The 114659-nt window shown below is 71.0% G+C and carries 111 protein-coding genes and 3 pseudogenes (2 of these 114 running past the window's edge); 45 read left to right on the forward strand and 69 right to left on the reverse strand.

The genetic code is table 11. The features are described 5' to 3' along the window. On the reverse strand, positions 1-99 hold the 5' portion of the coding sequence (locus FM051_RS15960) for a S8 family peptidase (RefSeq protein ID WP_158843739.1). 1035 nt of this gene lie to the left of the window's left edge; the window shows 99 of its 1134 coding nt (coding positions 1-99); its start codon is at positions 97-99; its stop codon lies off the left edge, out of view. Positions 100-636: 537 nt separating this feature from the next. On the opposite strand from FM051_RS15960, the gene FM051_RS15965 reads away from it, so the two are divergent. Further along, the gene (locus FM051_RS15965; RefSeq protein WP_158843740.1) at positions 637-1599 is read left to right on the forward strand and encodes a hypothetical protein; all 963 of its coding nucleotides are present in this window, start codon (positions 637-639) and stop codon (positions 1597-1599) included. Between the two features lies 1 nt (position 1600). On the opposite strand, the gene FM051_RS15970 is transcribed toward FM051_RS15965, so the two are convergent. The 9 genes and pseudogenes from FM051_RS15970 to FM051_RS16010 all read right to left on the reverse strand — a co-directional run bounded on the left by FM051_RS15970 (position 1601) and on the right by FM051_RS16010 (position 12766). After that, complete coding sequence (locus FM051_RS15970) at positions 1601-2758, reverse strand: acyl-CoA dehydrogenase family protein (protein WP_158844157.1); 1158 nt, start codon at positions 2756-2758, stop codon at positions 1601-1603. A gap of 2 nt (positions 2759-2760) precedes the next feature. Beyond that, positions 2761-4644: an acetyl/propionyl/methylcrotonyl-CoA carboxylase subunit alpha gene (locus FM051_RS15975; RefSeq protein WP_158843741.1), complete on the reverse strand. Its 1884-nt coding sequence runs from the start codon at positions 4642-4644 to the stop codon at positions 2761-2763. Between the two features lie 7 nt (positions 4645-4651). Further along, positions 4652-6247: an acyl-CoA carboxylase subunit beta gene (locus FM051_RS15980; RefSeq protein WP_158843742.1), complete on the reverse strand. Its 1596-nt coding sequence runs from the start codon at positions 6245-6247 to the stop codon at positions 4652-4654. Continuing rightward, positions 6244-7413, reverse strand: coding sequence for an acyl-CoA dehydrogenase family protein (locus FM051_RS15985; protein WP_238412419.1), 1170 nt, complete (start codon positions 7411-7413; stop codon positions 6244-6246). The genes FM051_RS15980 and FM051_RS15985 overlap by 4 nt, the downstream gene beginning before the upstream one ends. After that, a pseudogene (locus FM051_RS15990) lies at positions 7410-8923 on the reverse strand (acyclic terpene utilization AtuA family protein). The gene FM051_RS15985 and the pseudogene FM051_RS15990 overlap by 4 nt, the downstream one beginning before the upstream one ends. Before the next feature lie 56 nt (positions 8924-8979). After that, positions 8980-9729 (reverse strand): TIGR03084 family metal-binding protein, encoded by a 750-nt coding sequence (locus FM051_RS15995; RefSeq protein ID WP_158843743.1) that lies wholly within the window; start codon positions 9727-9729, stop codon positions 8980-8982. Continuing rightward, positions 9726-10340 carry a TetR/AcrR family transcriptional regulator gene (locus FM051_RS16000; RefSeq protein ID WP_158843744.1) on the reverse strand — a complete coding sequence of 205 codons (615 nt, stop codon included), beginning with the start codon at positions 10338-10340 and terminating at the stop codon, positions 9726-9728. The genes FM051_RS15995 and FM051_RS16000 overlap by 4 nt, the downstream gene beginning before the upstream one ends. Before the next feature lie 61 nt (positions 10341-10401). Further along, a complete protein-coding gene (locus tag FM051_RS16005) occupies positions 10402-10803 on the reverse strand; it encodes a nuclear transport factor 2 family protein (protein WP_158843745.1) in 402 nt (133 codons plus the stop codon). Between the two features lie 58 nt (positions 10804-10861). Continuing rightward, on the reverse strand, positions 10862-12766 hold the full coding sequence (locus tag FM051_RS16010; RefSeq protein ID WP_202918854.1) for an intein-containing Rv2578c family radical SAM protein: 1905 nt from the start codon (positions 12764-12766) through the stop codon (positions 10862-10864). Between the two features lie 46 nt (positions 12767-12812). Here FM051_RS16010 and pnuC point away from each other — a divergent pair, with 46 nt between their 5' ends. The 3 genes from pnuC (at position 12813) to FM051_RS16025 (ending at position 16058) form a co-directional block, all read left to right on the forward strand. Beyond that, positions 12813-13469: a nicotinamide riboside transporter PnuC gene (pnuC, locus tag FM051_RS16015; RefSeq protein WP_202918855.1), complete on the forward strand. Its 657-nt coding sequence runs from the start codon at positions 12813-12815 to the stop codon at positions 13467-13469. Then, the gene (locus FM051_RS16020; protein ID WP_158843748.1) at positions 13466-14542 is read left to right on the forward strand and encodes an AAA family ATPase; all 1077 of its coding nucleotides are present in this window, start codon (positions 13466-13468) and stop codon (positions 14540-14542) included. Before pnuC ends, FM051_RS16020 begins: the two co-directional genes overlap by 4 nt. Before the next feature lie 61 nt (positions 14543-14603). Continuing rightward, positions 14604-16058, forward strand: a complete 1455-nt coding sequence (locus FM051_RS16025; RefSeq protein ID WP_158843749.1) for a YibE/F family protein — start codon at positions 14604-14606, stop codon at positions 16056-16058. Here FM051_RS16025 and FM051_RS16030 read toward each other — a convergent pair. Beyond that, a complete protein-coding gene (locus FM051_RS16030; RefSeq protein WP_158843750.1) occupies positions 15985-16347 on the reverse strand; it encodes a DUF1304 domain-containing protein in 363 nt (120 codons plus the stop codon). The genes FM051_RS16025 and FM051_RS16030 overlap by 74 nt on opposite strands. 48 nt (positions 16348-16395) lie before the next feature. Here FM051_RS16030 and FM051_RS16035 point away from each other — a divergent pair, with 48 nt between their 5' ends. Next, complete coding sequence (locus tag FM051_RS16035) at positions 16396-17259, forward strand: spermidine synthase (RefSeq protein ID WP_202918856.1); 864 nt, start codon at positions 16396-16398, stop codon at positions 17257-17259. A 40-nt stretch (positions 17260-17299) separates the two neighbouring features. Here the strand turns inward: FM051_RS16035 and FM051_RS16040 are convergent, their stop codons facing one another. Genes FM051_RS16040 through FM051_RS16050 form a run of 3 tightly spaced genes read right to left on the reverse strand, consistent with a single transcriptional unit; the run spans position 17300 to position 19925 of the window. After that, positions 17300-17929: a hypothetical protein gene (locus tag FM051_RS16040; RefSeq protein WP_158843751.1), complete on the reverse strand. Its 630-nt coding sequence runs from the start codon at positions 17927-17929 to the stop codon at positions 17300-17302. Then, positions 17926-19218: a histidine--tRNA ligase gene (gene hisS / locus FM051_RS16045; protein WP_158843752.1), complete on the reverse strand. Its 1293-nt coding sequence runs from the start codon at positions 19216-19218 to the stop codon at positions 17926-17928. The genes FM051_RS16040 and hisS overlap by 4 nt, the downstream gene beginning before the upstream one ends. A 5-nt stretch (positions 19219-19223) precedes the next feature. Beyond that, on the reverse strand, positions 19224-19925 hold the full coding sequence (locus tag FM051_RS16050; RefSeq protein ID WP_158843753.1) for an MBL fold metallo-hydrolase: 702 nt from the start codon (positions 19923-19925) through the stop codon (positions 19224-19226). 144 nt (positions 19926-20069) lie between these two features. Between FM051_RS16050 and FM051_RS16055 the strand changes: the two genes are divergently transcribed. After that, positions 20070-20933, forward strand: coding sequence for a peptidylprolyl isomerase (locus tag FM051_RS16055; RefSeq protein ID WP_158843754.1), 864 nt, complete (start codon positions 20070-20072; stop codon positions 20931-20933). A gap of 158 nt (positions 20934-21091) precedes the next feature. Here the strand turns inward: FM051_RS16055 and FM051_RS16060 are convergent, their stop codons facing one another. The 8 genes from FM051_RS16060 to ruvC form a co-directional block, all read right to left on the reverse strand. Next, positions 21092-23392 carry a RelA/SpoT family protein gene (locus tag FM051_RS16060; protein ID WP_158843755.1) on the reverse strand — a complete coding sequence of 767 codons (2301 nt, stop codon included), beginning with the start codon at positions 23390-23392 and terminating at the stop codon, positions 21092-21094. Positions 23393-23579: 187 nt separating this feature from the next. Further along, positions 23580-24098 (reverse strand): adenine phosphoribosyltransferase, encoded by a 519-nt coding sequence (locus FM051_RS16065; protein ID WP_162470720.1) that lies wholly within the window; start codon positions 24096-24098, stop codon positions 23580-23582. After that, the gene (secF, locus tag FM051_RS16070; RefSeq protein WP_158843756.1) at positions 24095-25276 is read right to left on the reverse strand and encodes a protein translocase subunit SecF; all 1182 of its coding nucleotides are present in this window, start codon (positions 25274-25276) and stop codon (positions 24095-24097) included. Before secF ends, FM051_RS16065 begins: the two co-directional genes overlap by 4 nt. 1 nt (position 25277) lies before the next feature. Then, complete coding sequence (secD, locus tag FM051_RS16075; RefSeq protein WP_158843757.1) at positions 25278-27134, reverse strand: protein translocase subunit SecD; 1857 nt, start codon at positions 27132-27134, stop codon at positions 25278-25280. A 140-nt stretch (positions 27135-27274) separates the two neighbouring features. Beyond that, entirely contained in the window at positions 27275-27634 is a 360-nt protein-coding gene (gene yajC / locus FM051_RS16080) for a preprotein translocase subunit YajC (protein ID WP_202918857.1), read from the reverse strand. A 97-nt stretch (positions 27635-27731) separates the two neighbouring features. Next, a complete protein-coding gene (ruvB, locus tag FM051_RS16085) occupies positions 27732-28799 on the reverse strand; it encodes a Holliday junction branch migration DNA helicase RuvB (protein WP_158843758.1) in 1068 nt (355 codons plus the stop codon). Then, entirely contained in the window at positions 28796-29386 is a 591-nt protein-coding gene (gene ruvA / locus FM051_RS16090; RefSeq protein ID WP_158843759.1) for a Holliday junction branch migration protein RuvA, read from the reverse strand. Before ruvA ends, ruvB begins: the two co-directional genes overlap by 4 nt. Then, positions 29383-29988, reverse strand: a complete 606-nt coding sequence (gene ruvC, locus FM051_RS16095; protein WP_158843760.1) for a crossover junction endodeoxyribonuclease RuvC — start codon at positions 29986-29988, stop codon at positions 29383-29385. Before ruvC ends, ruvA begins: the two co-directional genes overlap by 4 nt. A 206-nt stretch (positions 29989-30194) precedes the next feature. On the opposite strand from ruvC, the gene FM051_RS16100 reads away from it, so the two are divergent. Further along, positions 30195-31718 carry a GGDEF domain-containing protein gene (locus FM051_RS16100; protein ID WP_158843761.1) on the forward strand — a complete coding sequence of 508 codons (1524 nt, stop codon included), beginning with the start codon at positions 30195-30197 and terminating at the stop codon, positions 31716-31718. Between the two features lie 47 nt (positions 31719-31765). Continuing rightward, positions 31766-32212, forward strand: a complete 447-nt coding sequence (locus FM051_RS16105; protein WP_158843762.1) for a cupin domain-containing protein — start codon at positions 31766-31768, stop codon at positions 32210-32212. On the opposite strand, the gene FM051_RS16110 is transcribed toward FM051_RS16105, so the two are convergent. Further along, a complete protein-coding gene (locus FM051_RS16110) occupies positions 32213-32716 on the reverse strand; it encodes a DinB family protein (protein ID WP_158843763.1) in 504 nt (167 codons plus the stop codon). A 126-nt stretch (positions 32717-32842) separates the two neighbouring features. Here FM051_RS16110 and FM051_RS16115 point away from each other — a divergent pair, with 126 nt between their 5' ends. From FM051_RS16115 to FM051_RS16125, 3 genes and pseudogenes are all read left to right on the forward strand, one after another. Then, positions 32843-33904, forward strand: a complete 1062-nt coding sequence (locus FM051_RS16115) for an ATP-dependent DNA ligase (RefSeq protein WP_202918858.1) — start codon at positions 32843-32845, stop codon at positions 33902-33904. A 37-nt stretch (positions 33905-33941) separates the two neighbouring features. Next, a pseudogene (locus tag FM051_RS53685) lies at positions 33942-34049 on the forward strand (HTH domain-containing protein); the annotation flags it as partial. After that, a complete protein-coding gene (locus FM051_RS16125) occupies positions 34001-34249 on the forward strand; it encodes a hypothetical protein (RefSeq protein WP_158843764.1) in 249 nt (82 codons plus the stop codon). The pseudogene FM051_RS53685 and the gene FM051_RS16125, both read left to right, overlap by 49 nt. A 10-nt stretch (positions 34250-34259) precedes the next feature. Here FM051_RS16125 and FM051_RS16130 read toward each other — a convergent pair whose 3' ends face one another. The 5 genes from FM051_RS16130 to FM051_RS16150 all read right to left on the reverse strand — a co-directional run bounded on the left by FM051_RS16130 (position 34260) and on the right by FM051_RS16150 (position 38189). Continuing rightward, positions 34260-34493, reverse strand: coding sequence for a hypothetical protein (locus FM051_RS16130; RefSeq protein WP_158843765.1), 234 nt, complete (start codon positions 34491-34493; stop codon positions 34260-34262). A gap of 110 nt (positions 34494-34603) precedes the next feature. After that, positions 34604-35215: a uracil-DNA glycosylase gene (locus FM051_RS16135; RefSeq protein ID WP_158843766.1), complete on the reverse strand. Its 612-nt coding sequence runs from the start codon at positions 35213-35215 to the stop codon at positions 34604-34606. A 64-nt stretch (positions 35216-35279) separates the two neighbouring features. Continuing rightward, positions 35280-36032 carry a DUF427 domain-containing protein gene (locus FM051_RS16140; protein ID WP_158843767.1) on the reverse strand — a complete coding sequence of 251 codons (753 nt, stop codon included), beginning with the start codon at positions 36030-36032 and terminating at the stop codon, positions 35280-35282. A 95-nt stretch (positions 36033-36127) separates the two neighbouring features. After that, positions 36128-37021: a LysR family transcriptional regulator gene (locus FM051_RS16145; protein ID WP_202918859.1), complete on the reverse strand. Its 894-nt coding sequence runs from the start codon at positions 37019-37021 to the stop codon at positions 36128-36130. A 19-nt stretch (positions 37022-37040) separates the two neighbouring features. Beyond that, the gene (locus FM051_RS16150) at positions 37041-38189 is read right to left on the reverse strand and encodes a DUF418 domain-containing protein (protein WP_158843768.1); all 1149 of its coding nucleotides are present in this window, start codon (positions 38187-38189) and stop codon (positions 37041-37043) included. 258 nt (positions 38190-38447) lie between these two features. Between FM051_RS16150 and urtA the strand changes: the two genes are divergently transcribed. The 5 genes from urtA to urtE are packed head-to-tail and all read left to right on the forward strand — an operon-like array spanning position 38448 to position 43091. After that, positions 38448-39680, forward strand: a complete 1233-nt coding sequence (gene urtA, locus FM051_RS16155) for an urea ABC transporter substrate-binding protein (RefSeq protein WP_158843769.1) — start codon at positions 38448-38450, stop codon at positions 39678-39680. 12 nt (positions 39681-39692) lie between these two features. Then, positions 39693-40568: an urea ABC transporter permease subunit UrtB gene (gene urtB, locus FM051_RS16160; RefSeq protein WP_158843770.1), complete on the forward strand. Its 876-nt coding sequence runs from the start codon at positions 39693-39695 to the stop codon at positions 40566-40568. Beyond that, complete coding sequence (urtC, locus tag FM051_RS16165; RefSeq protein WP_158843771.1) at positions 40565-41623, forward strand: urea ABC transporter permease subunit UrtC; 1059 nt, start codon at positions 40565-40567, stop codon at positions 41621-41623. The genes urtB and urtC overlap by 4 nt, the downstream gene beginning before the upstream one ends. After that, complete coding sequence (urtD, locus tag FM051_RS16170; protein ID WP_158843772.1) at positions 41620-42396, forward strand: urea ABC transporter ATP-binding protein UrtD; 777 nt, start codon at positions 41620-41622, stop codon at positions 42394-42396. Before urtC ends, urtD begins: the two co-directional genes overlap by 4 nt. Then, positions 42396-43091, forward strand: coding sequence for an urea ABC transporter ATP-binding subunit UrtE (gene urtE / locus FM051_RS16175; RefSeq protein WP_158843773.1), 696 nt, complete (start codon positions 42396-42398; stop codon positions 43089-43091). The genes urtD and urtE overlap by 1 nt, the downstream gene beginning before the upstream one ends. Positions 43092-43102: 11 nt before the next feature. On the opposite strand, the gene FM051_RS16180 is transcribed toward urtE, so the two are convergent. The 9 genes from FM051_RS16180 to FM051_RS16220 all read right to left on the reverse strand — a co-directional run bounded on the left by FM051_RS16180 (position 43103) and on the right by FM051_RS16220 (position 52670). After that, positions 43103-44209, reverse strand: a complete 1107-nt coding sequence (locus FM051_RS16180; protein WP_158843774.1) for a DUF6923 family protein — start codon at positions 44207-44209, stop codon at positions 43103-43105. After that, positions 44206-44964, reverse strand: coding sequence for a bestrophin-like domain (locus FM051_RS16185; RefSeq protein ID WP_158843775.1), 759 nt, complete (start codon positions 44962-44964; stop codon positions 44206-44208). The genes FM051_RS16180 and FM051_RS16185 overlap by 4 nt, the downstream gene beginning before the upstream one ends. A 197-nt stretch (positions 44965-45161) precedes the next feature. After that, positions 45162-46574 (reverse strand): FAD-binding oxidoreductase, encoded by a 1413-nt coding sequence (locus tag FM051_RS16190; protein WP_158843776.1) that lies wholly within the window; start codon positions 46572-46574, stop codon positions 45162-45164. 147 nt (positions 46575-46721) lie between these two features. Beyond that, complete coding sequence (locus tag FM051_RS16195; protein WP_202918860.1) at positions 46722-47606, reverse strand: hypothetical protein; 885 nt, start codon at positions 47604-47606, stop codon at positions 46722-46724. A gap of 67 nt (positions 47607-47673) precedes the next feature. After that, the gene (locus FM051_RS16200; protein WP_158843777.1) at positions 47674-48453 is read right to left on the reverse strand and encodes a hypothetical protein; all 780 of its coding nucleotides are present in this window, start codon (positions 48451-48453) and stop codon (positions 47674-47676) included. Then, positions 48450-49511 carry a hypothetical protein gene (locus tag FM051_RS16205; RefSeq protein WP_158843778.1) on the reverse strand — a complete coding sequence of 354 codons (1062 nt, stop codon included), beginning with the start codon at positions 49509-49511 and terminating at the stop codon, positions 48450-48452. The genes FM051_RS16200 and FM051_RS16205 overlap by 4 nt, the downstream gene beginning before the upstream one ends. A gap of 73 nt (positions 49512-49584) precedes the next feature. Then, on the reverse strand, positions 49585-50226 hold the full coding sequence (locus tag FM051_RS16210; protein WP_158843779.1) for a response regulator: 642 nt from the start codon (positions 50224-50226) through the stop codon (positions 49585-49587). Next, complete coding sequence (locus FM051_RS16215; RefSeq protein ID WP_158843780.1) at positions 50214-51743, reverse strand: sensor histidine kinase; 1530 nt, start codon at positions 51741-51743, stop codon at positions 50214-50216. The genes FM051_RS16210 and FM051_RS16215 overlap by 13 nt, the downstream gene beginning before the upstream one ends. A 249-nt stretch (positions 51744-51992) precedes the next feature. Next, on the reverse strand, positions 51993-52670 hold the full coding sequence (locus FM051_RS16220; RefSeq protein WP_158843781.1) for a TetR/AcrR family transcriptional regulator: 678 nt from the start codon (positions 52668-52670) through the stop codon (positions 51993-51995). 134 nt (positions 52671-52804) lie between these two features. On the opposite strand from FM051_RS16220, the gene FM051_RS53155 reads away from it, so the two are divergent. After that, entirely contained in the window at positions 52805-52939 is a 135-nt protein-coding gene (locus FM051_RS53155) for a hypothetical protein (RefSeq protein ID WP_274383599.1), read from the forward strand. Between the two features lie 264 nt (positions 52940-53203). Here FM051_RS53155 and FM051_RS53985 read toward each other — a convergent pair whose 3' ends face one another. Then, positions 53204-53542, reverse strand: a complete 339-nt coding sequence (locus FM051_RS53985) for a proprotein convertase P-domain-containing protein (protein ID WP_420803603.1) — start codon at positions 53540-53542, stop codon at positions 53204-53206. 27 nt (positions 53543-53569) lie between these two features. Then, positions 53570-54373, reverse strand: a pseudogene (locus FM051_RS16225) (S1 family peptidase); the annotation flags it as partial. 190 nt (positions 54374-54563) lie between these two features. Between FM051_RS16225 and FM051_RS50510 the strand changes: the two are divergent. The 9 genes from FM051_RS50510 (at position 54564) to FM051_RS16270 (ending at position 60706) form a co-directional block, all read left to right on the forward strand. Further along, on the forward strand, positions 54564-54932 hold the full coding sequence (locus FM051_RS50510) for a class I SAM-dependent methyltransferase (protein ID WP_202918861.1): 369 nt from the start codon (positions 54564-54566) through the stop codon (positions 54930-54932). Positions 54933-54985: 53 nt separating this feature from the next. Then, a complete protein-coding gene (locus FM051_RS50515) occupies positions 54986-55177 on the forward strand; it encodes a hypothetical protein (RefSeq protein ID WP_202918862.1) in 192 nt (63 codons plus the stop codon). A gap of 198 nt (positions 55178-55375) precedes the next feature. Next, positions 55376-56446 carry an HNH endonuclease signature motif containing protein gene (locus FM051_RS16235; protein WP_238412420.1) on the forward strand — a complete coding sequence of 357 codons (1071 nt, stop codon included), beginning with the start codon at positions 55376-55378 and terminating at the stop codon, positions 56444-56446. Positions 56447-56579: 133 nt separating this feature from the next. Continuing rightward, complete coding sequence (locus FM051_RS16240) at positions 56580-57152, forward strand: TetR/AcrR family transcriptional regulator (protein ID WP_158843784.1); 573 nt, start codon at positions 56580-56582, stop codon at positions 57150-57152. Between the two features lie 93 nt (positions 57153-57245). Further along, positions 57246-58424, forward strand: a complete 1179-nt coding sequence (locus FM051_RS16250) for a glycoside hydrolase family 16 protein (RefSeq protein WP_238412421.1) — start codon at positions 57246-57248, stop codon at positions 58422-58424. 132 nt (positions 58425-58556) lie between these two features. After that, positions 58557-58934, forward strand: a complete 378-nt coding sequence (locus FM051_RS16255; protein WP_158843785.1) for a GntR family transcriptional regulator — start codon at positions 58557-58559, stop codon at positions 58932-58934. A 98-nt stretch (positions 58935-59032) separates the two neighbouring features. After that, positions 59033-59305 carry an ATP-binding cassette domain-containing protein gene (locus FM051_RS53160; protein ID WP_274383600.1) on the forward strand — a complete coding sequence of 91 codons (273 nt, stop codon included), beginning with the start codon at positions 59033-59035 and terminating at the stop codon, positions 59303-59305. A 53-nt stretch (positions 59306-59358) separates the two neighbouring features. After that, positions 59359-59670 carry a glycosyltransferase 87 family protein gene (locus tag FM051_RS16265; RefSeq protein WP_158843786.1) on the forward strand — a complete coding sequence of 104 codons (312 nt, stop codon included), beginning with the start codon at positions 59359-59361 and terminating at the stop codon, positions 59668-59670. Further along, on the forward strand, positions 59639-60706 hold the full coding sequence (locus FM051_RS16270) for a hypothetical protein (protein ID WP_158843787.1): 1068 nt from the start codon (positions 59639-59641) through the stop codon (positions 60704-60706). Before FM051_RS16265 ends, FM051_RS16270 begins: the two co-directional genes overlap by 32 nt. A 7-nt stretch (positions 60707-60713) precedes the next feature. Here the strand turns inward: FM051_RS16270 and FM051_RS16275 are convergent, their stop codons facing one another. Beyond that, positions 60714-61526 (reverse strand): nitroreductase/quinone reductase family protein, encoded by an 813-nt coding sequence (locus FM051_RS16275; protein ID WP_158843788.1) that lies wholly within the window; start codon positions 61524-61526, stop codon positions 60714-60716. A 334-nt stretch (positions 61527-61860) separates the two neighbouring features. Here FM051_RS16275 and FM051_RS16280 point away from each other — a divergent pair, with 334 nt between their 5' ends. Beyond that, a complete protein-coding gene (locus tag FM051_RS16280) occupies positions 61861-62412 on the forward strand; it encodes a DUF4232 domain-containing protein (protein ID WP_158843789.1) in 552 nt (183 codons plus the stop codon). Between the two features lie 17 nt (positions 62413-62429). Here the strand turns inward: FM051_RS16280 and FM051_RS16285 are convergent, their stop codons facing one another. From FM051_RS16285 to FM051_RS16310, 6 genes are all read right to left on the reverse strand, one after another. Continuing rightward, the gene (locus FM051_RS16285) at positions 62430-63740 is read right to left on the reverse strand and encodes an ABC transporter permease (RefSeq protein WP_238412422.1); all 1311 of its coding nucleotides are present in this window, start codon (positions 63738-63740) and stop codon (positions 62430-62432) included. Continuing rightward, a complete protein-coding gene (locus tag FM051_RS16290) occupies positions 63737-64471 on the reverse strand; it encodes an ABC transporter ATP-binding protein (protein WP_238412423.1) in 735 nt (244 codons plus the stop codon). The genes FM051_RS16285 and FM051_RS16290 overlap by 4 nt, the downstream gene beginning before the upstream one ends. After that, positions 64468-65451 (reverse strand): efflux RND transporter periplasmic adaptor subunit, encoded by a 984-nt coding sequence (locus FM051_RS16295; protein WP_158843790.1) that lies wholly within the window; start codon positions 65449-65451, stop codon positions 64468-64470. Before FM051_RS16295 ends, FM051_RS16290 begins: the two co-directional genes overlap by 4 nt. Before the next feature lie 203 nt (positions 65452-65654). After that, on the reverse strand, positions 65655-66599 hold the full coding sequence (locus FM051_RS16300) for a sporulation protein (RefSeq protein ID WP_158843791.1): 945 nt from the start codon (positions 66597-66599) through the stop codon (positions 65655-65657). Between the two features lie 35 nt (positions 66600-66634). Continuing rightward, positions 66635-67666: a hemolysin family protein gene (locus FM051_RS16305; protein WP_158843792.1), complete on the reverse strand. Its 1032-nt coding sequence runs from the start codon at positions 67664-67666 to the stop codon at positions 66635-66637. Further along, positions 67663-68961: a hemolysin family protein gene (locus FM051_RS16310; RefSeq protein WP_158843793.1), complete on the reverse strand. Its 1299-nt coding sequence runs from the start codon at positions 68959-68961 to the stop codon at positions 67663-67665. Before FM051_RS16310 ends, FM051_RS16305 begins: the two co-directional genes overlap by 4 nt. Before the next feature lie 110 nt (positions 68962-69071). Here FM051_RS16310 and FM051_RS16315 point away from each other — a divergent pair, with 110 nt between their 5' ends. Then, a complete protein-coding gene (locus FM051_RS16315) occupies positions 69072-69461 on the forward strand; it encodes a helix-turn-helix domain-containing protein (protein ID WP_158843794.1) in 390 nt (129 codons plus the stop codon). 145 nt (positions 69462-69606) lie between these two features. On the opposite strand, the gene FM051_RS16320 is transcribed toward FM051_RS16315, so the two are convergent. Beyond that, positions 69607-70563, reverse strand: coding sequence for a cation diffusion facilitator family transporter (locus FM051_RS16320; protein ID WP_238412424.1), 957 nt, complete (start codon positions 70561-70563; stop codon positions 69607-69609). Between the two features lie 91 nt (positions 70564-70654). Here FM051_RS16320 and FM051_RS16325 point away from each other — a divergent pair, with 91 nt between their 5' ends. Beyond that, positions 70655-71026 carry an ArsR/SmtB family transcription factor gene (locus FM051_RS16325; protein WP_158843795.1) on the forward strand — a complete coding sequence of 124 codons (372 nt, stop codon included), beginning with the start codon at positions 70655-70657 and terminating at the stop codon, positions 71024-71026. Between the two features lie 138 nt (positions 71027-71164). Then, entirely contained in the window at positions 71165-71341 is a 177-nt protein-coding gene (locus FM051_RS16330) for a hypothetical protein (protein WP_238412425.1), read from the forward strand. Between the two features lie 304 nt (positions 71342-71645). Here the strand turns inward: FM051_RS16330 and FM051_RS16335 are convergent, their stop codons facing one another. From FM051_RS16335 to FM051_RS50520, 5 genes are all read right to left on the reverse strand, one after another. Beyond that, on the reverse strand, positions 71646-74642 hold the full coding sequence (locus tag FM051_RS16335) for an AfsR/SARP family transcriptional regulator (RefSeq protein WP_158843797.1): 2997 nt from the start codon (positions 74640-74642) through the stop codon (positions 71646-71648). Positions 74643-74723: 81 nt separating this feature from the next. Further along, the gene (locus FM051_RS16340) at positions 74724-75077 is read right to left on the reverse strand and encodes a DUF6292 family protein (RefSeq protein ID WP_158843798.1); all 354 of its coding nucleotides are present in this window, start codon (positions 75075-75077) and stop codon (positions 74724-74726) included. Positions 75078-75202: 125 nt separating this feature from the next. Beyond that, complete coding sequence (locus FM051_RS16345) at positions 75203-76825, reverse strand: tannase/feruloyl esterase family alpha/beta hydrolase (protein ID WP_338019477.1); 1623 nt, start codon at positions 76823-76825, stop codon at positions 75203-75205. A gap of 140 nt (positions 76826-76965) precedes the next feature. After that, a complete protein-coding gene (locus tag FM051_RS16350) occupies positions 76966-77493 on the reverse strand; it encodes a hypothetical protein (protein WP_158843799.1) in 528 nt (175 codons plus the stop codon). A 181-nt stretch (positions 77494-77674) separates the two neighbouring features. Further along, positions 77675-77833, reverse strand: a complete 159-nt coding sequence (locus FM051_RS50520; RefSeq protein ID WP_202918863.1) for a hypothetical protein — start codon at positions 77831-77833, stop codon at positions 77675-77677. 17 nt (positions 77834-77850) lie between these two features. Between FM051_RS50520 and FM051_RS16355 the strand changes: the two genes are divergently transcribed. Genes FM051_RS16355 through FM051_RS16365 form a run of 3 tightly spaced genes read left to right on the forward strand, consistent with a single transcriptional unit; the run spans position 77851 to position 80292 of the window. Next, the gene (locus tag FM051_RS16355; RefSeq protein WP_158843800.1) at positions 77851-78483 is read left to right on the forward strand and encodes a hypothetical protein; all 633 of its coding nucleotides are present in this window, start codon (positions 77851-77853) and stop codon (positions 78481-78483) included. A gap of 43 nt (positions 78484-78526) precedes the next feature. Then, positions 78527-79363: a TIGR02452 family protein gene (locus tag FM051_RS16360; RefSeq protein WP_158843801.1), complete on the forward strand. Its 837-nt coding sequence runs from the start codon at positions 78527-78529 to the stop codon at positions 79361-79363. Beyond that, entirely contained in the window at positions 79360-80292 is a 933-nt protein-coding gene (locus tag FM051_RS16365) for a hypothetical protein (RefSeq protein WP_158843802.1), read from the forward strand. The genes FM051_RS16360 and FM051_RS16365 overlap by 4 nt, the downstream gene beginning before the upstream one ends. On the opposite strand, the gene FM051_RS16370 is transcribed toward FM051_RS16365, so the two are convergent. Together FM051_RS16370 and FM051_RS16375 are read right to left on the reverse strand one after the other, a co-directional pair. Beyond that, positions 80285-81136 carry an ABC transporter permease gene (locus FM051_RS16370; RefSeq protein ID WP_158843803.1) on the reverse strand — a complete coding sequence of 284 codons (852 nt, stop codon included), beginning with the start codon at positions 81134-81136 and terminating at the stop codon, positions 80285-80287. The two genes, FM051_RS16365 and FM051_RS16370, sit on opposite strands and share 8 nt — an antisense overlap. Continuing rightward, positions 81133-82026, reverse strand: coding sequence for an ABC transporter ATP-binding protein (locus FM051_RS16375; protein ID WP_158843804.1), 894 nt, complete (start codon positions 82024-82026; stop codon positions 81133-81135). Before FM051_RS16375 ends, FM051_RS16370 begins: the two co-directional genes overlap by 4 nt. Before the next feature lie 125 nt (positions 82027-82151). Between FM051_RS16375 and FM051_RS16380 the strand changes: the two genes are divergently transcribed. Further along, on the forward strand, positions 82152-82841 hold the full coding sequence (locus FM051_RS16380; RefSeq protein ID WP_238412426.1) for a MerR family transcriptional regulator: 690 nt from the start codon (positions 82152-82154) through the stop codon (positions 82839-82841). Here the strand turns inward: FM051_RS16380 and FM051_RS16385 are convergent. The 3 genes from FM051_RS16385 to FM051_RS16395 all read right to left on the reverse strand — a co-directional run bounded on the left by FM051_RS16385 (position 82823) and on the right by FM051_RS16395 (position 85927). Then, positions 82823-84277 (reverse strand): serine hydrolase domain-containing protein, encoded by a 1455-nt coding sequence (locus FM051_RS16385; protein ID WP_158843805.1) that lies wholly within the window; start codon positions 84275-84277, stop codon positions 82823-82825. The two genes, FM051_RS16380 and FM051_RS16385, sit on opposite strands and share 19 nt — an antisense overlap. Before the next feature lie 93 nt (positions 84278-84370). Next, positions 84371-85138: a class I SAM-dependent methyltransferase gene (locus tag FM051_RS16390; protein ID WP_158843806.1), complete on the reverse strand. Its 768-nt coding sequence runs from the start codon at positions 85136-85138 to the stop codon at positions 84371-84373. Positions 85139-85147: 9 nt separating this feature from the next. Further along, positions 85148-85927 (reverse strand): glycoside hydrolase domain-containing protein, encoded by a 780-nt coding sequence (locus FM051_RS16395; protein WP_158843807.1) that lies wholly within the window; start codon positions 85925-85927, stop codon positions 85148-85150. A gap of 267 nt (positions 85928-86194) precedes the next feature. On the opposite strand from FM051_RS16395, the gene FM051_RS16400 reads away from it, so the two are divergent. The 4 genes from FM051_RS16400 to FM051_RS16415 all read left to right on the forward strand — a co-directional run bounded on the left by FM051_RS16400 (position 86195) and on the right by FM051_RS16415 (position 90906). Beyond that, positions 86195-87520, forward strand: a complete 1326-nt coding sequence (locus FM051_RS16400; RefSeq protein WP_158843808.1) for a glycoside hydrolase family 6 protein — start codon at positions 86195-86197, stop codon at positions 87518-87520. 51 nt (positions 87521-87571) lie between these two features. After that, positions 87572-88060 (forward strand): MarR family winged helix-turn-helix transcriptional regulator, encoded by a 489-nt coding sequence (locus tag FM051_RS16405; RefSeq protein ID WP_158843809.1) that lies wholly within the window; start codon positions 87572-87574, stop codon positions 88058-88060. 73 nt (positions 88061-88133) lie between these two features. Further along, on the forward strand, positions 88134-89567 hold the full coding sequence (locus tag FM051_RS16410) for a DHA2 family efflux MFS transporter permease subunit (protein ID WP_158843810.1): 1434 nt from the start codon (positions 88134-88136) through the stop codon (positions 89565-89567). Positions 89568-89700: 133 nt separating this feature from the next. Beyond that, a complete protein-coding gene (locus FM051_RS16415; protein ID WP_158843811.1) occupies positions 89701-90906 on the forward strand; it encodes an MFS transporter in 1206 nt (401 codons plus the stop codon). On the opposite strand, the gene FM051_RS16420 is transcribed toward FM051_RS16415, so the two are convergent. Further along, the gene (locus FM051_RS16420; RefSeq protein ID WP_158843812.1) at positions 90903-91724 is read right to left on the reverse strand and encodes an alpha/beta fold hydrolase; all 822 of its coding nucleotides are present in this window, start codon (positions 91722-91724) and stop codon (positions 90903-90905) included. The two genes, FM051_RS16415 and FM051_RS16420, sit on opposite strands and share 4 nt — an antisense overlap. A 74-nt stretch (positions 91725-91798) precedes the next feature. Between FM051_RS16420 and FM051_RS16425 the strand changes: the two genes are divergently transcribed. Beyond that, positions 91799-92836, forward strand: a complete 1038-nt coding sequence (locus FM051_RS16425) for a sigma-70 family RNA polymerase sigma factor (protein WP_202918864.1) — start codon at positions 91799-91801, stop codon at positions 92834-92836. Between the two features lie 18 nt (positions 92837-92854). On the opposite strand, the gene FM051_RS16430 is transcribed toward FM051_RS16425, so the two are convergent. From FM051_RS16430 to FM051_RS16450, 5 genes are all read right to left on the reverse strand, one after another. After that, the gene (locus FM051_RS16430; protein ID WP_158843813.1) at positions 92855-93379 is read right to left on the reverse strand and encodes a nucleoside/nucleotide kinase family protein; all 525 of its coding nucleotides are present in this window, start codon (positions 93377-93379) and stop codon (positions 92855-92857) included. 61 nt (positions 93380-93440) lie between these two features. After that, entirely contained in the window at positions 93441-94943 is a 1503-nt protein-coding gene (gene arfA, locus FM051_RS16435; RefSeq protein ID WP_158843814.1) for an arabinosylfuranosidase ArfA, read from the reverse strand. A gap of 7 nt (positions 94944-94950) precedes the next feature. Further along, entirely contained in the window at positions 94951-95817 is an 867-nt protein-coding gene (locus tag FM051_RS16440) for a carbohydrate ABC transporter permease (protein WP_238412427.1), read from the reverse strand. Continuing rightward, the gene (locus FM051_RS16445) at positions 95814-96782 is read right to left on the reverse strand and encodes a carbohydrate ABC transporter permease (protein WP_238412428.1); all 969 of its coding nucleotides are present in this window, start codon (positions 96780-96782) and stop codon (positions 95814-95816) included. The genes FM051_RS16440 and FM051_RS16445 overlap by 4 nt, the downstream gene beginning before the upstream one ends. Positions 96783-96854: 72 nt before the next feature. Next, positions 96855-98183 (reverse strand): ABC transporter substrate-binding protein, encoded by a 1329-nt coding sequence (locus FM051_RS16450; RefSeq protein WP_158843815.1) that lies wholly within the window; start codon positions 98181-98183, stop codon positions 96855-96857. 385 nt (positions 98184-98568) lie between these two features. Here FM051_RS16450 and FM051_RS16455 point away from each other — a divergent pair, with 385 nt between their 5' ends. The 3 genes from FM051_RS16455 to FM051_RS16465 all read left to right on the forward strand — a co-directional run bounded on the left by FM051_RS16455 (position 98569) and on the right by FM051_RS16465 (position 105722). Then, a complete protein-coding gene (locus FM051_RS16455; RefSeq protein WP_158843816.1) occupies positions 98569-99597 on the forward strand; it encodes a LacI family DNA-binding transcriptional regulator in 1029 nt (342 codons plus the stop codon). 182 nt (positions 99598-99779) lie between these two features. Then, a complete protein-coding gene (locus FM051_RS16460; RefSeq protein WP_238412429.1) occupies positions 99780-102884 on the forward strand; it encodes a glycoside hydrolase family 2 TIM barrel-domain containing protein in 3105 nt (1034 codons plus the stop codon). A 120-nt stretch (positions 102885-103004) separates the two neighbouring features. Further along, positions 103005-105722 (forward strand): exo-rhamnogalacturonan lyase family protein, encoded by a 2718-nt coding sequence (locus FM051_RS16465; protein WP_158843817.1) that lies wholly within the window; start codon positions 103005-103007, stop codon positions 105720-105722. Between the two features lie 103 nt (positions 105723-105825). Here FM051_RS16465 and FM051_RS16470 read toward each other — a convergent pair whose 3' ends face one another. Beyond that, positions 105826-106506, reverse strand: a complete 681-nt coding sequence (locus tag FM051_RS16470) for a response regulator (RefSeq protein WP_158843818.1) — start codon at positions 106504-106506, stop codon at positions 105826-105828. Then, positions 106503-107654 carry a sensor histidine kinase gene (locus FM051_RS16475; RefSeq protein ID WP_202918865.1) on the reverse strand — a complete coding sequence of 384 codons (1152 nt, stop codon included), beginning with the start codon at positions 107652-107654 and terminating at the stop codon, positions 106503-106505. The genes FM051_RS16470 and FM051_RS16475 overlap by 4 nt, the downstream gene beginning before the upstream one ends. Before the next feature lie 168 nt (positions 107655-107822). Between FM051_RS16475 and FM051_RS16480 the strand changes: the two genes are divergently transcribed. From FM051_RS16480 to FM051_RS16490, 3 genes are read left to right on the forward strand one after another with little or no spacing between them, the layout of a single operon-like run. Continuing rightward, positions 107823-108749 carry an ABC transporter ATP-binding protein gene (locus tag FM051_RS16480; protein WP_158843819.1) on the forward strand — a complete coding sequence of 309 codons (927 nt, stop codon included), beginning with the start codon at positions 107823-107825 and terminating at the stop codon, positions 108747-108749. Beyond that, positions 108746-110272 (forward strand): DUF1349 domain-containing protein, encoded by a 1527-nt coding sequence (locus FM051_RS16485; RefSeq protein ID WP_238412430.1) that lies wholly within the window; start codon positions 108746-108748, stop codon positions 110270-110272. Before FM051_RS16480 ends, FM051_RS16485 begins: the two co-directional genes overlap by 4 nt. Then, on the forward strand, positions 110269-111045 hold the full coding sequence (locus FM051_RS16490; RefSeq protein ID WP_158843820.1) for an ABC transporter permease subunit: 777 nt from the start codon (positions 110269-110271) through the stop codon (positions 111043-111045). Before FM051_RS16485 ends, FM051_RS16490 begins: the two co-directional genes overlap by 4 nt. A 6-nt stretch (positions 111046-111051) precedes the next feature. On the opposite strand, the gene FM051_RS16495 is transcribed toward FM051_RS16490, so the two are convergent. The 4 genes from FM051_RS16495 to FM051_RS16510 all read right to left on the reverse strand — a co-directional run. Further along, positions 111052-111426 (reverse strand): hypothetical protein, encoded by a 375-nt coding sequence (locus FM051_RS16495; RefSeq protein WP_158843821.1) that lies wholly within the window; start codon positions 111424-111426, stop codon positions 111052-111054. Between the two features lie 103 nt (positions 111427-111529). After that, positions 111530-112369 (reverse strand): immunity 49 family protein, encoded by an 840-nt coding sequence (locus FM051_RS16500; protein WP_158843822.1) that lies wholly within the window; start codon positions 112367-112369, stop codon positions 111530-111532. Further along, complete coding sequence (locus tag FM051_RS16505) at positions 112366-113601, reverse strand: hypothetical protein (protein ID WP_158843824.1); 1236 nt, start codon at positions 113599-113601, stop codon at positions 112366-112368. The genes FM051_RS16500 and FM051_RS16505 overlap by 4 nt, the downstream gene beginning before the upstream one ends. After that, positions 113598-114659, reverse strand: partial view of an ATP-binding protein gene (locus FM051_RS16510; protein ID WP_158843826.1) — the 3' portion only. The gene runs 1734 nt beyond the window's last position; 1062 of the gene's 2796 nt are visible here — the last part of the coding sequence; the start codon falls outside the window, past its right edge — the gene reads right to left on this strand; it ends in the stop codon at positions 113598-113600. The genes FM051_RS16505 and FM051_RS16510 overlap by 4 nt, the downstream gene beginning before the upstream one ends.

The raw sequence follows: 114659 nt of genomic DNA on the forward strand, positions 1-114659 counted from the left end.
CGAGCCCGCGTGCAGGACGGCGCCCTCGGCGTGGGCGGGCGCGGCGAGCAGGGCGACGGTCAGGGCGGCGACGGCGAGACCTGGTAAGAGCTTGCGCATACGGCTTTCCTTTGCAGGGGAAGGGACCCGGCGCGGATCACGCGTCGGGGCTGCCAGTGTGCCGAACTCCGGTCAGGCGGTGGGCGCCCGGCGGAGGACTCGGTTCGGGGGAACCACCGCGGGCAACGTGATTGAGAACTATTCAACGCTGTGGAGAAAATGCTTTGGAAGGTTGCCGACGAAAGGAGAAGGACCCAGGGGGCACCCGGGCGAAGACATCGGCACCGCTGTCAATGTGACACTGCGCATAGGGGTCCCGCGACCGCCTCGGATGTGCTCCACGTCACCCACAGCTCCGAGACCATGGGCTGCTCCGCCTATCGGGAAGCGACCGGACGCCCCAGTGCGGTGCGACGATCGCCCGGTACCGGGTTCTTCACACCACTGCTGTTAATGAGATTTCAAACATTCCACAGCCGACCGGATTTTGCCGTCCGATTCGGTTAAATCCACTGCGGGAAACCCGATCGGCTGTACCGCACCGGTGATTTCGCACGATAACGTCGCTCGCCTTGTCCACGGAAGAACGGAGCGAAGATGCCTACGCCAGTCGTCGGACCGGAATCGCGGGTACGCGATCCCCGACGGATCGACGCGGACAGCGACCCCTTCGCGGACGCATTGCGTGCGGCGATCCGCGCGAAAGGGCTCAGCCTGGAACGCATCCAGCACAAGCTGCGGGCGCGGGGCGTGGCGGTCAGCATCGCCGCGCTGAGCTACTGGCAGTCGGGCAGGCGGCGGCCGGAGCGACCGGACTCGCTCACCGCCGTCGGCCACCTGGAGGAGATCCTGGAGGTCGGCGCCGGCGGGCTGAGCACGCTGCTCGGACCGCCCCGGCCGCGCGGCAAGGCCCGTCCCCGGCCGCGCGTGTCCGGTCCCGAGGGCTGGGTCGGCGAGAGCGACTACGCGACCATCGCGGAGCTGCTGGCCGACGTCGACACCAGCACCGACCAGGACCTCACCCGCCTCAGCCTGCGCGATCAGGTGGAGCTGGCGATGGACGGCAGCACCCGCCGGGTGCGGTCGCGGCAGGTGCTGCGCGCCGAACGGGCGGGCGTCGACCGGGTGCTGCTCGGCTACGACACCCGGCTGCCGGGCGACCCGCTGCCCGTCATCGGCACGCTGCGCTCGTGCAGACTGGGGCGGGTTTCCGCCGACCCGCGCAACGGTTTGATGGTCGCCGAACTGCTGCTCGACCGCCCGCTGCGCCGAGGTGAGCGGACCGCCGTCGAGTACGAGCTGATCCACGTGGCACCGCACCACCCCACGTTCGACAACACCCACTCGCGGCGCTTCCGCCACCCCGTTCGCGAGTACGTCCTGGAGGTCCGGTACGACTCGCGGTGCCGACCCGCGCGTTGTGAACAATTCACGACCGGTTTGACCGGTGGAGAACCAACCGACGTGCGCGAGACCCCGGTGGACACGTGGGGCTACGCGTACGCGGTCGCGCTCGACTTCGGTCCCGGCGTGGTCGGCCTGCGCTGGGAATGGGCCTGACTCAATAGGAGCGCGGCAACTTCAACGTGTGCTGCGCGACGAAGTTCAGGATCATTTCCCGGCTGACCGGGGCGATTCGGGACAACCGGGACGCGGCCAGCATGGCGCCCAGTCCGTACTCCGACGACAGCCCGTTGCCACCGTGGACCTGGATGGCCTGGTCCACCGCCGCCGCCACCGCCTCCCCCGCCGCGTACTTGGCCATGTTGGCCGCCTCACCAGCAGCCCGGTCCTCCCCAGCGTCGTAGAGAGCCGCGGCTTTCTGGGTCATCAGCCTCGCCAGCTCGACCTGGATCGCGCACTGCGCCAGCGGGTGCGCGATGCCCTGGTGCGCGCCGATCGGCGTGTCCCAGACGGTCCTGGTGCGGGCGTACTCGCTCGCCTGGTCGAGTGCGCGGCGGGCCATGCCGGTGGCGAAGGACGCCGCCATGATCCGCTCCGGGTTGAGCCCGGCGAACAGCTGGGCCAGCCCCGCGTCCTCGCTGCCGACCAACGCGTCCGACGGCAGGCGCACGTCGTCGAAGAAGCAGGTGAACTGCTTCTCCGGCGACAGCACCTCCATCGGGATGTGCAGGTAGGTGAAGCCGGGCGCGTTCGTCGGCACGATCATCAGCGACGGCGCGAGCCGTTGCCCGGTCGAGTCCACGTGCCTGGCGACCACCAGGACGGCCTCGACCTCGTCCACGCCGGAGATGTAGTACTTGCCGCCGTTGAGGACCCACTCGTCGCCGTCGCGGTGGATGGCGGTGGTGAGCTTGTGCGAGTTGGAGCCCGCGTCCGGCTCGGTGATGGCGAACCCCATCTTGGTGGTGCCGTCGGCGAACCCGGGCAGCCACCGCCGCTTCTGGGGCTCGGTGCCGAAGCGGGCGATCACCGTGGCGCAGATGGCGGGCGAGACGACCGTCAGCAGCAGCGGGCAGCCGGCCGCGGCCAGCTCCTCGCACACGGCGGCCAGGTCGCCGATGCCGCCGCCACCGCCGCCGTACTCCTCGGGCACGGCCACGCCGAGGTAGCCGAGCTCGCCCGCCTCGGCCCACAGCTCGTCGGTCTTCTCCCCGGCCCGCGCCTTGGCGGTGAAGTACTCGTGGCCGTACTTGCGGGCCAGGTCGGCGACGGCCTTGCGCAGCGCCCGCCGCTCTTCGCTCTCGGTGAAGTTGATCGTCATGATCCAGCCTCCACTACCGCGAGCACGTCGCCCGCATCGACCTGTCGACCTGCCCGCACGAGGACTTCCGCGACCGTGCCGCCGGCGGCGGCCAGCACCCGGTGCTCCATCTTCATCGCTTCCAGGACCAGCAGTTCCGCCCCGGCCTCTACCCGCTGCCCCGGTTCGACCGCGACCCGCACGACCGTGCCCGGCATCGGTGCGACGGTCGCGCCCTCGGCGACCTTGGCCTGCGGTTCGGGGAAGCGCGGCCGGACCTTGAGCGACACCGCGCCCACCTCGACCCGGTCCCCGTACACCGCGACCGGGAACGTCGTGCGCACCCCGTCCCGCTCCACCGTCACCGCGTCCGGTGAGGCGGACACGACCGTCAGGTCGAGGCTCGTCTCCACGCCCGCGCGGGTGTGCCGGTAGTCGACCTCGACCGTCTCGCCGCCGTGCTCGAACACGGCCGTCTGCGGCTGGGACGGGAGGTTCCGCCAGCCCGGCGGCAAGGTGCCCAGCGGGAGGGTGGCGCGGCGGCGTTCGGCCAACGCGAGGGCGGCGGCCAGCGCGGCGGGCCGCACGTCGACCGGTTCCGGTGTGGTGAGGTCGTGCTGGTCTAGGAACCCGGTGTGGGTGTCGCCCGCGCCGAACGCCGGGTGCCGCAGCGTGCGCACCAGCAGGTCCCGGTTCGTGACGAGGCCGTGCAGCTCGGTGCGTTCCAACGCGGCGGCCAGCTTGCGGATCGCCGCGTGCCGGGTCGGCGCCCACGCGATCACCTTGGCCAGCAGGGGGTCGTAGTGCACGCCGACCTCGCTGCCGTCCTCCACACCGCTGTCGACGCGCACCCCGTCCGGAACGGCGAACCGGTGCACGGTGCCGCCGGCGGGCCGCCAGTCGTGCGCCGGGTCTTCGGCGTACAGCCGGGCCTCGATCGCGTGGCCGCCGGGTGTCGGCGGTTCCCCGGGGAGCCGCGCGCCTTCGGCGATGGCGAGCTGCCAGGCCACCAGGTCGACGCCGAACACCTCCTCGGTGACCGGGTGCTCGACCTGGAGCCGGGTGTTGACCTCCAGGAAGTGGAACGAGCCGTCGTCGGTGAACAGGAACTCCACCGTGCCCGCGCCGACGTACCCGATGGTCTCGGCGGCTCTGGTCGCCGCGTCGAACAGCCGCTCACGGGCCTCCGGTGTCACGGCCGGGCTCGGCGTCTCCTCGATGATCTTCTGGTGGCGGCGCTGGATGGAACACTCCCGCTCACCCAACGCCCACACCGTGCCGTGCGCGTCGGCCAGGACCTGCACCTCGACGTGCCGCGCGTGTTCGAGCAGCGGTTCGCAGAACACCGTGCCGTCACCGAAGGCGGACTCGGCCTCCCGGCGCGCAGCGGCGACCTGCTCCGCCAGTTCGGCGCCGGACCGCACCACCCGCATACCCCGCCCACCGCCACCGGCGGACGCCTTGACCAGCACCGGGAACTCCAGCGCCGACTCGGGGTCCAACTCCGGCAGCACGGGCACGCCGGCGGAGGCCATCCGCTTCTTGGCCGCGACCTTCGACCCCATGGCGTCGATGACCTCGGGATCCGGCCCCACCCACGTCAACCCGGCGGCCAGCACGGCACGCGCGAACGAGGCGTTCTCGGACAGGAACCCGTAGCCGGGGTGCACCGCGTCCGCACCGGCGGCGAGCGCCGCGGCCACCAGCAGGTCACCACGCAGGTAGGTCTCACCGGGCGAGGCTCCGGGCAGCCGCACCGCCGCGTCGGCCTCCCGGACGTGCGGCGCGTGCGCGTCCGGGTCGGAGAACACCGCCACCGGCGACACCCCCACCTCCCGGCACGTCCGGATCACCCGGCGGGCGATCTCGCCCCGGTTGGCGATCAACAGCCTGCGGATCATGGCGTCCTCACATCCGGAAGACGCCGTAGCCGTCGGCGCCCTTGATCGGTCCACTGTGGATCGCGGACAGGCAGAGCCCGAGCACGGTTCTGGTGTCGCGCGGGTCGATCACACCGTCGTCGTAGAGCCGGCCGGACAGGAAGGCGGCCAACGACTGCTGCTCGATCTGCCCCTCCACCGCCTGCCGCATGGCCGCGTCGTGCTCCTCGTCGTAGTCCTGCCCCTTCGCCGCGGCCGCCTGCCTGGCCACGATCGAGAGCACGCCCGCGAGCTGCTTCGGCCCCATCACGGCGGACTTGGCGTTGGGCCAGGTGAACAGGAACCGCGGGTCGTAGGCCCGGCCGCACATGCCGTAGTTGCCCGCGCCGTACGACGCGCCCATCACCACGGTCAGGTGCGGCACCCGGCTGTTCGACACCGCGTTGATCATCATCGCGCCGTGCTTGATGATCCCGCCCTGCTCGTACTGCGCGCCGACCATGTACCCGGTGGTGTTCTGCAGGAACAGCAACGGTGTGTCGCTCGCGTTGGCCAGCTGGATGAACTGCGTGGCCTTCTGCGCCTCCTCGCTGAACAGCACACCGCGCGCGTTGGCCAGCACCCCGATCGGATAACCGTGCAGATCGGCCCACCCCGTCACCAGGCTGCCGCCGTAGTCCGGCTTGAACTCGTCGAACCGGGAGCCGTCCACGATCCGGGCGATCACCTCGCGCGGGTCGAACGGCACGCGCAGGTCCGTCGGCACCAGCCCCAGCAGGTCCTCTTCGTCGTGCAGCGGCGGTTCCACGGGCTTGGGCGAGGGGCCGAGCTTGCGCCGGTTGAGCCGGGCGACCACCCGCCGGGTCAACCGGATCGCGTCCACCTCGTCCTCGGCCACGAAATCGGCCAGACCGGACGTGGTGCCGTGCATCCGCGCGCCGCCCAACGACTCGTCGTCGGACTCCTCGCCCGTCGCCATCTTCACCAACGGCGGACCACCGAGGAACACCTTCGAACGTTCCTTGATCATCACCACGTAGTCCGACATGCCCGGCACGTACGCGCCACCCGCCGTGGCGTTGCCGAACACCGTGCTGACGGTCGGGACACCGGCCGCGGACAGGCGGGTCAGGTCGCGGAACGCCCGGCCGCCGGGGATGAAGATCTCGCTCTGGCTCGGCAGGTCCGCACCGCCGGACTCGACCAACCCGATCAACGGCAGCCGGTTCTGCAACGCGATGTCGTTGGCGCGGAACGTCTTGCGCAACGTCCACGGGTTGCTCGCCCCGCCACGCACGGTCGGGTCGTTGGCGACGATCACGCACTCGACGCCCTCCACCACCCCGATACCGGTGACCACGCTCGCGCCGACCGGGTAGTCGGTGCCCCACGCCGCCAACGGCGACAGCTCCAGGAACGGGCTGTCCTGGTCGACCAGCAGCTCGATCCGCTCCCGCGCCAGCAGCTTGCCGCGCTTGTGGTGCCGCTCGGTGTACTTCGGGCCGCCGCCCGCCAACGCCTTGGCCTGCTCGGCGTCCAACTCGACGAGTCGGGCCAGCAACGCCTCCCGGTTCCCGGCGTACTCGGGCGACCGACTGTCCAGCGCCGTCCGCAACGTCGTCATCCCGTGAACCCCAATCGCCTCGCCGCCAGCTCCGTCATCACCTCGGTCGCACCGCCCCCGATGCCGAGGATCCGCGCGTCTCTGTAGTGTCGTTCGACCTCCATAACGCGCGTGTAACCAACTCCGCCGTGCAGCTGGACCGCCGCGTCCACAACGAACGAACACGCCTCCACGGCCGCGTTCTTCGCGAAGCACACCTGGGCGACGACGTCCTGGCCCTGCAACACCTTCACCGCCACTTCGCGCGTGTACGTGCGGGCGAGGTCGATGCGCTGCGCCATCTCCACCAGCCGGTGGCTGACGACCTGCCGGGCGATGAGCGGCTTGCCGAACGTCTCGCGTTGCCGCGTGTACGCCAGGGTCAGGTCGAGACAGCGCTGAGCCGTCGCGTAAGCCTGCACGGCCATCGAGATCCGCTCCACCTGGAACTGCCGCATGATCAGCGCGAACCCGCCGTTCTCCGGCCCGACCAGGTTGGCCACCGGCACCCGTGCGTCCACAAAGGACAATTCGGCGGTGTCCGAGCAGTGCCAGCCCATCTTCTCCAGCCGGCGGTCCACGGTGAACCCCGGCGTGCCCTTCTCGATCACGAGCAGGCTCACGCCCCGGTGACCGGGACCACCGGTGCGCACGGCGGTCGTGACGAAATCCGCCCGATCACCTGAAGTGATGAACGTCTTCGACCCGTTCACCACGTAGAAATCACCTTCACGCCGAGCGGTGGTGCGCAAGGCCGCCACGTCCGAGCCGCCACCGGGCTCGGTGACCGCGAGCGCCCCGATCAGCTCGCCGTTCAGCGTGGGCCGGACGAACCGGTCGATCAGGCTCTCGTCACCCGCGTCCACCATGTGCGGCAACGCGATGCCGCCCGTGAGCAGCCCCGCGACCAGCCCGGACGAGCCACCGGCCTGGATCAGCTCCTCGGTCGCCACGACGCTGTCGAGCAGGTCGCCCGCGCCGCCGGCGCCCTCCGGGAACCCGATGCCGAGCAGCCCGATCTTCGCGGCCTTCCGGTGCAGCTCACGGGGCAGTTCCCCGGCCCGTTCCCAATCCGACAGGTGCGGCACGACCTCCCGCTCGGTGAACTTCCGCACGGTGGCGCGGAGATCCCGCCGCTCGGGCGTCTCGAACAGCTCGGACGTCGTGTTCACCGCAATCGGGTTCACAGCAGCGCCTCCGGGATGTCGACGTGACGGGAGCGCAGCCACTCCCCCAGCGCCTTGGCCTGCGGGTCGAACCGGGTCGAGGAGGCGACGCCGTCACCGAGCAGCCCGTGCAGCACGAAGTTCAGCGCCTTGAGGTTCGGCAGCTCGTACCGGTCGACCTCACCCGCCTCGGGCAGCAGCTCCTTCAACCGCTCGACCGTGAGCTCCCCGCGCAGCCACTCGTACTGCGCGTCGGTCCGAACCCACACACCGAGGTTGGCGTCACCACCCTTGTCACCGGAGCGCGCGCCCGCGATCGTCCCCAGTGGAACCTTTTTTGGGGGAACGCTCATACCTCGACCACCTCCCCGTCCGGCAGCACGGCCTGGTGCCGCACCGACGCCCGAGGCACGTACGCGGCCCGGTAGACGCCGAACGGCGTGCCGTCACCGGGCGGCGCGGTGACGTGGAACCCCGGGTAGGACCCCAGTGCCAGCTCGACCCCCGCCCGCGAGAATGCCTTGGCCCGCTTGGGATCCGCCGTCTTGACGGTGACGTGCAGCAGCGCGCTCGCCGCCTCCTCGGTGTCCGCGTCGGCGTGTTCGGTGCGCGCCAGCGTCCACGTGAGGCCGTCCTCGCCGATGGCCTGTTCCAGCTGGTGGCGGACCAGGTTCGCCTTGGCCTCGACGTCCAGCCCGGTGAGCACGAACGTGGTGGAGTTGCGGAACCCGCCCAGGGTGTTGAGGCACACCTTGAGCGTGTCCGGCGGCGGCGAGCCCTTCACCCCGGAGATCCGGACGCCCCGCGCGTGCGGGTCGAGCCGGATGGTGTCGAAGTGGCTGACCACGTCCGGCCCGAGGTAGGCGGGCGCGCCGATCTCGTAGAGCAGCTGCGCGGTGACGGTGTCCACGGTGACCGCGCCACCCGTGCCGTCGTGCTTGGTGATGACCGACGAGCCGTCGGCCTCGATCTCCGCGATGGGGAAACCGGGCCTGGTCGCGTCGATCTCGGTGAAGAACGAGTAGTTGCCGCCGGTGGCCTGCGTGCCGCACTCCAGCACGTGCCCGGCGACCGTCGCGCCCGCCAAGGCGTCCCAGTCCTCACGGCCCCACCCGAAGTGCGCCGCCGCCGGTCCGACGACCAGCGACGCGTCGGTGACCCGGCCGGTGACCACGACGTCCGCACCGGCGTTCAGGCATTCGGCGATGCCCCACGCGCCGAGGTAGGCGTTGGCGGTCAACGCCTCCGGGAACCGTTCCCGCAGGTCGTCGCCGGTCACGTAGGCGACCTTCGCGCCGAGGCCCAGCTCGTCGACCGCCTCGGCCAGCCCCTCCGGGTTCAGCCCGCCGGCGTTGGAGACGATCTTGACGCCTCGGGCCAACGCGTCGGCCAGGTTCTCCTCGAGCTGGCGCAGGAACGTGCGTGCGTAGCCGAGGTTCGCGTCCTTCATCCGGTCGCGGCCCAGGATGAGCATGGTCAGCTCGGCCAGGTAGTCGCCGGTGAGCACGTCCAGGCCGCCGCCGGCCAGCATCTCGCGGACGGCGGAGAACCGGTCGCCGTAGAAGCCCGAGGCGTTGCCGATCCGGATCACCGCTGCCCCTTGCCCCGTCCCGCGCCGGGAGGACCGGCGAACGCCTGCGCGATGGGCAGCCAGGCGTTGGCGGTGTCCCCGACCGCGGTGACGGCCAGCTCGTCGCGGTGCCGTCGTTGGGTGGCCAGCAGGCAGAAGTCCAACGCGGGACCGGTGATCCGGTCCTCGGCGTCCTCCGGACCCCACGTCCACAGCTCTCCCTGCGGCCCGGTGAGCTCGACCCGGACCGGCGCCTGCGGCACCGGCAGGCCGTTGACCAGGAACGCGTAGCCGAACGCACGGACCGCGATGTGCGCGACGTGCTTGAGCCGGTGCGTCGGCTCACGGGTCACCTGGAGCGCGTCGGCGACGTCCTGACCGTGCGCCCACGTCTCCATCAGCCGGGCGGTGGCCATGGACGCGGGGCTCATCGGCGGGCCGAACCACGGCACCTTCACGCCCGACGGCACCGCCAGGAGCGCCTCGGCCAGCTCCGCGCGGCTCGCCCGCCAGTCCGACAGCCTGACCCGCTCCCGCGCGCCCTCGTCCACCAGGTCCGGTGCGGCCTGCTTCAACGCCTCGGTGAACGCCGCCGGGTCGCGGGCGGCGAGCGTGGCCATGCGGTCGGTCCAGCGCAGGTGGCTGATCTGGTTCGCGATCGTCCAGCCCTCGGCGGGCGTGGGGATCGTCCAGTCGTACAGCGGCGAGACCAGGTCGTCCAGCACCTGGCTCTCGGCGCGCAGGTCGTTCAGGATTTCGGTGATCACAGCGAGTCCTCCAGCAGTTGAGCCCAGTGCCGGATGATCCTCTTACGCCGATTGCCGTCGTCGGTCAGCTGGTTGGCCAGGGCCAGGCCGCGCACCAGGTCGAGGGTGATCTGCACGGCTTCGCGGACGCCAGGCTTGGTCTCGTCGGCGTTCAGCAGCTCGACGGCCAGGCGGTGCGTCTCGCGGCCCAGGCGGACCTCCAGCGGCACCACCACCGTCTTGAGGTCGGGATCGGTGCGCGCGGCCACCCACAGTTCGAGGGCGGCGGTGAACAGGTCGCTGGCGTAGAAGTCGGCGATCAGCTCGACCACCGCGGTGATCTGATCTTTCGGCGAACCCCCCTTGACCTGCCGCGCGCGGTCTTTGAGGTGCAGGACGCTTTCCGCGCCCAAGTGCTCGACCGCGGCGGCGACCAGTTCGCCGCGGGTGCGGAAGTGGTGCAGTTGAGCGCCCCTGGACACGCCCGCGCGCTCGGCCACCACGGTTGTCGTCGTACCCGCCCAGCCGCGTTCGACCAGGCACTCGACGGTCGCCTCCATGAGCTTGCGCCGGGTCTCCCGACTTCGGTCGGCCTGGCGCCTGGTTTCCCGCTGCCCGGTTCCGGTGGCCATGCGACCGAGTGTTCCGGGCCACTAACAAACAGTCAAGACTGATTGTTAGTGGCCCGGACGACTACCACCCGCCTTGGACCATGGTCTGGAACAGCCACTTGCCGTCGGTCTTCACCAGCAGGTCGCCGTACCGCACGACCTGCGAGAACTCGCCCGCCGTGATGGTCGCGTCGGTGATCACGAACACCAGGTCGGCGTTGATGAAGACCGGCGTCCGAACCGACTCCATCTGCACGTCACCCTCGCCCAGGGTCGCCGCCATGTCCTTGAGGAACCGCTCCCGGTCCCACGACTGCGCCGAACCGTCGGTGACCGCGTTGACCGGGAACAACGCCATCCCGGCCATCGCCTCGACGTCCTTGGCCACGGCCAGGGCGTCCCACTCCTCGAACCACGCGAGCACGCCCGCCACGTCTTCGTCGGTCGGCACGAACCCAGCCCCACTACCCGGAACAGCATGCATGTCGTACAGCGTACCGTACGCCGTACGCCGTACGACTGCCTCCGGCGTCCCCTCCCCGTCAGAGGAGGGTCAGTTGTTCCTGGACCACCGGGGCGGGTGGGGTTGTAGCGGGGAGGCTGCCTTCCGGCCACACGCCCTCGTCATCGCCCGGGACGCCCACGGCGTCGCGTGTGCCGCGCGCGTCCAGGCCGTGTCGGGCCAGTAGCGGCGTGATGCGGGCGGTCAGCCACCGGCGGTAGCGGGCGTCCACATAGGCCCCTCCGGCGTACAGCTTCCGGTAGCTGTCGACCAGGTCCGGCCGCTCACGCACCAGCCACCGGGCGAACCACTCGCGCGCGCCCGGCCGCAGGTGCAGCGGCAGGACGGTGACGCCGGTCGCGCCCGCCGCCGCGATCGACGCCAGCAGCGCGTCCAGCTGCTCCTCCGAGTCGGTCAACCTCGGCAGCACCGGCGCGACGAGCACCCCGCACGGCAACCCCGCGTCACGGATCCGGCGCACCAGCTCCAACCGCGCCTGCGGACTCGGCGTGCCCGGCTCCAAGCCCGATTGCAGGTCGCGGTCCAGCAGGGCCAGCGACACGCCGATGCCCACCGACACCGACGACGCGGCCTCCGCCAGCAGCGGGAGGTCCCGCGACAGCACGGTGCCCTTGGTGAGGATCGAGAACGGCGTGCCGGAGTCGGCCAGTGCCCGGATGATGCCCGGCATCAACGCGTACCGGCCCTCCGCCCGCTGGTACGGGTCGGTGTTCGTGCCCATCGCCACGTGCTCGCGCCGCCACTTCCGGGACCGGAGCTGAGCGGTCAGCACCTCCACCGCGTTGACCTTCACGACGACCTGGGTGTCGAAGTCGCGCCCGGCGTCCAGGTCGAGGTAGGTGTGCGTGTTGCGGGCGAAGCAGTTGTGGCTGACCAGACCGTTGGCCACGAAGTCGCCGGTCCCGGTGGTGATGTCGTACAACGTCCGCGTCACGCCCAGCGACTCCACCGACACCACCGACAGCCGGGACGTCACGGGCACCTCCATGCCCTCCACCGCGTTGCCGCGCGGGATCACCGGACCCGCCAGGTGCAGGAACCGCAGCCGCTCGGCCAGCCCGCCGACGATCCGCACCCCGCGCACCTCGACCACGTGCGACACGCGCAGCCGCGTCAACGCCAGCACCGCCGCCTCGAACACCGCGCTGTCCGAACTGGACATCACCAGCTGACCGCCGGTGGAGCTGCCGCGCGCGTCGAACAGGCCCGCCAGGAACCCCTTCGACCACTCCTCCCCCGGCGTCGTCGGCCACTCGACCAGTTCGCTCTCGCGCGGCACCCGACCGCCGGCGAACTCGCGCACCCGTGCCCGCACATCCGGGTGGCTGGGCAGCCCGCCGCGCACCGCACCCCACAGGTAACCGGTGCGGTACTCGTCGTCGTGCGCGGGCGGCGCCGCGAACCGGCCCGTTCCGACCAGCTGCGTGCCCTTGACCAGGAACGGCCGCTCCTCGAAATCGTCGCACCGGCCGGGCGTGACGTGCTTCCAGCCCTCGTCGGTGAGGAACCGGTGGTCGCCGCCGGCCACCACCTGCGTGCCATCGCTCAACGTGAGCCGGTACGCGGGCTTGGACGTCTTCCAGTGCGCCTGCACACGCGTGACCACGAACCTCCCGTCCGAAGTGCCGAACACCTCCTCGCCGACGGACAACTCGGCGATGGGCTTGGTGCGGCCGTCGGCCAGCAGCACGGGGGTGTCGCCGGTCAGGCAGTACGTGCAGCCGTGCGAGCAGCCACGATAGGGGTTGATCGTCCAGCCGAACGGCAGCCGGCCGCCCGGCACCTTGTTCAACACGGACTTGGCGTTCACTTCGTGGAACACGACATCGGCGAAGTCGGGGGTTCGTACGCTGCGAACCAGTCCCGGCAACCCCGGCAGAGCCTGCTGCCGGTCAGCCCCGTCCTTCTGCCCGTCCCATCGCATGCCCACATTCGAACATGTGTTCGATCTACGGTCAAACGGAGTGCCCGTGTCAGTGCTGGACGTCATCCTGTGGCCCTTCAACACAACCGCCTTGACCTTCGCCGGGGCCACCACGAGCTGGGGCGAGGTGGCCGGGTTCATCACCGGCGCGCTGTGCGTGTGGCTGGTGGCCGGGCAGAACCCGTGGAACTGGCCGATCGGCATCCTCAACAACCTCGCCTTCGTGGTGCTGTTCGCGACCAGCGGCCTGTACGCCGATTCCGGCCTGCAGGTCGTCTACATCGCGCTCGCGTTGTACGGCTGGTGGGCCTGGCTGCGGGGCGGCGCCGAACACTCCGCCCTGCCCGTCAGCCGGACCACCCGCGAGCAGTGGTGGTGGCTGCTCGGGGCCGGTGTGGCGGGCACCCTGCTGCTGGTGTGGGTGCTCACCTCGTTCAGCAACTCGACGGTGCCCTGGGCGGATTCCGTGACCACTGTCCTCTCGCTGCTGGCCACGTGGGGCCAGACCCGCAAGAAGGTCGAGTGCTGGTGGCTGTGGATCGCCGCGGACGTGATCTACGTTCCGTTGTACGCCTACAAGGGCCTGTGGCTGACCGCGATCCTCTACGTCGGCTTCATGGCCCTCTGCGTGCTGGGACTGCGCAACTGGACGAAGGCGCTGCGCGACGACGACCTGCGCGACGACCTGGCCGCCGTCGCGTGACCGACTTCGACCACGCGTTGGTGCTCGGCAAGTTCTACCCGCCGCACGCCGGTCACCACCACCTCATCCGCACGGCCGCCGCGCGCAGCAGGCGGACCACGGTGACCGTGCTGGCGTCGAGCGTGGAGTCCATCCCGGTCGCGGACCGGGTGGCCTGGCTGCGCGCCGAACACGCGGACACGCCCGGTCTCGTCGTGCTCGGCGACGTGGACGACCACGAGATGGACTTCCACAGCGACACCGTGTGGGAGTCGCACATGGGCGTGGCACGGGCGGTGCTCGCGCGGCGCGCCATCCTGGACGGCGACCCGGCGTCGGCGGCGGTCGACGCGGTGTTCTCCAGCGAGCACTACGGCGACGAGATGGCCAAACGGCTGGGCGCCCGGCACGTCCTGGTCGACCTGGACCGCAGCGCGCACCCCGTGTCGGGTACCGCGGTCCGGGCCGACCCGCGAGGCCAGTGGGCGCACCTCGCGCCGGCGACCCGGGTGGGACTGTGCGCCCGGATCGTGGTGCTCGGGGCGGAGAGCAGCGGCACCACGACGTTGTCGCGTGACCTCGCGGCCGCGCTCGGCGCACCCTGGGTGCCCGAGTACGGCCGCGAGCACACCGAGCTGAAGCTGGCCGCCGCCCGCGCGTTCCACCCGGACGCCACCGTCGACAGTCTCGTGTGGACGGTCGGTGACTTCCAGGACGTGGCGCGCAGGCAACGGGAACTCGCCGACGCGGCGGTGGACGGCCCGGTCCTGGTGTGCGACAACGACTCGTGGGCAGCGACCGTGTGGGGCCACCGGTACCTGGGCGCGCCGCACCCGGACATCGCGCCGGACGCCCACCGGCCCGCCCTGTACCTGCTCACCGATCACGTCGGCGTGCCGTTCGAGCAGGACGGGTGGCGGGACGGCGAGCACCTGCGCGCGTGGATGACGGCCGAGTTCCGGGCGGGACTGGCCGCGCGGGGCGTGCCGTGGCGGCTGGTCACGGGACCGCCGGAGCAGCGGCTGCGGCAGGCCCTGGCGGCGTGCGAGGAGGCGGTGGCCCGGCACTTCCGGTTCGCCGACCCGCTGGGTTAGCCGGTCACCACGACCGCGCCGGGCTGTCCGCACTGCGCACGGTCGGGGCTGGTCGGGCAATATGTGCGCCGTGCACGCCAAGGACCTGATCGCCGCTCACGGCCACGGACACGGGCACGGCCCCGCCGAGCCCGCCTCCAAGCCGGTCCGCAAGCTGCTGCTGGTCCTGCTGCTGCCGTTCGTGCTGGCCACCGTCGTGGGCACGCTCCTGCTGTACCCGTTCGGGCACGAGCAGCGCACCGGCGCGGAGGTGGGGCTGGCGCAGGTGCCGGTGCGCGGCGACGTCACCGCCGTGGCCCAGGGCGGGTGCGGACCGGACACGGACACACCCGACGCCACCGGGTGCTTCCTGGTGACCGTGCGGATGAGCGACGGCGCGGCGGCCGGGCAGGAGGTCCGCATCCCGGTGCCGGACCAGCCGGGCACGCCGAAGTTCGCGGTCGGCGACGCGGTGGTGCTGTCCTACGGCGGCGGCAACCCGCGGGAGAGCACGTCGTACCAGCTGGCCGACTTCCAACGCGGGGTGCCGCTGCTGCTGCTCGCCGTGCTGTTCGCGGCGGCCGTGCTGCTGCTGGGGCGCTGGCAGGGGTTGGCGGCGCTCGGCGCGCTGGCGTTGAGCTTCGTGGTGCTGGCGCTGTTCGTGCTGCCCGCGATCCTGGCCGGGGAGAGCCCGCTGACCGTGGCCGTGGTCGGCGCGGGGCTGATCATGTTCATCGTGCTGTACCTGACGCACGGGCTGTCCGCCCGGACGTCGACGGCGGTGCTGGGGACGTTGGTGAGCCTGGCGTTGATCGGCGTGCTGGGCGCGGTGTTCTCCGCGTTCGGCAAGCTGACCGGGCTCGACCAGGACACCGCGAACCTGGTGTCGCTGCTCGGGCACGGCATCGACACCCGCGGGCTGCTGCTCGCGGGCACGATCATCGGCGCGCTGGGCGTGCTGGACGACGTGACCGTGACGCAGACCAGCGCGGTGTGGGAGCTGCGCCGGGCGAACCCGTCGCTCAACTTCCGCGAGCTGTACGCGGCGGGGTCGCGGATCGGCCGCGACCACCTGTCGTCCGTGGTGAACACGCTGGTCATGGCGTACGCGGGCGCGGCGCTGCCGTTGCTGCTGGCGTTCACGCTGTCCGGCCGGACCCTGGGCGAGATCGTCACCGCCCAGGACGTGGCGCAGGAGGTCGTGCGGACGCTGGTGGGCAGCATCGGCCTGGTGGCCGCCGTGCCGATCACCACCGCCCTGGCCGCGTTCGTGGCCGGCCGCGAACCCGTGCCCGCCTCCGACGCGTCCGACGCCGCCGAGCCGCCCCCCGAATCGCCCGCTACCGCCTCTTCCCCCGCCACCTCGTCCTCCGCCGCCGCTTCCGACCCGACGTGGCGCAAGCGCGTGACCGGCGACCTGCGCACCGGCTACGACCCGGCCAAGGGCCCGTGGCGGCGCCCGGCTAACGGGCCAGCAGGACCAGCGACAACGCGATCGCGGCGGGCACGGACTGCACGACCAGAATCCGACGACTGACCGTCGCCGCGCCGTACAGACCCGCCACGATCACGCAGATCAGGAAGAACACCGCGAACGCGAACCCGGTCGTGCCGGGCGCGATCAACGCGAAGATCAGACCGGCGGCCAGGAAACCGTTGTAGAGGCCCTGGTTGGCCGCCAGCACCTTGGACTCGGCGGCGAACTCCTCCGTCGTGCCGAACGTCGCACGGCCGCGCGGGGTGGTCCAGAGGAACATCTCCAGCACGACGATGTAGAGGTGGATGGCCGCGACCAGCGCGGTGAGGACATCTGCGGCGATCTGCACGAGTGTGCAGCGTAACCGCCCGCGGGCGCGGCAGGGATAATCACCGGTGTGGGACGGATCCGGAAAGCCGACGAGACCATCAGCCGGGAGGTCGACTCGGGCATCGCGGAACTGGTCCCCGATCCCGACGTGTCCAGGGCGTGGATGCTGCGCCTGAACGGCACCCCGCAGTCCCACGTGGACCTGGACGACCCGACGCACCTCGAGTTCGAGTACCTGCGCAGGCTCGGCCACGTCGCCGACCTGATCGCGCCGGGCAGCGACCCCATCCGGGCACTGCACCTGGGCGGCGGCGCGCTCACCCTCCCCCGGTACATCGCCACCACGCGGCCGCGTTCCAGCCAGCAGGTCGTGGAGATCGACGCGGCGTTGATCGACCTGGTCCGGGGCATCCTCCCGCTGGACCGGAACTGGCGGCTGCGCATCCGCAACGGCGACGCGCGGGCCGTGCTGGAGAAGGCCCCGGAGGGTGCGTTCGACCTGGTCGTGACGGACGTGTTCGCCGGCGCCCGGACGCCCGCGCACCTGACGTCGGTCGAGTTCGTGGCGCTCGCCTCGCGCACCCTGCGTCCGGGCGGTGTCTACGCGGCCAACATCGGTGACGGCGGGAAGCTGGCGTTCGCCAAGGCCCAGGCCGCGACGGTCCGCGCCGTGTTCCCGCACGTGTGCGTGCTGGCGGAGCCGGCGGTGTTCCGGGGCAGGCGCTTCGGCAACTTCGTACTGGTCGGTTCACACGTGGAGCTGCCGGTGGCGGCGTTGACCAGGCTCACCGCCGGCGACCCGTTCCCGGGGCGCGTCGAACACGACGACTCCTTGATCCGCTTCATCGGCGGCGCCCCACCGACGACGGACGAAACCGCCACCCAGTCACCCCCACCACCCAGGGGCACCTGGGGCCTACCCGACGACTGACCCCGCCGACACCGACCCGCCGCGACTCACGCGGCGCGGGTCAGGTCTGGTCGAGGGTCGAGACGAAGCGGGAGATGGCGTCCGGGGTCAGCTTCTGGGCCAGGCGGCCCGCCGGCGCCATCGAGCCGAGCTTGTAGAGCGGGCGGTCGGCGGCGGCCAGGCCGCGGGCCTCGGCGCGGAGTTGGGCGACCAGCAGCTCGGAGAACACCAGGCCGGGAGGGTCGCCCCGGCCCGCCAGCACGTCGGCCAGCTTGCGCAGCGGCAGGACGCCCTGCTCGCGCCCACCCGTACCGGCGTAGATCGCCAACGCCAGGTTGATCGCCTTGCCGCCACCGCGCACGAACAGGCCCACGGTCCGGGTGCCGCGCATGTCCGTCACCAGCAGGTCCAGCTGGTCGGCCGTGTGCAGGTCCACCGAACGCGTGCCGAAAGCGCGCACGGACAGCACGTGACCTTCCAGCCACACCCGCCGCCGCGCCTCCGACCACGCCAACAGCAACAGCGGCACGGCGAACACCGCCGCCGTCACCAGACCGGCGGTCCGCCCCGCGAGCAGCCCCAGCAACCCGCCGAACGCCGCGGCGACGATCAGCGCGCCGATGGCGACCGTCCGCGCGCGCTTGCGCACCGCCTTCGGGTCGAGCAGGTCAAGGGCAATCCGCTCGCTCACCGGCCCAACGCCTCCAGCACCGAGATCACCACGTCGTCCAGCGGCACGGAACGCTGGTCGCCCGACGCCAACTCCTTCACCTGCACGACCCCGGCCTCGATGTCACGCTCGCCCAGCACCAGCGCGAACCGCGCGCCCGACCGGTCGGCGCCCTTCATCGCGCCCTTGAGCCCCTTGCCGCCATAGGACAGGTCGAACCGCACACCGGCCGCCCGCAGCGGCGCGGACAACGCGACCAGCCGCGACTTCGCCACCTCGCCCAACGGCACGCCGTACACGTCGCACCGGGTCACGTCACCCGGCGACACGCCCTCGACCTGGCACGCCAGCAGCGCCCGGTCCACGCCGAGGCCGAACCCGACCCCGGACAGCGGCTGCCCGCCCAGCTGCTCCATCAACCCGTCGTAACGCCCGCCGCCGCCGATGCCGGACTGCGCGCCCAACCCGTCGTGCACGAACTCGAACGTCGTCTTCGTGTAGTAGTCCAGCCCGCGCACCATCCGCGGGTTCTCCACGAACTTCACGCCCAGGTCGTTCAGGTAGCCCTTGACCTGCTCGTAGTGCGCCAGCGACTCGGCCGACAGGTTGTCCACCATCAGCGGCGCGTCGGCGACCAGCTCGCGCACCTCGGGCCGCTTGTCGTCCAGCACCCGCAACGGGTTCAGCTCGGCACGCCGCCGCGTCTCGGAGTCCAGCGGCAGCTCCGCCAGGAACGCCTGGAGCTTCTCCCGGTACTGCGGACGGCACGTGGCGTCGCCCAGCGAGGTCAGCTCCAGCCGGAACCCGGTCAACCCCAACTCCCGGAACCCGGCGTCGGCGACCGCGATGACCTCGGCGTCCAGCGCCGGGTCGTCCACGCCGACCGCCTCGATGCCGACCTGGTGGAACTGCCGGTAACGCCCGGCCTGGGGCTGCTCGGCGCGGAAGAACTGCCCCGCGTACGCGAGCTTCACCGGCAGCTGGCCGCGGTCGAGGCCGTGCTCGATGACGGCGCGCATCACGCCCGCCGTGCCCTCGGGCCGCAGCGTGATGGACCGGCCGCCGCGGTCGGTGAACGTGTACATCTCCTTGCTCACCACGTCGGTCGACTCGCCGACACCACGCGCGAACAGCGCGGTGTCCTCGAAGACGGGCAGCTCGATGTAGCCGTAGCCCGCGCGGCGCGCGGACCCGACGAGCGTGTCGCGGACCGCCAGGAACGAGGCGGAGTTCGGCGGGAAGTAGTCGGGCACGCCCTTGGGTGCCGAGAACGGGGTTACAGAAGGCGTTACAGAAGACGTCGTCGTCACGGTTTCTACAGTCCTCGGTGCGGTGCGGCCGGCGCGTCGGGTGAACCCAGTTCCAGCAGGAACGGGTTGCTCGCGCGCTCGCGGCCGATGGTCGTCGTGGGCCCGTGGCCGGGCAGCACCACCGTGTCGTCGGCCAACGTCAGCACCTTGGTGCGCAGCGACGTCAGCATCTCGCGGTGGTCCCCGCCCGGCAGGTCGGTGCGTCCGATGGAGCCGGCGAAGAGGGTGTCGCCGGACAGCACGAGCCGTCCGCCGTCCTCGGTGCCGGCGCGGAACATCACCGACCCGCCGGTATGGCCCGGTGTGTGGTCGACGGTCAGCCGGAGACCGGCCAGGTCCAGCTCGGCGCCGTCGGCCAGTTCGCGCACCTCGCGCGGCTCCCGCATCTCCAGGTTGCCGCCGAAGAAGGCCCGTGACCCGGTGCTGATGCCCTTGAGCGGGTCGGACAGCAGCTCGCGGTCGTCGGGGTGGATCCACGCCGGGATGTCGTTGCCGTCGCAGACGGGTGCGACGGAGAACGTGTGGTCGAAGTGCCCGTGCGTCAGGAGCACCGCGACCGGGGAGAGCCGGTGCTCGCGCAGCGCCTCGGCGATCGGCTCGGCCGCGTCCTGGCCGGGATCGACCACCACGCACGCCTCGCCCGCGCCCGTGGCCAGCAGGAAGCAGTTGGCCTGAAGGGCTCCGGTCGGGAACCCGATCACCAGCACGGGATCACCTCTCGACGGCAACGGATCGACAACGGATCCCTGCGGACCCCTGAACCAGCCTATCCGGCATACACCAGTCACATGCGTGCCCCCTAGACTGCTGACCGATCGTCGCCGTCGACGCAGAGATCAGGGAGGTTGCAGGTGCCGACCAACGTGCAGCGCCGCGAGCAGGCCAAGCGGAAGCTGGAGCGCCAGCTCGTCCGCAGGGCGGAGCGCGAGAAGCGGCGCCGGATGATCGCCATCGTCGCGACCGCGGTCACCGTCGTGGTGGTCGCGGGCGGTGTGTACTGGATCGCCACGACCGATTTCAGCAGCACCGGGGACGACGCCGCGGCCAGCTCGACCACGCCCGCGCCGATCGAGATCCCCACCGAGGTCAAGGCGATGCCGACGCGTCCGACGCCGATCGCGGACCCGACGAGCTGCGAGTACCGGCCGTCGAAGGAGCCCGCGTCCAAGGAGGGCACGAAGGCCCCCGAAGCGACGGGCGTCTCCGCGACCGGCACGGCGACCGCAACCGTCAAGGCCAACATCGGCGAGCTGAAGCTGACGCTGGACCGCGCGCTGGCGCCGTGTGCCGTGAACAGCTTCGTCAGCCTGGCCAAGCAGGGCTACTTCGACGGCAGCAGCTGCCACCGCATCGGCACCGAGGGCCTGCAGATGCTGCAGTGCGGTGACCCGACGGGCACCGGCAGCGGCGGCCCCGGCTACGCGTTCGACAACGAGACGTGGCCCGAGCTGAGCTACGGCCGCGGCTACCTGGCGATGGCGAACGCGGGCCTGGACCAGGAGACGCAGAAGGGCACGAACGGCAGCCAGTTCTTCATCGTCTACGGAGACGCGCAGCTGTCACCCGACTACACGGTCTTCGGCAGCCTGGACGAGGCGGGCCTGAAGCTGATCGACGAGGTCGCGCGCGCGGGCCACGACGGCTCGTTCGACCCGTCGCCCGGTGGCGGCAAGCCGAACAAGGAAGTGAAGTTCGAGTCGGTCACCGTCGCCTGACGCACCGGACGGACGGACACGCAGGGGCCCGGCACTCGGGAGAGGAGTGCCGGGCCCCTGCGTCTTCCCCGTCGGCCCGTGAGGACGACATGCCGGATGGTGGCACCAGCCCCTGACGTTTCGCTGACGCGCCCACGCCAGGGGGACCCCGCCGCTAGCTACGAAGCCGACGTCACCCGGTACACGTCGTACACGCCCTCAACGCTGCGCACCGCCTTCAGCACGTGACCGAGGTGCTTCGGGTCGCCCATCTCGAACGAGAACCGGCTCACCGCGACCCGGTCCCGCGACGTCGTCACCGACGCCGACAGGATGTTGACCTTCTCGTCGGCCAGCACCTTCGTCACGTCCGACAGCAGCCGGTGCCGGTCCAGGGCCTCCACCTGGATCGCCACCAGGAACACCGAGGAGGACGACGGCGCCCACTCGACGTCCAGCAGCCGCTCGGGCGTCTTCAGCAGCTCGTCCGCGTTGGTGCAGTCGGTCCGGTGCACGGACACACCGCCACCACGCGTCACGAAGCCGAGGATGTCGTCACCGGGCACCGGCGTGCAGCACCGCGCCAGCTTGACCCACACGTCGGCCGCGTCCTTGACGATGACACCGGCGTCACCGGTGACCCGCCGCCTGGCCACGGTGGACGGCGTGGACCGCTCGGCCAGCTCCTCCTCGGCGTGCTCGACACCGCCGAGCTGCGCGACCAGCCGCTGCACCACGTGCCGGGCGGAGGTGTGGCCCTCCCCCACGGCCGCGTACAGCGCCGACACGTCGGGGTAGTGCAGTTCCTTCGACAGCGCACCCATCGAATCGGCCGACACCAGCCGCTGCAGCGGAAGACCGACCCGCCGCACCTCCTTGGCGATGGCGTCCTTGCCGACCTCGATGGCCTCTTCCTTGCGCTCCTTCGCGAACCACTGCTTGATCTTCGCCTTGGCCCTCGGCGACGCCGCGAAGGTCAGCCAGTCACGGGACGGGCCCGCGCCTTCCGCCTTCGACGTGAAGATCTCGATGACCTCGCCGTTCTCGAGCTTGCGCTCCAGAGCGACGAGCCGCCCGTTCACCCGGGCGCCGATGCACCGGTGACCCACCTCGGTGTGCACGGCGTACGCGAAGTCGACCGGCGTGGACCCGGTCGGCAACGTCACCACGTCACCCTTGGGCGTGAAGACGAAGATCTCCCGCGCCGCCAGGTCGAACCGCAGCGACTCCAGGAACTCGCCGGGGTCGGCGGCCTCCCGCTGCCAGTCCAGCAGCTGCCGCATCCAGGCCATCTCGTCGACCTCGACGCCCTTGCCGCTGTGCGTGCCGCGCGTCTCCTTGTACCGCCAGTGCGCCGCGATGCCGTACTCGGCGGTCCGGTGCATGTCGTAGGTCCGGATCTGCACTTCCAGCGGCTTGCCGTCCGGCCCGATGACCGTCGTGTGCAACGACTGGTACACCCCGAACCGGGGCTGCGCGATGTAGTCCTTGAACCGGCCCGGCATGGGCTGCCACAGCGCGTGCACGACACCCATGGCCGCGTAGCAGTCGCGGACCTCGTCCACCTGGATCCGCACGCCCACCAGGTCGTGGATGTCGTCGAAGTCCCGGCCGCGGACGATCATCTTCTGGTGGATCGAGTAGTAGTGCTTGGGCCGTCCCTCGACCTTGGCCGTGATCCGGGCCGCCTCCAACTGCTGCCCCAGCTCCGTGATCACCCCGCCGAGGTACGTGTCGCGGGACGGCGCCCGGTTGGCCACCAGCCGCACGATCTCGTCGTACTTCTTCGGCTGGAGGATCGCGAACGCCAGGTCCTCCAGCTCCCACTTCACCGTCGCCATGCCCAGGCGGTGCGCGAGGGGCGCGAGGACTTCCAGCGTCTCGCGCGCCTTGCGGGCCTGCTTCTCCGGCGGCAGGAACCGCATGGTCCGCATGTTGTGCAGCCGGTCGGCGAGCTTGATGACCAGCACCCGGGGGTCCTTGGCCATCGCGATGACCATCTTGCGGATGGTCTCGGCCTCGGCCGCCGCACCGAGCTTGACCTTGTCGAGCTTGGTCACGCCGTCGACCAGCAGCGCGACCTCGTTGCCGAAGTCGACCCGCAGCTGGTCCAGCGAGTAGTCGGTGTCCTCGACCGTGTCGTGCAGCAGGGCCGCGACCAGCGTGGTCGTGTCCATGCCCAGCTCGGCGAGGATCGTCGCCACCGCGAGCGGGTGCGTGATGTACGGGTCGCCGGACTTGCGCCGCTGCGGCCGGTGCTTCTCCTCCGCCACGTCGTAGGCGTGCTGGAGCAGCGCCAGGTCGGCCTTGGGGTGCAGGTCGCGGTGCACCGCGGCCAGCGGTTCGAGCACCTGCTTGACCGGCGCCGCACGCTGGGCGGTGATCCGACGTGCCAGCCGCGCGCGCACGCGCCTCGTCGCCGACGGAGGCCGTGCGGGCACGGGCTGCGACGTCTGCGCGGGTTCGGTGTCCTGGCTCAACCACGCTCCTCGGGTCTAGGAACCGAGGATAACTCCGTTGCGCGGTCGACCTCGCCGACTAGCCGATGAGCGGTGCGGTTCACACGACGAGCAGCACCCGCCGTTCAGCCCGACCGGTCGGGCGGTACCGCGTTCCACCAGCCTGAACGCCCGCCGGACACCACTGCGCGCGTGCGAGCGGCCCAGGTCAGACCGTGAGCAGGGCGTGCACCTCGCGGCCGACCAGGCGCTCACGCCCGCCGAGCCCGGGGATCTCCAGCACGACCGAGACGCCCGTCACCACGCCGCCCGCCCGTTCGACCAGCTCGCACGCCGCCGCGGCGGTGCCGCCGGTCGCCAGCACGTCATCCACCACCACGACCCGCTGACCAGGGGTGATGGAGTCGGCGGGCAGTTCGAGCGTGGCCGTCCCGTACTCCAGGTCGTACGACACCCGGTGCGCCACCGCGGGCAGCTTGCCCGGCTTGCGCAGCGGCACGACGCCGTAGCGCCAGCCGTAGCCGAGCGCGGCGCCCAGCAGGAACCCGCGCGATTCGATCGCGGCGACCACCTGCGTGTCCGGGTGGATCTTGTCCTGAAGCGCGTCGACGACGGCCCGCAACGCGTCCGGGTCGGCGAGGACCGGCGTGAGGTCCCGGAAGACGACCCCCGGCAGGGGGAAGTCCGGGACCTCACGCAGCAGCCCTAGGGCGCGGTCCAGCTTCAACGGTGCTTCTTGCCGGTCGGGCGGCGCCGCGCGTCGCCTGCCTTGCCGGTCCGCGCGGGCACGCCCGCCGCGGCCGCCATGGCCTTCTCCTTGCGGACCTCGGCCTGCACCGACTCGTCGTCGGTCGACTCGACGATGTCGCCGCCGCTGACGGCCTCGCCGCCTGCCTTGCGGGCCAGGTTGTCCCGACGGGCCTGCACCCGCGCGGCCTGCGCCTTGTAGCGGGCGTCGCGCATCTTCAGGTCCACCGCGACCGGGGTCGCGATGAAGATCGACGACAGCGCGCCGATGGCGATACCGGTGAGCTGCACCAGCGCCAGGTCCTTCAGCGTGCCGACGCCGAGCAGACCCACACCGATCGCCAGCAGGCCCAGCACCGGCAGCAACGCGATCAGCGAGGTGTTGATCGAGCGCATCAGGGTCTGGTTCACCGCCAGGTTCGCCGCCTCGCCGTAGGTGCGGCGGGTGAGGCCGAGCAGGCCGCGGGTGTTCTCCCGGACCTTGTCGAACACCACCACCGTGTCGTACAGCGAGAAGCCGAGGATGGTGAGCAGACCGATGACCGTGGCGGGCGAGACCTCGAAACCGACGAGCGAGTAGATGCCGGCCGTGATCAGCACGTCGTGCACCACCGCGACCAGTGCCGCGATCGCCATCGACAACTCGAAGTACAGCGCCAGGAAGATCGCCACCGCGACGAAGAACACGAGGAGCGCGATCAGCGCCTTGCCGGTGATCTCACCGCCCCAGGAGGCGGACACCGCGCTGTCGCTGATGGCCTGCGTGCCGCCGTTGGGCTTCAGGTCGTCGTTGAGCGCGGTCTTGAGCTTCAGCACCTGGTCGGCGTTCAGCGTCTCGGACCGGATCTGGATGGTCGCCGACGCGCCGGAGCCCACGGTCTGCGTCGCGGTCGGCTCCTTGCCGATGGCCTTCTCGAAGGTGTCCTTGGCCGCTTCGACGCTGATCGTGCCGGACGCGCTCGATGCGGGCAGCTGGACGCGCGTGCCGCCGGTGAAGTCGATCCCGAGGTTGAAGCCCCGGAACACGATCGACGCGATGCAGATCAGCAGGATCAGGCCGAACAGCACGTACCAGCGCTTGCGCTTGCCGACGATGTCGAACGCGCCGTTGCCGACGTAGAGCCGCGTGAAAACGTTGGCCTTCTTAGTCTCGGCCACGTCAGACCTCCTTCACAGCGGTGCTCTTCGCACCCGACAGCGCGCGGTCGTTGACGGCGGCCTGGACGGCGCCGCCGAGACCGGACAGCTTCGGGTTGGACAGGAACTTCGACTTGGACGCCATGGAGACCAACGGGTGCGTGACCAGGAAGACCACGACCAGGTCGAGCACGGTCGACATGCCGAGGGTGAACGCGAAGCCCTTCACCTGGCCGACGGCGATCACGTACAGGATCGCCGAGGCGAGGAAGCTGACCGCGTCCGCCGAGAGGATCGTGCGGCGCGAGCGGACCCAGGCGCGCGGCACCGCGGACCGGAACGACCGGCCCTCGCGCACTTCGTCCTTCAACCGTTCGAAGAACACCACGAACGAGTCCGCGGTGATACCGATCGACACGATGAAACCGGCGATGCCGGCCAGGTCGAGGGTGAATCCGATCAAGCGGCCGAGCAGCACCAGCACCGCGTAGACCACCACGCCGGACAGCGCCAGCGACAGGATCGTCAGCACGCCGAGCAGGCGGTAGTAGAACAGGCAGTAGACGAACACCAGCGCCAGGCCGATGCCGCCGGCGATGAGGCCCGCCTTGAGCGAGGCCAGGCCGAGCGTCGCGGACACCGTCTCGGCCTCGGAGGCCTCGAACGACAGCGGCAGCGAGCCGTACTTGAGCACGTTGGCCAGGCCGTTGGCCTCGGCCTGGGTGAACCGGCCGCTGATCTGGGTGCTACCGCCGAGGATGGCCTCGTTGATGTTCGGCGCGGACACCACCTGGCTGTCCAGCACGACCGCGACCTGCTGCTGCACGTTGGCGGAGGTGAACTTGCCCCACTTCTCGCCGCCTTCGGCCTTGAACGTCAGGTTGACGATGAAGCCGGCGCCCTGCGGGTCCGTGCCGGCCACCGCGTCGTCGATGTCCTCACCGGTCAGCCGGGAGTACAGGGTGTAGTCGTCTTCCTTCACGCTGCCGTCGGCGGGCGGGGTGACGGGCGCCAGGACGTACTTCTCGGTGCGGTCCTGGTCGCAGGTCAGCAGCGGCAGCGCCGGGTCGTCGTTGCCGAGCAGCGGGTCGACGGTCGGGCAGGTGAACGCGCCGAGCGCCTGGGACACGGTCTGCGCGTCCAGCGTGGTCAGCTGCGGGTCCTGCCGACAGGTCTTGGCCTCTTCGATGGCCCTGGTCGGGTCGTCGGAGTACTGGCCCTGGAACACCGCGCGGCAGTCGACCTGCGGCTCCGCGGGCGGCGCGGACGGGTCCGTCGCGGGCGGCGGGGTGGTCTCGGCCGGCGGCGGGGTCGTGGTGTCCTGCTGCCCCTCGAACGCCGGGGCCGGGCGGCCCTGGGCGGTCGTGGTCGGCACGGCCGAGCCCGCGGTGGTGCCGTCCTTCTCGGGGGTGCCGGATTCCGAGGCGGGCGGCGTGCCGGAACCCGTGGTGGGCGGCGCGCTCCCGGTGGTGGTCGGGGCCGGCTCCGGCTGCGCGTTCGGCACCGGGGAGCCGATGACCTTGCGGAAGTTCAGCTTCGCCGTCTGGCCGAGCCGCTTGGCGCCCTCGCTGTCCGAGCCGGGGACCGTGATCACCAGGTTGGTGCCGTCGCGGACGACCTCCGCGCCGGACACGCCCAGGCCGTTGACCCGCGTCTCGATGAGCGTGCGGGCCTGGTTGAGCGCTTCTTCGGTCGGCGTCTGCCCATCAGGAGCCCGGGCGGTCAGGGTGACGCGCGTGCCACCCTGGAGATCGATGCCGAGCTTGGGTGTCGCCTTGCCGTTCCCGGTGAAGAACACCAGGGAGTACAGCGCGACCACGATGAGGACAAATGCGCCCAGGTACTTCGCGGGGCGGATTTGCCCGGCCGGAGGTGCCACGGTCCGTCCGTCTCCTGATAGTTGACAAGGTCAGCGAGGGCGCAGCGTACCCCTGATGGTGTGAGCTGCGCGTCACTGCCTGGAGTCGGCACGTTGACAGTTGCCGGCTCCAGGCCGAGGGTCCTGCTGGTTACTTCCGGTTACTTCTTGCTCTCCTGCTGCACGGGCTCTGCGTCGACGGTCTCGTCCACGACGTCGTCCACGTCGTCCACGACCGCGTCGGTCTCGGTGTCCGCGACGACCTTCTCGCGGATGGCCTGGCGCAGCCACGTGGTGACCACACCGTCGGCGATCTCGAGGTCGATCGTGTTGTCGTCGTCGTTGACGTCGGCGACGGTCGCGTACAGCCCGGAGGTGGTCATGACCCGGTCACCCGGCTCCAGGGAGTTCAGCAGCGCCTGCTGTTCGGCCACGGCCCGCTTCTGCTTGCGGGCGCTGAGGAACAGCGGCACCGCGAGCAGCACGAGCAGCAGCGGGAACATCAAGGAGGACAGGTCCATCATTCTCCGATCAACCGGACGGGCAGACGCGATCAGCGCCCGGTACGTCCGAATTTCTGGGGTGCCACCGCCGATTGTGCCAGGTCAGTAATCCCGATCACTCGGCAGCGTCGTCGAACAGCGATCGAGTGGCCTCGCCCGGCGCCGTCGGGGGCGGTTGCAGGCCCAGGTGCAGCCATGCGGTGGCGGTGGCGACGCGACCACGGGGAGTGCGCGCCAGCATCCCGGCACGCACCAGGTACGGCTCGCAGACTTCCTCGACCGTCGTGGGTTCCTCACCCACCGCGACGGCCAGCGTGGACACCCCGACGGGTCCGCCGCCGAACGAACGGACCAACGCGTCCAGGACCGCGCGGTCCAGTCGGTCCAGGCCCAGTTCGTCCACGTCGTAGACCTTCAGGGCGTCCCGGGCGACCTCCAGGGTGACCGCGCCGTCCGCGCGCACCTCTGCGTAGTCCCGAACCCGCCGCAGCAGCCGGTTGGCGATGCGGGGCGTGCCACGGGAGCGGCCCGCGATCTCCCGGCCGCCGTCGTCGCGCAGGTCGACGCCCAGGATCTTGGCGGACCGGCGGACGATCAGCTCCAGCTCTTCGGGGCTGTAGAACTCCATGTGCCCGGTGAAGCCGAACCGGTCGCGCAGCGGGCCGGTGAGGGCGCCGGACCGGGTGGTGGCGCCGACCAGGGTGAACGGGGCGATGTCGAGCGGGATGCTGGTCGCGCCGGGCCCCTTGCCGACCACGACGTCGACCCGGAAGTCCTCCATCGCCAGGTACAGCATCTCCTCGGCCGGCCGGGCCATCCGGTGGATCTCGTCGATGAACAGCACGTCGCCCTCGACCAGGTTGGACAGCATCGCGGCCAGGTCGCCCGCGCGTTCCAGCGCGGGGCCGGAGGTGATGCGCAGCGACGCGCCCAACTCGGCCGCGATGATCATGGCGAGGCTGGTCTTGCCCAGGCCGGGCGGGCCGGACAGCAGCACGTGGTCCGGTGGCGCGCCGCGTTGCATCGCGCCCTGCAGGACGAGCTCGAGCTGTTCGCGGACCTTGGGCTGGCCGACGAACTCGTGCAGGTCCTTCGGGCGCAGCGTGGTCTCGACGTCCCGCTCGGTGGGGTCGGGCAGCGGGTTGAGGGTGTCGTCTTCTTCGGAGTGGTTCTCGAAGTTCATCGCTTGCGGCCCAGGGCGGCGAGGGAGCGGCGGAGGACTTCGGACGTGCCCAGCGTGCCGTCGGCGGCCAGCACGGCGTCCACGGCCTGCTCGGCCTGCTTCGCCGGGAAGCCCAGGCCCAGCAGCGCCTCGGCGACCTGGGTGCGGACCTGGCCGGTCTCGGCGGCGGCGCTCGGCGCGGTCTGCAGCCGGCCGACCTTGTCGCGCAGTTCGATGATCAGCCGTTCGGCGCCCTTGCGGCCGATGCCGGGCACCTGGGTGAGCACGGTGATGTTGCCTTCGGCGAGCGCGGCGCGCAGCTTGTCCGGCTCCAGCACGGCCAGCGTCGCCAACGCCAGCCGCGGCCCGATCCCGGACACGGTCTGCAACAGCCCGAACAGCTCGCGAGCCTCGGCGTCGGCGAAACCGAACAGGGTCAGCGAGTCCTCGCGGACCACCAGCGCCGTGGCCAGCTGCGTCTCCTCACCGCGCCGCAGCGTGGCCAGCGTGGCGGGGGTGGCCTGCACGGCGAAGCCGACGCCGCCGACCTCGACGACGACGTGGTCGAGCCCGATGGACAGCACCTGCCCGCGCAGCGACGAGATCACTGGCCCTCACCTCCGGTCTTCGCGGCCGTCGACGGCGCCGCCATCCGGGCGCCTGCCTGCGCCAGTCTCGCGCGGTGCGTCTTGGCCATCTCAGCCGCCCTGGCCTGCGCCTCCTCCAGGCGTGACCGCATGGGCGCGCGCCACAGGTGGCAGATGGCCAGCGCGAGCGCGTCGGCGGCGTCGGCGGGCTTGGGCGCGGTCTTGAGGCCGAGGAGTTTGGTGACCATGGCGGTGACCTGCGCCTTGTCGGCCCGGCCGGAGCCGGTGACGGCGGCCTTGACCTCGCTGGGCGTGTGGAACACGACCGGCAGGCCCCGGCGCGCGGCCGACAGCGCCACCACGCCGCCCGCCTGCGCGGTGCCCATGGCGGTGCGCACGTTGTGCTGGCTGAACACCCGCTCGATGGCCACGACCTGCGGTTCGTACCGGTCCAGCCACTGCTCGACGGCGTCGGACAGCCGGAGCAGCCGCACGGCCAGGTCCACGTCGGCGGGTGTGCGCACCACGTCCACGGCGATCGGCCGCACGGTGCGGCCGGGACCGCCGTCGACCACCCCGAACCCGCACCGGGTCAGGCCGGGGTCGACTCCGAACACGCGCACGCTGGTCCTCTCAACCGCTCAACCGCCGACGAACACCAGTTCGAACCTTAAAGGGTGGACCGGAGTCGTACCCGTCATGACACGCACACGACAAAGACATGCGCTCGGTGACGAACGGAGACCCCGCGATCGACACAGCGTCACGAGGTCACTACAGTGCCTGAGTCAACTGATCGACTCCAGTCGCGGCGTAAAAGCGGGGTGCCATGACCCTGAGGCGGTTCGGCATCGTCACCGTCGCCGTCTGCGCTGTGGTCGTCGGCATCGTCTGCGTCGTCGTCTCCGGAGTGCTCGACCGGCCCACGTCGGTGGCGATCGACAAGTTCACCCAACTCCTCGCCTCGACCGCCGCGATGGTGTCCTACTGGCGGGCCGCGCGGCGTCGTCAAGGCGTGGCGCGGCGCTGGCGGCTGTGGATGGCCGCGGCGATGGCGAGCCTGGTCGTCGGGTTGTCCGCGTGGATCTGGGGCCAGGTGTTCCTCGGGGTGTCGCTGCCCTCGTCGACGTTGGCGCCGCTGGGTTTCATGCTCGTGCCCGCGCTCACGCTGTGCGCGGTCCTGGTGTTGGCGACCGGCGGGTCGGGCAAGCTGCCGGGGCACCGCAGCAGGCTCGTGGTCGCTTTAGACGGGCTGATCGTGGTCGGCTCGCTGTTCGTGCTCACGTGGGTGTCGCTGCTGGAGTCGATGGTTCGCGCGTGGGCCACCTCGGGGCCGGGTTTCGCGACCGTCGTGGCGCACCCGGCGGCGTACCTGGTGATGCTGGTCGTGCTGCTGGTGTCGTCGTGGACGCACCGGTCGGTGCGGCAGCTGCCGGTGCTGTTCATCGCGCTGGCGGGCCTCGCGCAGTCGTCGTCCGGCTGGGTGTTCGCGTTCCTGGTGAGCAAGGGCGCGACCGCCATCCCGACGGCCGCCGACATCGGGTTCATGGTGTGCCCGGCGCTGTTCTTCCTCAGCTCGATCGCGCCCGGCGGCGGTGCGCGGGAGCGGGTGGGTTCGGCCCGGCTGCGCGCGGGTGAGCTGCTGCACCTGCTGGTGCCGTACCTGCCGCTGATGGTCACCGGCATATTCATCGTGGTCGGCACGGCCACCGGCGTGCGGCTGAACGCGCTGGAGATCTACGTCGGGCTGGGCGTGGTGCTGCTGGTGATCATCCGGCAGCTGCTGACGCTGATCGACAACGTGCGGCTGCTGGAGCAGCTGCGGGACAGCCGGGAACGGCTGCGGCACCAGGCCTACCACGACCCGTTGACCGGGGTGGCGAACCGGGCGCTGTTCCGGGAACGGCTGGACGCGGCCCTGGCCGGGACGTCACCGGTGGTGGTGCTGTTCATCGACGTGGACGGGTTCAAGGACGTCAACGACAACTTCGGGCACGCCGAGGGCGACGCGGTGCTGCGGATCGTGGCGGCGCGGTTGCAGGCGTGCGTGCGGCCGCAGGACGTGGTGGCCCGGCTGGGCGGCGACGAGTTCGGCGTGCTGGTCGACGGCTACCCGCAGGCGCCGGAGGAGATCGGGCGGCGGGTGCTGGAGACGATGAGCGAACCGCACCGGACGGCGAGCGGCTCGCACGAGATCCGGGCGTCGATCGGGATCTCGCACCGGGAGGCGTTCGACCCGTCGTTGACCGCCGACGACCTGCTGGGCACGGCGGACGCGGCGATGTACACGGCCAAGCGGCTGGGCAAGGGGATGGTCGTGGTGCACGGATCTGTGGAAGCGGAGCTGTCTTGAACGGGACTTGGCTGTGAACGGGACTTGGCTGTGAACGGGACTTGGCTGTGAACGCGGACGAGGCCATCGCGGCGCTGGGGCTGGCGGAGCTGCCGGTGGAGGGCGGGTGGTTCGGGCAGTCGTGGCGGTCGCCCGAGGTGTCCGCGATCTACTACCTGCTGCGCGAAGGCGAGTTCTCCGGGGTGCACAAGCTCGACCACGTGGAGATCTACGCCCACCACTGCGGCGCGCCGTTGCGGATGCTGCTGCTCCACCCGGACGGCACGGTGACCACGCCCGTGCTGGGTCCGGATCTCGCCGCCGGGCAGCGGCCGCAGGTCGTGGTGCCCGCCGGGGTGTGGCAGGCGAGCGAGCCGGACGGCGAGTGGTCGCTGGTCGGCACGGTGGTGGTGCCGCCCTACACCGATGACGTGGTCACCTTCGGTGCGGCCGACACCCTCGCCCCGCTCTACCCCTCGCACGCCGACGCGATCCGGCGGCTCTGCCGGCTGTGATCAGCCCATGGTCTTCTGACCGTCGATGGTCTCGCGGATGATGTCGGCGTGGCCGGAGTGCTGGGCGGTCTCGGCGATCAGGTGCAGCACGACCTTGCGGATGCTCCAGGAGGCGCCGGCCTCGAACCAGGGCGCCACGGGCAGCGGGTGGGACGTGTCCAGGTCCAGCTCCCCCAGCAGCCGTTCGGTCTTCGCGGCGGTCTCCTCGTAGTCCTTGAGAAGGCCGTCCAGGGTCTCGTCCTCCAGCATGCGGAAGCCGTTCACCCAGTCCGCCTGGACGCTCTCCATCAACTCGGTGCCGCCGACCGCGAAGCGCATCCAGCTCTCCTCCACCGTGCGGACGTGCTTGATGAGACCGCCCAGGGACAACTGGCTCGCGGTCGGCGTGAGCCGCGCCTGCTCGTCGGTCAGGCCGCGCACCGTGAAGCGGAGGAAGTCACGGGTCCTGGCCAGGACCGACAGCAGGTCGGTGAGCTCGGTCGAGGCGATCGCGGTGGTGGTCATGGTGTTTCCGCCGTTCGTTCGGGTCTTCGTTTCGGTGTTGAGCTCACGCTATGACGTATTGCGGACAACTTCGGTCCTCGATCGGAGCTGCAGTGAAAAACGGTTCTTCGACCTAGGCTCGGCGGCGTGGACCTCCCCGTGATGCCACCCGTGCGGCCGATGCTCGCCAAGGCCGTCTACTCGGTGCCGCGCGAGCCGGGGCTCGTCTACGAGCCGAAGTGGGACGGGTTCCGGTGCGTGGTGTTCCGCGACGGCGCCGAACTGGAGCTCGGTTCCCGCAACGACCGGCCGTTGACCAGGTACTTCCCCGAAGTGGTCGAGGTGCTGCTGGCCGGGCTGCCGCCCCGGTGCGTGGTGGACGGGGAGATCGTCATCGTCACGCCCGAGGGGTTGAGCTTCGACCTGTTGCAGCTGCGGCTGCACCCGGCCGCCTCACGGGTGCGCAAGCTGGCCGTGGACACGCCGGCCGGGTTCGTCGCCTTCGACCTGCTCGCGCTGGACGACCGGGATCTGACCGCGACGCCGTTCGGTGAACGCCGCCGGCTGCTGGAAGGCGTGCTGCGCGACGTGCCGGGGCTGTACCTGACGCCCGCGACGGACGACCCGGACCGGGCGCAGGACTGGTTCACCCGGTTCGAGGGCGCCGGGTTCGACGGGGTGGTGGCCAAGCGCACCGACCTGCCGTACGAGCAGGACAAGCGGGTCATGTGGAAGGTCAAGCACGAGCGCACGGCCGACTGCGTGGTGGCCGGGTTCCGGCCGCACAAGGACGGCGAGGGCGTCGGTTCGCTGATGCTCGGCCTGTTCGACGACGCGGGCGTGCTGCGCCACGTGGGCGTGGCCAGCAGTTTCACCGCCGCGCGCCGCCGTGAGCTGGCGGACGAGCTGGCGCCGTACCGGGTGGACGCGCTGGTCGACCACCCGTGGGCGGAGTGGGCCGGGATCGACGCGGCGACGCCGGGCGCGCAGAGCCGGTGGAGTCCGACCAAGACGTTGTCCTGGGAGCCGGTGCGGCCGGAGCTGGTCGCCGAGGTGCGGTACGAGCACCTGCAGGCGCGACGGTTCCGGCACACGAGCAGGCTGGTCCGGTTCCGACCGGACCGCACGCCCGAGTCGTGCACGTACGCGCAACTGGAAGAGGCCGCGCCGGCGGAGCTGATGGAGGTCTTCGGGCAGCGGGGCGAGTAGGTCAGGAACTGTCCTGGTCGTCGGGCATGCTGGTCCGGTGACGGACACCGCCGGCCGGCTGCTCGCCCTGCTGTCCCTGCTGCAGACGCCACGCGAGTGGCCGGGCAGCGAGTTGGCGCGGCGGCTGGAGGTCAGCCCGCGCACGAGGTGCGTGCCCGGCTCGGTGCGACCGAGGTCGAGGTGGTCGACGAGCGGACGTGCCGGCTGCGCCTCACCGACACGGTGGAGTACCTGGCGTTCCACCTCGTGCAGCTGGGGTGCGAGTTCGAGGTGCACGAGCCGCGCGAGGTGCTGGAACACCTGCGCGAGGTGCACGGCCGGATCGGGCGCGCGATCGACGGCTGAACGCCGGGGCTCATGCGGCGACGGGGTCGTGCGCGGCGTCCAGCACGGCCCGGCCGTCGGCGGTCAGGCGGGCCGGGCCCGGCCGGGACGCGATCAGGCCCGCGCGGGCCAGCCGGGGGCCGATGAACTGGTCGCAGCAGCAGATCCCGTCGACCAGCAACGTGCCGGCGGCGTACACGCAGCGGCCCGCCGCGACGGCGCGCAGCACGGCGCGGTCCCTGGGGGTGATGGTGGTGGTGTCCATGGCGGTCTCCCTCCGTGCGTCGGGTGTCTCTACCCGTACGACGAAGCGGACCGCCCGGATTCGACATGTCCCCGAGGAAAACCGGGTGTACCGATCCCGACTCCGCGGACTCAGCCCTCCAGCACCTTGGCGGCCTGCCGGAAGGCGTCCACGAGCTGCGGCCACCGTCCCGCCCGGTCGCGGTTGATGGACAGCGGTGACGGGTGCGGCGCGTTGAACACCTTCAGCTTGTGGCCGCGGCCGGACAGCGTCCAGCCGGTGCCCGCGGGCCTGCCCAGCACGACGACCGCCTTGAGCTCGGTCAGCATCCGCAGCAGCTCCACCAGGTACGGCACCGCGGAACGCAGCTCGGCGGGCGTCGGCTCGCGGTTCGACAGGTACCAGGGCACCACGTTCCAGCTCAGGCACACCCGCCGGGACAGCCCGGCCTCGGTCACCGCGGCGAACGCGTTGGCGGCCGTCGGGTCGTCGTTGTCCAGGGAGTTGAGGCCGGAGCCGGACTTCGCCGACGCCGACCCCGGTGACTCCAACAGGAGCAGCACCTTCGACCCGATGCCGCCGCTGGCCGGGTCGAACAGCGGCACGTCGGCCTTGCGCTCGGTGGCGATGCGTTGCGCGAACTCCGTCAACTTGGCCATGTGGGGCGCTTTGAGCAGCGCCTTCTTCCGTGCGACGACCACGGGGTTGCGGTGGGCCCTCGGCGTGGAGGGGAAGACGTCCATGGTTGGCAAGCGTTCCCGGACGGCCGGCAACCGACCATCCGCCGTCCGGGCGGCACCTGTGATCTCACCCGAAGACGCTACGGGGCCGTTCCTCCAGGACGCCGTCGACGTACGTGTCGACCTTCTCGTTGTAGAACGCGACCAGGCCCGCGACCTGCCTGCTCTCCGGCAGCGGTGTGCGGTAGCCCCAGACGACGTTCTCGTGCACGTCCTCGCCGACCACGACCGACCAGTACTCGGCGGTGCCCTTGTAGGGGCAGCTGGTGCGCAGGTCGGTGGGTCGGAGCAGGTCCATCCGGACGTCGGTCATCGGCAGGTAGTAGCGGGCCGGGAGGCCGGTCTCGAACAGGATCACCGGGCGGTGCGAGTCCGCCACCTCGACGCCGCCGACCTCCACCCGGATGTGCCTGCTGCTGGGCAGGGCGTCGACCCTGGTGTACGGGTCGCGCGGGTGGACGTAGACCGGCTCGTCCTCCTCGAACCACTCGTCCATCGCGTCCCAGTCCAGCCGGACCAGGTCGCGCAGCGGTTCGAGCGGCGAGTCCGGGAACCGCAGTGCGGCACCCGGTGCGGTGGCGTTGGCGGTCTTCACGTCGTGCGCGTGACCGTCGCCCCGACTCGGTGACCGCTTCACGTCACCGGTGGGCACCAGGGTCGCCCTGACGTCCTCCACCGGGAAGTAGTACGTGGGGTAGTACGGCTTCTCCCACACCAACGCCGGCCGCGTCGTGTCGACGACCAGCTCACCCGCCAGGTAGGCCCGAACCCGCTTGGCCCCGATCTCCACCCGCACCCGTCCGCGTTCCGCAGCGCTCATGATCCCGACGCTACGCCGCGTCCGGCCGTCCGCGCAGCCACCGGAGCAGCGGACGACCGCACGCTCCTGGAGTGTCGGCGCTCGGTGGGCGGTGCTCACGACGCCGACCGGATCGCGGCCTCCACGAACGCCCGCACCACCGGGCTGGTGGTCTCCGGCACCCACGCCACCGCGATCCGCAACGGCTCGATGTCGGCGATCGGCCGCCACGCCAACTCGGGGTGGGCGTAGTACACCGCCATCGACTCCGGGCCGATGCACACCGCCGCACCGGTCGCGACGTGCTCCAGCATCTCCTCGACGTTGTCGTTCTCCGGACCCCACACGGGTTCCGAGCCGTCCGGCCTCGGGTTGACCGCCCACCAGTCGACCCACTCCTTCGGCGCCTTCCGGGTCCACATCAGCGGTTCGTCGCGCAGGTCCGCGATGCCGACCGACGGGCGTGCCGTCAACGGGTGGTCGCGGGACAGGGCGACGTACCGCGGCTCGGTCGCCACCACCCGGGAGCGCAGCCCGCTGATGTCCGCGGGCAACCAGACGAACGCCACGTCGACCAGCCCCTGCCGCAGCGCGTCCGGCTCACCGCCCCAGTCGAACCGCTTGGGCTCGATCCTCACCTCGGGCCGCTGCTCGCTGAACGCCGCCCGCGCCCGCCGCGCCACGCTGCCACCGCCCGAGGCGACGAACCCGACCCGCAGCACGTTCGCCTCGGCCGCCGCCGCCGAACGGACCAGCCGGACCGTCTCCAGCCAGTCGTCCAGCACCTTCCGCGCCAGCGGCAGCATCTCGCCGCCCGCGCCGGTCAGCCGGATCTCCCGGCCGGTCCGCACGAACAGCTCCGCGCCCAGGTCCTCCTCCAACTGCCTGATCTGCCTGCTCAGCGCGGGCTGGGAGACGTACAGGTCGCGGGCCGCCCTGGTGAAGCTCAACCGGTCGGCCACGGCCACGAAGTAGCGCAACACCCTCGTGTCCACGTCGAGAGGACTCATGCCCGAAGCGTATGGGCACCTAGAGCACGGCCGCCGGGCGTCGTCGTTGTGGCGCCCGGTACGCCTTGTCCCACAGCGTTTCCACCGGGCCGCGCGGGAACCGCCGCATCCACCACGACGCGCCCAGCACCAACAGCGCCGAGATCACCAGCCACGTGCCGACGGCGAACACCGCCCCGAGGTGGCCGAAGCGTTGCGCCAGACCGAGGCCCCACTGGTAGCACAGCACGGACGCGATCACGTTCTGCGCGATGTAGCAGCTCAACGCCGACCGGCCGACCGCCGTGACGCCCCCGCGCACCAGCCCCGGCTCCGGGCGCATCCGGTTCACCAGCGCGGTGATGCCGCCCAGCAGGCCGAACGCCACCAGCGGCGCACACAGGTAGCGGTCGACGGCGAACCAGTCCGGGCCGGCGACCGTGGTGAGCACGTTGAGCGGCACACCGACACCGAGCCCCCACACCACCAGCCGACGCTGGATCCGCGCCCCGCGGTCGGAGTCCTCCAGCGCACCGGCCTTGTACAGGCGGGCGCCGGCCAGGAACAGCACGGTGCTCAGCGGCAGCACGAGGAACCCCTCGGCGCGGAACGCCCCGAAGTACTCGATGCGGTCCTGCACCCCGCTCCACCAGCTGTCCGTGGCGAGGGCGAGCGCCGGGTCCCCGACCGTCGACCCGCCGGTCAGCAGCGCGACGGTGATCAGGCCGACGACCGCCAGGTTCACCGCACCCATCGCGATCATCCAGCCGCTCTGGACCCGTGAGCCGCACCCCACCAGGAAGGCGACCAACACCGACACGATCGCGTAGAACATCAGCACGTCGAACTCGAAGATCAGCACGTAGTGCAGCAGTCCTTCGAAGAGCAGCAGTGCCGAGCGCCACAGGTACCAGCCTGGCCACCGCTGCCCGCGCCGCACCGCGGAGTCGTGCTGGATCGCCAGACCGATGCCGAACATGATCGACAGCAGCCCGAGGAACTTGCCGTTCGTGAGCATTTGCAGCAGTGAGTCGACGGTGTCGCCCACGTCCGCCCCGAAGTCGGAGCCGAAGTCCAGCAGGAAGCCCATCGCCCCCTGCGGGTGTGTGAAAATCCAGATGTTCGAGCCGAGCGTGCCCAGGATGGCCACCCCGCGCAACACGTCCAACGCCGTGATGCGTCCGCCCATGTCCCCCTCCAAGATTCGCTTGCGGGACCGAAGGTAGGGCGACGGCAGGCCGTCGATCGTCGGCCGAAGGTGCGCGGTGATGTCGCACTTTCGGAGGATGGCGGCGGCCATTCGTATGAGGGGGTGAACGCGGGCCGTGAGCACGGAAGGTCACGACTGGATACCGTGCGGATTTGGCCACACGAACGTAACCTGACGCGCCCGGCCTGCAACTTCCGGTTCATACCTTCGCGGTTCCACTGCCGAAAGGAGCCGCCGGTGCGTCCTGGAACCCTCTCGCCCAGAACCCTCAAGCGCGGTCTGATCGCCCTCCTGCTCCCCGCCCTCCTCGCGACGGCCTGCGTCGACGAACCCGGCGCCGGCGCGGGAGCCTCCGGCGACGACATCAAGGTCGGCATCCTGCACTCGTTGAGCGGCACCATGGCCATCAGCGAGGTCACCGTCCGCGACGCGGAACTGCTGGCCATCGAGGAGATCAACGCCAAGGGCGGTGTGCTGGGCAAGAAGCTGGTCCCGGTCACCGAGGACGGCGCGTCCGACTGGCCGACGTTCGCCGAGAAGGCGCAGAAGCTGATCTCGCAGGACAAGGTGGCGACGGTGTTCGGCGGCTGGACGTCCGCCAGCCGCAAGGCGATGCTCCCGGTGTTCGAGCGCAACAAGGCGCTGCTGTGGTACCCGGTGCAGTACGAGGGCCTGGAGAGCTCGCCGTACATCTTCTACACCGGCGCGACGACCAACCAGCAGATCGTGCCCGCGCTGGACTACCTGGCCGCGCAGGGCAAGAAGAAGATGTTCCTGGTGGGCAGCGACTACGTGTTCCCGCGCACCGCCAACAAGATCATCAAGGCGTACGCCGCCGCCAAGGGCATCGAGGTCCTGGGCGAGGAGTACACGCCGCTCGGCCACACCGAGTACAGCACCCTGGTCAACAAGATCGCCGACGCCAAGCCGGACGCGGTGTTCAACACCCTCAACGGCGACAGCAACGTGGCGTTCTTCAAGCAGCTGCGCGGTTCCGGCATCACGCCCCAGACCACGCCCGTGGTGTCGGTGAGCGTGGCCGAGGAAGAGGTCAAGGGCATCGGGCCGGAGAACGTGGCCGGGCACCTGGTGGCATGGAACTACTACCAGACCACCACGACGCCCGCGAACGACGCGTTCGTCAAGGCGTTCAAGGCGAAGTACGGCGCGGACAAGGTGACGTCCGACCCGATGGAGGCCGGCTACAACGCCGTCTACCTGTGGGCCGCGGCCGTGGCCAAGGCGGGCACCGTCGAGGTCGAGGCGGTGAAGAAGGCCGCGGGCGGCATCTCGATCGAGGCGCCCGAGGGCACCACCACCATCGACGGCGAGAACCAGCACGTGGCCAAGACCGCGCGCATCGGCCTGGTCCAGGCCGACGGCCAGATCAAGGAGGTGTGGTCCTCCCCCGGCCCGATCAAGCCGGACCCGTACCTCAAGAGCTACGACTGGGCCAGCGGCTTGAGCTGAGAGGACTGACACATGGGGGCATTGGCCAACCAGCTGCCCATCGGGCTGAGCATCGCCGCGGTGCTCCTGCTCATCGCGCTCGGCCTGACGTTCACGTTCGGCCAGATGGGCGTGATCAACATGGCGCACGGCGAGTTCATCATGGCGGGCGCCTACACCGCGTACCTGTTGCAGGGATTCACGAGCCAGTCGTTCCTCATCGCACTGCCGGTCGCGTTCGTCGTGGCGGGGTTGATGGGGCTGCTGCTGGAGTGGTCGCTGATCAGGCGGTTCTACGGGCGGCCGTTGGACACGCTGTTGTTGACCTGGGGCGTGAGCCTGGTGCTGCAACAGTTGGCGCGTGACATCTTCGGCGCGCCGAACGTCCAGGTGACCGCGCCTGGTTGGCTGGTGGGCGGCGTCGACGTGCTCGGCGTCCGCCTCCCCTACAACCGGATGTTCATCGTCGTGCTGGCCGTGCTGTGCGTGGTCGGGGTGTGGGTGTACCTGACCAGGCTGCCCGCCGGCCGTCGGATGCGGGCGGTGGTGCAGAACCGGGAGTTGGCCGGGTACAGCGGTATCGCCACCGGCCGGGTGGACCGGTTCACGTTCCTGCTGGGCTCGGGGCTGGCCGGGGTGGCGGGCGTCGCGTTGACGCTCGTCGGCCCGGTCGGCCCGAGCCTGGGCACCTTCTACATCGTGGACGCGTTCCTGGTCGTGGTCGCGGGCGGGCTGGGCCAGTTGCGCGGCGCGGTGCTGGCGGCGCTCGCGCTCGGGTTCCTCAACGGCTACCTGGAGTTCTGGACCGACGCGAGCCTGGCGAAGGTGCTGGTGTTCGTGGTGATCATCGCGTTCCTCCAGGTCCGGCCGCAGGGCATGTTCGTGCTGAAGGGGAGGACGTTGGTATGACGTTGGGTCGCATCTCCCTGGTCGTGTGCATAGTGCTGCTGGCGTTGGCGCCGTTGACGCTCTCGCCGTTCCGCCTCGGGTTGCTGGCGAAGTACGTGTGCTTCGCGATCGTCGCGGTCGGCATCGCGTTGGCCTGGGGCCAGGGCGGGATGCTGACGCTCGGCCAGGGCGTGTTCTTCGGCCTCGGCGGCTACGCGATGGCCATGTACCTGAAGCTGAAGGAGGCCGGGTCGGCCGGGTTGCCGGACTTCATGGTGTGGAGCGGGGTCGAGGAGCTGCCCGCGCTGTGGAAACCGTTCGGCAACCCGGTGTTCGCGTTGGCGGCGGTGGTGTTGCTGCCCGGTCTGGTGGCGTTCCTGTTGGGGCTGCTGGTGTTCCGGCAACGGGTGCGCGGCGCGTACTTCGCGATCCTGTCCCAGGCGTTGGCGGCGGCGTTCGTGATCCTGCTGGTGGGCCAGCAGGGGCTGACCGGCGGCACGAACGGGATGACGAACTTCAGCCAGTTCTTCGGCCTGGACCTGACCGACCCGAACGGGCAGCGCGCCGTGTACGCGATCGCGGCCGTGGTGCTCGGCGTGACGTTCCTGGTGGCGAAGCTGCTGGTGCGCAGCCGGTTCGGCCGGCTGCTGGTGGCGGTGCGGGACGGCGAGGACCGGGTGCGGTTCCTCGGCTACGACCCGGCCGTGGTCAAGACGATCACGTTCACCATCTCGGCGGTGATGGCGGGCCTGGCCGGCGCGTTGTTCGTGCCCATCGTCGGCATCATCTCCCCCGCGCTGCTCGGCATCGTGCCGTCGCTGGAGCTGCTGGTGGGCGTCGCGGTCGGCGGGCGGTTCGTGCTGGCGGGCGCGATCGCCGGCGCGATCGCGGTCAACTACGCCAAGACCCTGTTCAGCGAGGACTTCGCCGAGGGCTGGCTGTACCTGCAGGGCGGGCTGTTCGTGCTGGTGCTGGTGTTCGCGCCCAAGGGCCTGGCCGGGATCGTCGAGTCGGTGCGCTACCGGCTGTCGTCCCGCAAACGGGCTCCGTCGACTCCCGTGGAGGTGGCGGCATGACCGGGGCCGGATCGCCGACCCCGTCGGCGGCGCTGCTGGAGGTGCGCGGGCTGCGCGTGGTGTTCGACGGGTTCGCCGCGATCGACGGGTTGGACTTCACCGTCGAGGAAGGCGAGCTGCGGTTCCTGATCGGGCCCAACGGCGCGGGCAAGACGACGCTGATCGACGTGGTGACCGGGCTGACCAAGCCCGCGTCGGGCAGCGTCCGGTTCGGCGGCGAGGAGCTGGTCGGCAAGCGGGAGCACCACATCGTGCGGATGGGTGTCGGCCGCACGTTCCAGACCGCCACCGTGTTCGAGGAACTGACCGTGGTGGAGAACCTGGACCTGGCGGACAGCTTCCGGCTGCCGCTGCGGTCGTTGTTCCGCCGGCGGCGCGGCGTGTCCGACGCGGTGGCCTCGGCGTTGGAGGCGGCGGACCTGACCGCGTTGGCCGACCGGCCCGCCGGTGTTCTGTCGCACGGGCAGCGGCAGTGGCTGGAGATCGGCATGTTGCTGGTGCAGAAGCCGAAGCTGCTGCTGCTGGACGAGCCGGTGGCGGGCATGAGCCGGTCGGAACGTGAGCGCACGGGCGAACTGCTGCACCGGATCGCCTCGACGCACACCGTGGTCGTGGTGGAGCACGACATGGAGTTCCTGCGCAAGTACGCGCGGAAGGTCACCGTGCTGCACCAGGGTCACGTGCTGCGCGAGGGCTCGGTCGCCGAAGTGCAGGAGGACCCCGAGGTGCGCGAGGTGTACCTGGGTCGGGCCAAGGGGAAGGCGGTGACCTGATGCTGTCGGTGTCCGGAGTGGACGCCGCCTACGGGCGGGCGAGGGTGCTGTTCGGCGTGGGCCTGGAGGTGCCCGCCGGGTCGCTGGTGTGCGTGATGGGCCGCAACGGCGTCGGCAAGACGACGCTGCTGAAGACCGTCATGGGCACGCTCACGCCCACCGCGGGCCGGATCGCGTTGGACGGGCAGGACATCACGCGGATGCCGACGCACCAGCGGGTGCGGGCGGGCATGGCGTACGTGCCACAGGGTCACGTGTCGTTCCCGCAGCTGACCGTGTGGGAGAACCTGCAGGTGACGCTGGAGGCCACCGCGCACCGCGACGCGTCGGCGGTGGACGAGGCGCTGGACGTGTTCCCGGCGTTGAAGGAGTTCTTCAAGCGGCCCGCCGGGTTCCTGTCCGGCGGTCAGCGGCAGCAGCTGGCCATCGCGCGGGCGCTGATCACCCGGCCGCGGCTGCTGCTGCTGGACGAGCCGACCGAGGGCATCCAGCCGTCGGTGATCGACGAGATCGAGAACGCGATCGAGCGGCTGCACCGGGAGGCCGGGCTGACCGTGCTGCTGGTCGAGCAGTACCTGGACTTCGCGTTGCGGCTGGCGGACAGCTTCGTGGTGATGGACGCGGGCGAGGTCGTGCACGCGGGCGCCGTCGAGGAGCTGCACAACGAGGAGGTGCGGCGGATGCTCGCGGTCTGACCTGACGCGGGCTACCGTCGGCGGTTCGCGGCCTGGCGGGCGACCGCGCCCGCACCCAGGATCAGGATGATCACGGTCAGGCCCCAGCGGCGCTGGTCGCGCACGTTGTTGTTGACCGGCGCCACGCGTTCCGCCCGCCGCTCCGGCATGTTGAGGGCGGCCGGCAGCTGCGGTGCCGGGAGCGTCGGCGGTGCGGTCGGTGGCGTGAGGGCGGGCGTGGGCGGCGTCGGTGGCGTTGTTGTCGTCGTCGTAGTGGTCGGCGACGGTGGCGTGGTGGTGGTCGTCGGGCTCGGCGTCGTCGGCATCGGACCGGGCGTCGGCGTCGGACCGGGCGTGGGCGTTGGACCGGGCGTCGGGGTCGGCGTCGGCCGTGGTGGGTCGACCACCGGGGGCGCGGGCAGGCAGCCGGATGAGTCGATGGTGTGCAGCGTCTGCCGCGACGAGATCTCGGTGACCACGCCCGAGCCGTCCAGCGCCACCCGCCACAACGAGCTGCGGCCGTCGTGCCGGTTGTTCGTCGCGTAGAGCGCCCCGTCCGGGCTGAGCGTCACCGCGCCGTAGCCGCGCCCACCGGGCAGCCGCCCGACGCCGGGCACCTCGCGGACCTTGCCGGTGCGCGGGTCGATGCTGACCACGACGCCGTGGCCGAACGGGTGCGTGGCCACGCCGTAGAGCAGACCGTCGGCCGGGTTCAGGTCGAAGTCGTCCACGGTCAGGCCTTCCCACGGCCACAGCCACGCCCCGTGCTCGACGTGCCCGAAGCTGCCACTGGCCGGGTCGATGTCGACCCAGTGCAGCCGGGCGCCGATCCGCACCACCAGCCGCTCACCCACCACCGCGCCCGCGTCCGCGTGCCGCAGCAGGTGCCAGGGGCGCGACGGCGTGCCGACCACCCGGCCCGCGCGGTCGAGCGCGACGACCCGGCCGTTGTGGTCCACGCCGTACACGAGGTTCTGCCGCGCGGAGAAGCCGATGGCGTTCAGCCGCACGTCGAGCGTGGTGAGGGGTGTCGCCGCGCCGGACGGGAACCGCACCTGGAAGACGGTCGACGGACCGTGGTGGCCCGCCTCCACCTGGATGGCGGTGCACACGACCTGGGCCAGGAGCGCCTCGATCATCCGAACCGCGCCACAGCGGCCTCGAAGGCGTCCGGGCTCACCTCGGCACCACCGCCGAACGGGTTCTGCAGCTGGTAGGTCGCGTACAGCAGCAGCGTGATGGTCGCGGCGAGGGTGGCCACGATGAGCACGTGGGTGCGCATCAGCGGGCCGCCGAACAGCAGCGGCAGGCAGATGGCCAGCACGCTGCCCGCCACCAGCACGAACCACACCACCGAGCTGACCCCGCCGCCGGCCGCGTCCAGCCGCGACTGCCTGGCCTCGTAGACCTCCCACAGCTGGTTCGCGGCCTCGGTCTTGCGCCCGACCTGCCACTCGTCGGTCGCGGGCGCCTGCGCCACCACCTGGCGCAACTGGTCGAGCTGGGACCAGCCGGTGGACTCGAAGTCGGTGCCCAGCGCCATGGCGGGCCACTCGTCGTTGATCACCGTGGTGGCGTACTCCCGGGAGAGCTTCCGGACCTCGTCGCCGGTCTCCTTGGACAGCGCGTCGCTCGCCCACGTCGCGGCGACCAGCCCGTCGGCTTCCCGGTACGCGGCGTCGCCGGCCTGGGTGACCGCGTCGAACAGGGCGATCAGCACGAACGCCACCAGCACCGCGTGCAGGCCGCCGACGATGGTGAACACCTGCCCGGCGGCCTCGTTGTTGGCCGGCCTGCCCTCCATCTCGCCGTACTTGCGGATGAGGTAGGCGAGGATCGCCGCGATGACGGCCGCGCCGCCGACCCACAGCAGACCTGTGAGGTAAACGCTCATCGACGCCCTTCCGCCCAGGATGAATTACACAGATCTGCCAATTCCACGCCTATGGAAGCTAGCGATCGCGTCGCCCCCTGGAAAGGCGGTTCATCCGTGTGCCGATGAATGCCAAACGGTCAGGTGATCCGAGGGCGCATCACCACCGTGACGAGCGGTGCACGTCCGCGCGAACGCGGTTGAATCCCCTCTTCGGGCTAATCTGTTACCCCGACCGAGTTGCCGGCACCACGACGGACAGTCGCCGGGACGATGTTGTGCCACCGGTTGAACACGTCGTCCGGGTCGTATTCGGCCTTCACCCGCGCCAGCCGCGCGTAGTTGGCCTCACCGAACCCGGCCACGACGCGGTCCGCGCCCTCGTCGCCGATGAAGTTGAGGTACGTCGCGCCCGTGCTCCACGGCCGGAGCACGTCGCGCAGGCCGTGCGCCCACCGCCGGCCGCGCTCGTCGTCGGCCGGGTCCGCCCACAGGCCGAACGGGTGCACCACCCACGGCGCGTCGCGGTGCCGCATCGGCCAGTCGACCGCCCTGGCCACCGCGCCGCCCCACGGCAGCAGCGCCTGCTGCGACGGCGACGGGCACACCATGTCGTAGGTGCTCGCGCAGAACCGGCGCGCCGCCTCGTCCGGCAATTCGGCCAGGTATTCCGCGGACCAGTAGTTCCGGAATCCCGGCGGGTCGTCCAGCATGGATTGCAGGTCGGCGTACGGGATGTCGGTCAGCACGGTCGCCGCCGGTCCTCCTGGCTCGGGCACGGCCAGCAGGGGCGCGGCGAGTTCCCGCAATTCGGCTTCGGGTCCCGTGTAGGTGACGAGCACGGCGCAGCACAGCTGTCCGACCAGGTCGGGCGGCACGAACTCCTCGGGTGGCCCGGTCAGGTAGATCAGCGCGCCGCCCACCTCGTCCGGTGCGCCGGCCAGGAAATCGCGGTACCGGAGGGTGACGTCCGCGCCCTGGTCGTGCGGCCAGAGCAGCAGCGCGATCGAGAATTCCGGCAACGGGTGCAGCCGGAAGGTGAGGGACGTGGCCACGCCGAAGTTGCCGCCGCCGCCGTGCAGCGCCCAGAACAGCTCGGGGTGCTCGGTCTCGGTCGCGGTGACCGTGCGGCCGTCGGCCAGCACCAGGTCGACCGACAGCAGGTTGTCGCACGCGAGGCCGAACTTGCGTTCCAGCCAACCGGAGCCGCCGCCCAGGGTCAGCCCGGCGACGCCCGTGGTCGACACCCGGCCGCCGGTCGTGGCCAGGCCGTGCTCCTGCGCCGCCCGGTCCACCGCGCCCCACGTCGCGCCGCCGCCGACCACGGCGGTGCGCGCGTCCGGGTCGACGGTGACCGAGTCCATGCGGCGCAGGTCGAGCACCAGGCCGTCCTGGACGAGGCTCGCGCCCGCGACGCTGTGCCCGCCGCCGCGCACGGCCACCGGCAGCCCGGAGTCCCGGGCGAAGGCCAGGGCCTGTCCCACGTCCTCGGTCGTCGTGCATTGCGCGATCACCGCGGGCGATGTCTCCACCGCGATGTTGAACAACGCCCGCGCGGCCTCGAAACCCTCGTCGTCACGCGTGAGCACGCTGCCGCCGAGGACGCCGCGCAAGGCCGAGACGTCGATCATGGTCCAACCTCCACAACTCGGTGCCGGGGACCCCAGGCCCCGTCCAGAGTGGACCCTCGCGGCGTTTTCGGCGCGCGGGACCGGAGGGAACTCACCGGCCGCACCGGAGTGTGCGCGTCGGGTGTCGGTGTAGTTCGCCCCGTCGGGCTAGCTCGCGAACAGCAGGGCCAGGCCGCCCGAGGTGTAGCCGACCATGAGCACCAGCAACGGGACCTGGCCGGTCAGGTGCTTGCGCGGCGGGAACAGCCGCAACGTGCGGTCGTGCGCGGACACCACGGCCAGCAGGTGCCCGGCGAGCACCGCGCCCACCTGCACCGACGCCACCAGGACGGGTGCGGCCAGGGCGGTGTTCGGTGCGAAGTCGGTGACGCCGAGCAGCAGCGCGATGCCCCGCTGGCCCTCGACGGCGAGCAGCGAGAAGTAGTGCGCCACGACGTACCCGGCGACGATCGGGATCAGCGAGTGCGCCAGCTGCCCGCCGAACGACCGGCACGCGAGCAGGTAGCTGCCCGCGACCAGCGCCACCGTCGCCACCAGCCCCACCCAGTCGGGCGCCGTCAGCCGTTCCCAGGTGGGCGTGGAGCCGATGCTGTCGAACGCGGTCGCCCCCAGGAGCACCGCCACCACCGCGACCAGGCCGGGCCGCACGGGCGTGGCGACGAGCGCGCGGAACGGGTTGCCGCGCAGCGGCGACAACCGTCCCAGCAGGGTCGAGGACACCTCGAACCCGTCGGCCCGTTCGAACCACGTGCGGCCGAACACCACACCGCCCGCGACGTTCACCACCGCGTACACCACCAGGAACCACGGCAGGGCGTCCGGCTCGACCAGCTCGACCCACGTGAACGCCAGCAGACCCAGCGCCGCCGGCCAGTGCCCCAGCCTCTCGGGGTACGTGCGGCCGAGCGTGACGCGGGCGGCCAGGCGCAGCGGGTTGAGCACCCGCCACACCGGGCCGAACAGCATCGACAGCACCGCCACGCCGACCCACAGCAACACGAACACCAGGTGCGGCCACGCCTGCGCGGGCACGAGGAACAGTGCCGCGCGCCGACCCCGTGCGCCAAAACCTCGGGCACCGTACCGATCGGCCCCTTGCTCATGTGGTCGAACCAGCCCTTCGCATGTAGTCGAACCCGCCCGCGGCGAGGCCGAGGCCGCCGCCGAGGGTGAGTGCCACGAGCAGCCGGTCCAGGTCGCCCGGACCGGCGAACGGCAACTGGGAGAACCGGAAGCTGTCGACGTCCGGTATCCCCGCCACCACGAGCATCGCGCCGACGACGGCCGCCACGAACGCCGTCGCCGGTCTGCGCCGCACCGCCGCCACCACGGCGACCGCGGTCAACGGCCACGCCACCAGACCCACGCCGCTCGCGCCGATCAGCAGCGGCACGAACGGCCGCCCGGTCACGGCGAGCGTCGAGCCGACCGCGTGCCACACGTGCGCCGCCGTCACCACGACCACGCCGACGGCCGGCAGCGCCTGTCTGCGGCCCAGGAGGTAGCCGCCGAGGGCGAACGCGGCCGTGATCAGCAGCCACCACAACGGGTTCGGGCCCGGTGTGGTGTCGACCCGGCCCTTGATCACGGACGTGCCCAGCGGCACCTCCCACCGCGGCGCGGTGGTGCGTTCGTCGCGGAACAGGTAGGTCTCGCCGGGTGCGACCACGTGGTCGGCGACCGTGATCGGGGTGGCGCCCCCGTTGCGGATCTCCACTTCGGTGCCGTGGTTGACCATCGCCGCCGTGACGCCGGGCAGCGGCGGTTCGATCCCGGTGACCCGGCTCAGGTGGTCCTGCGGCGTGAGGCCGCCGGCGTGCGCCCGAGCCGGGGTGGCGGTGGTGACCAGCAGGACGAGGACCAGGAGCAGGACCCTCACCGGCGGGCGGTCGGGACGAGCACCACCGCCATCAGCAGTCCGTGCAGCGCGGCCATGACCGGTGCGCCGGTCCACATCTCGGTGACGCTCGGCATCGCGCCCTGGTCGATGCCCGCCGCCGCGAAGTACACCGCCCACGTGACGAACGACGCGGCGGCGCCGAAGATCCGGTACTCCTTGAGCCGGTCCTCGGACGGGCGCAGCTTGAGCAGCAGCACGTCGATGATCACACCGGCCACGACGAAGCCGACGGCGGTGCTCATGTTGGTGTAGTTGGCGACGGCCGTGCTGAGCAGCATCACCACGACTGCCAGCAGGGTCGCGGTGCCGAACGGCAGCCGGAACCGGCGTGCGGCCGACAGCAGCGGCACCACCATGATCAGGTTGGTGAACATGATCGAGGCGGCGAGGCGATTCGCCATCCCGGAGCCGCCTTCGCCCTTCTCGAAGGTGAACGCCCTGATGACCTGATCGCTGGTGAACACGGTCGCGTCGGCGTATCCGGCGAACAGCAGCACGAGCGACGCGGTGAACGCCAGCGACAGCGCGGCGGGCAGGAACTGCCGGAACGACGGGCTGATCACGGCCGGGTCGCTCCACGCGGTGCGCAGCGGCGTGGTGAGGATCAGGATCATCGAGGAGATCAGCGCGAGGTGGGTGGGGCTGAACAGGATGTCGATGCCCTGCTCGATGCCGATGACCGTGTGCCACAGGTAGTCGCCCGCGCCGGCGGCGGCGAACACCGGCAGCGCGAACACCGCCGGGCCGTAGCCGACCGGGATCGCGTCCAGACCCCGCAGGCCCTTCTGGTAGTTGCCCCACAGCACCCACAGGATCCACGCGCCGGTCGCCGCGAAGCCCGAGTAGAACACCGCGTGCCACGGCGTGAAGAACGACTCCAGCTCGGGCACGTTCGAGTGCGCCCACGCGTCCAGGAACAGGCCGATCGAGAACCACGTGCCCAGCAGGACCGTGATCAGGTCCGTGCGGTAGCCCGCCCTTGGTCTCGGGCCTGCCGCCGGCTCGTCCAGCTCTTGCTCACGCCCCTGTCGCAACATGATCACAGGGTCCCGGCCGCGGGCGCGGGCCGGAATCGTGCCAGCCCTACTCCGTGGTGCGGTTAACCGCACCTCAGGCGTTCAGGTAGCGGAGGACGGCGAGCACGCGGCGGTGGTCGTGCGGGCTCGCGGACAGGTCCAGTTTGGTGAAGATGCTGGTGCAGTGCTTCTCCACGGTCCGCTCCGCGATGAACAGGCGTTGCGCGATGGCCTGGTTCGTGCGGCCCTCCGCCATCAACGCCAGCACCGCCCGTTCCCGCTCGGTCAGCCTGCTGTCGCTGTCGTCCCGCCGCCGCCCCAGCAACCGGCTCACCACCTCCGGGTCGAACGCCGAGCCGCCCGCGCCGACCCGCCGGATCGCGGCGGCGAACTCGGCCAGGTCCGACACCCGGTCCTTGAGCAGGTAGCCGACCCCGTCCACGCCCTCGTCCAGCAACTCCGCCGCGTAGCTCACCCGGACGTACTGCGACAGCACCAGCACCCCCGTCTCCGGGTACTGCCGCCGCAACGCCACCGCCGCGCGCAGCCCCTCGTCGGTGTGCGTCGGCGGCATCCGGATGTCCACGACGGCCACGTCGGGCCGGTGTTCGTCGACCGAGGCCAGCAGCGCGGGCGCGTCCTCCACCGCCGCCACGACGTCGAAGCCGGCCTCGGCGAGGAGCCTGGTCAACCCCTCGCGCAGCAACGTCGAGTCCTCGGCGATCACGACCCGCACGGCAGCACCACCCGCACGCTCGTGCCCTCCGCCGCGCCGCTGACCACCCGCATCGTCCCCCCGTTCGCCTCGACCCGTTCGCTCAGCCCGCGCAGCCCCGAGCCGTGCTCCGGGTCCGCTCCCCCGCGCCCGTCGTCGTCCACCCGCACCACCAACTGCCCGTCACCGCCGGTGATCACGACCTTGGTGCGGGACGCCTCGGCGTGCTTGGCGACGTTCGCCAACGCCTCGGCCACCACGTAGTACGCCGTCGTCTCCACCAGCGGCGGCACGGTGTCCGGCAGGTCCAGCGTGAGGTCCACGCGGGGCTCGGCCAACGCGGTCAGCTCGCGCACCGCGCCGTGCAGACCCCGTTCGGTCAGCACCGGCGGGTGGATGCCGTGGCACACCGCGCGCACGTCGTCGATCGTGGCCAGCACCGCCTGCTTGGCCTCGGCGGCGAGCGCGCGGGCGCGTTCCGGCGGCACGGTCTCGGCCAGCCCCAACGTCATCGCCGCCGACAGCAGCCGCTGCTGCACGCCGTCGTGCAGGTCCCGTTCCAGCCGGCGGCGCGCGTCCTCGACCGCCCGCAACACCTTGCCGCGCGACTCGGCCAGCTGCCGGACCTTCGCGCGCAGTTCGGCGGTGAGCCGCTCGTTCTCCAGCGCGAGACCGACGGCGGCGCACGCGGCGTCCACGAGTTCCAGGTCCAGCACGGGGTCGTGCAGCACCACCGCGACCGGCGAGCCGCCCAGGTCGACCCTGGTGTGCACGGAGTCCAGCGCCACCGGCCGCCCGTCCGCGTCCACGTACCGCTCCTGCTCGGCCACCCAGTACGCGACGCGCAGGCCCGGGTCGTGCAGCGTGGCGGCGAGCGCCTCCTGCACCCCGGCGCGGCGGCTGTCGCCGCTGAGCCGCACCACGAGGTCGGCCAACGCGCCGCGGTCCATCCGACGGCGCAGCAGCCCGGCGAGGTAGGCGAACGGGATGCCGCTCAACGCCAGCATCAGCACCACCACGGGCAGGTTGAGACCCGCGAGCGCCATCGGTTCCCACGCGGCGAACGCGGTGATCGCCACCGCCGTCGCGCCCAGCATCGCGGTGAGGGTCCGCCGTTGCGCCATGCTGCTGACCCGCCAGCGGTGCAGTTGCAGGCCCAGCATGGCGATCCCGACGCCCGCCGTCATCGGCGCCTCGGCCTCGATGACCGCGGCGGCCCACGGCTGGTGCTCGTACTCGAACGCCACGCACAACAAGACGTTCTCGACGTAACCGGCGGCCACCACCAGCCGCCGCGGCGCCGTGCGCAGCCTGCCCGTCGGGAACGCCACCAGCACGTGGCCGAGCACGGCGGGCCACACCTTGGCCACCAACGTCACCAGCAACGAGTCGTTGCCGAGCGTGTAGTCGAGCAGCCAGCCGACACCCACGAGCACGAACAACAACCCGGTCCGGTTGCGCGGCTGCACCCGGCGGCTGATCACCCCCGCGATCACGTAGACCGCACTCACCGCGAAGATCGCGGACGGCAGCAGCATGGTGCCCAAGGTAGCCGCTCACCGCCTCGCCCCGGCCACTTCGCCCGCAGCCCCCAATCCTGCGTGGCCCCGGACCGGCTCCGCACCGGCATCGAGTGGTCCGGGCGGGCCGCGAACGCTTACCGGGATCGCCGCGCTGGGCGAGCGCTGGAAGATGCCGAAGACCGGGGACATGGGGACGCGAGCGTGCGGGACGGTGACGGCTCGGACTGGAGTCCGGCGTAGAACTCCTCCGCCGGCGATCACCGGCTAGATGCCGAGGAGGTCGGCCAGCCGGCCCAGCTGGTGGTCGAAGTGGGCGGCGCAGTCGGCGAAGCTGTCCCGGTACTGGCCGAACAGTTCGAAGCTGATCAGGCCGAACATCGCCGTGAACGCCAGGTACCCGCGTGCCAGCAGGTCGTCGCCGATCTTCAGCCCCAGGTTGTCCCGCAGCGCGGCGAAGTCCTCGCCCAGCGGTCCCGGCAGGGGCGTCGACGGCGGCTGTCGGCGTTCGATCTCCACCAGCAACGCCAACAGCAGGAACGACACGCGGGTGCCCGGGTCGCCGGTCTGCTCCACCGGGGCCTGGTAACCGGGCACCGGGCTGCCGTAGATCAGCGCGTACTCCGACGGCCGCTCGACCGCCCACGCCCGCGCCGCCGTCCCCAGCGCCGTCCACCTGCCACGCAGATCGTCCCGCGCGCACGCGCCCTCGGCCGTCTCGACCGCGTCACCGAGCGAGTTGTACGCGTCCACGATCAGCATGGTCAGCAGCTCGTCCCGGCTGGGCACGTACCGGTAGACGGCGGACGACACGATTCCCAGTTCCCGCGCGATCGCCCGCAGCGACAGCGCCGCGCTGCCCTCCCTCGCCAACTGCTCCTTCGCGATGCGCTTGATGTCCTCGATCGCCTGTGCCCGCGCTCGCTGCCTCGGTGTGCCGGTCATGACGCCGATGATCGCGCAGGTCGAGAGCGGTTACAACAAAAGAGAGCACCGCTCTTGACGGGAGTCACATCAGGCAGCGCCATTCTCCGCAGAGAGCGGCGCTCTCTAAAACGACTAGCGCTCACGGAGACGTCATGGACAAGCTCAAGGCAGGCACCGCCGCGTTCGGCGTCGCGGGCGCGTTCTTCCTGCTCTACCCGGCGCTGCGGCCCTACTCGGACGTCGGCTGCCGGCTGGTCGCACGGGAGCTGTGGCGGCGCCGGGTCTGACGACGCGACTCTGCTCGTCCGCGCGTCAGCCCAGCGCCGCGTGTGCCGATCGGTAGAGCACAGCTCTTCACAAGGCCCGCACGGACCAATCGAACCGGTCGGAGGAAATCCGGATCAGCATTGTAAGCGCATTCCAGGAACGGCTTTTGGCACGCGCCTGACAAAACCGCGCCGACCAGGACGCGGAACCGAGGCGCGACTTCCGCCTCATCGCCATCGCCCCGGTCGGCGCGGTCACAGGTGGTGCTTGTTATCGAGTGACTCCTAGAACGTGAGCCTCCACGAGTCCACGTAGCCGGTGTCCTGGCTGTAGACGTCCTGCACCTTGAGCCGCCACGTGCCGTTGGCGACCTCGGACGACGCGTTCACCGTGTAGGTGGTGACCACGTTCGGCGTGCTGGAGTTGCTGGAGCTCTTCACCCGGTAGGTCGAGCCGTCCGGCGCGACCAGGTCGATCACCAGGTCACCGCTGTAGGCGTGCTTGATGTCCACGCCGACCTTCAGGGTCGACGGCGCGTTGCCCGCGACGCCGCTGACGGTCACGTTGCTGAACACGGCCGCGCCCGCGTCCGGGATGCTCACGTCGGTCAGGTTCTCGAACACCTTGCCGGGCGGCTGCGGCGTGCCGCCGAGGTCGGCCGCGGCCTGCTTGATGGCCGTGGCGAACGTGCTGACCTCGGCGTAGACGCCGGGGTTGTTCGGCCGGGCGCACCCGTTGCCGTGGCTGACGATGCCGACCTGGATCCACGCGCCGTTGTTGTCGCGGCGGAACATCGGGCCGCCCGAGTCACCCTGGCAGGTGTCCACGCCGCCCTGGGCGAGGTTGCCCGCGCAGATCTCGGCGGCCGGCTTGAGGTTCGCGTAGTACGGGGCGGCGTTCTTGCACGTGGTGTCGTCGATGAAGTCGACGTTCGCCTTGAGCAGGTAACGGGACGAGCTGCCGTTCTCCGATGTGACGCCCCAACCGGCCACGGTGAACACGCCGGTGTTGTAGGTCGCCGTGGTGGCTATCGGCAGCAGCGCCGCGCCGGCGATCGGGCTCGCCAGCTTGATCAACGCCCAGTCGCCGCCGGTGGCGGTGTCATAGGTGGGCGACCGGTGCACGTAGGTGGACGTGCGGGTGATCTTGGACGTGTCCTGGAGGTCCGTCACGCCGTAGGTGGCCGTGATGGAGGTGTTGTTGCCGGTGCGGGTGACGCAGTGCGCCGCCGTCAGCACCAACTGGTCGGTCAGCATCGCGCCGCCGCAGCCCATGGACAGGCGGACCATCCACGGGAACTCGCCCTTGGCGGCCTGGGTGCCGCCGACGACCATCGGCGTCAGGTTGCCGGAGTCCGGTGGCGGTGGCGCGGCGATCGCCTGGCCCGAGAACGCGGCCAGCGTCGCGACGATGCCCACGGCCAGGGCAAGCGTCTTTCTCGCAGTGTTGCGCACGGTTGATCCTTCCCGCGCCCGGCCGGGGTCGTGCTCGCAGGGTGGCCGGACGTCGAGATCGCAGGGAGATATCCAGCCGGCCCCTCTGCCGGCGCCTCATCGTGCGCGGCGAACGGTCTGCTCACAATCCGACGATCGACGGGAATTCTTTTCGCCGGCCCCTGAGGTCTCCACGTGGTTCTGTTGGGTGGTGACGTTCACTTCGGGTGAGGACCGGTGGCGGTCCCGTCTCAACAGCCTCCGCCAGGTCGTGCGGCAGGAGGTGGTGGCGCGCCAGTTGGCCGCCCACGTGCCGACGGGCGGGTCGGTTCTGGACGTGGGCTGCGGGCAAGGCACACAGGCTCTGCGGTTGGCCCGACACGGGCACCAGGTAACGGGATTGGATTCGTCGACCACACTGCTGGCCGACTTCTCCGACGCCCTCGCGGCGGAGCAATCGGACGTCCAGGCCCGAGTCCACTTGCTGCGGGGCGACGCACACAACCTCCCGTTCCCGCCCGGCAGCTTCGACTTGGTGCTGTGCCACGGAGTCCTGATGTACTACCCCTGGGAGACCTGACGAACGCATTCGCCGCGCAGGGATTGGTGGTGCGCACCTGGTACGGCGTGCGAGTGTTCACCGACCACCTACCCGAGGACGCCCCGCTCCCCGACGAGCAGACACTCGCCGCACTGCTCAAGTGCGAAGAACGCGCCGGCACAACGGATCCGTACCGACAGGTGGCCGCGTTGACGCACGTGATCGCCGAGCGGAGTGAGCTCAACAACTTCCACGAAGTGGTTGCGGCACAAGGGAATCCGTGACCGAGCGTGTCGACCACTGATCATTCTTCCACCTGGTCGAGCGATGATCCGTGAACGCCCGTTCGAATATCATTGAGCCATGGATCTCTCCCGCCCGCTGCTCAACGAGGACGCCGTGTTCGCCGCCGGCGCGGCGGTCGAGGCGTCCATGCGGGCGATGCACCGGCAGCGCCTGGAATTGCTCGCCCAGGTACTGCGATGCGGCTACGACCTCGACTCCTACCAACGAATGCTGCGCGCGAACCCGGCCGACATCAAGCAGTGGATCAAGCAGGTCGACCTGTTCCTACCGTCGATCAGCCCCACCGGACAACAATTGCCGCCCCTGCACCCGGCAACCGGCGCCGCCCTGGCCGAACAGGACCTCGGCGACGGACACCTGCGCGAGCTGACCCGAGCGATCAGCACCCTGAAACTGCCCGACTGGTCCGAGGAAACCCTGGTCGAAGCCGCCCGCGCGGTCGAACCGAAAGCGGTACGACACCTAGCCGACCGCATCCGCGACCGCGCCGACCAGGACGAGATCGACGAACTCGACGAGCCCGCCGCCGAACCGGCGGACGTGCTCCACACGCGGGACTGCCCGGCGGACGCGTCGAATTCTGGGGCGAACTGTCGGCCGAAACCGGAGCCCGGTTCACCGCAATGCTGGAGCCGTTGTCACAGCCACGCCCGGACGGCCCGAAGGACCGCGCACATCGCCTGGGCGAGGCGTTCGGCGATCTCATCGCACTGGCCTCGCGATCGGAGCACCTGCCCTCGGAGGCCGGGGAACGCCCGCACATCAGCATCACCATCGACCTCGACACGCTGCGACGCGGTGTCGGACACGCGGTGCTCGACGGCGACCACTACCTCAGCGCCGCCCAAACCCGCCGCCTCGCCTGCGACGCCAAGATCATCCCCGCCGTCATGGGCGGCGACTCCGAAGTACTGGACCTGGGGCGGACGAAGCGAACCGTCAGCGTGGCGCAGCGCAAGGCACTGCACACCCGCGACCGGGGCTGCGCATTCCCCGGCTGCCCCCGCCCACCGAAATGGTGCGACGCCCACCACGTCAAGCACTGGGCCGACTGCGGCGACACGGACCTCGACAACCTGGTCCTGTTGTGCCGCACCCACCACAGCCTCATCCACCACTCACGCTGGCAGATCTCCATGACCGGCGGCGTGCCGACGTTCATCCCACCCCGCCACATCGACCCCGCCCAACTACCCCGCCAGAACCTGCTCCACCGACCACCCATCGCCATCGCCATCGCGGCGTGACGGCGGGCGCAGGCGTGCCGGCTGGGGCTGCCGTAGCGGATGCGGGTCTACTGGATGGCGGAGCCGGTGGTCCTGGTCCTGGCAGTGTGCGCGCCGACTTGACTTCCACGAGTGTGAGTGGTTAATTACACCTATGGCTGGAGCAACGAGCGAACGACGACTCTCCACCGCCGAGGAACGCCGTGACACGGTCCTCCGCACCGCACTGGGCGCGTTCGCCGCGCGCGGCTACTACGGCACCACCACCGGTGAGGTCGCCAAGTCCGCCGGCATCTCGCAGGCCTACGTCTACCGGCTCTTCCCCGACAAGGAAGCCCTGTTCCTCTCCGTGGTCGAGCACTGCTTCGCGCGGATCAGGGAAAGCCTCGCCGACGGTGTCGCGGGCGCCAAGGGCAGCAGCCCGGAGGCGGTCCTCTACGCGATGGGCGACGCCTATGCCCGACTGATCGCGGACGAGAACTCGCTCCTCCTCGTCCAGATGCACGCGCAGTGCGCCGCGATCTCCGAACCGGCCGTGCGCGAGGTCGTCCAGCGCGGGTACGCCCGGACGGTCGAGTACGTGCGCGGCGTGTCCGGCGGCAGTGACGAGCAGGTGCAGGACTTCTTCGCCAAGGGCATGTTGTGCCACCTGGTGGTCGCGGTGGACGCGGACGGGGTCGACGCGCCGTGGGCGCGGACGCTGTCGGCGGGCATCCGCCACTACTGAGCCGGAATGGGCCGCCCTCGGGCGGCCTTTTCTTCGGCCGCAAGAGTGAGTGTTCAACCAGTCATAGATGCAGCCGGGAAGAGAGGAGGCATCATGACGACCACGACCACCCGCTGGGGCCCGTTCACCGTGCTGGCCACCGCCGGGTTCCTGGTCGTGCGCGGCACGTTGCCGCCCGAGTTGCGCGGTCGCTACCTGCGCAACGGCCACAACCCGAAGCCCGGCGTCACGCCGAGCCACTGGTTCAAGGGCAGCGGCATGGTGCACGGTCTGCGCCTGGAGAACGGCCGTGCCGAGTGGTACCGCAACCGGTGGGTGCGCACGCCCGACCTGACCGCGAGCGTCGCCGGCACGCACGTCATCGAGCACGGCGGGCTCGTGGATCCCCGACGCTCGTTGACGCGGGACCGGGCCGATCTCTACGTTCGGGAGGGACACCGCCTCGTCAACGTCGTCGAGGAAAGGGCTTTCCCCGTGACATTGAGTCGACGTGGTCTCCTGGTGGCAGGCGGTGCCGGACTGGCCGCGCTTGGCACGTCCCGGTTCGCCGAGGCCGCCACCTGGGAGACCGTCATCAACGGTTCGTTCGCCAACTACAGCACGCTGGAATCGGCGTGGAACTACCGCTACCCGTGGGGTTCCGACCACAACGGCACGGCCCGCATGTACGCGAGCGCGTCCGACCACAACCACGTGTACCTCGAAGGGTCGACGCTGGTCATCAAGGCGACCCGGATCAACTGGAACGAGGGCAACAGTTCCAAGGACCCGTACCTGCCGATCCGCTACCACTCCGGCGCGGTGCACGCCAAGCAGCACGTGCTGGTCAACGACCAGTTCCCGGAGTGGGAGGTCAAGGGCGAGTTCCAGGCGCCGTCGGCACGCGGCACGTGGCCCGCGTTCTGGCTCACCGGGGTGAACTCGTGGCCGCCGGAGAGCGACATCCTGGAGTACAAGGGTGACGCGCGGAACTGGTTCAACACCTACAAGAACGCCTCCGGCGGGTGGTCGAACACCATCCGGTCGGTGTCCAGCCCCGGGTCGTGGCACACCTACCGGGCGTGGATCGCCAAGGTGAGCGCCACGGACGTGGACATCCACTACTACCTCGACGGCACGTGGGTCGGGCAGCACCGGGGCGCGAACTTCGTCGGCAAACCGATGTGGATCATCATCAACCTCCAGATGGAGGGCTCGTCCGGTTCGTCGGGTCCCACCTCGGACACCTACTACCGGGCCCGCAACATCTACGTCGGCCGCAACCGCGCCTAGTCGCGGTATCCACGAGCTGGGCGTCCTCACCGTCGGGCAGCACGGCGGCGAGGGCGCCCAGCTCGTGGTTTGACAGGACGGGCCATCCTGGGTAACAGTGGTTTCACTAGTTAGTTAGTGGAAGGGTTGAGGTTGATCGAGTTCAGGATCGACCGCCGCTCCGGGGTGTCCACCTACCTGCAACTGGTGCACCAGGTGAAACAGGCGCTCCGGCTGGGTGTGGTCGGCCCCGGCGACCGACTGCCCACGGCCAAGGACGTGGTGGCGCAGACCGGGATCAACCCGAACACCGTGCTCAAGGCGTACCGCGAGCTGGAGCGCGAGGGACTGGTCGAGCCCCGGCCCGGGTTGGGCACGTTCGTGCGCCGTTCGCTGGTCACACCGGGCGTGGCGGAGGACTCGCCGCTGCGCGGTGAACTGCTGGACTGGATGGACCGGGCACGCGCGCTCGGGATGGGCCGGGAGGACGTCGACGCTTTGTTCCGCGCCGTCCTGGACAAGCGCTTCTGATCTGCCTTTCGTCAAATCCGGGGGATTCTGGTGGTGGACGTGGGGTTCGCCGTGCGCGCGAACGGTCTGGGCATGCGATATCGCCGGCGCCCGGCACGGTGACCGCGCTGGTCGGCGCGAACGGCGCGGGCAAGAGCACGCTGCTGATGCTCGCCGCCGGGTTGCGGCAGCCGACCGCAGGTGCTGCTGCTGGACGAGCCGCTGTCCGAAATGGACCCGGTGGCGCGGGAGGTGACCACGCGGGCGCTCATGGTCGCGGTCGCCGAGACCGGGGTGACCGTGGTGCTGTCCTCGCACGTGGTCGCGGAACTGGACGGCGTGTGCGACCACCTGCTGCTGCTCGACCGGGACGGCGTGCGACTCGATGGTGACGTGGACCAGCTGATCGAGGACCACCGGGTGGTGGTGGCGGTGCGGGAAGGCGGTGAAGCTCACGCCCGGTCTGTTCGTGGTGTACCTGCTGCTGACCGGCCGGATCAGGGCGGCAGTGGTGGCGGGTGGCACGATGCTCGGCACGGTCGGGCTCGGGTTCGCCCTGCTGCCGGACGAATCGCGGGCGTACTGGGGCGGCGTGTTCTTCAAGTCGTCGCGGATCGGCTCGGACGTCTACTACTTCGGCAACCAGTCGCTGCAGGCGCTGCTGGGACGCCTGGTGTTGGCGAAAACCGCGCGGAACCGGCCGGGTGTCGATCTAAGATCCGCTCATGCCGTCCACCTCCCTGCTGTTCGCCGGTGACCCGGTGGAAGAGGGGCACGGCCTGCGCGCGGTCGTGTCCAGCGAACCCGGTGTCGACGTGCCGCGCCGGCGTGAGATGTTGCAGCGGGCGGGTGTCGAGGCGGTCCTCGGCGCACCGCTGGTCCGGCTGATCGGCGAGCGCGGTGACCGGCGGATCGTGGTCGGCGCGGCCCAGGTCGGCGTGTCGGCCGACGGTGAGGCCGCGGTGACGTTCCTGGTGCAGGCCGTGTGGCAGGAGAGCACCGGGTGGCAGCAGGACGGCGCGGCGGTCCCGCGGGACGCGTTGATCGCGTCGCTGGAGGAGCCCGCGCACCGGATCACCGGTGATCCGAAATCCGTCGCGGTGACGCTGGCGAAGGCGTTCACTGAGGCGTCGCGCAACGAGGTGATCAGGTTGCGCGGGTTGCGCTACGAGCTGGAACGGCAGGTCGCGGACCTGTTGGCGCAGCGCAGGTCCACCGCGTTGCGGTCGCTGCTGGCGCAGATCATCGAGTTGTCCATGGCGTTGAGCCGGGCCCGTGACCACGCGCGTGAGGCGGTGCGCGACGGGCTGTGGATCGCGCTGTGGGACACCGACACCTATCGGGCCAACCGCGGTGAGCCCGCGAACCTGGCGCAGCCGTGGGCGGCCACGCACCGGGCGGCGTTGCGGCACTGCGAGACGATGGACGTCGAGCTGGCCGAAGAGGTGGCGCGGCTGCAGGCGTTGTTGAGCAGCATGTCGACGTTCGCCGTGGCGCAGGACGGTGAGGCGCAGCAGCGGTTCAACATGGTGGCGGCAGCGGCGGCGGCCGGGTTGGGTCTGCCTGCGTTGATCCTGTCCCTGTACGGGGCGGATTCGTTCCTGCCGTTCTCGTTCGACCGGGCCTGGCGGGCGTTGCTGCCGATCGCGGTCACCGCGCTGGTGGCGGTCGCGGTGGCGTTGCGGCGGATGCCGGGGCGGGTATCGCCCCGGCACTACCTGGTCGCGGTCGGGTTGGTGGCGGCGTTGGTGTGCGTGCTGCTGGTGGCCGGGTTGCTGGCGCCGGCGGGATGACCCGCTCCTACGCGTCGAGGAACGGGATCAGCTGCTCCTCCTCGTAGGTCAGGTGGGCTTCCAGCTCGCCGATCAGGCGGTCGACGTCGGCGCGCAGGGTCGACGCGTCGTTCCGGTCGAGCGCCTGCTGGAGGCCGGTCAGGATCGCGGCGATGCTCTCGTGCTCCTCGTCGAGGCGGTCGAGGGTCGGTGCGAGTTCCGGGAACCGGTCCCGCAGCATCGGGAACACGCCGCCGTCCTCGGCCGTGTGGTGGAAGCGCAGGCCCTGGCACGCGGTCAGGCAGTTGACCTTCAGCTGCGCGCCCAGTGACGCCCCGGACGCGGCGACTTCCCGGCGGATGGTGGCGAGTTCGCGGCGGAACGCGTCGTGCACGAGCTTGAGCGCCGCGCCCATGCCGGACGCGTTCGGCGGGCCGCCCGCGACCTGCGTGAGGGCGACGACCGGGATCCGCCGGGTGCTCTTGGCCTGGTACTCGGCCCAGCCCGGATCGGATTCGACCGCCCGCGCCCACATCTCGTCCCGTTCCGGTCCATCGAGGACGGTGGCCTTGGCGTCGTAGGTGAAGACGCCGTCCTCCACCCGCACCACCGGGTTGGCCACGAGGTTGTGGAACCAGTCCGGGTGGCGGGGCGAGCCGCCGGCCGACGCGATGACGAGGATGCGGTCGCCGTCGGGCAGGTAACCGACCGGGTTGGTGTGCCGGGCGCCGGAGCGGGCGCCCGTGGTGGTCAGCAGGATCAGCCTGCCCCCTTCGAACGGACCGCCGACCCGGCCCGCGTTGGCCCGGAACTCGTCGATGACCTGCTGGTTGAAATCCATTCCCGTTGTCTCCTGTTTTTTGGCATGACCGAGTCACCACGCGTGGATTAGTCGTGGTTTTTCGGTGAAGGTTTTGTGAAGGCGCGCGGACGGCGTGAAAGCGCGCGACAATGCGCTTGTGGTGTGTGAGGTGGTTCGGGTGCGTCGCGCTGACGTGCGCGGAAACCCTGGAACCTGAGGGGGAACGGCGGGCCGCGGGCCCACCCGGCGGTCAAACCTTGGCCGGGTGACTCTCTCGCTTGTGGCCCAAGGCCGACCCGGCAGTCACGGGTGCGAGCTTATCGTGGGAATGCGCTGTCCGGCAACTTCGATGTTTTGTGGAACGATCGGTCGCGTGTCCCGACTTCTTTTACCGCTGTTGGTGCTCGTGACGGCGTGCACTCCGCAGCCGCTCCCGCAACCGTCCCCGACGCAGAGCCCGTCCCCCACTGCCGACCCCTGCCCGACCGGCGTCGAGTACGCGGTGACGGGCGGGGACGCGGCCATGGGGCTGCGGGTGATGACGCTGACGCTGACCAATTGCGGCACCGAAACCCTGGAGCTGCACGGCTACCCGTCCGTCACGGTGCTGGACGCCGACCGCGCCCCGTTGACGGTCGCGGTCGGCCCCGGGTCGTTCGGCATCTCCGCCGTGGACTCCTTCGACGTCACACCGCAACCGGTCACGGTCGTGCCCGGCGGGTCCGCGGTCACGGGGTTGTTGTGGCGCAACACCTACGACGACATCACCATGCCGCCCGTGGTCGGCGAGCACCTCGAACTCGCCGTCGCCACCGGAGCGCCGTCGCAGGTGTTCACGCCCGTCATGCGCGGCAATCCGGTCACCATCGACCTCGGCAGCACCGGCAAGCTCGGTGTGAAGCCGTGGACCGCCGCGCAGCGCTGACGTTCAGGCGCTGGCGTTCAGGCCCGCATGACCGTGGCGATGGGGATGCGGGCCGCGCGCAGCGCCGGGATCAGGCCGCCGAGGATGCCGGCCACCAGGCCCGCGACGACGCCCGCCACACCCGCCTGCCACGGGAAGGCCACGCCCTCCAACGACGGGAACCGCGAGCCGAACATCGTCAGCGCGAGCTTCAGCCCCACCACGCCCGCGCCGATCGCCAACGCCGCCGTCAGCAGACCGGTCAGCAGCGTCTCCGCCAGCACGATGCCCGCCAGCAGCAGCCGAGGTGTGCCCACGGCCCGGCGCAGCGCGAACTCCTCGATGCGTTCACCGACGGTGGCCAGGCCGACGTTGAGGATGCCCGCCACGCCGATCAGCAGCACCAGCGCCGCCATGCCGAGGAAGATCCAGCGCATGATCGCCAACTCGGTGGACATGCGCTCCAGCGTCTCCACCGTTTGCACGTGGATGCGGTCTTCCGGCGTGCCGGCGGCGGTGAGCCTGGCCCTCAGGATGTGCTCGACCTCGATCGCGGCCGGGCTCATCAGCACCTGCAGACCGGGGCCGGAGTTGCCGCCGCTCATGCTGGTCACCGGCAGCCAGTTCAGCAGCTCGTCGGACCGGACGTAGGCCGCGGGCTGGTAGCCGCCGTCGTCCACCACGCCGAGGATCTGCGGGGTCGGGTTGGCGGTCGCGCCGTCGACCCGCATCTCCGCAGGCACGTGGTACTGGCTGAAGGCCTTGGCCGCCTCCTCGTTGAGGACCAGCCGCGGCGCCAGCGACGGTTCGCCGCCGAAGTCGAGCCACTGGCCCTGGGACGGGCGGAACGGCCGGAACTGGCGGATGTCGCCGGTCAGCCCGATGAGCTGCAGTTCCACCGCCTGGCCCTCGGGCGCGCCGGCGTTGCCGTCGTTGATCGGGTAGCAGCCGGACTGGTCGCACGTCATGTTGGGGCCGTAGCCGCCGCCGGACTGGTCGATCGGGCCGCCGCCCTCGTTGATCGGCTTCACGCCGGGTTCGCCGATGATCGCGCGGGCGCTGGTCATGGCCACCGAGTCGGTGCGGCCCTCCAGCACTTCCAGCGCCACCGGGACGGTGCGGCCCTCCGGCGACAGGTACATCTGCCGGGTGCCGTCCTTGCCCTGGGACAGCTCGATGTCCGCGAGCATGGCGCGGTTCGCGATCTCCGCGCCCGCCTGCACCACGACCACGGCGAGCACGCCGAGGAACAGGCTGACCATCGACAGGAACGTGCGCAGTTTGCGGGCCCGGATGCCCTGGCCGCCGATGATCAGCGACGCGCGCAGCCGGCCGGACAGCCTGATCACACGACCACCCGCTGCGGGACGGGGTTCAGCACGCCGTCGGACAGGTGCAGCACGCGGCCCATCTTCGCCGCGTGGTCGTGGTCGTGGGTGACCAGCACGAGACCGCAGCCCTGCTCGGTGGCCTGGCGCAGCACGTCCACGACGAGGTTGCCGGTGTCGGTGTCGAGCGCGCCGGTCGGCTCGTCGGCAAGCAGGATGCGCGGCTCGCGCACCAGGGCGCGGGCGATCGCGACGCGTTGCTGCTCACCACCGGACAGCCGCGGCGGCTTGTGCTTGGCCAGGTGGCCGATGCCGACGCGTTCCAACGCCGCCAGCACCTTGGCCTTGCGCTTGCGGCGCGGCAGCCAGCCCTGGCCGTTGACCAGGGCCATCGCCACGTTCTGCGCCGCCGTGAGGTGCTTGAGCAGGAAGAAGCGCTGGAACACGAACCCGAACTCGGCGCTGCGCAACGCGGCGGCCTTGCGCTCGGGGATCTTCGTGATGTCCCGGTCCCCCAACAGGTACTGGCCGCCGTCCGGCCGGTCGAACAGGCCGATGAGGCTGAGCAGCGTGCTCTTGCCCGAGCCGGAACGGCCGAGGATCGCGACGCTGTCGCCGGGGTGCACGGTCAGGTCGACGCCCGCGAGGATCGTGCGCGGCTGGTCCTGGCCCTTGAGGGTCTTGGTCACGCCGATGAGGTTGATCAGCGGCGGCTGGAGCGCCGCCGGCACGAGGAGCGGTGAGGTGGTCACTTCGACCCCGTCTCGGGGCCGCCCTGGCCGTCGGGCGCCGCGGGTGGCAGGTTCGGTCCCGGCACGGCCAGGGTCTCCTCGCCCGTCAGGCCCGCCTTGATCTCCACGACCTTGCCGTCGGTGAGGCCGAGTTCGACGTCCTTGGTCTGCTTCGCGCCGTCCGGGCCGACCACGTCGACCTTGCCCTTGCCCTGGCCGCCCGCCACCGCCTCGACCGGCACGACCAGCGCGTTCTGCGCGGTCGCGGTGACGAGTTCCAGGGTGGCGGCGGCGCCGTTGATCAGCTTCACGTCGCCGGGCGCGGTGCACACCAGGCGCAGGCCGGTCGGCTCGGACGAGTTGCTCGGCTCCTGCGGCTGCTGCTGCACCGGCGGGCCGGGCACGTTGCTGCCGCTCGGCTGGGTGTCCGTGCCCGGCTGCGCGGGCGGCGGCGCCGGGACGGTGCCCACCGGCAGTGCCGCGATCGTGCCGAGCAAGGTGCACGGGAACGGGCCGGGGCCGTTCTTGATCTGCGCCTGCACGACGCCCTGCGCGGCGTCGGCGATCTGGTACGCCTGCTCGCCGTTGATGTCCGCGACGATGCCGTAGCCCGCGTACTTCGCGGACGCGATCGGCATGCCCGCGGTGACGGTGGCGCGGTCGTCCACCAGGCGTCCGCCGAACGTGGAGCCCGCGGGCACGTCCACGTTGTTCGGCTTGCCGTCCAGCCAGACCGTGGCGAACCGGGTCGGCCTGGTCGGCGTGCTGGTCGGCTCGGTCAAGGTCAGGTAGCGCACCTGGCCCGCGACCGGCGACACGATCCCGAACACCGGGTTCATGGTGACCTTGCCGGTCAGGCTGACCTTGTTCGACAGGTCCTGCCTGGTCGGTTTGGTCGTGGTCTGCACGGTGCCGCGCGGGGCGAGCTCCGGGTTGAGCGGCTCCGCTCCGGTCGACGTGCACGCGGCCGCGGTGAACACCGCCGCGGCCAGTCCGCACACGCGGACGAAGGTATTTTTGGACACCGGTCCCCCCAAAGCGAATCCCCTATCCGGTCTCGCCAACTTACCCATATGACGCCGGTGCGGTGAACCGGGTTGCGTCCCAACGGGAAACCGCTCTCACCCCGGCCTGGGGCAAGAGCGGTTTCCCGTGGTCAGGAGCTCAGGCACGGCGTGCGAATTGCCGCGCCCGGTGTCGCGGGTTATTCCTCGAAGCCGAGGTCCTCGCCGCCGTCGAACACCTCTTCCACCACCTCGCCCAGCACCATGCCGCCGACCACGCCTGCCGCGACGCCGCCGACGACCGCGCCCATGCCCGGACCGCGGCGGTGGCCGTGCTGACCGTGCTGACCGGGGTGGCCGTAGCCGGCGTGGCCGCCGCGTTCGGAGACCTGCGCGAGCCACTGGCCGATCGCGCCCGCCCAGTCGGTGTTCACGGCGTCGGCGTGCGAGGCGTGGAACCGGCCGAAGGCGTCGGAGCCGGACGAGAACATGCCGCCGCGCTTGTCCGCCTCCAGCACCACGACCAGCTCGTGCGGGCTGGTCACGAAGGTCAGCTCCACCTGGTTCACCCGGCCCGCGAACTGCGCCGGCGGGAAGAACTCGATCTCCTGGTAGAAGCCGAGCTCCTGGTGCACGCCGTGGATCCGGCCCGCCTCGACGTCCGCCTTCCGGAACTGGAAGCCGAGCTGACCGAACGCGTCGAGCACCCGGTCCTGCGACGGCAGCGGCCCGACCAGCACCGGGTCCAGGTCACCCTTGTCGGGCGCGCCGGAGATCACCAGCTCGGTCCGCACGCCCACCGTCATGCCGGGCAGCGGCTGCCCGCCGACCGCGGTGATCGGGGTCTCCCACGGCACCGGCAGCTGGAACGGCACCGCAACCTGCTGACCGGCCGCGACCCGCACGTCCTGCGCCACGTCGAGGCGCAGGAACTCGGCCGTGCCGCCGAACTCGTGATCGCCGTGCTCGACCTCGACCCTGGTGACCAGGGACAGCACGATCCGGTCGATCCGGGCGTCGCTGCTGCCGCCCTGGATGCGCACCTGGCCGGTGATCACCTGGCCGGGCAGGGCGTGCGGCGAGTCCAGGACGGTGTCGACGGACGGTCCGCCGACGCCGAAAGCGCTGAGCATCCGCTTGAACATGGGGTGACGTCCTCCAGGGGAGCCAATTCGGTTGATCAGTTCGGTTGATCGGTCTCGTCCTCGAAGTCGCCGATCAGCTCTTCGAGGAGGTCTTCGAGGGCGGCGATGCCGACCACGCGGTCGTCCGCGTCGGCCACCAGCGCCAACTGCGCCCGTTCGGCGCGCATCCTGGTCACCGCCGCCGCCACCGGCAGCGCGGCGGACAACGTCAGCGGCACCGTCATCAGGTCACGGGCCGGCGTGTCTTCATCCATCGCGGTCGCGCGCACGGCCTCCCGGATGTGCACCAGGCCGACGAACCGGCCGTCCCGGTCCGTCACCGGGAACCGGGAACGCCCCGACTCGCGGCTGCGGTCCTCGATCGCCCGCGCGCCGGTGTGCTCGGCGACGGTGACCGTCGTCCCGATGGGCACCATCACCTGCGCCACGGTCGTCTGCTGGAGCTGGAGCATCCGGGTCAGCAGCCGGCGCTGGCCCTCCGGGATCAGGCCGTGCTCGGCGGACTGCCGCACCAGCATCCGCACGTCGTCCGGGTGGTGTTCGCGGGTCAGCTCGTTCTTCGGCTGCACCTTCAGCAGGAGCAGCAACGCGTTCGTCATCGCGTTCAGTCCACTGAGGACCCAGCGGACGGCGTGCGTGAACGCCCGGAACGGCATCGCCAGCAGCAGCGCCGACCGCTCCGGGTGGCTGATCGCCCACGACTTCGGGGCCATCTCGCCGACCACCATGTGCAGGAACACCACCAGCACCAGGCTGATCGTGAACGACACCGCGTACGACAGCCCGGACGGCAGACCGACCGCCAGGAACAACGGGGCGACCAGATCCGCCACCGCCGGTTTCGCCAACGCGCCCAAGCCCAACGTGCACAGCGTGATGCCCAACTGCGCGCCCGCGAGCATCAGCGACAACTCGCGCACACCCGCCAACGCGGCCCGTGCCGCCCGGCTGGTCTCCGCGGCCTCCTCGAGGCGGTGGCGCTTCGCCGCCATCAGCGCGAACTCGGCGGCCACGAAGAACGCGTTGGCCGCCAACAGGAACAGGGAGACGAGCAACAACCACGTCATCGCCGCACCGCCGTGCCGAGCAGGACCCGGCTGGGCACGTGCCGCGCCACGGCCGTCACCCGCACCCGGATCGCATCGAGTTCGATCTCGTCACCGACGTCCGGCGTGCGGCCGAGCCGGTACAGCACCAGCCCGGACACGGTGTCGTAGTTGTCGTGCACGGGCAGCTCGATACCGGTTGCGTCGGCGATCTCGTCGATCCGCAACCGGCCGGGCACCTCCCAGCAGCCGTCGGCGCGCTGTTCCACGGTGTCGCGCAGCACGTCGTCCTCGTCGTGGATCTCGCCGACCAGCTCCTCGGCCAGGTCCTCCAACGACACCACGCCCGCGAACCCGCCGAACTCGTCCACCACGCACGCCAACTGGCGGCGTTCGGCGCGCAGCCGTTCCAGCACGGCGGGCAGCGGCAACGTCGACGGCACCACCAGCGCGGGTGATGCGACGTCACCCACGGGTGTGGTGCGACGGCGTTCCGGTGCGATCGTCAGCAGCTCGGCCAACCCGACCACGCCGCGCAGGTCGTCCAGCCCGTCGCCGATGACGGGGAAGCGGGAGTGGCCGGTGTCGAGCAACTCGACCACGCGTGCGGCGGGTTCGTCGGCGCGCACGGTGTGCACCGAGACCCGCGGCGTCATGGCCTGTTCGGCGACCAGGCCGCGGAAGTCCAGGCCGCGGTCGAGCAGGCGGGACAGCTCGGCGTCCAGGTGGCCCTGCGTGGTGGCCTCGCCGATGATCTGCCTCAGGTCGTCCGGGGTGGCGCCCTGCGGCAGTTCCTCGACGGGCTCGATGCCCACTGCTCTGAGGAGCCGGTTGGCCGCCGTGTCGAAGAGGCGGATCAGCGGGCCGGTGACCTTCAGGTAGGCGAGGGTCGAGGTGCTCAGCGCCTTGGCCAGGGTCTCCGGTTTGGCGATGGCGAGGTTCTTGGGGAACAGCTCGCCGAGGACCATCTGGACGCCGGTCGCGAAGATCAGGGCGAACGCCATGGACAGCGACACGGCCAGTGCCGGTGGCAGGCCCGTCACGCCGAGGGCGGTGGCCAGGCCCGCGCCCAGGAGGGGTTCGGCGACGTAACCGGCGAGCAGTGCGGTCACCGTGATGCCGAACTGGGCGCCGGAGAGCATGAAGGAGAGGCGTTGCGTGACCAGGTAGGCGCGTTGGGCGGCTTTGTCGCCGTGCTCGGCCTGGTGGCGGAGGCGGCCCCGGTCCACGGCCATGTAGGCGAATTCCTGGGCCACGAAGTAGCCGGTGGCGATGGTCAGGAGCACGATCGCCAGCGTGCCGGTGAGGATCAACATGGTGCGGTGTCGTTCAGCCGGGCCTGACCCGGCCGGTTACTACAGCCGTCTTCGTCGTCTAGCATACTTCACACTAGCACGTGGCACTGTACGGTTGGGGTGGAGGCGAGGTGACCGAGGTCCTGCTCAAGATCGGCGAGTTGGCCGCTCGGGCCGGCGTCAGCATCCGGACCGTCGACTACTACACGAGCCTCGGGCTGATCTCGCCGGCGCAGCGGACGGCCGGCAACTACCGGCTCTACGAACCCGGTGACGTGGAACGCATCCACCTCGTGCAGCGGCTGGAGGTGCAGGGCGTGCCGCTGGACGAGATCGCGACCGCGTTCAACACCCGGCAGGCCGACGTCGGCCCCATCCTGGACCGGATCGACGAGGACCTGCGGGCGCTGCAGGCGGCGGCCGAATCGGCGTCACCGGAAGCGCACGGCGTGCTGGCGGCCATCGCGACCCGCGTGCACTCCCTGATCACCTTGGCCCTGGAGATCCCTCCCCTGCCCTGAGCCCGCACACAAGATCACCCGGACGAGCTAATCAAGCGTCAATGGGCAACTTTCAGCACACCATTGACGTTGCCGGGAAAGAAGGAGGCGGCAGCGCGGCGGGCAAGGCATCGGCAGCGGCGGACACGGAGTCGGGCGCGATGGGTCAGGCGGGCGCGGTGGCGGGCTCGGTGTGCACGGTGACGGCGGCCAGGCGCGGGACTGCGCGCTTGAGGTGATGCTCGACCTCGTGGGCGATGCGGTGGCCCTGCTCGACGCTGAGGCCCGCGTCCACCGCGATCGCCAGTTCGGCGCGCAGCACGTGCCCGGTCCACCGCATGCGCACGCGCTCGGCCCGCACCACGCCGTCGACCTGTGCGGCGGCGTGTTCGGCGAGGTCCACCGATGCCGGGTCGACCGCGTCCAGCAGGCGGCCGAAGACTTCGGCTGCGGCGTCGCGGAGGACGAACAGGATGGCGATCGTCATGCCCAGGCCGACGAGCGGGTCGGCGGCGGGGAAGCCCAGGGCCACGCCGATTCCGCCCAGCACCACCGCGAGTGAGGTGAAGCCGTCGGTGCGGGCGTGCATGCCGTCGGCGACCAGGGCGGCCGAGCCGATCTCCTGGCCGATCCGGATCCGGTAGCGGGCGACCAGTTCGTTGCCCAGGAAGCCGACCACGCCGGCTGCCGCCACGACCCAGAGGTGCCGCACGGGTTGCGGGTCCAGCAGGCCGCGCACCGACTCGTACCCGGCGAACGCCGCCGACGCGGCGATCACGAGCACGACGGCGACGCCGGCCAGGTCTTCCGCCCTGCCCAGGCCGTAGGTGAAGCGGCGGGACGCGGCGCGGCGGCCCAGCACGAAGGCGATGGCCAGCGGGACGGACGTGAGGGCGTCGGCGAAGTTGTGGACGGTGTCGCCCAGCAGTGCCACCGAGCCGGTGACCAGCACCAACACCGCTTGCGCGACCGCCGTGACGAACAGTGCCGCGAAGGAGATCACCAGGGCACGCATGCCGCGTTTGCTGCCCTCCAGCGCGTTGTCCACGCGGTCCGCCGAACGGTGGCCGTGGCCGTGGCCATGCCCGTGACCGTGGCTGTGATCGTGTGCTCTGCCCGTCACCGTTCCACCCCTCTGGTCGGCCCGCGTGTGAGATCCCTTGTCAGCATACCTGCGCAGTCACGCAGATACGCAAGTAGGTAGGCTTGCGGCCATGCACAGCGCGCTGTCGGACTTCGACATGCCCAACGACGAGCAGGTCCACCTGGCCGCCGAGTCGTTCCGCCTGTTGGCCGATCCCACCCGGATCAAGGTCCTCTGGGCACTGCTCCAGGGCGAGTCGTCGGTGGCGCACCTCGCCGGGCTGGCGGGCGCCGCGCCGACCGCGGTCAGCCAGCACCTGGCCAAGTTGCGCCTCGCGGGTCTGGTGAAGGGCCGGCGGGAGGGCACGTTCGTCTACTACTCCGCCGCCAACGACCACGTGAAATCCCTGCTGGCACAAGCACTTTTCCACGCCGACCACGTGGACCGGGGCATCCCTCCGGCCGACGACGCCGAGCAGGAAGTCGCACACCACAAGCGCTGACGACCACACTCCGGATTCACCCTGACGTCGCAGTGCCTTGGGCATATCAGTCCTGCTCAAGGGGTATCCACACGTCCCCACCCGGTTCAACGAGGAGCAGGACATGGGCACCTCCACCTCTTCCGACGGGAGGTCGTGATGGATTCGCGGGACCTGATCGACATCCGCAGCGGAGATCTGTTCCACCAACCCACCCCCTACGGCCTGGTGTACCCGACGTGCACGGCGGACGGATCGGCGCCGCCCAGCCAGCGCGGCCGGACCTGGGAACACCTCACCGCCTCCGGGCGTGACCTCCGGCCGGTCGCCCGGTGACGCCCGGCGGGTTTCCGCCAACGGGGCCGCAGGCAATCGCCTGCGGCCCCGTCCCTGTTCACCGCCCTGGCACACCGAAAGGCACACACCTAAAGCACACGACCCTGTCGTGCCGGTGTCGTTAGCGTGTTCGCTTCGACGAGGGGACTGAGGAGGAACCGAGTGGTGGAGTTGTTCGACCCGCGCGAGGCCGACGCGACGGATCTGGCCGGGCACTGGGTGGTGCGGGACGGCACGGGGATCGTGGCGTCCTACGCCGCCGCGCGGAGCGCGATCCACGACGCGCCAATGGGGGCGACCGAGTTCAACCATCCCGAGTGGACGGTCGAGCGGGTCCGCGAGACCGAGGCCGAGCTGCGTCGGGACAACGTGGAGCAGCGGGCTGAACGGCCGTCGCGCACACCGGGCAGTCCGGTGCGGCTCGGTCCGGGACGCCGAGCGACGTGAACCCCTCGGCCGCCGCACGCCAGGAGCGCACGGCTTCGTCGTGCCGCTCCAACGCGCACTCCGCCCGTGCGGCCCCGTGGTGTCCGCGTGCTTCCTCGTACCGGTCCCCCACCCGGCGGGCGTATTCGAAGTGCCGCAACGCCAGTTCCGGCTCGCCGGTGGCGAGGCGCAGGAGGCCCAGTTGGTGCCGGACCTCGCCGCGCAACGGCAGGTCGTCCACGACCGCGCTGACCGCCAACGCCGCGTCGAGGTGGTCACGCGCCTGGCTCAACTGCCCGCGCGCCAAGTGCACCGATCCCAGCCCGCACAACGCCTCCCCCTCGTGCCGGTGGGCGCCGAGTTCGCGGAACCGGACCAAAGCGTCGCGGTAGTGGGCGGTCGCGCGGTCGGGTTCTCCGGCCTGGCGGTGGACGTGTCCGAGGTTGAGGGTGGCGGCGGCGATGCCGAAGCGGTTGACGAGTTTCTCGAACGCGGTCAGGGCGCGCTGGCCGTGGTCGAAGGCGCGGGTCGTGTCTCCGAGCCTGAGGTGGAAGCCGCCCAGCGCGGTGTGGGCGACGGCCTCGCCGAACGCGTCGTCCAGGTCGAGCCGCAGTGCCAGCACCCGGTCGCCCTGTTCGACCGCGTCGCGGTACCGGCCGGTGAGGTAGTGCACGATGGCGATGTTGGTCAACGTCCGGGCCGCGCCCGCGTGGTCGCCGAGTTCTTCCCGCAGTGCCAACGCCTCTTCGTAGGCGTCCAACGCGTCGGCGTGCCGTTGGGCCGTGTGGTGGGCGACGCCGAGGGCGTTCAGCAGTTCGGCCTGCACGCGGGGATCGCCGAGGACGCGTGCGGATGCCAGGCCGATCTCGTGGGTGGCGGTCCAGTCGTCCACCAGGACGAGGGTGAACCAGTGCCGCCACAGCACGTTCGGCAGCCGCCAGGCGTGTTCGTGCAGTCCGGCGGAGGCGGCGAGGCGGGTGGCCGCGACGAGGTTGTGCCGTTCGGTCTCCAGCCACCGCGCGGCGGTGTCGCGGTCGCCGGAGTCCGCGTCGGTCTCGACCGCGGCCACCGCCGTCGTCGCCCGCTCCAGGTACCGGTCGAGCACCCGGACCACGGCGACGCGTCTCTCCTCGGGATCGGCCGGCTCGGCGGCGTACACGCGCAGCAGGTCGTGCAGCCGGTAGCGGTCGAGTCCGATCTCCTCCACCAGGTGCCCGGAGGCCAGCACGGCGAGCTGGTCGTGCACGTCCGCCCCTGCCGCCGCGGACGCGGCCTCCGCGTCGAAATCCGGTCCCGGTAGCGCGCTCAGCCGCCGGAACAGGCACGCCACGTCCGACGGTAGCGCCTGGTACGACCACGAGAAGACGGCCCGGACGGCGGAGGACGGGTCGTCGGGTGGTGACAGCAGGTCGATCCGCCTGGTCTCGTCGGCCAACTGCCCGGCCAGCGCCTTGAGCGTCACGGCGGGCCGCCGCACGGCCCGGTGCGCCGCGACCCGCAGCGCCAGCGGCAGGCCGCCGCACAGGGCGACCAGTCGTGCGGCGGCGACCGGCTCGGCGTCCACCCGCCTGCCCAACACAGCGCGCAGCAACGCCACCCCGTCGTCCGGTGACAGCGGCACGACGGCGAACGGGTGGGCGCCGTCGCGGGCCGCGCGCCCGGCGAGTTCGGCGCGGCTGGTCACCACGACCGCGCACCCGGTCGCGCCGGGCAGCAGCGGCCGGACCTGTTCGGCCGACCGGGCGTTGTCCAGCACCACCAGGACCCGGCGGTCGGCGAGGAGTGACCGGCACAGCGCCGACCGTTCGGCCTCGCTCTCCGGCACGTGGTCGCGGTGCACGCCCAGTGCGTGCAGGAACTCGGCCAGCACCGCGCGGGGCGGCACGGGTTCGCCGGCGCCGTGGCCGCCGAGGTCGGCGTAGAGCTGGCCGTCGGGGAACCGGTCGGTGACGCGGTGCGCCCAGTGCAGCGCGAGCGCGGTCTTGCCGACGCCGGGTGTGCCGACGAGCGCGATCACGACGGGTCCGGTGGTGGGTGTGGCGAGCAGGTCGTCCAACGCGGTCAGGTAGTCGTCGCGGGCGACGAGTCCACCGGCGGCGGGCAGTTGGCGGGGTGTGGGCGCGGCGGCGGGGGTCGCGGTGTCGGCGTCGTCGAGCAGCCGCTGGTGCAGGTGCCGCAGGTCCGCGCCCGGTTCGACGCCGGCGTGCTCGACGAGCAGCCCGCGCAGCCGCCGGTAGACCTCCAGGGCCTCGACCCGCCGGCCGCAGCGGTGCAGGGCGAGCATCAACGCGCCCGCCACCCGTTCCCGGCCGGGGTGTTCGGCGGCCAGCGCGGTGAGCTCGCCGACCACGTCGTGGTGCCGGCCCAGTTCCAGGTCGGCCTCGATCCGGTCCTCCAGGGCGGCCAGGCGTTCCTCGGCGAGCGCGACGACCAGCCGGTCGCGCAGCGGGCCGTCGGCGGTGTCGGCCAGCGCGACGCCGCGCCACTCGGCCAGGGCCGCCGCGAGCAGCCGCCGTCGCACCGCCACGTCCGGACAGGCCCGCGCTTCCGCCGTGACCGAGCGGAACCGGTGCAGGTCGACGTCGTCCGGGTCGATGGCGAGCCGGTAGCCGCCGCCCGCGCTGACCAGTCCGACGCCCAGCCCGCCGAGCAGCTTGCGCAGCCGCGACACGTAGACCTGGAGCGTGCCGCGGGCGGTGGGCGGCGGCACGTCCCACAGCGCCTCCGCCAACCGCGCCACCGGCACGACCCGGCCGGCTTCGGAACCGAGCACCGCCAGCACGCACCGCAGCTGCGGGCCGGGCACGGGGATGAGGCGGCCCGCGTGCGCCACCTCGACCGGCCCCAGGATCGCCAACCGCACCGTGCCCCCCATGTCGGGGAACCCAGCGAAACGGCGGGCCCGGACACAGGTTGTCCGGCCGTTCGGACGCTGTCCCGGACAGCGGCGCGCGGGTCAGCGGGCGGTCAGCAGTCCGTCGTCGGGCACCAGGTCCAGGTCGTCCACCCACCGCGCCACGGCCGTGGGCTCCGGGCGCACCGGGCCGCGCAGCCTGGCCAGCACGAACGGCGGTTCGGCGCTGTCGGTCTCCACCGCGACCGCCCAGCCGCGTTCCTCGTCCCACAGCAGCGCCACGTCCCGGTCGGCGAACCCCGGCAGGTGGCCGTCCAGGGCGAGGTACGCGCTCAGGTACGAGCCGTCCGCCTGCACGTACGAACACTCACCGCTGAGCCCTAGCGCGCGGGTCACCTGCGAGACGTAGGCGAGGAGTTCGCGCACGGCGTCGTCGTCCTCGAATTCCCACTCCACCACGCACCACCATCCCACCCCCGGTCTGCCCCGAACCGCGCGCCGATCGCTCAGCGCCATCCGGGGTAGCCCGATCGTGGGCGTTTAAAACGCGGAAGTCCGAAATTTCCGGTTCGGCGAGGGGGTCAGGGCGCGACCGGGCCGGGCTTGCGGTGCAGGTAGAGGCCGACCCAGTCGACCGCGTCACCGGTCGGGCCGGACGGCGGTGCGGGCTCGAAGTTCGCCGCGTCGTCGATGCTGCCGGTGCCGTCGTACCGGGCGGTCAGCGGGTACGGGAACACCGGGCGGGTGCGGACGACCTCGCCCGAGGCGTCGCGGCCGGTGGCGAGGATCCGGTCCGGCGCGGTGCCCTGCTCGACCCACGCCAGCAGTTCGCGGATGGGGTCGACGCCGGTCAGCTTGTCGCCGCCGCCGCAGTGGTACATGCCGGGCACCATGAACACCCGCGCCCAGCTGCGGATGTCGTCGTCGCCCCGCGCGAGTCGCTCGTAGTAGTCGAGCAGGCCGCGCGGCGGGATGCCCTGGTCGCCCCAGCCGTGCCAGAGGATCAGCCTGCCGCCCGCGCGGCGGAATTCGCCCAGGTCGAGGCTCATCGCGCTGCCCCGCACGCCCTCGGCGTTGAGCCGGATGAACTCCTGGACGGTGAACCCGATGTCGGCCAACGACGAGTGCGGTGTGCCGATCGGGTAGCCGATCTGCTTCAGGAAGTTGTCCGCGAGCCGCGCCGACAGGGTGGGGTTGCCCGATTCGTCGGGGACGAGCCAGCCCAGCCAGGCGAGTTCGGAGCCGCGTTCCTGGCCGGCCGGGTAGAGCCGGACGCCGTGGGCGTCGGTGGGGCCCGCGTACAGCCTGCGCACCACGTCGACCTGCGCCGGGGTGAGGCACGTCGGCTGGTCGGCGCCGGCGGGGCAGAGCAGCGGGGCGGGGTCGTAGTCGCACCGGCGCGGGTCGTCGATCTGGCCGTCCACCAGGCCGTCGATGCGGTCGCAGTGCCGCATGACGGCGTCGTGCAGCGCGGGCAGCTGGTCGGCGGTGAGCACGGGCCGGCCGTTCGGGTCGGTGTTGGTGCGCGACAGCCACGCCTGGTAGATCATCACCGGGCTCTGGTAGTTGGCGGGCGAACCGGCGATGATGCCGTCGAAGTCGTGCGGGTAGCGCTGGGCCAGCAGCAGCCCTTCACGGCCGCCGTTGGAGCAGCCGGCGAAGTACGAGAACGCGGGCGGCTCGCCGTAGAAGTCCTCGATGACCCGCTTGGCCGCCATCGACACCACGTGCGGGGCGCGGAACGCGAAGTCGTCGCGGGCTGCCTGGTTGGCGGCGGCCCACCTGCCGTCGCTCGACCGCATCGGACCCTGCCCGACGTGGCCGCCGTCGGTGGCGGCGACCGCGAGGCCGCCGATCTCCGGGCCGCAGTCGGGGAACGCGGGCGGCACGAGTTCACCGCAGAGGCCGCCGCAGCCGTACTGCAGATAGCGGCCGGTGTAGTCGGTGGTCGGCAGCTTCAGCTGGAACCGCACCTCGGGCTCGACGTACCCGAGCACGGCGCAGTGCGCGGGCTCGTTGCGCTCCGGCACCGGTTCGGCCTGCGTCACGTGCGCGCGGGTGCCGGGCAGGTCGAACTCGCCCACCAGCTCCGAGCACTCGGCCACGGGCCGGATCGTCGTGCCCTCCTCGGCCGGCGCGACGGCGACGACGACGGCGGCCAGCAGGGAGGCCATCGACCCGACGACCACAACCCAGCGGATCACTCGCACCTCCTCCGCGCCCATTCTGCCGATCGATCACGGGGCGTCCCGACAGCGGGGTCGATCACCCGACGGCGGTCGGGGGCTCGTGCGGAGTATTCCCTGTCGCGGGCCGGTTTCGAGGCGGGTGCGGGGAATCGGGGCTACGGGCGGGGTGTGAGGACCGCGACGCTCGCGATGTCGTCCAGGTAGCCGGCGGTGAACCCGCCGGTCACGGTCTCCGTCTCCGCGATGACGACGGTCACGCCGTCGAGCACGTCGGAGTCGTAGTTGTGCGCGGTGAACGGCACGTCGTTGATCTGCAGCAACGATCCCGACAGCGGGGTGATGTCACCGGTGCCGTGGATGTCCTCGACCCGCTTGAACTCGCGGGCCTCGGCGCGGTCGTCGAACTCGATCCACGCCATGAACACGACGATCGTGCCGCCCTTGTCGTCGGTGAGCGTGAACAGCATCCGGTCGAGCGCGGCGCACGGCGTGGCCTTCAGCAGCTCCTGCACCTGGCCGAACGAGTGCGGCGCGCACTCACCGTCCGCTCTGGTCGCCCGGTCCACCACGCGCAGGCCCGTGTCCTCCCAGATGTCGTCCGGGTCGGGCACGGACAGCCCGCCCGCGCCGGCGGCGAGCGCGCCGGCCAGCGCCGCGGTCGCGACCACCCCACCGGTTCCCACGAGCCGCCTCCTCCACCGCCGCCGGGCACCTGTCCCCCACTGGTACCCGGTTCGACGGTAACTCCCACCCGTCGGCGGCCGACAGTGTCAGGACCCGAACGCCTCGATCACCGACGCTGTGTCCACGCTGCCGTCGGTCCTGCTCGGCGGCGGCCCCATCACGAGGGGCGGGGTCGGCGGGTCATTCGGGTGCGCCGGGTTGGTCGACCCGGGCGTGCAGCCGTTCGCGGATCTCGTCGGGCGTGTAGGCGCGGCGTTTGCGCTCCGCGCGCGCGATCACCACACCGGTCGCCGCGACACCCGCGACACCGGCCAGGCCGAGCAGCTTCCACCAGCGCATCTGCCTAGGCTACCGGGATGGCTGGAACGAAGATCGGTCTGGACGAGGCGGTCGAGCTGACCCGAACCGGCGACGTGTGGCTGTTCCGCGGCACCTCGGTGGCCGACCGGGCGATCCGGGTGACCACCAACAGCCCGGTCAACCACGTGGGCATGACCGTGGCGGTCGAGGACCTGCCGCCGTTGATGTGGCACGCCGAGCTGGGCCGCTCGCTGCCGGACGTGTGGACCGGCACCCACCACCGCGGGGTGCAGCTGCACGACCTGCGCGAGGCGGTGCTGGTGTGGGCGCGGAAGTACGGGCAGCGGGCGTGGCTGCGCCAACTGGACCGTGCGACGACCCGTGAGGAGGACGACGCGGTGTTGAAGACGGTGGCGCGGCTCAACGGCACGCCGTTCCCGTCGACCGCGCGGCTGGCCACGAGGTGGCTGCGGGGCAGGTTGCCGAACCTGCGGAAGGCGGCCGACACCACGTTGGAGACCGCGTACTGCGCGGAGGTCGTCGCGGTGACGTACGAGGCGATGGGGCTGCTGCCCTCCGGCCGCCGGGCCAACTGGTACGACCCGGGCCGGTTCTGGAGCGGTGACGAGCTGGACCTGCTGGGCGGCGCGCGGTTGGGCGAGGAGATCGCGGTGGAGATCCCGGCCTGATCTCGTTTGCGGGCGGTGGGCGTCGACGCTCACGATGACCGGCGTGAGCAGTCGACTGCGGGCCATCGCCCGGGACACGGTGGCCATCGCGGAACGCGGTTCCTACCGGGTCGGGACGGGCGAGGTCGACGTGCGCGCGGACGTCGCGCACGCCGTGGCCGGAACCCGTCTCTACGCGCCGGACGATCCGCTCGTGCTGCCGGAGCCCGTCGGCGACGCGCGGATCGACGTGACGAACGAGTCGACGTTGGCCGCCACCCGGCGGCTGGGCGGCGACGTCGCGTGCCTGGTGTTCGCGTCGGCGCGCAACCCCGGCGGCGGGTTCCTCAACGGCGCGCAGGCGCAGGAGGAGAGCGTGGCCCGCGGTTCGGCGCTGTACCCGTGCCTGTTGGCGGCGGGCGACTTCTACGCGCACCACCGCGCGCACGCCGAGCTCACCTACAGCGATCGCGTGATCTACTCGCCGTCCGTGCCGGTGTTCCGGGACGACAAGGGCGCGTTCCTGCCGGAGCCGTACCGGGTCTCGTTCCTCACCGCCGCCGCGCCGAACTTCGGCGCGATCGTGCGCGGTCAGCCCGAGCACGTGGCCGCTGTTCCCGCGGTTCTGCGGCGGCGTGCGGCACGTGTTCTGCGGGTTGCCGCCGCGCACGGGCACCGGCGGCTGGTGCTCGGCGCATGGGGGTGCGGTGTGTTCGGCAACGACCCGGCGGTCGTGGCGGCGGCGTTCCGCACGTCGTTGCGGGACAACCGGTTCTTCGACCACGTCGTGTTCGCCGTGCTGGACCGGTCGCGGGACACCCCTGTCCTTGCCGCGTTCGCCGACGCCTTCGGCGAAAACGGGCGTGGAGACCGGCCCGTCGCCCTACCATCCGATCGGTGAACAGGCGTTCAAGCGTGGCGTTGGTGGCGGTCCTGCTGGCCGGGTGCGCCGCCGAGGCCGACGTGCCGCAGTCGCCGCCGGCGACCGGGCTGCTCGGCGCGCTGGCGGGCGCTCGGGCCACCGACGAGTCGTCCGTGCTGGTCGAGTACGGCGACGTGGCGGCCGTCCGGGCGCTCCTGGTGAAGGACGCCGGGCGCTTCGGCCCCTTGCAGGGCTACGGGTATTCGGACCTCTTCGGGCGCAGCCGGGTATTGCCGGATCTGCTCGGGTTCGACCCGACGCTGGCCACGACGGCGCTGCGGGTCGGGCAGCCGCCGACGTGGGCCGCCGTGCTGCGCATGGACGTCGACGTGGCGGCGGTGGACGCCAAGCTCGCCGCGCTGGGCGGTCGACGTGCCGATTCGGGCACCTGGACCACCGCCGGCGACGGCGAGCCGAAGTCGGACGGCCCGTTGGCGCGGGCCGGGATCGTGACCGGGTTCCAGCAGGTCCGCGTGGAGGCGGGCGCGGTGACCCACTCCCCCACCGGCGAGGCGTTGAAGTGGATCACCGAGCCCTCGGGTGACGGGTCGCTGGCCGCGGACCCCATGATCGGGGAGCTGGCGCGGTGCCTGGGCGAGGTGTCGGCGGCGTTGATCAGCAAGCCGAAGAGCGGGCTGCCGGTGGCGGCGGGCGTGCGCACGACCCCGGCGGGTGAGGCCACCGAAGTCGTGTGCGTGCCCGACGAGAACCCCAACGCCCTCATGGACCGCGTGCGGACCAACCTCGAAGCCGCGCCCTGGTCGGCGACCCTGCCCGGTGCGACGGCCGACCAGCCCGCCGACCAGACCGGCGTGGTGCGGGTGCTCGCGCCGACCGCACCGGACGCGAGGATCGGCCGGGTGCTCGGGTCGTTGCAGCGCGGTGAGCTGACGACGTTGTTCAGCTAGGCCTTTGCGCCACCTGCTCCCGGCGCGCCGCGACCGAGGAGCCCGATTCACGGCGTGCCATGCGGCGCAACACCACGGGCGCCAGCGCGAAGCCGACGACGGCCCAGGCGCCGAGCGCGACCACGGTTTCCAGGTGCCGCCACGAGCCGCCGATCTCCGCCGCCGCGAGGGCGTCCGGCAGCAGGGCCGACCGGAGGCCGAGTCCCAGCCAGTACATCGGGAACGCCTGGCCGATCCACTGCAACCACCCCGGCAGCGCGGTGATCGGGTAGAACACGCCCGACACCACCACCATGCCCATGATCAGCAGGGTGACGAAGCCGAGGCTCTGGGTGTTGCCGAACAACGCGCCCAGGATCGTCCCGATCGGCAGGATCGCGAGCAGGCCGAGCACCAGCACCCAGCTCAGCGTCAGCCACGTCGACACCCGGCCCGGTTCCAGGCCGTCGAACACGAGCACCGCCGGGACCAGCACGAGCACCAGCAGGGCGGTCGTCACCGCCGCCTTGCCGAGCACCTTGCCGACGACGTAGGCGAACACGCCGTTCGGGGTGGCCTTCGCGCGCAGCAGCGTGCCGTCCTCGCGGTCCATGGTCAGCGCCAGCGCCAACCCCATCAGGCCGGTGAACACGGCGTGCATCGCGAGGATGCCGGGCACCGCCTGCGCGCCCAGCGGGAAGTCGACACCCGGCACCGAGCCGTCGCCGAACGCGTACATCACGACCAGCGCCACCACCGGCAGCCACAGCCAGCCCATCAGCTCGCCGGCGTTGGTCATGGTCTGGCCGAACTCGATCCGCCCACGCCGCACGCCGGCGCGCACGGCCACCGCCCGGGGGTTCACGCGGTCACCAGCTCGGACTGCTCGGACTCGCGGACCAGCGCCAGGTAGACGTCCTCCAGGCTGGGGCGGCGCACCTCCAGGTCGTCCACGGCCTTGCCGTGCTCGGCGAACAGCTCGCGCACGTACCCGGTGGAGTCCGCCACGGACAGCACGTGCTCCTCGCCGTCGAGGCGGTACCGCACCTCGGCCTTGCCCGCGATCCGGGCGGCCAGTTCCGCCGCCGTGCCGTCGGCCACGACGCGGCCGGACACCAGGATGACGATCCGGTCGGCCAGTTTCTCCGCCTCGGTCAGGTCGTGCGTGGTGAGCAGGATCGTGGTGCCGGACAGGCGGCGCACCAGCTCGTGGAACTCCCGCCTGGCCTCGGGGTCGAAGCCGACCGTCGGCTCGTCCAGGAACAGCAGGTCCGGCCGTCCGACCAGACCGACCGCGACGTCCAGCCGCCGCCGTTGACCGCCGGAGAGGGTGCCGATCCTCTTGTCGCGGTGCCCGGTGAGGCCGACGACGTCGATCAACTCGTCCGGGTCGAACACCCGCTCCCGGTAGGGCCCGTAGAACAGGCTCAGGTAGGACAGCAGTTCCCGCACCCGCCACCGGCCGTGGTCGCGCCACGATTGCAGCACCACGCCCAGCCGGGCCCGCCACGCCTCGTCGCCGTCGTCCGGGTCCACGCCGAGCACCCTCACGTCGCCCGCCGACCGCTTGCGGAAGCCCTCCAGGATCTCGATGGTCGTCGTCTTGCCCGCGCCGTTGGGGCCGAGCAACGCCACCACCTCGCCGGGTCCGACGGTCAGGTCCACTCCCTTCAGGACGTCGGTGGAGCCGTACCGCATGCGCAGGCCGCGCGTTTCCACAACCGACGGTTCCCGCTGGTCGTCGTTGGTTTTCATGCCTTCAACCGTATCGTTGAAGTTCGTTGTTGAGACTTTTCGGGAATCTCCTCCGGCCCAGCTGGGTAGACTGCCTCGCAACCTTCAAATTCGGTTGAAGTCGACTGCCTACCGGGGGTGCCGTCGTGCAACTGCGTCCAGTGGACCTCGCACGGGTGGCGGGCATCTCGGCCCAGCAGGTGCGCAACTACCTGGACGCGGGGGTCCTCCCGCCGGCCGAACGGTCCCCGGCGGGTTACCGGATGTTCGACGAACGGCACCGGCAGGCATTGGTGACGTACCGGGCGCTGGGTCGGGGTTACGGGTGGGACGCGGCCAGGTCCATCATGCGCGCGATCCACGCCGGCTCGCCGGCCCTGGCGCTGGCGCGGATCGATGCGGTGCACGCGGCAGTGCACGAGCAGCGGCAGGCGTTGCGGGCCACGGCCGAGGCGCTGGAGGCGGTCGCCGGACACCCACCGGACACCGTGCCGCGAACCGGTCTGCGGGTAGGGGAACTGGCCGCCCGGCTGGGCATCCGCCCGTCGGCGCTCCGGGTGTGGGAGACCGCCGGCCTGCTGGCCCCCAAACGCGACACGGACCACCACCGCCGCTACGGCCCGACCGACGTCCGCGACGCACGCCTGGTGGCCACACTCCGGCAAAGCCGGTACCCGCTGCCCGTGATCAAGCCGATCATGGACCAATTCCGCAGCTCGGGCGGCACCGAAGCGCTGCGGGACGCCATCACCGCCCGAGAAGCCGACCTGACCCGCCAAGCGATGGCGATGCTCGAAGCCGCCACCGCCCTGCACGGCTACCTGCCCCGGGACTGACCGGTCGTCCCGGTCGCCGAGCGCAAGCGGATCAGGCGGGCGATCGCGGTCGTCGTGCCGGACAGTGCCAGTAAGAGGAGGGTGATCGTCAGTGGTGCCGCGAAGTAGGTCAGTTGGGCCCAGGTCACGGTGCGGCCGTTCACCACGATCGAGATCAGGTCCGGGTAGGCCGCGAACACGGCCGCCGGCAGGAGTAACGGGACGAAACGCGGGGCGACCCGCCACGGCGCCGCGCCGGCACGGCGTCGTGCCCACCGCTGTGAACGCCACACGCCCAGGACGCCGAGTCCCACGGCTGCCAACGCGATCAGGCCGAGCACCAGTTCGACGAGCTGTCGGCCGCCGCCGACCTCGTCCGGTTGCCGTCCCTGGCTCAGCGCGACCAGCCCGTTGAGGATGTCGTACGTGTCGTCGTGCAACGACGCGCTGTTGGTCATGACCGCGACCCCGTACCCACTGCCGGGCACGACGGCCTGCACCGCCGCGTAGGTGAACAGGTTCCCGGGGTGCACCAGCATCTCCACGCCACCCGGGCCCTCGTCCGGCATCCAGCCCATGGCGTAGTCGTCCACAGTGGACGATGTGTGCATGGTTCGCAGGCCCTCCGGCGACACGAGCTGCGCACCGTTGCCGGTCTGGCTGATCAGCCACTTGCCCATGTCCGCGGCCGTGGTGATGACTCCGCCGCCGCCGCTGGAGTCCAGGAAGCCGGGCAGCTCGCGTCTGGAGAGCCAGGCGCCGAACACCGAGTTGTAGCCGTCGGCCGGTGCGATCTCCTGTGAGGACACCGTGCTGCGCGACATGCCCAGCGGGCCGAAGACCCGGTCCTTCAGGTACTCGCCGAAGGATCGGCCGCTCGCCACCTCCACCAGGCGGGCGGCCAGGTCGTAGTTGACGTTGCAGTACTCGTAGCGGGTCCCGGGGTCGGCGGCCAGCGACGCGGAACCCAGTCCGGCGGTGTACTCGGCGAGCGATGTCGCGTCCTCCAGGGCCGTCACGTCGATCGTGGTGTCGGAGAAGCCCGACGTCTGGTTCAGCAGGTGCCGGACCGTGACGTTCTCGTGGCGGGAGTCGGCCATGGTGAAGCCCGGTAACTGGTCGACGACCGGGGCGTCGAGCGTGATCCGGCCGTCCTCGACCAGGGTCATCACCGCCATGGCGGTGAACGACTTGCTGACCGAGGCGATCCGCATCGGTGTGTCCGCCGTGACGGGGGCGCCCGAGGAGTCGTGGCCGTAGCCGGCGGCGTGGACGAGTCGGTCGCCCTTGGTCACCACCACCGACAGACCGGGCAGTCCGGTGCCGTGCACGGCTTCGGCCATGTAGTCGTCGATGCTGGTCGGGGTCGGTTCGGCGTGGGCGGCCGGGTGCGGGGCAAGCGTTGCCGCGACGGCGATCACGACGCCGGCCAGCGGGCCGAGCAGGGTGGCTTTCATGGTTGTGAATCTAGGAATCGGTGCGGTGCCGGGACATCTGGCGATCGGCCAGAGTCACCCTTGACGAAAGTCATAGACGGGACTTGGCGACCGTCAGGGTTTGACGATCCGGTGGAACTCCGCGCCGGCGATCAGCCGGGTCCCGCCCGCCGGGTGGTCCTCACGGAGACCGCGCAGCACCCGGCTGCGGAAATCGGTGCGGTCCGCGGGGTCCAGCGCGTCGTACAGCCAACGGTTGCCGTGCGACATCAGCCACGCCCAGTGCGCCTCGGGCCCGTCGATCGGCAACGACACTTCGGTGGTGGTGCGGGAGACGTGGTGCAGGCCCGCACGATCGGCGCGGGATTCCCACGTCACCGGCTCGTACGGCGTCGAGTCGCGGACCCGGCGCGCGAACTCGTCCACGATCCTCCCGTACGCCGCCCACCAGCCGGCGTCCGCGCTGGGGCCCGGCACCGAGAACGCGAACACCCCACCGGGCTTGAGCACCCGCGCCACCTCGGCGAACGCCGCGTCGGCATCGGGCAGGACGTGCACGAGAAAACCGCTGAGCACCACGTCGAACGACGCGTCGGGCAGGTCGAGGTCCTGGGCGTCCAGCAGCCGCGCGGGCACTTCGGGCACGGCTTCGCGCAGCGCGTCGAGCATCGCCGTCGACACGTCACCCGCCACCACCGAACAGCCCGCCCGGACGAGCGCCGCGGTCACCGCGCCCCGTCCCGCGCCCAGGTCGAGCACCCGTGCACCGCGCGCCGGGCCCACCCACTCGACCAGCCGGTGGCCGAACGTGGCGAAGAACGGCACCGAGCGGTCGTAGTCGGCGGCTACCCGGTCGAACAGCTCGGCACCGAAATCGGTCACGTCCGGAGGCTAGGGCGCGGTCCCGCCGAGGGCGAACGGTTTTGCCGGGGGCACGTGGTCGACGGGCAGGTCCGTGGTGCCCCACGACGTGTCGGGGGTTGCGGCGACGTCCACGACCAGGTCACCGCCGTGGGTCACGAACCGCTCCGACAGCCACGACTTGCCGTGCGCGCGACCGTCGAGCGTCACGCCGTGCACGTAGACGTTGGAAGGCGACGCGCCGGGCGCGCTGACGGTGATGGTCGGCGCGCCGTCCCGGTTGATCCTGGCCTTGGGGGACATCGGGCTCGACAACAGCAGTTCCGCCCGGCTCGGCGTCTGCGGGTACACACCCAGCGCGGCGAACACGTACCACGCCGACATGGTGCCGAGATCGTCGTTGCCGGGCAGCCCGTTCGGACCGGTCCGGTAGACCTCGGAGGCGATCCCCGGTTCGAGCAGGGCGAGGAGCTGGGTGTGGGCGCGGTACTGGTCCCAGCCGGAGAAGTTGCCGTACTGGGCGCGTTGGCCGCGTTCCAGGCGGTGGACCCGGCGGTCGCTGCCGAGGTAGGTGCCGTCCACGTCGCTGGTCACGTTGGGTTGCAGGAACGCGTGGTAGAGGGCGGTGTAGAAGGTGGTGCGCCGCGCGTCCGTGCCGCCGGAGACCTCGACCGCGCGCAGCTGCCGCGCCCACTCGCGGCGGGCGTCGGCGGCGATGTCCTCCACGCCGTCGTGCGGGCGGATCTCGCGGTCCAGGTTGCGCCTGGCCGCCGAGGCGCTGGTGTACGAGATGCCGACGCGCACGCGCACGTCGTCGTCCTGGGAGGTGTCGAACGTGACGTAGCCGCCGGACCCGCCAGCAGAACGACCGCCAACCCCGCCGTGACCACGCGCACCGCGTCCCCCACCCGTCGACTGCCCAACGGTCTACCGAAAGGGACCCGCCGACCGGAAGCCTCGACGCGCTTTCTGTCCGCTGTTGTCATGGGAGCGCTCTCGAATGCGTTGACCCCGCGCGGTACGGTGTGAAGCACACCGCCTCCCTCACATCGTTGTGATCACCGGAGGTAGCAGTTCATGAGGTTCCTCATACGCGTCGGCCACCTGCTCACGGCGGTCGCACTGGCCGCCGGTCCGGCGGTCGGCACCGCGGAAGGCACGCCGACACGACGCGTGGACAACCCGTACCTGGGCGCCCGCGCCTACGTGAACCCGGAGTGGTCCTCGCACGCCGCCGCCGAACCGGGCGGTGCGGCCGTCGCCGGGCAGCCGACCGGCGTGTGGCTGCACAACATCGCGTCCCTCCACGGCTGGCACGGCCGGATGACCCTGCGCGCGCACCTGGACGAAGCCCTTCGCCAGAACGCCGACGTGATCCAGCTGGTGCTCTACGACCTGCCCGGCCGGGACTGCGGTCGGCTGTCCAGCAACGGCGAGCTGGGACCGGGCGAGCTGGCGCGTTACCAGCGGGAGTTCATCGACCCCGTCGCCTCGACCCTGGCCGACCCGGCGTACGCGCGGCTGCGGATCGTCGCGGTCGTGGAGCCCAACTCGTTGCCGTTCCTCGTCACGCACACCCAGCCGCGCCCGTGGGCCACCCCCCTGTGCGAGACGGTCAAGGCGAACGGCGCCTACGTCGAGGGCATCGGGTACGCGCTGGCGAAGCTGGGTGCGATCCCGAACGTGTACAACTACCTGGACATCGGCCACCACGGCAACATCGGCTGGGACGAAGACCGCCTGCCCACGCGGGACCTGCTGCTGAGGGCGGCGAACGCGGGCGGCAGCACGACGGCGAACGTGCACGGTTTCATCGCCAACACCGCCGACTACTCGGTGCTGCGCGAGGAGTTCATCGTCAAGGACGTCATCGCCGGCCAGCCGATCCTGCAGACCAGGTGGGTGGACTGGAACCCGTTCATCGACGAGCTGTCCTTTGTGGAGGTCTTCCGGCAGGAGCTGGTCGCGGCGGGCTTCCACCCGCGCGTCGGCGTGCTGATCGACACCTCCCGCAACGGTTGGGGCGGTCCGAACCGGCCGACCGGCCCCGGCCCGGAGACCCACGCGGAGGCGTACGTGGAGGGCGGCCGGATCGACCGCAGGCTGCGGATCACCAACTGGTGCAACCAGACCGGCACCGGTCTCGGCGAACGGCCGGTCGCGGCGCCGGCGCGCGGCGTCGACGCGTACGTGTGGATGAAGCCGCCGGGGGAGTCGGACGGCGCGAGCATCCCGTTGCCGATCGAGGACGAGGTCCACAACCGGATGTGCGACCCGCTGTACGAGGGTTGGCCGGGCGCGACCCCGAAACCGACCGGTGCGTGGCCGGACTCCCCACCGGCCCGGTACTGGCACTCGGCGCAGTTCCGGGAACTGCTGCGCAACGCCCACCCACCGCTGTAACCAGGTTTCTTGCGGATAATCCGGTGTTGTCCCGGTAGCTAGACTGGGGCCATGTCCGCCATGGCCCCAGCCCGCACCGAATCCGACCTGTCGTTCCTCCTCGAACACTCGGCGCACGTGCTGCGCACCCGGATGGCGGCGGCGCTGGCCGAGATCGGCCTGACGGCGCGCATGCACTGCGTGCTCGTCCACGCCCTCGAAGGGGAGCGCACGCAGATCCAGTTGGCCGAGGTCGGCGACATGGACAAGACCACGATGGTGGTCACGGTCGACGCGCTGGAGAAGGCGGGTCTGGCCGAGCGCCGGCAGTCCACCACCGACCGGCGGGCCCGGATCATCGCCGTCACCGAGAAGGGCGCGGAGCTGGCGAAACGCAGCCAGGAGATCGTGGACGGCGTGCACCGGGCGGCGCTGGAGTCGCTGCCGAAGAAAGATCGCGACGCCCTCCTGCACGCGATGAACCTGCTGGTCACCGGCCATTTGGCCACTCCCGTCGCGGGGTTCCAGGTCGCCCGACGGGTGCGCGAGAGCACCAGGTAAGCCCGAGAGGGATTGTCTGTAACAAAACTATCCGCTACGGTTCCTCCTGTCGTCGTCGGAACAGGAGAGACCCATGTCGTCCACCCTCGCAACACCGCTCGAAACGCCCCGCGTGAACCGCTGGTCCGCGCTGGTCGTGCTGTCCGCCGCGATGCTGATGACGATCCTCGACGGCAGCATCGTCACCGTCGCCATGCCCGCCATCCAGCGGGACCTCGGCTTCTCCCCCGCCGGCCTGAGCTGGACCGTCAACGCGTACCTGATCGCGTTCGGCGGCCTGCTGCTCCTGGCCGGCCGGCTGGGCGACCTGATCGGCCGCAAGACGATGTTCCTGGCCGGGAACGCCGTGTTCACCGCCGCGTCGCTGCTGGCGGGCGCGGCCACCACGCCGGGTCTGCTGATCGCCGCCCGGTTCCTCCAGGGCGCGGGCAGCGCGATGGCGTCGGCGGTCGTGCTGGGCATCCTGGTGACCCTGTTCACCGACCCGGGCGAACGGGCCAAGGCGATCGGGGTGTTCAGCTTCACCGGCGCGGCCGGGGCGTCCATCGGCCAGGTCCTGGGCGGCGTGCTCACCGACGCGCTGAGCTGGCACTGGATCTTCTTCATCAACCTGCCGATCGGCGTGGCCACCATCGTGCTGGCGCTCCGCGCGCTGCCGTCCGACCGGGGCGCGGGCCTGTCCGCCGGTGCCGACGTGCTCGGGGCGGCCCTGGTCACCAGCGGTCTGATGCTCGGCATCTACACCGTGGTCAAGGTCGAGCAGCACGGGTGGACGGCGCCGCACACCCTCGGCCTCGGCGCCCTGTCGGTCGCGCTGCTGGCCGGGTTCACCGTCCGCCAGGCGACGGCCGGGACACCGTTGATGCCGCTGCGCATCCTGCGTTCCCGCAACGTGACGGGCGCGAACCTGGTGCAGATCCTGACGTTGTCGGCGATGTTCGCCTTCCAGATCATCGTCGCGCTCTACATGCAGAAGGTGTTGCACTACAGCGCGCTCGCCACCGGTTTGGCGATGCTGCCGGCGGCGGTCGCCATCGGTGGTGTGTCGTTGTTCGTCTCGGCCCGCCTGAACACGCGGTTCGGTGAACGTGCGGTGCTGCTGGTCGGGCTGGTGCTGCTGCTGGGCGCGATGCTCAAGCTCACGACGGTCCCGGTGGACGCGGACTACGTCACCGACCTGCTGCCGGTGATGCTGCTGATCGCGGGCGGCGGGCTGGTGCTGCCCGCGCTGACCGCGCTGGGCATGTCCGACGCGAAACCGGACGACGCGGGCCTGGTGTCCGGGCTGTTCAACACCACCCAGCAGATCGGCATGGCGGTGGGCGTGGCCGTCCTGTCCACGCTGGCCGCCGCGCGGACCGAGGAGGAGTTGGCGTCCGGTGTCACCGAGCCCGCCGCCCTCACCGCCGGGTACCACGTGGCCTTCACCATCGCCGCCGCCCTGCTCGCCGCCGCTTTCGTGGTCACGGTGATCGTGCTGCGCAAGCCCCGGCACACCACCGTCTGACCGCCGTGTGAGCAGGGGCACGCGGCAGGTGGGGAACCGGCGGGGGCGGGGCCGGTAAAATCGTTTCAGTAGCTAACGAGTCAGCCAACCGTCGCGGTCACTGTCGACACGGGACAGATGACAGGAGCGACGCATGACCGCGACCACCCTTGAGTCCGCCGCGACCCGTCGAGGTGGCAAGGGCGGCAGGGCGGCCATGGCTGCGCTCGCGTTGGGCGGCTTCGGCATCGGCACCACCGAGTTCGCCACCATGGGGCTGTTGCCGCAGATGGCGGACACGTTCGGCATCTCCATCCCCACCGCCGGCCACGCGATCAGCCTCTACGCGCTCGGGGTCGTGGTCGGGGCGCCGCTCATCGCCGGGCTGGCCGCGAAGCTGCCGCGCAAAGGGCTGCTGATCGGCCTGACGATCGCGTTGGCGCTCGGCAACGGGCTGTCCGCCATCGCGCCGAACACGACGTTGTTGATGACCGCGCGGTTCGTGGCCGGGCTGCCGCACGGCGCGTTCTTCGGCATCGCCGCCGTGGTCGCCACCACCCTCGTGCCGCCGGAACGGCGTGGCACGGCGGTCGCCCGGATCATGGTCGGGCTGACGCTCGCCAACCTGATCGGCGTGCCGGTCGCCACCGCCGCCGGTCAGCAGATCGGGTGGCGCGTCGCCTACCTGGCGGTGGCCGTGATCGCGGTCGTGACGGCGCTGGCGGTGGCGAAGTGGCTGCCCCGCATCCCCGCCTCCGGTGACGAGAGCGTCGCCGCCGAACTCCGCGCGTTCCGCCGCCCGCAGGTGTGGTTCGCGCTGGTCACCGGCATGATCGGGTTCGGCGGCATGTTCGCCGTCTACTCCTACATCTCGCCGATCACCACCGAGGTCACCGGCCTGTCGCTCGCCGCCGTGCCGTGGGTGCTCGCGGTGTTCGGGCTCGGCATGACGATCGGCGCCACGGTCGGCGGGCGTTTCGTGGACCGTTCGGTCATGGGCACGGTGTTCGGCTCGATGATCGCGGTGACGGTCGTCCTGGTGCTGTTCGCGCTGACCGCCACCTCGCCGGTGATGGCGTTCGGCACCGTGTTCCTGATCGGGCTCGTGTCGCAGGTCCTGGCCTCGGCGCTCCAGGTCCGGCTGATGGACGCCTCGCCCGACGCGCCGTCGCTGGCGTCGTCGTCCAACCACTCGGCGTTGAACATCGCCAACGGCGCGGGCGCGTGGCTGGGCGGCCTCGCGATCAGCGCGGGCTGGGGTTACACCTCCACCGCGTGGGTCGGTGTGGCGTTGAGCCTGGCGGGGTTGGCGGTGGCCGCCCTGTCGGTCGTGGTCGACCACCGCCGGGTCACCGCCTAGCCCTCCTGAAGGACCTCGCGCAGCCTGGTCGCGAAGCGGTCCGGGTCGTCGGCGAAACCGATGTGGCCGCCGGGGAACCAGGTCGGCTCGATGCCGAGTCCCGCCGCGAGCGCCGTCGACGTGCGCACGCACAACTGCTCGCCCGAGTCCTCGCCGATGCCGATCACGATCCTGGTCGACGCCGAACGCAGCGCGTCGAAGTCGGGCACCCACTCGACGGTCGGCTTCAGCATGTGCGTGTACTGGTAGTGCTCGTCGGCGATGTCCTGCGGGTCGCGCTCGCCGCCGAACATGTGCTCGATGACCTCGTCGGGCATGTGCAGGTTGGCGATGAGCATGAACTTCCGCCACGCGCCCATGGTGTCGCCGGACAGGTAGGTGGCGATCATCTCGTCGGTCCACGCGAGCAGCTGCGCGCGGTCGTCCACCAGCTGGTCCAGCGGCGGCTCGTGCGGGATCGCGGTGCGCACGAGCTCTGGGTGCGCCTGGACGAGGGCCAGCACGCTGACCGCGCCGCCGCTGGAGCCGAGGACGGTCGCCGGACCGGCGTCCAGGTGGGTGATGAGCCTGGCCAGGTCGTCGGCGCGCATCTCCGGCGTCGAGTCCCGGTCCGGGTCGTCCACCTTGCTGCGGTTGATGCCGCGCGGGTCGGTGGTGAGCACGGTGTGGTCGACGGCGAGCAGGTCGGCCAGCGGCCCGAACGACCTGGCGTCCATCGGCGCGCCGACGAGCACCACGAGAGGACCCCGGCCGCGCACCTCGTAGTGCAGCAGCGCGTCGGGGACCCGCAGGGTGTCGATGGTGGCGGTCGTGGTCATCGGTTCCTCCTGGAACAGGTCTGAAATGCTCGATCGCAGGAAGTGACTCCCGGGGTGGGGCAGAATCGTCGCTCGTGAGCGAAGTTTTTTCGGCGCGGTCCGCGGACCGCGCCGCGGAGCCCGACCTGGCGCGGGCGCGCGAGGGTGACGGTGACGCGTTCACCCGTCTGGTGGAACCGCTGCGCCGGGAACTGCACGCCCACTGCTACCGCATGCTCGGCTCCACGCACGACGCCGACGACGCGCTCCAGGACGCCCTGCTCCGGGCGTGGCGCGGGCTGGCCCGCTTCGAGGGGCGCAGCTCGCTGCGGTCGTGGCTGTACACCGTGGCCACGCGGACGTGCCTGGACACCGTGGAGAGCCGGGGTCGGCGTGCCCTGCCCGTCGACCTGGGGCCGTCCAGTGAACGAACGGTGGTCGGGAACGCGCCGCTGGTCGACGTCGCCTGGCTCGGGCCGTACCCCGACGCGGGTCTCGGTGACGGCGGGCCGGATGGGCGTTATGCGCAGCGCGAGGCGGTCGAGCTGGCGTTCGTCGCGGCGTTGCAGCACCTGCCGGGCAACCAGCGGGCGGCGTTGTTGCTGTTCGAGGTGCTGGGTTTCTCGGCGGCCGAGATCGCCGCCATGATGAACACCTCGACCACGTCGGTGAACTCGGCGTTGGCGCGGGCCCGCCGGATCGTCGCGGAGAAGGTGCCTTCGCGCACGCAGCAGCAGACGTTGCGCCGGATCGGCGACGCCCGCACGCGGCAGGTCGTGGCCGACTTCTCCGCCGCGATGGAACGCGGCGACGCCGACGCGCTGGTCGCGCTGCTGACCGAGGACGTCACCTGGTCGATGCCGCCGCTGCCGCACTGGTACCACGGCATCGAGGCGGTCACCGACTTCGCCGTGCGCGTGCCGCTGACCAGCTGCCCGCCGTGGCGGCACGTCGCGACGAGCGCCAACGGCCAGCCCGCCGTGGCGGCCTACTTGTGGAACGAGGAGGCCGGGGCGTTCCTGGCCTGGTCGATCGACGTGCTGACGCTGCGGGACGAGCTGATCTCGGAGATCACGGCGTTCGTGGGGCCCGAGCACTTCCCGGCCTTCGACCTGCCACCTTCCCTCCCGTAAACACCCGTAGCGGGTGAGTCACCAGGCGGCGGCGTGCAGGACCTCGTGGGCGATCTCCTCGACCGACTTGCCGTCCGTCGGGACGCGGGCGGTGTGGGCCGGGGCTTCCTCGTCCAGCACGCGGGCCATCGCGAGGCTCCGCTCGATGTGCGACCCCAACTGTGAGCCGATCTCGCGGCGCGCGAGGCGTTCGCGGATCGTCGGCTCGGTGGCGGTGAGCAGGACGCAGGTGGACCGGATCGGGCCTGCTCCCATGGCGCGCCGGAGCATCGGTTCCTCCAGCACGCTCACCGTGTTCGTGTAGACGAGGCGGTGTTGGCCCAGGGCGGCGTAGTTGGACCAGATCGCCGCCAGGTTGCGTTCGGTGATCGCGGTGCGGTGGGGGTCGTCGGCGGGCGCCGGGTGGATCTGGTCCAGGAAGTCGCCCTCCACGAAGCAGTGCGCGGTTTCGCGGCTTTGCAGCAGTTGGGAGACCTCCCAGCCGACGCTGGACTTCCCCACGCCCGCGCCACCGCCGATCAGCAACAACTCACGGGTGATCATGGCTGACAGCCTTCCGGACACCGCGAGCCGGCGGGTGGCTCGCGGTGTCCGGAGTGGAGGGCTAGCGATCGGTGAGGCGGACGGCGGTCCACGACACGGGCGGCAGGACGACGTGGAGTTCGCCGTCGGTGATGTCGGCCGTCTGCGGCTGCGGGACGACGCGGTCCGGGTCGGTTTCGGTGTTGGTCGCCGAACCGTCCTCGTCGTGCACCGTCCACGCCTCGGCCACCGTGACCTCGCCGAACGCCGCCAGCCCGACCCGGAGGTCCACCGGCTCCGAGCGGTGCCGGTTCACCACGAACACCACCGTGTCACCCGTTTCGGGGTCATGCGTGGCCACCGCGTCGACGACGGGGACGTCACCGAAGCGCTTGGTCGAGTACGTCGGCGAGGACGTCTCCACCCGCAGCACCTGCCCCCGCGCCAACCGCGAGGTCAACGCGAACGGGTGGAAGGTCGTCTGCCGCCACGCCGGGCCGCCCGGCTCGCTGCGGATCGGCGCGATCACGTTGACCAACTGCGCCTGGCACGCCACCGCCACCCGGTCGCTGTGGCGCAGCAACGAGATCAGCAGGTTGCCGACGACCACGGCGTCGGTCACGTCGTACTGGTCCTCGATGACCCGGGGTGCGGTCTCCCACTCGGTGCGCGGCGAGTCCTGGAACCGCTTCATGTACCAGACGTTCCACTCGTCGAACGACAACGTGATCCGCTTGTCGCTCTTCAGCCGCGCGCCGACCGCGTCCGCCGTGGCCACCACGCTGTCGATGAAGTAGTCCATGTCCAACGCCGAGGCGAGGAAGCTGTCCACGTCACCGTCGATCACCTCGTAGTAGGCGTGCAGCGAGATGTGGTCCACCTCGTTGTACGCCAACTCCAGCACGGTGGACTCCCACTCGCCGAACGTCGGCATGGACGAACTCGAACTGCCGCACGCCACCAGTTCCAGCCCCGGCTCGGCCTGCCGCAACGCCCTGGCCGTCTCGACGGCCAGCCGGCCGTACTCGTGCGCGGTCTTGTGGCCGAGCTGCCACGGGCCGTCCAGCTCGTTGCCCAGGCACCACAGCTTCACGCCGTGCGGCGCCTTCGACCCGTTGGCCCGGCGCAGCTCCGACAGGTGCGTGCCGCCTTCGTGGTTCATGTACTCGTGCACGTCGAGCGCCTCGGCCACCCCACGCGTGCCGAGGTTCACCGCGTACATGACCTCGACGTCGGCCTTGCGCGCCCAGCGGACGAACTCGTCGATGCCGACCGCGTTGGTCTCGATGCTGTGCCACGCGAGGTCGCGGCGGACGGGACGCTCGGCGGCCGGGCCGACGCCGTCCTCCCACCGGTAGCCGGACACGAAGTTGCCGCCGGGGTAGCGGACCAGTTCGACCCCCATCTCACGGGTCAGTTCCAGCACGTCACCCCGGAAACCGTCCTCGTCGGCGGTGGGGTGGCCGGGTTCGTAGATGCCGGTGTACACACAGCGGCCCATGTGCTCGACGAACGACCCGAAGAGCCGGCGTCGCACCGGCGCGATGACGTAGTCGGGGCTGAGGGCCAGGGATGCCTTAAGCACGGTTCTCCTACTTCAGGGCGCCTGCGGCCGCGCCGCTGCGCCAGAAGCGCTGCAGCAGGACGAAGGCGACGACGAGCGGGACGATGGCCAGCAGTGAGCCGGTCACGACGAGGTTGAACAGCATTCGCGTACCGGCCTCTTGCTGCGCGGTGTTGAACCAGGTGGTCAACCCCACGGTAAGGGGGTAGAGGTCGGAGTCGCTCAGCATCACCAGCGGCAGGAAGTAGTTGTTCCACGTCGCGACCAGGGTGAACAGGAAGACGGTGACGATCGCGGGGCGCATCATCGGCACCGCGATCTGCCAGAAGATGCGCAGCTCGCCCGCCCGGTCGATGCGCGCGGCGTCGATCAGCTCCACCGGCACGCTCTCGGCCACGTACACCCGGACGAGGTACGCGCCGAACGGGCTGAGCAGGGACGGCAGGATGACCGCCCACATCGTGTCCACGATCTCCAGTTCGGACAGGATCAGGTAGGTCGGCAGCACCAGCGCGGTGGCCGGCACCATGATCATGCCGAGCAGCCCGGTCTCGAACAACCGCTTGCCCGGGAACGAGAACCGGGCCAGCCCGTAGCCCGCGCCGGCGGCCAGCGCGGTCGCACCCAAAGCGCTGAGCCCGGAGTACAGGGCCGTGTTGAGCAGCCACTGGCCGTACACGCCGTCGTCCTCGCGGAACAACTGCCGGATGTTCTCGAACAGGTTGAACTCGGCGAACCACAGCGCCGGGCTGTCGAGCAGGTCCGGCTGGCTCTTGGTGGCCGCGATGACCACCCACAGCAGCGGGACCAGGAAGTAGAGGATGCCGACACCCATGAGCAGGTGCGGGAGCCGGGTGTTCGCCTTGGTCCGGTTGTCAGCTCCGCCGACGGTCACGAGCGCGCACCCCGCCTCCGGTTGACGAACACGAACGCGTAGGCCACCACGAACACCAGGAAGCCGAGCGCGAACGACAGCGCGGCCGAGTAGTGGAAGTCCGAGTAGGCGAACGCCTGGTTGTAGGCGTAGAGGTTGGGCGTGTAGCCGGCCGAGATCTGCGGCGCGAACCGGGCCATGATCGCCGGTTCGGTGAAGAACTGCATGGTGCCGATGACGGTGAAGATCGCGGCCAGCGAGATGGCCTGCTTGATGGCGGGCACCTTGACCCGCAACGCGATCTGCACCGGCGTGGCGCCGTCGATCACCGCCGCCTCGTACATCTCCCGGGGCACGCCCTGCAACGCCGAGTACAGGATGATCATGTTGTAGCCGGTCCACGCCCACGTCACGATGTTGCCGAGCGACAGCAGCAGCAGCGAGGAGCTGAAGAAGTCGATCGGATCGCCGCCGACGAGCGTCGGCAGGTCCGCGAACGGGCCGAACGTGCGGCTGTACAGGAAGCCCCACATGAGCGCGCCGACGACGGCGGGCACGGCGTAGGGCATGAACGCGATGAGCCGGAACGCCAGGGCGAACTTCGTCGTGACGGCGTCGAGCGTCAACGCCCCGGCCAGCGCGATGCCGAGCATGATGGGGATCTGCACGAGTCCGAAGAGGACGACCCGCAGCAGGCCGTCCAGCAGCACCGGGTCGGTGAACGCGCGCACGTAGTTGTCGACACCGCTGAACCGGGTGCCGAGGGCGAGGCTCTTGCTGGACAGGCTGAGCCAGAACGCGTACCCCAGCGGCACGATCAGGAACGCGACGACGACGAGGAAGAACGGCAGGACGAACAGGGCGCCGGCCACCGGGTGCGCGGTGACCCGGCGCGACCTCCGCCGTGACCGGCTCTCGTCCGGGACGCGGGGTGTCGGCGGATCGGTGGCCGCCTCGGGTGCCGTGATCGGCATGGACCGGGTCACGGGGGAACCTCCTGGGATAGGGGGTGGGTCGGGCCTGCCGCGACTGGAGGGCCGCGGCAGGCCGCGAGTGCGCTACCGGCTGACCTTGAAGCCCTGCTTCTCGGCGTACGCGACGACGTTCTTCTGCGTCTCCTCCAGCACCGTGCTCCACTCCCTGCCGCCCGACATCGCCTCGGCGGTGCGGTCGTTCAGGTCCTTGAAGACGAAGTCCTGGAACGGCGTGTACTGGAACTCGCCCAGCTTCTCCGACACCGGCACGAAGATCTCGTTCACCTTCTGGCCGTTGAAGAACTCGTACGCCTTGCCGGTGAACGCCGGGTCCGCCGCGACGTCCTTGACCAGCGGGTAGAGGAACGCCTTGTTCAGGCCGATGTCCCAGGCGGCCTTCGAGCGGCCGAACAGCTCGCGGGCCACCGTGGTCGCCGCCTTCGGGTTCTTGGCCTGCTTGGTCACGGTGAACGTCGAGCCGCCCCAGTCGCCCTGCTCGTCGGCGCCCGCGGTCCACTGCGGCATCGGCGCGACCGCCCACTTGCCCGCCGTGTTCTTGAGCGAGCCCGCGACGTAACCGGGGGTCCAGCCGGCCGCGGCCCAGGTCCAGTACTTGCCGGAGTCCAGCGCGGCGGTGGCGTCGGCGGTGAAGAACTTGTCCTGGGCCATCAGGCCCTTGTCCACCATGTCGCCGTACAGGTCGACGACCTTCTCGCACTCGGGCGCGGTCAGGTTGATCTTCACTTCGTCCTTGGCCTTGGCCTGCGAGTAGCCGTACGGGCGGCAGCCCGCCTGCCACATCAGCCCGTTGAGCCAGCCGCCGTCACTGCCGAAACTGGCGATGTAGGCGGCGGGATCGACGGCCTTGATCTTCGCCGCGGCGTCGGCGTACTCCGCCCAGGTGGTCGGCACCGGGATGCCGTGCTGGTCGAAGAGGTCCTTGCGGTACATCAACGCCATCGGGCCGCCGTCGACCGGGATCGCGTAGACCTTCTCGCCGTCGGTGGCCTGGCTCCACGCCCACTCGGCGTAGATGTCCTTGTCCTCGTTGGCGCCGTGCTCGCCCATGTCGACCAGGGCGTCGAGGATGACGAACGTCGGGATCTGCTGGAACTCGACCATCGCCACGTCCGGCGCGCCCTTGCCCGCGGTGAACGCCGTTTTGAGCTTGGCGTACTGGTCCGGGCCGGTGCCGACGTTGGTCCAGTCGACCTGGATGTCGGTGTGGGAGGCGTTGAACGCCTCGACCACGCCCTTGAACTCCGGGTACCAGGCCCAGACCGACACGCGCACGGGGCCGTCGTCCTCGCCGGCGGCCCCGCCGCAGGCGGCGACCGCGAGCAGGCCGCAGACGGCGAGGGCTCGGCCGAGTTTCGCCATCCTGACTTTTGCCAACCAGTTGGTGCCGAGCATGAGTAGCGCCTTTCCGTCGCGGCATGCGTCAGGGCATGCGCGACCGCCATCACGGAGCGTGATCGAGACGGTGAAGGGTGAGCGGCGACCCCACGAGGCGCGAACTGGTGCCGTTGAGGTCGGTCGGGGTGCTGCGCCACGGCCGACGGGTTCGGGGGAAACCGACCGTGCTGCCGCCGTGGCACCGGGTATTGCTGCGCTGCAGAGGACTATGGCCTGGGTTTTGCTGCGCTGCAAGACCTCACCTGAAGTTAATCCAAACGAGATCTTCGGCCGCCTCGACGCCTCCGGACAAGTCGGTCTTGCCGTGGGAGAGGCTGGAGCGCACACTCTCTGCAGCGCTGCAGCGGTGGGGCCGCCGCGCCGGTCCAACGGAGGAAAGCCGATGCGTGACGCCACGCTGCGTGACGTTGCCGAGCTGGCGGGGGTGTCCGCGCGGACGGTGTCGAACGTGGTCAACGGCTACGCGCCGGTCACCGAGCACACCCGGGAAAAGGTGGAGAAGGCGATCAAGGAGTTGGGCTACCGGCCCAACGTGCTGGCCCGCAACCTCGCGAACGGCCGGTCCGGGCAGATCGCCGTGGTGGTGCCGTTCCTGGACGTGCCGTACTTCTCGGAGCTGCTGCAGGCGATCATCCCCTGCGCACGGGAACGCGGCTACCACGTGCTGATCGACCAGACCGACGGCGACCCGACGCACGAGCGCGAGCTGATCCGGCGCGGCGCGCGGGCGGTCCTGTTCGACGGGATGATCTACAGCCCGCTCGGGCTGGCGCAGGAGGACCTGGCCGAGAGCGACCCGACGTTCCCGCTGGTCCTGCTCGGCGAGCGGTCGTCCAACGCCTTCTTCGACCACGTCGGCATCGACGACGTCGCGGCGTCCCGTGAGGCCACCGCGCACCTGATCGGCCTCGGCAGGCGCCGGATCGCGGCCATCGGCGACCAGCCGTACCCGACCGGCGAGGCGGCGCAGCTGCGCACGCTCGGCTACCGGCAGGCCCACGCGGAGGCCGGTCTGCCGGTGGACGAGTCGCTGATCGTCCAGACGCACCGGTTCAACCGCTCGGACGGCGCGGCGGCCATGCGGGCGCTGCTCGACCGGGACGACCCGCCGGACGCCGTCTTCGGCTACAACGACCCGGTGGCGCTCGGCGCGTTGCACGAGGTGCTGGAACGCGGGCTGCGGGTCCCCGAGGACATCGCGCTGATCGGCTACGACGACATCGAGGAAGGCCGCTACTCCAACCCGGCGATCAGCACGATCTCACCGGACAAGGACGCCATCGCGACGACGGCGGTGGACCGGCTGCTCAAGCGCATCGGCAGCACCGAGCCGTTGCCCGGAATAGAGGTCCGCGCCGCGCACCGGCTGATCGCCCGGCAGAGCACCCTCGGTCGCGCCGCCACGCGGTAAACGCTTACCAGCACGGGGGCGCGTGCTGCGCAAGCCTTGTGTCTCAATGGCTTCAGGCCGTCTTCGGGACCTGGCAGGGCTATTGACAGCCACCTGCGCCGGCGGCAGCATCCTGTGGCGTTCTGTTGCTCTAAGAACTTCTCTGATCGGTGTTGTTGAGTTCCGGGGAGACGAGGATTTCGGTGGACAGACACAGTCGTTTGTTCCGGGCAGGCGTGGCGGCGGCCGTCGCGCTCCTGCTGGCGTCGGGCCTCGTGCAGGCTCCCGCCGCGACCGGCGACCCGGCCGCCGCGGCGCACCCGACCCGCAGCGAGAACTTCGACGGGTCGTGGAAGTTCGCCCTGGCCAACACCACCGGCGACGAAGACCCGGCGTACGCCGACGCGGACGAGCCGGGCTTCGACGACTCGTCGTGGCGCGCGCTCGACCTGCCGCACGACTGGTCGATCGAGCAGGCCATGACGCCCGCGGCGGGCAGCAACACCGGCTACTTCCCCGGCGGCCTCGGCTGGTACCGCAAGACGTTCACGCTGCCGCGCTCGACCGCGGGCAAGAAGGTCTCGCTGGACTTCGACGGCGTCTACATGGACTCCGAGGTCTACCTCAACGGCACGCTGGTGACCGCGCACCCGTACGGCTACACGGGTTTCGCGGTCGACCTGACCCCGTTGGCGCACACCGACGGCAAGACGCCGAACGTGGTCGCGGTGAAGGTGCGCAACAAGCTGCCGAGCAGCCGCTGGTACTCCGGCAGCGGCATCTACCGGCACGTCGAGCTGGTCGTCACCGACCCGGTGCACGTCGCCCGGCACGGCACGTTCGTGACGACGCCGAACGTGGAGCAGGAGGTGAAGTCCGGCTTCGCCACCGCGCACGTCCGCACCGACGTGGTCAACGGGGCCGATGCCGGGGACGTCGCCGTGTCGTACCGCGTCAAGGACGCCGCCGGCCGCGTCGTGGCACGCCACCGCTCGGCGGTGACCGCGCCGACCGCCGAGTCCGACGTCCGGGTGCCCAGGCCCACCCTGTGGTCGATGGCGAACCCGTACCTCTACACCTTGGAGACCGAGGTGACGGTGGCGGGCAGGCGCGTCGACACCACCAGCACCCGGTTCGGCTTCCGCTGGGTCCGGTTCGACGCGAACGAGGGCTTCTTCGTCAACGGCGAGTACCACAAGATCCAGGGCGTGGACCTGCACCACGACCAGGGCGCGCTCGGGTCCGCCGTCAACCGGGACGCGTTGGTCCGCCAGATGAAGCTGATGAAGGACATGGGCGTCAACGCCTTCCGCACTTCGCACAACCCGCCCACGCCCGAGCAGGTCGAGATCTGCGAGGAACTGGGCATCGTGATGATGGTCGAGGCGTTCGACACCTGGCGCAGGCCCAAGATCCGCTACGACTACGGCCGGTTCTTCGAGGCCAACAGCGGCGCGGACATCAAGGAGATGGTGAACGCGGCGAAGAACTCCCCCGCCGTCGTGCTGTGGTCGGTCGGCAACGAGATCCCGGACTTCCACTCGGTCCCGTTCGGCCCGGACACCGCGAAGCGCCTGGCCGCCGACATCAGGTCGATCGACACCAGCCGCCCGGTGGTGTTCGGCTCGGACGCGTACCGCCGGGTGCCCGCCGACGGTTCGGGCCCGGACCAGATCCTGCGCTCGTTGGACGGCCTCGGCCTCAACTACAACACCGCGGGCTCGGTGGACGCGTTGCACGCCAAGTACCCGGACAAGTTCATCTTCGAGTCGGAGTCGTCGTCCTCGACGTCCACTCGCGGCTCGTACCAGGACCCGCTGCTGGTCAACACCGGTGAGAACTACACGCCCGGCAAGCGGGAGGCGTCGTCGTACGACAACAACATGGCGTCGTGGACGTTGAGCGGCGAGTACGGGTTGAAGAAGGACCGGGACCGCAAGTTCTTCCTCGGCCAGTTCCTGTGGTCGGGCATGGACTACATCGGCGAGCCGACGCCGTTCGACGGCGTGTTCCCGGTGCGGACGTCGCACTTCGGCGCGATGGACACGGCGGGCTTCCCGAAGGACCTCTACTACCTGTTCAAGAGCCAGTGGACGACCGACCCGATGGTGCACGTGGTCCCGATGAACTGGACCGACCACGAGTTGGGCGATCCGGTGCAGGTGTGGGCGTACGCCAATGTGGACACCGTCGAGCTGTTCCTGAACGGCAAGTCGCTCGGCGTGCGGAAGTTCGACCGCAAGACGACCACGTACGGCAAGGAGTACCTGGAGACGACCGAGCCGTCCGGCGACGACAAGAACGTCACCACCGGCCCGTTCCCCGGCAGCTACACCAGCCCCAACGGCAGCGCGGGCAAGCTCCACCTGACGTGGACCGTGCCGTTCGCGCCGGGTGAGCTCGTCGCGGTGGCGCGCAAGGACGGCAAGGAGGTCGCGCGGGACGCCGTGCGCACGGCCGGTGCGGCGGACGCGGTGAAGCTGACGGCGGACCGCAAGGTGGTCAAGGCCGACGGCAAGTCGCTGACCTACATCACCGCCGACGTGGTGGACAAGAACGGCGTGGTCGTGCCGAGTGCGGACAACAAGGTCACGTTCTCCGTCACCGGCGGCAGGGTGGTCGGTGTGGACAACGGGCGGCCGGAGAGCGTGGAGCCGTACAAGGCGGACGGCATGACCGCGTTCCACGGCAAGGTGCTGGCGATCGTCCAGTCGGACGGGCGGACCGGGCCCATCACGGTCAAGGCTACGTCGCCCGGTCTGCGGTCGGGCCGCACGACCGTGCTCGCCACCTGGGCCGGTACCAGGGGACCGGTCGGTGCGGCACCGGTGTTCGCGCCCGCGCCGCCGGACCTCTCCAGCCCCGTGGACGCCAGTTACAGCGGCAGGCCGACCACGTTGCCCTCGGCGATGGTGGACGGTGACATGACCACCCGGTGGTCGAACTCCTACGCCAAGCAGGCGACGCAGGTGCTGCCCGCCGTGTCCTCGGCGCACGCGAGCGACTGGGTGTCGGTGGCGTTGCCGGAGGCGCGGACGGTCACGGGCGCGACGTCGTACTTCACCGTGGACGGCTCCCACCAGCTGCCCGCCTCGGTCGAGGTGGCGCACTGGAACGGCACCGCGTGGGTGTCCGCGTCGAACGTCCGGGTCGACTGGGCGACCGCGGCGGACCAGCCGAGCACCATCACGTTCGACCCGGTGGCCACGACGGAGGTCCGGATCACCATGACCAGCCGGGCACCGGGGACGTCGACCGGGTTCCTCGGCATCAACGAACTCCAGGTGGTCGGCGACCGGATCGGCTGACCGCACTCGACGACCGCACTCGACGACCGCCGTCGGCGCTTGACGGCGGTCGTCGGTGGTGGTGCAGTGCTCGTACACGGCCGGAAAGCGCTTTCCCTGCATCTCGACGAGGAGATTTTGATGGCACAGGTGAACCGTCGGACCTTCCTGGGTGGCGTCGCGGCCGCGGGCGCCGCGTACGGGCTCCCGTTCGGCGTGGGCAGCGCGCACGCGGCGGCTGCGGACCCGCCGCGCCAGGCCGCGCTCGGCTGGCTCGAAGGCGGCGCACCGGCCACGCACGCGGGCACCACGTGGGGCGTCCCGTGGCCGCGCGGCGCGTTCCCCAGGGACCAGACGTTCTCCCTGACCACCGCCTCCGGCGAGCAGGTGCCGGTGCAGACGTGGACCACGGGTGTCTGGCCGGACGGCTCGCTGAAGTGGAGCGCGCACGCGATCAGCGGACCGACCGCCGCCGACGGCTACCGGCTGGAACCCGGCCCGGCACAAGCCCCGGCGCAGGCCATCAAGGTGGACGACAAGCACGGGCACGTCGTCGTCGACACCGGCGTCATCGAGGTGACCGTGCGCAAGAGCGGCGCGGAGCTGATCGAGCGGATCGTCCGCAACGGCCAGCCCGTGGTGCAGCGCGGGCACCTGGTGGCACTGCGGCAGGACCACGACGAGGACGAGGACACCGGCAGCGCGCGGCGGGAGAAGTTCGTCAGCGCGGTGCGCAACGTCATCGTGGAGCAGAGCGGTCCGGTGCGGGCCGTGCTGCGCATCGACGGCGTGCACCGGGGTGTGACGAGACGGCGCGAGTGGCTGCCGTTCACCGTCCGGTTCTACTTCTTCGCCGGCACGGACAGCATCCGGATGACCCACACGTTCGTGTGGGACGGCACCGCGGACGACTACCTGCGCGGTCTGGGCATCCGGTTCGAGGTGCCGATGCGGGACGAGCTGTACGACCGGCACATCCGGTTCGGCGGTGAGGAAGGCGGCCTGCTGCGCGAGGCCGTACGCGGCATCACCGGTCTGCGGCGTGACCCCGGCGCGGCGGTCCGGGCCGCGCAGGTGGCGGGGCGGAAGCTGCCGCCGACGTCCACTTGGGACACTCGGGTCAGCAGCAGGCTGAACCTCATCCCGGCGTGGGGCGACTACAGCCTGAGCCAGCTCACGGCGGACGGTTTCGCGATCCGCAAGCGCACCAAGCCCGGTCACACGTGGGTGGACGTGGACGCCGGGCGGCGGTCGCCCGGTTTCGGGTACGTCGGCGGCGCGAGCGGCGGCCTGGCGTTCGGGCTGCGGAACTTCTGGCAGCTGCACCCGACCCAGCTCGACGTCCGGGGCGCGGCGGGCGACAAGGCGGAGGTGACGGTCTGGCTGTGGTCGCCGGACGCCCGGCCGATGGACCTGCGCTTCTACCACGACGGCCTGGGCATGGACACCTTCCCGGAGCAGCTGGAGGGCCTCCAGATCACCTACGAGGACTACGAACCGGGCTTCGGCACCGCGTACGGCGTCGCGCGCACCAGCGAGCTCACCCTGTGGGCGCTCGGTTCGACACCGGACGACGCGAGCCTGTCCGCCATGTCGCAGGCCGTCCAGACGCCGCCGCTGCTGGTCGCGCCGCCGCAGCACCTGCTGGACGCGGGCGTGTTCGGCGACTGGTCGCTGGTCGACCGCTCCACCCCGGCGCGGGCCGCGATCGAGGACCGGCTGGACTTCCTGTTCGACTACCACCGCGACCAGGTGGAGCAGCGCCGCTGGTACGGGTTCTGGAACTACGGCGACGTGATGCACACCTACGACACGGACCGGCACCAGTGGCGGTACGACGTCGGCGGTTACGCGTGGGACAACTCGGAGCTGTCCACCGACCTGTGGCTCTGGTACGCCTACCTGCGCAGCGGGCGGGCGGACGTGTTCCGGATGGCCGAGGCGATGACCCGGCACACCGGCGAGGTCGACGTCTACCACCTCGGCCAGTGGAAGGACCTCGGCACCAGGCACAACGTCCTGCACTGGGGGTGCAGCGCGAAGCAGCTGCGCATCAGCACCGCCGCGAACCGGCGGTTCTACTACTTCCTCACCGCCGACGAACGGGTCGGCGACCTGCTGCGCGAGCTGGTCGACGCGGACCGCACGTTCGTCGCCCTCGACCCGCTGCGCAAGATCCGGACCGAGCCGTACACGCCGGACCCGAAGGCGCTCGCCGTCGGCCTGGGCACGGACTGGGGCGCGCTGGCGGCGGCGTGGCTGACCGAGTGGGAACGCGGTGGTGATCCGGTCGCGCGGCAGAAACTGCTCGGCACCGTCGAGGACATCGGCGCGCTGAAGAACGGGTTCATCACCGGGGAGGCGTTGTACAACCTGGAGACCGGCCGGTTCGCCACCGATCGGGTGCAGGTGAGCGTGTCGCACCTGTCGGCGGTGTTCGGGTTGGCGGAGGTCTGCAGCGAGCTGATCGACCTCGTGGGTCAGCCGGCGTTCGAGCGGGCCTGGTTGCAGTACTGCCGGTTGTACGGCGCGACGCGGGCGGAGCAGCAGGCCGAGGTCGGCGGCTCGTGGAACATCGGCTTCCGCCAGATGCACTCGCGCCTGACCGCGTACGCGGCGGCGCGGACCGGGGACGCCGCGTTGGCCGAGCGGGCGTGGAACGAGTTCTTCGCGGGTCAGGACGGTTACGGCCCGGGGCTGCCGTGGCGGTCCACCAGGGTCGAGGGCCCGAACGCGCTGCGCCCGGTGGACGAGGCGGCGTTCGTGTCGACCAACGCGTCGGCCCAGTACGGTCTCGCGGCCATCCAGACCCTCGCCCTGGTGGGTGACAAGCTGCCTCCGCAGCGGGTGGACCGGTAGCCGTCGGAATGCCGGGCCCGGGTGCGCTGGGGACGCGCCCGGGGCCCGGCCATCAGCTTGAGATCGCTCGTGAAGGGACGTGCCGACAGCCGATGGTCGCGCGCTAGCCGGGCTCGCGGAAGCGCGGCACGACCAGGCCCGACTCGTAGGCGGCCACCACCGCCTGGGTGCGGTCGCGCAGGCCCAGCTTGTTCAGCACCCGGCTCACGTGCGTCTTCACCGTCTCCTCGGTGACCACCAGCCGGGCCGCCACCTCCGGGTTCGACAGGCCCTCGGCGACCAGCCGCAACACCTGCGTCTCGCGCGGTGTGAGGGTGGCCAGGGCGGTGTTCGGCGGCGTGTCCGGCTGGGGGCGCAGGCGGGTGAACTCGCTGATCAAACGCCGGGTGACGGTCGGTGCGAGCAGCGCCTCACCGGCCGCGATCACCCGCACGGCGTCGAACAGCTGCTCCGCCGTCACGTCCTTGAGCAGGAAGCCGCCGGCACCCGCGCGCAACGCGTCGTAGACGTACTCGTCCAGGTCGAACGTCGTCAGGATCAGGATCCGCGGCCCACCCGACGCGCCGTCGACCAGTCGACGCGTGGCCTCGATGCCGTCCATCCCCGGCATCCGCACGTCCATGAGCACGACGTCGGGCGACAGTTCCCGGCAGATCCGCACCGCCTCGCCGCCATCGGACGCGGTGCCGACGACGGTGAAGTCCGGCTGCGTGTCGAGCAGCGCGGCGTACCCGGTGCGGATGACCTGGTGGTCGTCGGCGACGACGACGCGGAGCGCGTTCACCCGGCCGCCTTCGCCGGGAGGCTGGCCTCCACCAGGAACCCGCCCACGACCGCCGGGCCGACGTGCAGCCGGCCGCCCACGGCCGCCGCCCGTTCGCGCATCCCGGTCAACCCGTGCCCACCGGGCGGGGTCGTGGCCGGTGGGCCGGGTCCGTTGTCCCGTATGCGCAACCGCAGCGCCTCGTCGGTGTAGTGCAGCTCCACGTCGACCGCCGCGCCGGGCGCGTGCCGCCGCGCGTTGGTCAGGGCTTCCTGGACGATCCGGTACGCGGCCAGTTCGACGCCCGGGTCGAGCCCGGACGGCGTGCCGGAGACGATGAGCCGCGCACCCGCGCCGGACGTGTCCCTGGCGTGGTCGAGCAGTTCGTTGAGCTGTTGCAGACCGGGCTGGGGCCGCCGGTCCGCGACCTCCTCCGGCGCGTCCTCCCGCAGCACGCCGAGCAGCCGCCGCATCTCGGTCAACCCGGCCCGCGCGGTGTCACCGATCTCCGACAGCCGCTGCGCGCCGGCGGCGGGCATACCGGGCGTGGTCAGCCGGGCCGTCTCCGCCTGCACCGCGATCATGGAGATGTGGTGCGCGACGACGTCGTGCAGCTCGCGCGCGATGCGTGCCCGTTCACCGCGTGCGGTGTGCTCGATCAGTCTCCCGGCGACGGCCTGCCGGGCGGCCCGGTGCACCGACGCCTCGCCGCGCGCCCACCGGGCGATCCCGACCCACCCCGCCGCCAACCCGAGCGACGACGCCAGGACGGTCGGAACCCCCGGGCCGACCAGGGCCAGTACCAGGTACGGCGCGGCCAGGCACGTGGCCAGGACCTGCCCACCCGCCCGACCCAGCCGGTACAGCACGATCAGCTGCGCGCCGAGCCCCGCGACGGTGAGGGTGTGGAACAGCCCGAGCGACAGCACCCCCGCCGCCGAGACGGCGATCGCGGCCGGGGTCGGCCGCAGGAACGCCACCGGCGCCGTCGTGCCCAGCGCGAGCAGGCCGAGCACCAGGACGAGCTGGGTGTCCGCGCCGCCGGTCACGGCCCGCACGACCGACTCGGTCACCGCGCCCGCACCCAGCACCACCCCGCCCACGATCGGCGCGTGCGGGGCCGCGACGAACCGCCGTGCCCAACCCCACCGGTCGCTCTCTCCGCTCACGCCGATCATTCTGGCGGCCGGCCCGCGCCCGTGCGTCACCGCAGCCGGTGACACCGCCGTCCCCCACAAGAGGGACACGCGACGCCGGCCCTCCCCCACGTCAGCGACGGCGGAGACGGCTCTCTCGCGTGACGACCGGGCCCACTTCGGCTACCTAGCCTTCCCGTCATGGAAGCAACCATCGAAGTCACCGGGCTGCGCAAGCGGTACGGGCCGACCGTGGCGCTGGACGGGATGACGTTCACCGTCACACCGGGCAAGGTCACCGGCTTCGTCGGCCCCAACGGCGCCGGGAAGTCCACCACGATGCGGGTGATCCTGGGCCTGGACTCGGTCGACGAGGGCCGCGCGCTGGTCGGCGGCCGGTCGTACCGGAGCCTGCGGCACCCGCTGCGGCAGGTCGGTTCGCTGTTGGACGCGGGCGCGCTCCAGCCCAGCCGCACCGGCCGCAACCACCTGCTGTGGCTGGCCCACTCGCAGGGCCTGGCCGCCCGGCGGGTGGACGAGGTGGTCGAACGGGTCGGCCTGACGTCGGCGATCAGGCGCAAGGCGGGCGGCTACTCGTTGGGCATGAGGCAGCGGCTGGGCATCGCGGCGGCGCTGCTCGGCGACCCGCCGGTGCTCGTGCTGGACGAGCCGGTCAACGGCATGGACCCCGAGGGCATCCGGTGGATGCGCGGTTTCCTGCGGTCGCTGGCCGCCGAGGGCCGGGCGGTGCTGGTGTCCAGCCACCTGATGAGCGAACTCCAGGACACCGCCGACCACGTGGTGATCGTCGGCCGGGGCAAGGTCATCGCCGACGTCGGCGTGGCGGACCTGATCGAGTCCGCGTCCGGTGACCGGGTCACGTTGCGCACCGGCGACCGCGCGCGGGCCACGACGGTGCTCGCGCACGCCGGTGCCACGGTCGCCGTCACCGGGTCCGACACGCTCACCGTCTCCGGGCTGTCCGGTGAACGCGTGGTGGCGCTGCTCGGCGAGAACGCGGTGCCGTTCTCCGAGGTGTCGGCGCACCGCGCGTCCCTCGAAGAGGCGTACATGGAGCTGACCAGGGACGCGGTCGAGTTCCACGCGGCGCAGGAGGGGGCACGGTGACCGGGCGGGACGGGTTCGGGCAGTTGCTGCGCGCGGAGTGGACGAAGTTCCGGACCGTCCGCGGCTGGGTGATCGGCCTGGTGGCGGCGGCGCTGGTCACCGTGCTGATCGGGTTGTTCGGCGCGGCGGCGAGCAACTTCTCGTGCAGCGGCCCGAACGGTCAGCCGTGCGCGGCCAGCACACCCCCGATCGGTCCGGGCGGCGAGCCCGTGATCGACAGCTTCTCCTTCGCGCACAAGACGTTGACCGGCGACGGCAGCATCACCGCCCGGTTGACGTCGCTGACCGCGGTGTCCTCTTCGGACGGTCAGGCGCCGGTCGAGGACACTCAGCCGTGGACCAAGGCCGGGGTCGTCATCAAGGAGAGCACGACCCCCGGATCGCAGTACGCCGCGATGGCGGTCACCGGCGGACACGGCGTGCGGATGCAGCACAACTTCACCGGCGACATCGCGGGCACGCTGTCCGCGAAGCCGAGCTGGCTGCGCCTGACCCGGTCGGGCGACACGATCACCGGCCACGAGTCGGCCGACGGCGTGAACTGGCACCTCGTCGGCACGGTCACCCTGCCCGGACTGCCGTCGACCGTCCAAGCCGGGCTGTTCGCCACCTCTCCGCACCACGAGGAGATCACCGAGTCGTTCGCGAGCGCCAGCGGCACGAGCTACCCCACGCTGGCGACCGCCGAGTTCGACCGGATCGACCTTGAGGGCACGCGGCCGGACGACACGTGGACCGGTGACAACATCGGCGACCGGAGCGGTGGACGGCCGGACGGCGGCTCGCCCACCGGTTTCGAGGAGACCGGCGACGGTGTCACGGTGCGCGGGTCCGGCAACATCGCGCCGATCGTGGCCGGTCGGGGCGGTCTCGGCAAGACGGTCGAGAGCGGCCTCGTGGGCGCGTTCGCCGGGCTGATCGCGGTCATCGTGGTCGCGGCGACGTTCATGACCTCCGAGTACCGGCGCGGGCTGATCCGCACGAGCCTCAGCGCGAGCCCGAGGCGTGGCCGGGTGCTGGCGGCGAAGTCCGCGGTGATCGGGTCGGTCACGTTCGTCACCGGGCTGGCCGCCGCCTCGATCGCGGTGCCGCTGGTGCGGGCGGTGGAGCGGGACAAGGGTCACTTCGCGTTCCCGGTGCCCACGGCGACGGAACTGCGGGTGGTGGTCGGCACGGCGGCGTTGCTGGCGGTCGCGGCGGTCTTCAGCCTGGCCGTCGGCACGGTGCTGCGGCGCAGCGCGGGGGCGGTGACCGTCGTCATCGTGGCGATCGTGCTGCCGTACACCCTGGCGATCGCGTCGGTCCTGCCCACCGGTCCTTCGGACTGGTTGCTGCGGGTCACGCCGGCCGCCGCGTTCGCCGTCCAGCAGAGCATGCCGGAGTACCCGCAGGTCGACGCCGGTTACACGCCTGCCGACGGTTACTTCCCGTTGCCGCCGCTGGGGGGCTTCGCGGTGCTGTGCGGCTACACCGCGCTCGCGCTCGGTGTGGCGGCCTCCGTGCTGCGCCGGAGGGACGCGTGAAGGAAGCGCTGCACGTGGAGTGGACGAAGCTGCGGACCGTGGCGGGCACGGTGTGGCTGTTGGCCGCCGTGGTGCTGCTGACCGTGGCGCTGGGTGTCGCGACGTCGGCGGCCGTCAGCTGCTCCGGTGTGGGCTGCGGGCAGGACCCGGCGAAGATCAGCCTCACCGGGATCGCGTTCGGGCAGGCCGTCGTCGCCGTGCTGGCCGTGCTGGCGGTCGGCGGCGAGTACAGCACCGGGATGATCCGGGTGACGTTCGCCGCGATACCGCGCCGGTCCGCGGTGCTGGCCGCCAAGGCGTCCGTGATCAGCGTGCTGGTGTTGGTTGCGGGTGCGACGGCGGTGCTCGTGTCGGTGCTGGCGGGGCGGATCATCCTGCCGGGCAACGGTTTCACCGAGGCGAACGGGCACGCGGTGCTGTCCCTGGCCGACGGGCCGGTGCTGCGGGCGGCCGTCGGCTCGGTCCTCTACCTGGTGCTGGTGGGCCTGCTCAGCCTGGGCGTCGCCACCGTCGTGCGCGACGCGGCGACGGCCATCGGGATCGTGCTCGGCCTGCTGTACCTGTTCCCGGTCGTGGCCGCGGTGGTGTCCGACCCGGACTGGTTCGACCGCCTCCAGCGGATCAGCCCGATGACGGCGGGGCTGGCGGTTCAGGCGACCACGAACCTCGACAGCCTGCCGATCGGTCCCTGGGCCGGTCTCGGTGTGCTCGGGTTGTGGGCGGCGGGAGCGCTGTCGGCGGGTGGCCTGCTGCTTCGGCTGCGCGATGCCTGACCGGGGTCAGGTCCGGTTCGGCCTGGGCAGGAGCAGGTGGACCGCGAAGCCCGCCAACGTGGTCAGGACGGCCTGGTAGAGGACCGAGAACTGCTGGTCGCCGCCGACCGTGAACGCCACGTCCAGATCGGTCGTGACGATGCCCGCCAGGGTGAGCAGGCCGGTCACGTGCCAGCCGAAGAAGCCGGCGGTCCAGGCGACGAGCGGCCAGCGGTTGCGGTCGGGGCGGCGCAGCAGCAGGTAGGTCGAGAACGCGGCGGCGGCGTTGAAGACCACGCCGACGATCCTCAGTTCGGGTGGTCCGCCGGACAACAGGGTGGAAAGCGTTTGCGCCACCACGAGCGCGACCACCGACCAGCATCCGACCCGCGTTTTGTCCACGGCGCGGATGCTAGATCACCGGCACGATCGGGAGACGACGACCTGGTGGCGATGCGGCACCGGCCCAGGCGCGACGTGCCGGCGCAGGTCGCACCTCCGCAGGTCATTCGCCCACTCGGACACCCTCGAGGAGCCCCCTGGGCACGTACTCCGACTCGACCGCCAACTCGATTTCCAGGTCGTACGCGATGCACGCCATGGCCAGCGGGCCGAGCGCGAGCAAGCCGTCGGGATTGTTCGCGCGGCTCTTCTGACCCCAGTACTTCTTGTGCGACTGCAAGGCCTCGGCGAGCGTGCTGTTCACCCCTTCCGCCTCCTGCCGGGCGAGGTAGTGGAACAGCTTCATCGTCGGGTAGTAGCACTGCAACGCCATTGCCTTCGGCATGACCGATTTTTCCGCGCCGGTGGCCTCGAGTGCCGTGTTGAGCTTGCCCAGGACGTCCGGCTCACGTCGCCAGTAGGACTGCAACGCGTCGACCCAGAGAAACGCGAACTCGTCGGACGACGACCCGGGACGTCGCATCGCCGACACGGGCACCGCGCACAGTACGTCCAGCAACTTCTTGTCCCGACAGACGACCGCCAGGTTGTGCACGTTCACCCAGGTGAGTGGATCGAGGTGGAGGGTGCTGCCCTTGGCCGGCACGTGCACGGGTTGCCCGATCACCAGGTCCGCGCCACCGCCCTCGGTAGCGGCGAGCGCGAAGATGCCCGTACCCGCGTGCGCCGCCAGGACGATGCTCGTCCAGATCTCGGCGGTGCGCGCCTCCGGGTCGACCACCGACCGGAACGCGGCGTGCATGACCGCCAGGGAGTGGGCGAAGTACAGCTGGTCGAAGTTGTCGCGCGCGATCTTCGCGGCGACCCCCTCCTTGGCCGCCAGGGCTTCCACCTGTTTTTGCGCCAAGCCGTGGTCGGTGGCATGCCGCGGAATGGTGATCATGAATCGCTCCCGTGCCTGTCGAGGTCGAACCTGCGGAGAGAGTAGCCACCGAATTCCGCGCCGTGCCCGCCTTCCACGGTGGACGCGCGGACCAGGATGAAGTCGACGGCGCCCGCGTTCCGGGCCAGGGCCAAGTCGATCGCGACACCGACTTCGGCGGGACGGGACAGCATCGCCCGCTGTATCGAGTCGAAGTACTCCGGAGTGCCCTGTTCGTGTGACGTGCCGTTGTCGAGTCGTGTCCCCAGCGGGCCGTCCCCTCCCTTGCACTCGACGACGACGAACCGGTCGTTCTGCTCCTGATCGGTCACTTTCCACATCTGGTCGAACCGACCCGCACCCCGTTCGCCTTCTTCGTGCAGCGGGGTGATCGTCACGCCTTCACCGCCGTAGACGTTCTCGACGGCGAGCTTCCCGGCTTGGTGCCCGAGCTCTTCGCCGATGTCCCTGACCGACGTGTAGGCGTCCTTCAAGACGTCGTCCGGTGTGTCGGGGTCGGCTTTCGCCTCGCGCAAGGCGGCCAGGGCTTCACCGCGATCGTCCACAACGGCCTGGAACCGTTCCTTGTCCTCCTCCGTCGCGGAGTACCGCTCCACATCGCCCTTGAACGACGCCCGTTGCACATCGGAGTCGACAGGGACGTACCAGTCGCCTTCACCGGAACTCATCCGGGGAATCCGGTTGCCGTCGGCGTCCTGGGCGTACGCGTCCCGACGCACGGGTTCGCCCTCACGCAGGTAGTAGTGCTCCTGGAACTCCTCGTGCTCCGCCTTCAACGCGCCGGCGTGCGGCTTGTCCTCTTCGCCGATTCGATCGGCCGCAGCGGGCTCTGCCGGCTCTGGGGGAACTTCGTCGTCATCCTCCACGACAGCCGGATCGTCCGCACCCTCGACCACCTCGCGCGGTGGCTCCTCCGGGGTGCGCGCTCCGTCGTCGGACGTGTCCTCCTCCACCGAGGACGCGGGCACCTCCGACTCGACCTCGGCCTGGTCGTCGGCGGCCTCGACCATGGCGGAGCCCGCACCGCGCTCTTGCTCCTCGGTCGACTCCTCCTCCCCCTTCGCATCCACCGAAGAGGTCATCACGTCGCCCGCGCCCGACGACCTGGCCTCGGAGGAGTCGGATTCCTCCTGATCCGCATCCTCGACCATGACGTCGCCGGCTCTCGGAGGCGACTCCGGCGGTGTTCCGGGCGGTGTGGAGTCGGGGGTCTCCGGGTTGTCCCCACTCATGTCGGCTTGCCCCGGAACCGGATCGGCCAGTCGCCGGGGAACGGCTCGAACAACGGCAACACCGCGCGCAGGGCGGCGATCGGGTCTGCCAAGCCCGAGTACTCCCGCGTCGCGGCGGTCAACGCGTCCGGGCGGTCACGGCCGACGAACACCCGTTCCAGGTCACGCTCGGCGTTGGTGCGGCGCAACAGTTCCGAGTACTGCTCCTCCCAGGTCCGACCGGCGAGCACCAGACCGCGCGCCGCCCACAGCGGAGTGTCCGGGTGCACCTCGGTCGTCTTCCCGCGATGCAGAGCCACCAACACGTCGTGCCAACGGTACGGGCCGGCCTGCCACTCGACCTCCACCCCGCACGAGGAGCCGGCACGCCCCGCCAACCGGTCCCGAGCCTGCCGGGCAACGTGCACGGCCAGGTGATCGGGATCGTAGAACGGCACCAGGTCCCGGTACCGGACATCGACCCCGCGCTGCGCCAGCAAACCGACCGCGCGTTCCAACCGCGGCGGGTCACCGTCGAGCCGGTCCAACCACCCACCCGCGGGCACCGGCGACGGGCGGCCGATCACGTGCGCCAGCACGAGGAGTTCCACCCAGATGGTCAGCTCCGGCTGCGAAGCCACCTGCCAGGCCTCGCTGATCTGCCGCAAAGTGCAAGGCGCCGCACGGCATTCCGGCCGACACGCCAGGGTGTGCATGCCGATCCCCCGCACCACCCCCATCGGCACGTCGATCGACTCGCGGTCCTCGCCGAGCGGGATCCCGAGCAGCACCGGCCGGTCCATCCCGTCGGCGAACACGGCCGCGCGACCGGGCGGCAGCGACACCACGTGCCGGGACTGCACCTCGTCCAGGTTCATCGTCGCGCCCACGGCGTCGCGGTCGTCGGCGGCGGGCAACCGGTGCACGATCTTGAGCGCGGTGTTCTTCAAGACGTCCGGGATGATCTTGGCCGGGATCTGCTCGGCGATCACCACGCCCTCGCCGTACGCCCGGATCTCCGCCAGCAACGCCGCGAACATCTCCACCGCGTGCGACGCGGGGCTGCCCGGCGGCACGTT

Origin of the sequence: Saccharothrix deserti (genome assembly GCF_009769385.1) — a bacterium.
In the GTDB taxonomy this organism is placed as follows: Bacteria; Actinomycetota; Actinomycetes; order Mycobacteriales; family Pseudonocardiaceae; genus Actinosynnema; species Actinosynnema deserti.

Excerpts from the sequence above, each read along its gene's own strand:
- FM051_RS50520 (WP_202918863.1), bottom strand. The coding sequence starts at position 77,833 with ATGCGCTGGTGGAAGCTGCTCGGCCTGGCCGGTGTCGCGGGTGTCGCG.
- FM051_RS16190 (WP_158843776.1), bottom strand. The coding sequence starts at position 46,574 with ATGATCGACGTCTCGGCCTTGCGCGGCGTCCTCGGCGGCAGCGTGCTC.
- FM051_RS15965 (WP_158843740.1), top strand. The coding sequence starts at position 637 with ATGCCTACGCCAGTCGTCGGACCGGAATCGCGGGTACGCGATCCCCGA.
- FM051_RS16355 (WP_158843800.1), top strand. The coding sequence starts at position 77,851 with ATGGCTGGAACGAAGATCGGTCTGGACGAGGCGGTCGAGCTGACCCGA.
- FM051_RS15975 (WP_158843741.1), bottom strand. The coding sequence starts at position 4,644 with ATGATCCGCAGGCTGTTGATCGCCAACCGGGGCGAGATCGCCCGCCGG.
- FM051_RS16150 (WP_158843768.1), bottom strand. The coding sequence starts at position 38,189 with ATGGGCGGACGCATCACGGCGTTGGACGTGTTGCGCGGGGTGGCCATC.
- FM051_RS16180 (WP_158843774.1), bottom strand. The coding sequence starts at position 44,209 with ATGATCGAGGCGCTCCTGGCCCAGGTCGTGTGCACCGCCATCCAGGTG.
- FM051_RS16100 (WP_158843761.1), top strand. The coding sequence starts at position 30,195 with ATGACCCTGAGGCGGTTCGGCATCGTCACCGTCGCCGTCTGCGCTGTG.
- FM051_RS16325 (WP_158843795.1), top strand. The coding sequence starts at position 70,655 with ATGCACAGCGCGCTGTCGGACTTCGACATGCCCAACGACGAGCAGGTC.
- FM051_RS16270 (WP_158843787.1), top strand. The coding sequence starts at position 59,639 with ATGCCGTCCACCTCCCTGCTGTTCGCCGGTGACCCGGTGGAAGAGGGG.
- FM051_RS16330 (WP_238412425.1), top strand. The coding sequence starts at position 71,165 with ATGGATTCGCGGGACCTGATCGACATCCGCAGCGGAGATCTGTTCCAC.
- FM051_RS16185 (WP_158843775.1), bottom strand. The coding sequence starts at position 44,964 with ATGAGCGTTTACCTCACAGGTCTGCTGTGGGTCGGCGGCGCGGCCGTC.
- FM051_RS16140 (WP_158843767.1), bottom strand. The coding sequence starts at position 36,032 with ATGAGCGCTGCGGAACGCGGACGGGTGCGGGTGGAGATCGGGGCCAAG.
- FM051_RS16410 (WP_158843810.1), top strand. The coding sequence starts at position 88,134 with ATGTCGTCCACCCTCGCAACACCGCTCGAAACGCCCCGCGTGAACCGC.
- FM051_RS16240 (WP_158843784.1), top strand. The coding sequence starts at position 56,580 with ATGGCTGGAGCAACGAGCGAACGACGACTCTCCACCGCCGAGGAACGC.
- FM051_RS16500 (WP_158843822.1), bottom strand. The coding sequence starts at position 112,369 with ATGATCACCATTCCGCGGCATGCCACCGACCACGGCTTGGCGCAAAAA.
- FM051_RS16505 (WP_158843824.1), bottom strand. The coding sequence starts at position 113,601 with ATGAGTGGGGACAACCCGGAGACCCCCGACTCCACACCGCCCGGAACA.
- FM051_RS16130 (WP_158843765.1), bottom strand. The coding sequence starts at position 34,493 with ATGGACACCACCACCATCACCCCCAGGGACCGCGCCGTGCTGCGCGCC.
- FM051_RS16010 (WP_202918854.1), bottom strand. The coding sequence starts at position 12,766 with ATGCGATGGGACGGGCAGAAGGACGGGGCTGACCGGCAGCAGGCTCTG.
- FM051_RS16455 (WP_158843816.1), top strand. The coding sequence starts at position 98,569 with ATGCGTGACGCCACGCTGCGTGACGTTGCCGAGCTGGCGGGGGTGTCC.
- FM051_RS16310 (WP_158843793.1), bottom strand. The coding sequence starts at position 68,961 with ATGTTGATCCTCACCGGCACGCTGGCGATCGTGCTCCTGACCATCGCC.
- urtC (WP_158843771.1), top strand. The coding sequence starts at position 40,565 with ATGACGTTGGGTCGCATCTCCCTGGTCGTGTGCATAGTGCTGCTGGCG.
- FM051_RS16025 (WP_158843749.1), top strand. The coding sequence starts at position 14,604 with ATGTGCGCCGTGCACGCCAAGGACCTGATCGCCGCTCACGGCCACGGA.
- urtD (WP_158843772.1), top strand. The coding sequence starts at position 41,620 with ATGACCGGGGCCGGATCGCCGACCCCGTCGGCGGCGCTGCTGGAGGTG.
- FM051_RS16480 (WP_158843819.1), top strand. The coding sequence starts at position 107,823 with ATGGAAGCAACCATCGAAGTCACCGGGCTGCGCAAGCGGTACGGGCCG.
- FM051_RS16215 (WP_158843780.1), bottom strand. The coding sequence starts at position 51,743 with ATGCTGCTGCCGTCCGCGATCTTCGCGGTGAGTGCGGTCTACGTGATC.
- FM051_RS15980 (WP_158843742.1), bottom strand. The coding sequence starts at position 6,247 with ATGACGACGTTGCGGACGGCGCTGGACAGTCGGTCGCCCGAGTACGCC.
- FM051_RS16305 (WP_158843792.1), bottom strand. The coding sequence starts at position 67,666 with ATGACGTGGTTGTTGCTCGTCTCCCTGTTCCTGTTGGCGGCCAACGCG.
- FM051_RS16235 (WP_238412420.1), top strand. The coding sequence starts at position 55,376 with ATGCGGCTACGACCTCGACTCCTACCAACGAATGCTGCGCGCGAACCC.
- FM051_RS16420 (WP_158843812.1), bottom strand. The coding sequence starts at position 91,724 with ATGACCACGACCGCCACCATCGACACCCTGCGGGTCCCCGACGCGCTG.
- FM051_RS16250 (WP_238412421.1), top strand. The coding sequence starts at position 57,246 with ATGACGACCACGACCACCCGCTGGGGCCCGTTCACCGTGCTGGCCACC.
- yajC (WP_202918857.1), bottom strand. The coding sequence starts at position 27,634 with ATGGACCTGTCCTCCTTGATGTTCCCGCTGCTGCTCGTGCTGCTCGCG.
- FM051_RS53155 (WP_274383599.1), top strand. The coding sequence starts at position 52,805 with ATGGACAAGCTCAAGGCAGGCACCGCCGCGTTCGGCGTCGCGGGCGCG.
- FM051_RS16275 (WP_158843788.1), bottom strand. The coding sequence starts at position 61,526 with ATGGATTTCAACCAGCAGGTCATCGACGAGTTCCGGGCCAACGCGGGC.
- FM051_RS16405 (WP_158843809.1), top strand. The coding sequence starts at position 87,572 with ATGTCCGCCATGGCCCCAGCCCGCACCGAATCCGACCTGTCGTTCCTC.
- FM051_RS16005 (WP_158843745.1), bottom strand. The coding sequence starts at position 10,803 with ATGCATGCTGTTCCGGGTAGTGGGGCTGGGTTCGTGCCGACCGACGAA.
- FM051_RS16400 (WP_158843808.1), top strand. The coding sequence starts at position 86,195 with ATGAGGTTCCTCATACGCGTCGGCCACCTGCTCACGGCGGTCGCACTG.
- urtE (WP_158843773.1), top strand. The coding sequence starts at position 42,396 with ATGCTGTCGGTGTCCGGAGTGGACGCCGCCTACGGGCGGGCGAGGGTG.
- FM051_RS16300 (WP_158843791.1), bottom strand. The coding sequence starts at position 66,599 with ATGTTCAAGCGGATGCTCAGCGCTTTCGGCGTCGGCGGACCGTCCGTC.
- FM051_RS16450 (WP_158843815.1), bottom strand. The coding sequence starts at position 98,183 with ATGCTCGGCACCAACTGGTTGGCAAAAGTCAGGATGGCGAAACTCGGC.
- FM051_RS16375 (WP_158843804.1), bottom strand. The coding sequence starts at position 82,026 with ATGAAAACCAACGACGACCAGCGGGAACCGTCGGTTGTGGAAACGCGC.
- FM051_RS16465 (WP_158843817.1), top strand. The coding sequence starts at position 103,005 with ATGGCACAGGTGAACCGTCGGACCTTCCTGGGTGGCGTCGCGGCCGCG.
- FM051_RS16415 (WP_158843811.1), top strand. The coding sequence starts at position 89,701 with ATGACCGCGACCACCCTTGAGTCCGCCGCGACCCGTCGAGGTGGCAAG.
- ruvB (WP_158843758.1), bottom strand. The coding sequence starts at position 28,799 with ATGAACTTCGAGAACCACTCCGAAGAAGACGACACCCTCAACCCGCTG.
- FM051_RS16135 (WP_158843766.1), bottom strand. The coding sequence starts at position 35,215 with ATGGACGTCTTCCCCTCCACGCCGAGGGCCCACCGCAACCCCGTGGTC.
- FM051_RS16110 (WP_158843763.1), bottom strand. The coding sequence starts at position 32,716 with ATGACCACCACCGCGATCGCCTCGACCGAGCTCACCGACCTGCTGTCG.
- FM051_RS16000 (WP_158843744.1), bottom strand. The coding sequence starts at position 10,340 with ATGGCCACCGGAACCGGGCAGCGGGAAACCAGGCGCCAGGCCGACCGA.
- FM051_RS16385 (WP_158843805.1), bottom strand. The coding sequence starts at position 84,277 with ATGAAAGCCACCCTGCTCGGCCCGCTGGCCGGCGTCGTGATCGCCGTC.
- FM051_RS16430 (WP_158843813.1), bottom strand. The coding sequence starts at position 93,379 with ATGATCACCCGTGAGTTGTTGCTGATCGGCGGTGGCGCGGGCGTGGGG.
- FM051_RS16205 (WP_158843778.1), bottom strand. The coding sequence starts at position 49,511 with ATGTTGCGACAGGGGCGTGAGCAAGAGCTGGACGAGCCGGCGGCAGGC.
- FM051_RS16145 (WP_202918859.1), bottom strand. The coding sequence starts at position 37,021 with ATGAGTCCTCTCGACGTGGACACGAGGGTGTTGCGCTACTTCGTGGCC.
- urtB (WP_158843770.1), top strand. The coding sequence starts at position 39,693 with ATGGGGGCATTGGCCAACCAGCTGCCCATCGGGCTGAGCATCGCCGCG.
- FM051_RS16220 (WP_158843781.1), bottom strand. The coding sequence starts at position 52,670 with ATGACCGGCACACCGAGGCAGCGAGCGCGGGCACAGGCGATCGAGGAC.
- FM051_RS16335 (WP_158843797.1), bottom strand. The coding sequence starts at position 74,642 with ATGGGGGGCACGGTGCGGTTGGCGATCCTGGGGCCGGTCGAGGTGGCG.